Below are 112,199 nucleotides of genomic sequence, written 5' to 3'. Positions count from 1 at the left end.
CATCGTGGACCATTTTGGCATCCAGATGGCAGCCCTTGCCGGTGTTAATCTGCACGGCCGGTACACCTGTGGCACGAATGCGATCCGCATCGGCGCTGGTCTGTTGATCCCCCTCGATCACCGCGCAGGGGCGTTTGTCGGCCAGTTGGCGCAGGGTTTCGCACAGCAGGGTGGTCTTGCCTGAACCCGGGCTGGATACCAGATTGAGCACCAGCTGGGCCGCTTCGTCGAAGTGTTCGCGGTTGTGGACGGCCAGCGCATTGTTCTTGGCCAGCACGTCCATCTCGATGGCGATCAGCTGGCGCTGCCCCATGCCGGGTACCGACAATCCTGCTTCCCCTTTTCCATAGTGCAGGTCACCCTGCTGATGGTCATGGTCATGGTCATGGTCATGGTCATGGTCATGTTGATGTTCGTGGTCATGAGCATGGTGGTGCGGGTGGGCATGATCATGCTGATGGTCGTGGGGGTGATCATGATGGTGCTTGTGAGGGTGATCATGACCCTCTGCACCCATGGGTGCCCGTACGCCGTGGTAGTGATGATGGACATCACCCTGATGGTGGTAGTGGTGGTGAATGATCAGGGTGCGGGTTGCGCCTTGATCATGGGAATGTTCGTGATGGTGGCCGTGTTCATGGTCATGGTGATGTTCATGATCATGTTCATGTTCATGTTCATGTTCATGTTCGTGATGATGCTCATGATCGTGCTCATGATCGTGCTCATGGCCGGCGATCCGCGCCTGACCGCATCCGCATACGCTACACATATCAACTTACCTCGATGTCGGTGATGCGCAGGCTATCGCCCTGCGCGACTCGTAATTTGTATCCGCCACACCCGGGGCAGGCCTGCCCGCGCTCGGTGAGGGTGACCGTCTGGTTGCAGTCGTAACACCAGGCCTCTGCCGCCTGGTGCTGAAAGTGAAGCTGGGCCCCTTCGACGGCGGTGCCCTTGGCGGCCGCCTCGAAACAGAAGGCAATGGTGTCCGGGTCGACGCAGGAGAAGCTGCCGACCTCGAGCCAGAGGGCGGTCACCTTGGTAAAGCCCCGCTGGGTGGCCTGTTCGGCCGCCAGATCGATGGCAGCCATGGCCAGAGACATTTCGTGCATGGTGGCTCCTTAACCGATATGGGGAGGAGCAGTGACTCCTCCCTGTAATTGACGGAACGGCATGGCCGCTCAACAGATCCGCGGCAGCAGTTCTCCTTGCGGCAGCTCCAGATAACGGCGGCTGCCCCAGGGGTTGTTGAGGATCACTTTGTGGCGATCGCTCGCCTGCACCACGCCGATCTGGCTGGCTGCTGGGTTGAACTGCCGCAAGATGCCCAGCGCGTCCTGCGCCTGTTCGGCAGGCAGGGCCAGCACCATGGTTCCTTCATTGGCGAGATCATGGGGCTCGAAACCGTAGAGCTCGCACAGGCCGCGCACCGGATCGCACACCGGAATGGCGGACTCCTCCAGCTCGATGGCAACACCGGAGGCGCTGCTCCACTCGTTGAGCACGGCGGCAAGGCCACCGCGGGTGGCGTCGCGCAGGGCGTGAGGGGTAATACCAGCTTTAAGCAGCGCTTCGACCTGCGGCCAGAGGGTGGTGCAGTCGCTCTTGAGATCAGAGCCCAGTTGCAGGGCGTCGCGGGCCATCAGGATGCAGGCGCCGTGGCTGCCGATATCCCGCGACACCAGAATGGCGTCACCGGCTTTGAGGTTGCGTACCGAGATGCCCCGGCTCTGCTCAGGCAACGGGAAGGTGCCGACCCCGCTGGTGTTGATAAAGATCTTGTCGGCCGCCCCCTTGGGCACCACCTTGGTGTCGCCGCAGACGATACGGGCGCCGCTGTTGGCAAGCTCTGCTGCCATCGACTCGACGATGCGGGCGAGATCGGCGTAGGGGCAGCCCTCCTCGATGATAAAGCTGCAGCTCAGATACTCGGGCTTGGCCCCCATCATGGCGAGATCGTTGACCGTGCCGGCGATTGCCAGCTTGCCGATATCACCCCCCTCGAAGAAGAGCGGCGAGACGGTAAAGCTGTCGGTGGTGAAGGCGACGGGGCCGCTTACCGGCAGCAGGGCGGCATCCTCACCGCGCAGCAGGATCTCGTTGCCAAAGTGGCGAAAGAAGAGCTGGTTGATCAGCTGGTTCATTTCCACACCGCCGCCACCGTGGCTTAACTGAATTTCTCTCATTGGATCCCCATATATCGGTAGTAGGCATTGCAGGCCCCTTCGGAGCTGACCATGCAGCTGCCCATGGGCTGGGTCGGGGTGCAGCCCCGGCCAAAGACTTTGCACTGGTTCGGTTTGGCCAGCCCGCGCAGAATATCGGCGCACTGGCACGCCTTGTGGTCATCGATGGGGGCCTGATTGAGTGCAAAGTGACGCTCCGCATCGCGCTTGGCAAACGCATCGCGCAGGCGCAGGGCCGAGGCGTTGATATCCCCCAGACCACGCCAGCGAAAGTGCTCGCGGGTCTCGAAAAAGCGCTCGACCAGCCGCTGGGCGGCTTTATTGCCGCCGGCGGTGACGGCGCGGCTGTACTGCACCTCCAGGGCGTAGCGACCCTCCACCTTCTGGCGCACCATCATCAAGAGTGCCTCCATCACATCCACCGGCTCGAAGCCGCTCACCACCACCGGCACCTGATAGCGTTGGACTATGGGCAGGTAGATATCGGCGCCTGTGATGACGCTGACGTGGGAGGGGCCGATAAAGGCGTTCACCTTGGCAACCCCGTCGGCCATCACAGCGTGAATGGCGGGGGGCACCAGCACATGGTTGATATGAAACAGCAGGTTATCGATCCCTTGATCTTCAGCGGCAGCCAGCAGCGCCGCTGTCATCGGGGTAGAGGTCTCGAAACCGATGGCGAAGAAGACCACGGTTTTGTCCGGATTCTCTTTGGCGATACGCAGGGCATCGAGAGGGTCATAGACCGGGCGGATATCGCTCCCTTTTGCCCGCTGCTGGGCCAGCGTGCCTTGGGAGCCCGGCACCCGGATCATGTCCCCCAGGGTGACCAGAATAACGCTGGGCTGGCTAGCCAGCTCGATGGCCTGATCGATGCGTTCTTTGGGCATGATGCAGACCGGGCAGCCGGGGCCGTGGACGAACTCGATGCTGGCTGGCAGCAGCTGATGCAGGCCGTACTTCATGATGGTGTGGGTATGGCCGCCACACACCTCCATCACCCGCAGCGGATCGGGCAGATCTTTAGCGAGTTCAGTGATCTGGGCGGCGAGGGCGCGGATCACCTCGGGCTGACGAAAGCCCTGAAAGAGATCATTCAAGGTCAGCATGGCAAGATATCCTGGTTGGGCATCAGGGCCACCATCTGGCGGAAGCTCTCTAGGCTGGCCTGCGCCTCCTCTTCGTCAATCTTGCTCATCACAAAGCCGATATGGAGCAGCACATAGTCGCCAATGTTGAGAGGCTCTTCGAGCAGCATGCAGCTGACGCGCCGCTGCACCCCCAGGGTGTCGACGGTGACGCAGTTATCTTCGGGGTGCAGCTGCACCACCTGAGAGGGGATGGATAGACACATGGATTTCAGGACTCCGACAAGGTGGCACAACCGGTGGTGACAGGCTGGTGCGTGGCAAGATGGTGGATGGCAAACCAGAGCTGACCGGCGGCGATGCCACCGTCATTGAGCGGCAGGGTTTCGCTGGTCAATGCCTGCCGGCCGGCCGCTTCGAGAGCGGGTACCAGCTGGTCCATCAGCACCCGGTTTTGAAAGACGCCGCCCCCCAGCGCCACCGGATAGCCGGGGAAGCGCTCGGTCAGGGCGATGACCAGATTGCTGATGGCGCGGATAAAACCGGCGGCCAGGCTGGCAGTTGAGGTGCATTTGCGCCGCTCGCTGACAAGGGTATGGATCAGCTCTGCCCACTCGATCTGCAGCGGCCCTTCCGCTGATTGGCTGAGATCAAAGGCCAGGGGGAAGGGCGCTTCATCGGGGGCCAGCTGCAAGGCGGCCGCCTCCAGCAAGAGTCCCGCTTCACCCTCGTAATCCGGGGTATCGATCACCCCCAAGAGTGCCGCCACCGCATCGAACAGCCGGCCGATGGAGCTGGTGTAGGGGGCGTTGCGACCCAGCTGCCAGAGCTGGTGAAGATTGCTGATCCGCCCAGCGGGCAGTTGCTTGATCGCCGGAATATCGAGGGCGCTGATCTCCTCCACGCTATAGGATTCGAACAGCAGCCCCAGCAGCTGGCGTATCGGTTCGCGGATGGCTGCCTCGCCGCCGATCAGCTTGAAGGGCTGGAGGTGGGCAACGCGCTCGAAGCCCTTCACATCGGCCAGCAGCAGCTCGCCACCCCAGAGAGTGCCGTCATCGCCAAGGCCGGTGCCGTCAAAGGCAAAACCCAGCACCGGACCCCTGATGTCATGCTCCGCCATCACTGCCAGCAGGTGTGCGTGATGGTGCTGTATCTCGAGATGGGTTGCACCCTGATCGCGGCAATAGCCCTTGGCCCACTGGTGGCTGAGGTAGCCGGGGTGGCGATCCGAGACCAGCAGTTCGGGTGTGAGATCGTAGAGATCGCGAAAGGTCGCCAGGGTCTGCTCGAAGTGCTCCTGCATCGGCAGGCTGTGCAGATCGCCGATATAGGGGCTGTAGATGCGCTGGCGGCCGAAGGCGAGCGCCAGCTGGTTCTTCTGCTGCGCGCCGACTGCCAGCAGCGGCACCTTGACCGCCTCTTTCAGACTGGGGGTGCAGGGGGCATAACCCCGGGCCAGCCGCAATGTCTGGCGCCGCCCGCCCGCCCACTGCACCAGACTATCGTCGCACGGGTGCAGGATGGGGCGGTTGTGATCCAGGATGCCGTCAATCTCGCTGCCGAGTTCCCTGACCACCGCCTCGCAATCGACAAGGATCGGGCTGCCGCGACCATTGGCGCTGGTGGCCACCAGCGGCATGGCGCAGGCATCCAGCAGCAGCTGATGGAGCGGGGTATAGGGGAGCATGACGCCGAGGTAGGGGATGCCGGGGGCGATCCCCTCGGCCAGCGGCGCGGCAGATTGTTGCGATTCTGACGGCCGATCATCGTTTTTGCGTTTGCGCAGCAAGGTGATGGGTCTGGCCTGAGAGGCGAGCAGCTGCCACTCTTCTTCGCTGCCGGTGACATGCAATTTGGCCTCGGCAAGGGAGCCCATCATCACCGCCAGCGGCTTGCGCGCGCGCCGCTTGAGCATTCGCAATCTGGCAACACTCTGTTCATTGCGGGCATCACAGATCAGGTGATACCCCCCCATCCCCTTGACCGCGATAAGCTTGCCCGCTTGCAGGGCGATGGCGGCGGCCTGCAGGGCATCCTCGCGCTCGGCCAGCGCATCGCCGAGGCCGCTGCGCCAGCTGAGATGGGGCCCACACTCGGGGCAGCTCACCGGCTGGGCGTGGTAGCGTCTGTCCAGCGGGTTTTCATAGGCTGCCGCGCAGCGCGGGCACATGGCAAAGTCCGCCATGGCGGTATGGGGGCGGTCGTAGGGAAGGCGGCGGATGATGGTGTAGCGCGGGCCGCAGTGGGTACAGTTGGTAAAGGGGTAGTGGTGGTGGCGATCGTCGGGGTTGGCCACATCCTGGGCGCACGCCTCGCACATTCCCTGATCTGGCGAGATGGCGACCGTGGCGGCGCTCTGCTGCTGGCTGGCTTTAATTCGAAACTGGCCATGAAATTGGCCATCGAAGTCGGGATCATGAGCGAGGGGCAGTTCCCGCTCGCTGAAGTGATCGATGCGGCTCAGCGGCGGCGCCAATTCCCGCAGTTCGCGGGCAAAGCGGGCGAGCTGCTCAGGCGATCCTTCGGCGCCAATAGTGACACCGTTGGCGTCGTTCAAGACATAGCCGGTAAGGCCATGGCGCAGCGCCAACCCATAGACGAAGGGGCGAAAGCCGACCCCCTGTACGATGCCGTCGATATGAAATTCGCGGCGCAATCGGGTGCTCGTCGGGGTCTGGGTCGTCATGGCGCCACCCTGAAGGGGGTCAGACTGGGCCAGATGGCGATCATCTTGAGGGGTGTCATGTGATATCGAACTCCCATCTGCAGGCCTGCTACCACGGCGCCGGCCATTGGGTACAACGGGCAGGGGCAGGGGCAGGACAGGAATGCAATGCGCAGGGTTACAACGGGCTGCGTCTCGATAGCGGGGGCGTAGCCTGGGCAGGGGAGGGGGCCTCTCATCCTGCCGCGGGGGCCAAGTTTACCGGGGCTCTTGTCGCCATTACCTTGATCTCGCACCGGTTTGAGTGCCAGACGCGACGCTTCTTTGCGATCCTGTGAGGGTGGCCACGCCCATTGACGGGAGAAGTCACCCGTTAGGGGAAATGAAGAAGGGAGGCGAAGCCTCCCTTTTGTGTGTCATGGCCGCGAGCATGATGCCCCTATGCCATCAGATATCCACCTGAGAGCCCAGCTCTATCACCCGGTTGGGCGGGATCTCGAACTGATCCGGCGCCCGCAGGGCGTTGCGTTGCAGCAGCATAAAGAGCTTGCCGCGCAGATAGAGGTACCAGGGGCGCTCCTTCATGATCAGCGACTCGTGGGCCATGAAGAAGGATGTCTCCATCATACGGCAGCTCAGCCCCTCGGCGTTGCAGCGGTGGAAGATCTCCTCCACGTTCGGGGTCTCGCGCCAGCCGTAGCTCGCCACCACCCGCCAGAAGGTGGGGGAGAGCTGCTCAATGCAGACCCGGCGCACGTTGTGGACATAGGGTACATCCTCCACCTTCAGGGTGAGCAGGATGACGCGCTCGTGCAGCACCTTGTTGTGCTTGAGGTTGTGCAAGAGCGCATGGGGAATGACGTTGACCACCCGCGACAGATAGACGGCGGTGCCCGCCACCCGGGTCGGCGGGGATTTTTCCAGGGAAGCGATCATGGGCTTCAGCGAGTTGCCGTGCTCGTTCAGGCGGCGGATAAGCTGGAAGCGCTCGCTCTTCCAGCTGGTCATCAGGGTGAACATGACGGCCCCCAGGGTGAGCGGCAGCCAGCCGCCGGAGAAGATCTTGGCGAGGTTGGCGGCAAAGAGCGGCACGTCGATGGCGAGCAGCAGGGCGAAGAGGGTGGCTACCAGCGGCTTGCGCCAGTGCCAGCTGTGGCGGGCCACCGAGCAGGAGAGGATGGAGGTGAGCACCATGGTGCCGGTGACGGCGATGCCATAGGCCGCCGCCAGGTTGCTGGAGTGCTCGAAGCTCATGATGACGATCACCACAGAGAGATAGAGCAGCCAGTTGATGACCGGAATATAGATCTGGCCGGACTCCTGCTCCGAGGTGTGCACGATGCGGATGGGGTTGAGATAGCCGAGTCGCACCGCCTGCCGGGTGAGGGAAAAGACCCCGGAGATCACCGCCTGGGAGGCGATGACGGTGGCCAGGGTCGCGAGCAGCAAGAGCGGTAGCAACGCCCACTTGGGCGCGAGCAGGAAAAAGGGGTTGGCGATGGCTTCGGGATTGCCGAGCAGCAGAGCCCCCTGGCCGAAGTAGTTGAGTACCAGGGACGGCAGCACCACCATAAACCAGGCACGGCGAATGGGGCTCTTGCCAAAATGCCCCATGTCCGCATAGAGCGCCTCCACCCCCGTGATGGCCAGCACCACGGCGCCGAGGGCAAAGAAGGAGGCGCTCTGGTAGGTCATGAAGAAGCGCAGCGCCCAGACCGGGTTGAGCGCCCCCAGCACCTCGGGGTGCTGGAGGATGCTGTTCAGGCCCAGCACCGCCAGGGTCAGGAACCAGATCAGCATGATGGGGGCAAACAGCTTGCCCACGGTGGCGGTGCCATGTTTCTGGATGGCGAACAGCAGGGTCAGCACCAGCACCGAGAGCGGCACTATATAGGGATCCAGGGAGGGGGCCGCTATCTTCAAGCCCTCAATGGCCGACATCACCGACATGGCCGGGGTGATCACCACCTCGCCATAGAAGAAGCTGCCGCCGACTAGCCCCAGGATGATCAGCACCGGCGTCCACTTGGCCGGGGTGTTGCGGGTGGCCAACGACATCAGGGTGAGTATGCCCCCTTCGCCCGCGTTGTCCGCCCGCATCACGAAGGAGAGGTACTTGACCGAGACCACCAGGATCAGCAGCCAGAAGATCAGGGAGAGAAAGCCCAGGATGGAGGCGGGCTCCACCCGGAAACCGAACTGGCCGGAGAGGCACTCGCGCAGGGTATAGAGCGGGCTGGTGCCGATATCGCCATAGACCACGCCGATCGCCGCCAGCATGACGCCGGACAGGGCGGGTTTGTTGTTACCGTTCATAAAGTTGTCTGTCAGTGTGAGGATGACAAGGCTGTCACCACAGGGACCCGAACACGCGAGGATCTCGGCGCACCGTTCAGGAGAATTCCGGGGTAGTGGTGGGGTAGGGGGTCAACTGGATATAAATAGGGGGCTCATCATGGACGCAGTCTGTTTATCTGCCATTCGGTGAATAATGACACAGAGTGAGCGGGTTTATGCTCAGGTATAAATAATCAAAAAGAGATGTCGGATGGGTTTATTAATTACTCGGTGACTGAATTGTCATATCGAAAGATAGGCAAGTGATTGTTTTATCTTAGGTTCTTTCCCCCAGTGCTCCCTGTCAATTCGTTCGAAAAAAAGCGATAAAGTACTGGCTAGGACGTTATCGGCACTTACGATAAAGAGCGAATGCCTAGGAGGCAATATAGTTTTTATTTTCCTTTGGTTTAGCTTGATTAAGCTAGGGAAGGTGCGAATAAGTCATATGGCACGAGAGCATTTACTGGTAACCCATTGATATTAAATGACTAAAATTTTCATTTTTTGTTCTTGGGATACTTGTTCGCACTTTCCCTAGGGATCTGTGTCGAATCTCCCGATATTCTGGGGCAAATTGTTTTCGGCCATCTCAAACGCCTGATCATTGGCGCTCGGGGTTGGCTCGGGTATAGTCCTGCGCCAACAAGATAGGTTCGGATGGAGGAGTCGGCGTCGCGTCAGGCAAGCGGACCGACTCCTCCCTTCGGCGCGGCTTTAAAGGATATCCCCATGAAATTCAGTCCCCTGCTCGATGAGATGATGAAGGCGCTGCAGGTCTTGCCGGGCGTGGGCCCCAAGTCGGCCCAGCGCATGGCGTTCACCCTGCTGGAGCGCGAGCGCAGCGGCGGCCTGCGTCTGGCCTCCCTGCTCAATCGGGCGCTGACCGAGATCGGTCATTGCAGCCACTGCCGCACCTTTACCGAGAACGATCGCTGCGAGATCTGCGCCAATCCCAAGCGCGAGGAGAACGGTCTGCTCTGCGTGGTGGAGAGCCCGGCAGATGTGGCGGCCATCGAGCAGACCGGCCAGTTCTCCGGCCGCTACTTCGTGCTGATGGGCCATCTGTCGCCGCTGGACGGCATAGGCCCGGAGGAGCTGGGGCTGGAGATCCTGGAGCGGCGCCTCAAGGATGAGCACATCAAGGAGCTGATCCTCGCCACCAATCCCACCATAGAGGGGGATGCCACCGCCTGGTACATCGCCGACATGGCCCGCGCCGCCGGGGTGGAGGTGAGCCGCATCGCCCACGGGGTGCCGGTGGGTGGCGAGCTGGAGCTGGTGGATGGCACCACGCTCTCCCACTCCCTGATGGGGCGTCAGCGCATCTAAACCTGCTTATGTGCCTGCTGCGAAACCGTGATCAAGGCTCGTGTGCTGCTCGGAATCCTGATTTATGCCTATAAACTCCGGTTCCTGCGCTGCTCTTCACCTTGCTGACGGCTTCTCGCGACGGCCCATCAACAGGTTTGGCCGGGTAGTACAAAATGTGGCCACCCGAGCCCGCAGCAAGGGGTCTGTGTGCAAGTTTGCACACTGGCCCCTTGATATTTGAAAGGCCAGCCCCATCTAGGTTGGGAATCTGTTCAACCCGACGTTTTGAGGACTGGTCGATGACCCAAAGTGTTCACGCCGAAACCCACGGCTTTCAGACTGAAGTCAAACAACTGCTGAGCCTGATGGCTCACAGCCTCTACTCCAACAAAGAAGTATTCCTGCGCGAGCTTATCTCCAACGCATCCGATGCGGCGGACAAGCTGCGCTTCAAGGCGCTTTCCGATGCCTCTTTGTTCGAAAACGACGGCCAGCTGCGCGTGCGCCTGGTGGTGGACAAAGAGAACAAGACTCTGACCATCTCGGACAACGGCATCGGCATGACCCGGGACCAGGTGATCGAGCACCTGGGCACCATCGCGAAATCCGGTACCGCCGAGTTCTTCAAGCACCTCTCCGGTGATCAAGGCAAGGACTCCCAGCTGATCGGTCAATTCGGGGTGGGCTTCTACTCCGCCTTCATCGTCGCCGACAAGGTGACCGTCATCTCCCGCGCCGCCGGCACCGAGCTAGGCCAGGGCGTGCAGTGGGAATCACAAGGGGAAGGCTCCTTCACCGTGGCTGACGTGACCAAAGAGGGTCGCGGCACCGATGTCATCCTGCACTTGCGCAGCGATGAAGAGGAGTTCCTGGACGACTGGCGCCTGCGCTCCGTGGTCGCCAAGTATTCCGACCACATCAGCGTGCCGGTGGAGATGTACAAGGAGGGCACCCCGGATCGCGAAGAAGACGGTGAGACCATCGTCGGCACCCCCGGCGAGTGGGAGCAGGTCAACCGCGCCACCGCGCTCTGGACCCGCAACCCCAAAGACATCAAGGACGAGGAGTATCAGGAGTTCTACAAGCACGTCGCTCACGACTTCGAAGACCCCCTGCTGTGGGGGCACAACCGGGTGGAAGGGGCGCAGGAGTACACCAGCCTGCTCTATATCCCGGCCCGCGCACCGTTCGATCTCTACAACCGCGAGCAGAAGCACGGCCTCAAGCTCTACGTGCAGCGCGTTTTCATCATGGACGACGCCGAGCAATTCATGCCGACCTACCTGCGCTTCGTCAAAGGGGTGCTGGACTCCAACGATCTGCCGCTGAACGTCAGCCGTGAGATCCTGCAGGACAACAAGGTGACCGCCTCCCTGCGCAAGGCCTGCTCCAAGCGGGTGCTGACTATGCTGAACAAGCTGGCCAAGGACGACAGCGAGAAGTACGCCAAGTTCTGGAGCGAGTTCGGCAATGTGCTCAAAGAGGGCCCCGCCGAGGATTACGCGAACCGCGAAGAGATCGCCAAGCTGCTGCGCTTTGCCAGCACCGCCGGCGAGGGCGAAGCCCAGACAGTGTCGCTTGAGGATTACGTTGGCCGCATGAAGGAAGGCCAGCAGAAGATTTACTACATCACCGCCGATTCCTATGCTGCCGCCAAGAACAGCCCGCATCTGGAGATCTTCCGCAAGAAGGGCGTCGAAGTGCTGCTGATGTGGGAGCGGGTGGACGAGTGGCTGATGAGCCACCTCACCGAGTTCGACGGCAAGCAGCTGGTCTCCGTCACCCGTGGCGAGCTGGATCTCGGCGAGCTGGAGGACGAGGCGTCCAAGCAGGCCCAGGAGGAGGCTGAAAAGGCCAACGCCGGTCTGGTGGCGCGGGTCAAGCAGAGCCTGGCCGATGCGGTGAAAGAGGTGCGTGTCACCCACCGTTTGACCGACTCGCCCTCTTGCATCGTTACCGATGACCACGGCATGAGCACCCAGATGATCAAGTTGATGCGCGCCGCCGGTCAGCCGGTGCCGGAGCAGAAGTACATCCTGGAGCTCAACCCTGACCACGCCCTGGTGAAGAAGCTCGACACCATAGAGGACGAGGCGCTGTTCGGTGAGTGGGTCGCCCTCTTGCACGAGCAGGCCCAGCTGGCGGAGCAGGGCGGCCTCAATGATCCGGCGAGCTTCGTCTCCCGTATCAACCGCCTGCTACTCCAGGCGTGATGTGATTGGCCCACTGCAAGGCAGTGGGCTTTTTTTTGGACAACGCCGCCCTCGGGGCGGCGTTGTTCGCCCTGCTGGTTGCTGCATTTTCAATCATTTTTGATGGCAGGGGCCTGCGTCTTTGGTCGCAGAGACGGCGCCAGGGGGTGGTGATAATCTGGCCACTCACACGGGGTGAGCTTGTTAATATGGGCGAAAACGTGTAGTTTTTTGCCTTCTCAAGAATTGAATAACCAATCAATTAGGAGCGTGTATGCGCATTGTTCTGTTGGGAGCACCGGGTGCCGGCAAGGGTACCCAGGCTCAGTTCATCATGGAAAAACACGGTATTCCGCAGATCTCCACCGGCGACATGCTGCGTGCGGCGATCAAGGCGGGCACCGAGCTGGGCCTCAAGGCCAAGGCCGTGATGGACGCAGGTCAGCTCGTCTCCGACGACATCATCATCGGCCTGGTCAAAGAACGTATCGCGCAACCGGATTGCGCCAACGGCTTCCTGCTGGACGGCTTCCCCCGCACCATTCCCCAGGCGCAAGCCATGAAGGATGCCGGTGTGGTAGTGGACTTCGTGCTGGAGTTCGACGTGCCGGACGAAGAGATCGTCAAGCGCATGAGCGGCCGCCGCGTGCACTCCGGCTCCGGCCGTACCTACCACGTGGTGTTCAACCCGCCGAAAGTGGAAGGCAAGGATGACGTGACCGGTGAGGATCTGGTGATCCGTGCCGATGACGAAGAGACCACGGTGCGCAAGCGTCTGGATGTCTACCATCAGCAGACCGCGCCGCTCATCGGTTTCTACGGCAAGGAAGCGGAAGCGGGCAACACCCGTTACGTCAAGATCGACGGCACCCAGCCGGTGGATCAGGTCAGCCAGCAGCTGGCGACCATCCTGGGCTGAGCCCGCCATTGCCAACGCTCCTGAGGGGCCAGCGGCAATGTGCCATTGAGACAAGGGCCCGGCATGGGCCCTTTCTTGCATTCAGACATGACAACAGAAAGACAGGAAGCAAATGTGACCACGAAAACCGGGATCTTGCTGGTCAATCTGGGGACCCCAGCCGCGCCAACCACGGCCGCCGTCAAGGCGTTTCTCAGCCAGTTTCTGCACGATCAGCGGGTCGTTGACCTGCCGCGTTATCTCTGGTGTCCACTGCTCCACTTCATCATCCTGCCGACGCGCTCCCCCAGGGTAGCCAAGCTCTACCAGCAGGTGTGGACCGAACAGGGCTCACCCCTGATGGTGATAAGCCTGCAGCAGCGCGCGGCGCTGGAGCAGGAGCTCAAGCGTGAAGGGGTCGAGGTGCCGGTGGAGCTGGCCATGACTTATGGCTCACCCTCCATGGAGGATGGATGGCAGGCGCTCAAGGCCAAGGGGGTCAACCGGGTGATCCTGCTGCCGCTCTATCCGCAATATTCGGTCAGCACCACGGCCTCGGTGTTCGATGCCTGGGCCAAGGCGATGAAGAAAGAGCGCAACCTGCCGGTGGTGCGGCTCATTCGTGATTACCATGCCCACCCCGAATACATCCAGGCGCTGGCCATGAGCGTGCGTCGCCATTGGGAGCAGCAGGGCCAGGGCGAGCACTTGCTGATGTCGTTCCACGGTATTCCGGAGCGTTACGAGAACGAAGGCGACCCTTATGGTCATCAGTGTCGGCGCACCGCGGCCCTACTGGCAGAAGCCCTGGGCCTCGCCCCCGAACAGTGGACCGCGAGCTTCCAGTCCCGCTTTGGCAAGGAGGAGTGGCTCAAACCCTACACGGACGTGACCGTGGAAGGATTGCCGACCCGTGGTGTCAAGCGACTCGATGTGATCTGTCCGGCCTTCTCGGCGGATTGCCTCGAAACCCTGGAGGAGATCCAGGTACAGAACCGCGAGATCTTCATGGACGCCGGGGGTGAGCAGTTCGAATACATACCGGCCCTCAACAGCGATCAGGCCCATATCCGCATGATGGTGTCGCTGATCTGTCGCGAGCTGGCGTGAGGGGTCTTTACGGCCGCGACTGTGCGAGCCGGATATTCGGGTTCAACGATAAAGGAGTGTCTCGATGATGCATATCACGCTGATCTACGGCGGCTTGCTGGGGCTCTTGTTCCTGCTGCTCTCGTTCTGGGTGGTCAAGCGCCGCGCCCAGTTCAAGGTGATGATAGGGGAAGGGGAGGCGCCCGAAATGCTCTCCGCCATCCGTGCCCACGGCAACTTCGCCGAGTACGTGCCGCTCACTCTCTTGCTGATGGCCCTGTGCGAACTGGCCGGGGTGGGGGCGCTCTGGCTGCACCTGGGTGGGTTGCTGCTGCTGGCGGGTCGCATCCTGCACGCCATCGGCATCCAGATCCCCAGGGCGCCGAACAAGCCACGGCTGTTCGGCACCCTGTTTTTCTGGCTGTCCCTGGGGCTCTTCGCGGTGCTGGCGCTGGTGCAGGGGCTGTCATTCGGCTGAGACCAGACGTCACTTGAGTGCGAAAAACCACCTCACCGCGAGGTGGTTTTTGGGGGGAGAAAGATCAAACGTTTTCCTCGCAACCCCTTGCCTATACTGACCTCAAAATTTAATCGTGCGACTTTTCGGCGAGGTGGATTGTGTTAAAATCCCGCCCCTCTTTCCCCCAGAGCACAGAAGATTGCCATGAAATTTCCCGGTCAGCGCAAGTCCAAACACTACTTCCCGGTCGACAGGCGTGATCCCCTGATCCCGCAAAATCCGTTGCTCACCGAACTGGGCAAGGCCTATGTGGTGGGCATAGATCAGACTCTGGTGGACATCGAAGCCCATGTGGACGAGGACTTCCTGAACCGGTACGGCCTGAGCAAGGGTCACTCCATGCTCATCTCCGACGATGTGGCCGAGCGGGTCTATGAAGAGCTCAAGGCCAACAACATGGTGGTGAGCGAGTTTGCCGGCGGCACTATAGGCAACACCATGCACAACTACTCTGTGCTGGCAGATTCCCACTCCATCCTGCTCGGGGTGATGAGCCAGGACATCCGCATCGGCAGCTACGCCTACCGCTATCTGTGCAACACCTCGTCCCGCGTCAACCTCGACTACCTGCAGCCGGTGGATGGCCCTGTCGGTCGCTGCTTCACCTTCATCACCGAAGGGGGCGAGCGCAGCTTTGGCATCAACGCCGGCAAGATGGACCACCTGGACGTGGCGCACATCCCCGAGGCCATCATCAAGGAGTCCTCCGCCCTGGTGATCACCGCCTACCTGGTGCGCGGCGCCGACGGCACCCCCATGAAGGAGGCGGCCATGGCCGCCGTCCGTTATGCCCGCGAGGCCGGTGTGCCCGTGGTACTGACCCTAGGCACCCGTTTCGTCATCGACGAGAACCCCCAGTGGTGGCGTGACTTCATCAGCGAGAACGTGACCGTGCTCGCCATGAACGAGGACGAAGCCGAGGCCCTGACCGGGATCAAAGACCCGCTCGGTGCCGCCGACAAGGCGCTGGACTGGGCCGACATGGTGCTCTGCACCGCCGGTCCCGTCGGCCTCTACATGGCGAGCTACACCGAGGAAGACTACAAGCGCGAAACCACCCATACCCTGCTGCCCGGCGTCATCCCCGAATTCAACATGTATGAGTTCAGCCGCCCCATGGCCCGCGACAAGTGCCGCAATCCGGCACGGATCTACTCCCATATCTCCCCCTACATGGGCGGCCCGGAGAAGATCAAGAACACCAATGGTGCCGGGGATGGCGCCCTGTCCGCAGTGCTGCACGACATGGTGGCCAACGCCTATCACCGCATGAATGTGCCGAACTCCGCCAAGCACCTCTCCGAGTTCCTCACCTACTCCTCCCTGGCCCAGGTGTGCAAATACGCCAACCGGGTAAGCTACGAGGTGCTGGCCCAGAGCAGCCCGCGTCTCTCCCGCGGCCTGCCGGAGAAGGAAGACAGCCTGGAAGAGGTGTACTGGGAGCGGTGATACCGTCATCCGGTCGACAACAAGAAAGGGTGCCACTGGGCACCCTTTCTTGTTTTTGGGGCTGGATCATGTTTTTGGCACTGCTTTTGCTGTCATCGTGGACAGGCCGCGCCATGGCGACATACCTTGTTAACAACATGTAGCTGGTACGGGACTAGGGTATGTTGAGACAATGGAGTATCGGCCGGCGCCTGTCGCTGGTGACCCTGATGGTGCTGGCGCTGCTGGGACTGTTGCTGTTCTTCTGCCTGCAGATCTATCAGCAGGGGCTGATGGGGGAGAAGAGTCGCCAGACCCGGGCCCAGGTCGAGACCGCTTACAGCCTGGTGGCGGGGCTGGAGGCCAGGGTGCGCAAGGGAGAGCTCGACGAGGCGAGTGCCAAGGCCGAGGCCCTCGCACTGATCAAGGGGCTGCGCTATGGCGCCGACGACTACTTCTGGATCAACGACAGCCACCCCACCATGGTGATGCACCCCATGAAACCCGAGCTGGACGGCAAGGATCTCTCCGGGGTGGAGGATAAACAAGGGCTCAGGCTGTTCGTGGCCTTCGCCGATCTGGCGAGGGCGCAGAGCGCGGGGGAGGTAGCCTATTACTGGCCAAAGCCCGGCGTGGAGGAGCCGGTACGCAAGATCTCCTACATCAAGCGCTTCGCCCCCTGGGACTGGATCATCGGCACCGGCGTCTATGTGGACGACGTCGAAGCCCAGTATCAGGAGGTGCTGCGCACCCTGCTCGGGGTAGGCCTGGTGCTGGCCCTCCTGCTGTTTGCCGTAGTCGGGCTCATCGTGCGCAGCATAGTGGTGCCCCTCTCCCAGTCGGTATCGGCCCTCGGCAACATCGCCAGAGGGGAGGGGGATCTGCGTTTTCGGCTGCCGGAGTCGGGCCGGGACGAGTTGAGCCAGCTCTCGGTCAACTTCAACCTCTTCGCCGGTCAGATGGCACAGCTGGTGGGACGCAGCCAGCAGATCACGGCCCAGAACCGGGAGCAGGCGCACCAACTGGCCCAGGTCGTCGATCGGACAGGCGCCATCGTCACCGGCCAGGAGCAGGACACCCTGCGGGTGGCCAGCGCCATGGAGCAGATGACGGTGAGCAGCCGGGAGGTGGGCCAGCACGCGGCCCAGGCTGCCGAGGCGGCGGACTCCGCGCTCAACCTCGCCCAGCACGGGCGCCAGGTGGTGGCCCAGACCCGGGAGACCATCAGCCAGCTGGCGGACGAGATGGTGGAGACGGTGCAGGCGGTGAGCCGGCTCGAGCAGGAGACCCAGCAGATAGGCTCAGTGCTTGACGTGATCCGGGGGGTGGCGGAGCAGACCAATCTGCTGGCGCTCAACGCCGCCATCGAGGCGGCCCGGGCCGGGGAGCAGGGGCGCGGCTTTGCGGTGGTGGCCGACGAGGTGCGCACCCTGGCCACCCGCACCCACAGCTCCACCGACGAGATCCGGCAGATGATCCAGCGGCTGCAGGAGGGGGCGGGCCGGGTGGTCAGCAGCATCACCCAGTTGCAGCAACTCTCCCGTTCCACCGCCGAGCGGGCCGGTGATGCCGACGGCGCCATCCATGCCATCGATGGGTCTGTGCACACCATTACCGCCATGAATAGCCAGATAGCGACGGCGGCGGCCGAGCAGAGCCGGGCGGCCGAGGAGATCAACCAGCGACTGGTAGCCATCACCGGGTTGGCGGCGGATGCCCTGGCCCAGAACCGGTTGACCGAGCAGGCAGCAAGCCAGCTGGCGCTCTCCTGCGATGAGTTGGGGGCCCTGGTCGCCCAATATCGTACCTGATGGTGCTTATCCCTGCCTTTTTGGGGATAAGGCTTGAGTCTGGGGGGCTTTTGGGACACCATCAGCCCCATTATTGGCCAGCGTTGGCCAACCGCCTGCAAGAGAGAGACCCCATGAGCAAACTAACTGACAATCTTGACGCCAATTTCCAGCTGTTCATCGAAGAAGTCCGCGAGTCGGGTCAGGTGTGGGGTCTGCGCTACGGTGAAGACTGGGTAGTCTGCCGCTCCGCCGAGTTCGAGGATGCCGACGTCATGCCGCTCTGGTCTGCCGAGGGCGATGCCCGTCTGCACTGCGTGGACGAGTGGGCGGACTACGAGCCGGAAGTGATCGAGCTGGAAGAGTTCCTCGACATCTGGATCAACGATCTGGACGAAGACGATGTGCTGGTCGGCCCGAACTGGAACGCCGATCTGGAAGGCCAGGAGCTCGAACCCATCGAGCTGGCCAAGGCGCTGGTGGAACTGGACGCCTGAACTGTGCTGCATTGAGTGCCCCTCATCGGGCCCTCGTCGAGACCAGAACCGACGGCTGCGAGGCCGTCGGTTTTTTTATGCCCGCGGAAGCACCAACATCCGCGGGTGATTTGGCTTTGCACCCATCACCGAGATGGGTCATCATCAACCCTTTGCCGATCGGGAGGAGCCATGTTTGTCTTTGACGTGACCACGCGCACGGGCGCACGGGCCCGGATCCGGGTGCAGGCACTGGATTGGGGCCAGAGCGGTCCCGTGACCTTCCAGTGTGACAGCGATGCCCTGGCCCTGGTGCTACTGACCGACTGTCGCTGCGATGCGGTGGGATATTTCGATCTGCTGGCCGGCTGCAAGCCGCTCTATGTGGAACAGTGGCTCGCCTATCTGCAGGAGAGCGGCCACCTCGACAAGCAGAGTTGCCAGTTGGAGAGCCCGTCCCAGGAGGACTATCTAACCCGGGCCGGGCTGGATGACGAAGAGCTCAATGCTCTGCTGGGACAGGTCTACAAGGTGGCCGGGTTCAATCGTCTTCAGATCAACCGTTACCTCAAGAATCGCCACAACCCGACCATGCTGGCGACCCGTTACGATCAGAAGGAGCTGGAGCGCTATCGCCAGCTCAATGACATCATTCTGACCCTGCTGAAGTTGAAACGCTCTCCGTAAAAAACGCCATCTGGCTCATCTCCGGTCCCAGCTCCTGGGGCCGTGCGATCAGGTACCCCTGCAACCCGTCTACGTACATGCCTTGCAGCATCTGCTTCTGCCCTATCTGCTCGACCCCTTCCGCTATCACCAGACTGCCCATGCGATGGGAGACGTCGACTATCATCCGCACGAATTGCTGGTTGGTCAGATCCTGCTCCAGCTCGGTGATGAGGCCGGGGTCCAGCTTGATGTAGTCGGGTTTGAGCTCACGAAACAGGCTGAAGGAGCCTATCCCCTTGCCAAAGTTGCAGATGGCCGAGCGGCTGCCGTGGCGCCTGAGCAACTCGAACAGCCGCCTCGCCCCCGTCAGGTTGCGCTCCAGATGTTCCTCATCTATCTCGAACACCAGGTTGGCACTGATGTCAGGGTCTTTTTGCAACTGGTGATCGAGCCAGATGAGGAAGGCGCTGTTTTGCAGCAAGGTGCCCGGCAGGTTGAGGCCCCAGCGGCTGTTGTGACCACCGAAGGCGCGGTATTGACGGATGACGTGGCGGATCACCATTTGCGCCAGGCGCAGCACCATGTCCAGACGTTGGGCCATGGCGTGCAGGGTGTCGCTCGGCAGCGTGGTGCCGTCGCTGCTGCAAAAGCGGGGGTAGATCTCGTGATAAGCCTGCATGCCGCGATGCAGGGGCTGGATGGGCTGGCAGGTAAAGCTGACGCTCTCCTGCTCCAGCAGATCGGTCAGTACCTGGGTCCAGTGACGCTGCCCCTGCAACTCGACCACCTCGTCACTCTGCTGGATGGCCCAGCCGTTGACCGCTTCCGTCTGGGCACGGGCCAGCGCCAGATCGGCTCGGGCCAGGATGGCCTCTATCTTCTGTTCGCTGCTGAGCCGGGTCATGCCCGAGTAGGCGGCACTGTCCAGCTCGTGTTCGTGCTGATAGCGATCGAAGGCGAGTTTCAGATCCCGCCCCAGCAGGTGGGGGGGGATCTGGGCCAGCGGTGGCATCAGAACCGCGAAGTCGGCCCCCGAGATACGATAGACCTGATGGCCAGGGAAGCGGATCACCGTGTGGGTGATGAGGCTGGCGATGTCCTTGATATAGGCATCCCCCGACTGGAAGCCACGCTGGGCGTTGAGCTTGCCAAGCTCGGTGGCACGGATCAGCACCAGGATGGCGGTCTGGGTATTCTCCTGTTGCAGCAGTTCGGTGAGATCGCGCCTGAACGCATGGCGGTTGCGCAGGCCCGTCATCTCGTCCCGGGTCGCCTGATTGTGCAGTTCGCTTATCTGGCGGTGTGCATCGAGTTCGGCTTCACTGAAGGAGGTGAGTAACTGGCGTAGCGCCGTTTGTGCCTGCGGGCTGTCCAGCATGGCGGGATCCCGCTGCTGCAGCGCCAGCAGCCAGCGCTGCTCCTGCCTCGCCCGTTCCCCCTTGCGCACGCTGTGGGTGAGAAAGAGCAGCATGGCAAAGCCAATGATGGTGGTCATCAGAACCAGCAGCAGGGTGAGGGGGGAGACCGGGGGCGCAAGCCAGAGCCCCTGCAGCAACAGCATGGGAATGCAGACCAGGGCGCTGACCAGCAGCAGATTTCCCTCGTGTTTATTCAACATCGTTTCATCCTTGATGATGTTCATGATGTAGAAATTCTAACCAAGCCGCCGGCACAAAGCATGAGTACTCACGCAACTCCGTGAAAAGGACCGGCGGAAAGCAACTAAATGTGAGTGAAAACACTTTCATAGTTTGTGAAAAAAGCGAAGATGGGTTGAAAACAGCCCCAACAGAGCAGAGGTAAATATGTTGCTAGAACCCGTAGACACAGCCAAAGCACGGCAACTATTGAATCAGAGTATGGCCTTGGTGCTCGCAGGGGGACGTGGTAGTCGCCTGAAGCAGTTGACCGACAATCGCGCCAAGCCCGCCGTCCATTTCGGCGGCAAGTTCCGCATCATCGATTTCGTGCTCTCCAACTGCATCAACTCCGGCATTCGCCGGGTGGGTGTGGTCACCCAGTACAAGTCCCACAGCCTGCTGCGCCACCTGCAATCGGGCTGGTCCTTCCTGCGCTATCAGATGAACGAGTTCATCGATCTGCTGCCTGCCCAGCAACGGGTGGACGAGGTGCACTGGTATCGCGGCACCGCCGATGCCATCTACCAGAACGTCGACATCATTCGCGACTACGGCCCCAAATACATAGTGGTGCTGGCGGGGGATCACATCTACAAGATGGACTATGCCGCCATGCTGCTCGATCACGTGCGCCTCGGCGCCAAGGTGACGGTGGCCTGCATCGAGGTGCCGCGTGCGGAGGCGTCCGCCTTCGGGGTGATGGACATCGACGAGCAGCGCAAGATCCGCGCCTTCGTCGAGAAACCGGCCAACCCGCCCGCCATGCCGGGCAATGACCAGGTCTCCCTGGCTTCCATGGGGATCTACATCTTTGATGCGGAATATCTCTATCAGCTGCTGGAGGAGGACATCCACAACCTGGAGTCCAAACACGACTTCGGCATGGACGTGATCCCGCGCATCGTGGGGGAGGGCAAGGCCTTTGCGCACCCCTTCACCATCTCCTGCGTCGGGGCCAAGGAGGGGCAGAAACCCTACTGGCGCGACGTGGGCACCCTGGACTCCTTCTGGGAGGCCAACATGGATCTCGCCTCCGTGGTGCCCGAGCTCGACATCTATGACGAGAACTGGCCCATCTGGACCAGCCAGAACATGTCGCCTCCCGCCAAATTCGTGCAGGACAGAAACGGCCAGCATGGCATGACCATCAACTCCATGTTCGCGGGGGGATCGATTGTCAGCGGCTCCTTCGTGCTGAACTCGGTGCTCTTCACCAATGTGCGGGTGCACTCCTTCTGCACCCTGGATCAGGCAGTGATCTTCCCCGGTGTCGAAGTGGGGGCGGGCTGCCGCCTGCGCCGGGTGGTGGTGGACAAGGGCTGCAAGCTGCCCGATGGTCTGGTGGTGGGGGAGAACGCGGACGAGGATAGCCGCCGCTTCTACCGCTCCGAGCAGGGCATAGTGCTGGTGACCAAGGAGATGCTGGCCAAGCTGGGGTGACACCATTGCCAACGTCAGACGTCACAAGTAAAAAGGGAGCCGATATGGCTCCCTTTGTCTGTTCAGCCGGGCGGCTGATTATTTTTCGGTGATCAGGGCCTTGGCGGCCATCACCATGGCGGTGCCGTGCTTGCCGCCGGCGGCGGTCACTTGCGGCACGCCATCTTCGTCGGTGTCACCACCGGCGCCGTCGATGACGTTCTCGCCGGAGTCGCCGACCCACTCGGCCATCTGCATGCCGCCGTTGACGGTGCCACGGAACCAGCTGACGTACTGACCGGTCAGCTTGGCCAGCTCCAGCTCGGGTGCCTTCTCGGCCCCTTCGTTGCGCAGGTTCAGCATGGCGGAGCGCAGTGCGCCGGAGATGGCGGCCTGGGTCCAGGGGGTGTATTCACCCTGCTTGGCCGCGAGCCAGGTACCCGCCTTGGCATTGAAGTAAGCCTTGTCGGTGGCGATGAAGAGCTCGCGCGCCGCAGTGCGGTACTTGGCATCCGAGGTGGCCAGGAAGGCGGCGGTCAGGCCGCGGATGGCGGCAAACTGCGCGTCGATGGACTGGCCGGCGTCAAGCTTGCCACCCAGGGTCAGACCGTCATGGACCAGGCCGTTCGTGCCCACCAGCTTGCCGAGGATGAAGTCAGCCTGCTTGCGCACCAGCTCCAGCGCCTGTTGACCTTGCTGAGTCTTGAGGTTCAGCTCGCCATTGTCACCGGCGGCGTAGCCCACCGGCAGCGCATCCTGGGCGCGCTGGAAGATCTGCAGGGCGACCAGGGCGTAGGCGGCGTCGAAGGTGGTGACGTGCTTGCCCTGCTTGCCTGCTTGCCAGCTGTCGACCAGGGTGCCGGCCTTGGGCTCGAAGTGCAGGGCCGCCAGGTTCTTGAAGGTCAAGTTGGAGAGATTCAGCGCCAGGGAGAAGGCATCGCTGCCCGCCACCGCCTTGCCTAGATCGTTGGTCTGGTTGGCGGCCGGGGCGGCGGCGAACGGGGCGCCGTCAAACACGGCGTGGAAGGCCGGGTTCTGGTTGGTGTTGGCGCCGCGCTGATCGGTGAAGGCGTAGAACTCGGAGAGCGGCCACAGCAGCATCCAGGCGTCACGCAACTGGGCGGAGCCGTCCACCACCTCCAGCTTGCCGATGGCACCTGCGTCATTCTTGCCGGTCTCGGTCACCTTCACCTGATGGGGGAAATAGACCACACCCTTGGCCGGATCGTACTGGGGGGGGATCTTGGCGCCCAGCTGCTTGCCATCGAAGCCGATCTGGCCCTGCAGGATGGCCAGCTTGTCGATGGACTGCTCGGTCAGCATCATGCCGTTGAAGCCGTCGGCGGCAGAGACGCCCAGCTTGTGCTTGCCGTCCTGATCCATGGTGGCGGACGCGGCTTCCACCTCTTCATCGCTCTCGGCCACGTGCATGCCGCCCAGGAAGTCCTGGGACCACATCACCTCCTTGAGCAGGATGCCGCCCACGGCTGCGGGGACCAGCAGGTTGTCACTGCCGCTCCAGCGCAGGGTGGCATAGTCGCGGAAGTAGGCGGGGACCTGGGTCTTGACGCTCTTCTCGTTGCCCTTGGCGGTCTTGATGGTGATCTGGTCGCCGTTGACCGGGGTGGCGTTCACGGCTTGCGCGAACTCCGGGTTGGCGGAGGCGTAGGGCAGGGAGAGGGGATACATGCCCTGAGGAATTTCATCGGCCGGGAAGCCGACGGCCTCGGCCATGGCCAGCACCCGCTTGCCCAAGTCGGCCAGGGTGCCACCGCGCGCCTGGTTTTGTGGTCCGTTCACCAGATGGGGGCCCATGCCGGACTGGTAGTTCAGCGCGTACATGGCCTCTTCGGAGTATTCATAGGATTCGATGCCGGCGGCGAAGTCGAAGGGGGTCGGCTCATCGGCGCGGTTGGCGTCCAGCACATCCAGATCCAGCCCTAGGGCTTCGGCCAGCGGCTCGCCGGAGAGTTCGAATTCGGTATAGGCCAGCATGTTGGCGGCGGTGTTGAAGGTCTTGTCTTCCACCTTGACGGCAGCGTGCGCGGCGCTGCTGAGCAATGCACAGGCGATCGCCTGCACCAGTACGGTCTTTCTCATGTCCTTTTTACCCATATGTTTGATTTTATTATGACGCTTCTCATGAATCTAAATGAGAATGGTGTGCATTATGGGGCAAAGGGGGTGTCTTGAGAAGAAAAAACCGCGCCCTTAAGGAGGGCGCGGCGGCAGGCGTCACATCAGCTTGAAGGGGATCACCAGGCGACCCGGCTCTACCTTGAGGGCCTCGACCTTCTCCTTGATCCTGGCCTCGTTCTTGCGACTGCCGTCGAGCCGATAGACGGGGGTCTGGGAGAGGAAGAGGGAGAGGGACTGGTTGAAGGTGGGCAGCAGCGGTGTGAGGGCGGCTCCCACGTCGGCCGGCTCGGTCTTGACCGAGATGAGCTTGAGGTCTCGCAGGTAGATGGCGCCCTGCTCCGCCACATAGTCCGGACGAGCGCTCAGGGAGAGGCGCACCTTCATCTGCTGGCTGCCAAGGGGGCTGGCCACTTCCAGATCGCCGGCGGCATCCAGCTCGACCCGGTCGGTCTGGCTGCGGCCGATGCGGCTTTGCATGTCATCGAGGCGGATCTTGCTCGACATGATGCCGGGGATCCCCAGCTGTTTCTCGAAGGCGACTCGCTCCTTGAGGTACTGGTTTATCTCCCCCTCGCTGACGCTGTACTGGGTGAGAGAGCAGGCCGCCAGCAGCAGGGCGAAGGGGAGCAGAAGCAGGTGCTTTAACATGGGAAGGTTCCATCAAATGGGTGGCAACAACGCATGGCGCCATCTTAGGGGCAAAGCGGGTCGGCCGCCAGTGGGGGCGGGCTGACCCCGTTTCTGTCGCATCCCCCATATGGGGATGGCAATCCGTGTTCATTCGAGTAGCGTTGTCATCCCCTGCGCCAACAGGCCCGCCGTGCCGCTGTCCCCGCAATACCCACAGACAAGCTCCTGTTTTATCGATTCAAAATCCCATTGACCCCGTGATTTCAAAGCGAGTATTTTACCGCCGCACAAAGTCAAACTGATAATCATTATCATTTTGAATCTTCTTTGAGGGTGTAACGTGAAGACTCGAGTAATGGAAAATGGCGCACCTGCCGAGGCGAAGATGTCGCCTGATTTCTTGTTTACCTCGGGTCAGGGCACGATCAGTGCGACTGACCTGGGGCAACCCATCACCACCCCCGCCTGCGAGTGGCCCCTGCTGGCGCAGCAGATAACCCTGGCCCTCGATGCCGCCAGGGTTGCCGGCCAGACCAACCCCCTGCTTATCGGTGCCTTCGCCTTCGACCCGGCGGAAGCCTCCTGTCTCTATGTGCCCGGCCGCTATAAGCGGGGCGATCGTCCCGTCCCGTTGGCGCCGGCGGCAGAGCCGGCTGTCGAGGCCAACCGGGTCATCTCGGTGCAGAGCACCCCGCCGGCCAGCGAATTCCAGGCCTCGGTGAGTGCTGCGCTGGATGCGTTTGCCCAAGGCAAGCTCGCCAAGGTGGTGCTGTCGCGCAAGCTCACCCTTACCCTGCACCAGCCCGCCGACCCTAAGCGGGTGATGGCCCGTTTGATGGCTCAGAATCCCCACGCCTTCCACTTCTCCCTGCCGCTCGGTCAGGGCCGCCGCCTGCTTGGTGCCAGCCCCGAGCTGCTGCTGCGGGTCAGCGGGGGAGAGGTGTTCACCCATCCGCTGGCGGGATCCGCCAGACGGGCGAGCGAGCCGGCGCAAGATGAAATGGTAGCCCAGGATCTGTTGGCCTCTCGCAAGGATCAGCATGAGCACCGTCTGGTGATCGACGAGATCCGCCGGGTGCTGACGCCCCACTGCCGCGAGCTGGCGATCCCCGCTCATCCCTCGCTGATGAGCACGGATACCCTCTGGCATCTGGGCACCCCCATCGCCGGGCGGCTCAATGGCGGCGAGGCATCTGTACTCTCCTTGGCCTGCCAGCTTCATCCCACCCCGGCCCTGTGCGGCTATCCCACCGATCTGGCGCGCCAGTTCATTCGCGAGCAGGAGCCCTTCCGGCGCGCCCTGTTCAGCGGCATCGTCGGCTGGTGCGACAGCCAGGGCAACGGCGAGTGGGCCGTGGTGATCCGCTGCGGGGTGCTCGATGGCCATCAGGTCGAGCTGTTCGCCGGCGCCGGCATCGTCGCGGGCTCGGATCCCGCCATGGAGTGGGCCGAGACCGGCACCAAGCTGGGCACCATGCTCAAAGCCCTGGGCCTGAGTCCGGAGGTGGCGCAATGACGCAGTCCAACCGCTTCCTGCCCTATACCCGCTGGCCTGATGCCTTGGCCCAGCGCTACCGCGCCAAGGGCTATTGGCGCGGCGAGCCGCTGACTGCCATGCTGGCGCGCCAGTGCGAGCTGGCCCCCGACGTCGAGGCGATCCTCTGCGGCGAGCGCCGCTTCAGCTATGGCGAACTGGACGCCGCCTCGAGCCGGCTGGCCGCGAATCTGGCCCGCCACGGCCTGGGGGTGGGGGATACCGCGCTGGTGCAGCTCCCCAACGTGGCCGAGTTTTATCTGGTGTTCTTCGCCCTGCTCAAGGCTGGCATCGCGCCGGTCAACGCGCTCTTTAGCCACAACCGGCTGGAGCTCCTCTCTTATGCCGAGCAGATCACACCGCGCCTCTTTATCTGCTCGCTGGCCCATCCGCTGTTTGCGAGCAAGGGTCGCGAGAGCGAGCTGCTGACAACCATCGGCGCCGAGCTGGTGCTGCTGGAGGGCGATGGGGGGGAGCTGGGGCTGACCCACTGGCTGGCGAAGGTGGCTGAGAGTGAGCCGGTGAAATGTGGCCCGACCCCGGCGAACGAGGTGGCCTTCTTCCAGCTCTCCGGCGGCAGCACCGGCACCCCCAAGCTCATCCCCCGCACCCATGACGATTACCTGTACAGCGTGCGCCGCAGCAATGAAATCTGTGAATTGGGGACTCACACCCGCTATCTGTGCGCCCTGCCGGCGCCCCACAACTTCCCCCTGAGCTCCCCTGGCGCCCTGGGGGTGTTCGAAGCGGGCGGCACCGTGGTGCTCGCCCCCGATCCCAGCCCCATTAGCTGTTTTCCGCTGATTGCCCGCCACCGGATCAATCTCACCTCGCTGGTGCCGCCGGCGGTCTCGCTCTGGCTGCAGGCCGCGGAAGCGGATCCCACTGCGCGCACTCAGCTCGAGAGCCTCGACTTGCTGCAAGTGGGCGGCGCCAAGCTGGGGGAGGCGGTGGCCAGCAAGATTGGGCCGCTGCTCGGCTGCCGGCTGCAGCAGGTGTTCGGCATGGCGGAGGGGTTGGTCAACTACACCCGGCTGGACGACCCCGACGAGAAGGTCATTCACACCCAGGGCCGCCCCATGAGCCCGGATGACGAGGTGCGCATCCTCGATGAGGCGGGCAATCCGGTCGCTCCCGGCCAGCCTGGCGCCCTGCACACCCGCGGCCCCTATACCTTCCGCGGTTACTACCAGAGCCCGGCCCACAACGCCCGGGTGTTCGATGCCGAGGGTTTCTACTGCTCCGGCGACCTGGTGGTACAGGATGCCGATGGTTACCTCACCGTGGTGGGGCGGCAGAAGGATCAGATCAACCGGGGCGGCGAGAAGATCGCGGCGGAAGAGGTGGAAAACCAGCTGCTGCACCACCCGGCCATCACCCATGCGGCCCTGGTCTCCATGCCCGACAGCGCCATGGGGGAGAAGAGCTGCGCCTTCATTGTCAGCACGGATCCCGCCTTGAAGCCGCTGGCCTTGCGCAAGTTTCTGCGTGAGCGCGGGGTGGCGGACTTCAAGCTGCCCGACCGTTTCGAAACCCTGGACGCCCTGCCCATGACGGCGGTGGGCAAGATTGACAAGCAGGGGCTGCGGGCGCGCATTGCGCACGCCATCGCCGCCAACCAGCCTCTACAGCATAAAAACTAGTAAGGAATCATGACGTTATGGCTATCCCAACCCTGAACAATTACGCCATGCCCAGCCAGTGGAAGGCCAACAAGGTCAACTGGTCTCTGGAACCCAAACGCGCCGCCCTGCTGATCCACGACATGCAGGAGTACTTCACCGCCTTCTATGGCGAAAACAGCCCGCTGATCGCGGCCCTCACCGAGCGCCTGGCCGCCGTGCGCAAGCAGTGCAAGGCCCTCGGCATTCCGGTCTTCTACACCGCCCAGCCCAAGGATCAATCCCCTGAAGATCGCGCCCTGCTCAACGACATGTGGGGCCCGGGGCTCAACAAGCGGCCCGAGCAGCAGCAGGTGGTGGCAGCGCTGCGCCCGGAGCGTGACGACACCGTGCTGGTCAAGTGGCGCTACAGTGCCTTCCAGCGCTCCGAGCTGGAACAGATGCTCAAAGAGCTGGGGCGGGATCAGCTGATCATCGGTGGCATCTACGGCCATATCGGCTGCATGATGACCGCCTGCGACGCCTTCATGCGAGACATCCAGCCCTTCTTCCTGGCGGACGGGGTGGCGGACTTCTCCCAGGCCGACCACCAGATGGCGCTCGACTACGTGGCGACCCGCTGCGGCAAGGTGATCCCCTGCGAGGAGGTGCTGGCCCTCGCCCCGGCTTCTGCTTCTGCCGCCCAGCCCAATCCGCTCCTGACCAATCCGTTGCTGACGTATGAGGGGCTCAAGGCACGGCTGCTGAGCCATATCGACGAGGACGAAGGGGCGTTTGATCCCGACGAGAACCTCATCGACTACGGTCTGGATTCGGTGCGGATCATGGCCCTGCTCACCGAGTGGCGCTCCGCCGGGGTGGAGCTCGGCTTCGTGGATCTCGCCAAGCTGCCGACCCTCAATGGCTGGTGGCGCCTCATCGAGGCCAGGCTGGCAGCCCAGGCGCTGGAGGTGACCCCATGAACCGCTTCCCCTTGACCATCCCCCAGCAGGGGCTCTGGTCCGGTCATCTGCTCAATGACGACAAGGCGATGTTCAACACCGCCGAGTGCATCGCCTTCGACGGCAAGATCGAGGCGGCCGTGCTGGCCGCGGCCCTTGCCAAGGCGGTGGGGGAGTGCGAGGCGCTCAAGGGCCACTTCGAGCAGGATGGGGAGGCAGTTTGCTTCGTCTCGGACGAGGCACAGCTCGCCTATGGCGAGGTGAACCTTGCGAGTGATGACGAGGCCGCCGCCCGTGCCTGGGCCTGGGCCGATCTGCGCCGCCCGTTCGAGCTGACCCAAGAGGCGCCCTGCCGTTTCGCCCTGCTGCGCGGCCCCGGCCGCGATTATCTCTACAGCTGCGTGCACCACATCGCCCTCGACGGCTTTGGCACCACCTTGCTGTTCCAACGCATCGCCGAGCTGTATGCAGAGGGACTGGCCGGTGAGATGGGCTCCCCATCCCCCTTCGGCTCGTTGGCGGAGGTGCTGGCGGAAGAGGCGAGCCGCGAGCAGAGCGGCAAGAACGCCACCGCCCGCGCCTTCTGGCAGGAGCAGCTGCAAGGCTGGCCCGAGGTGAAATCCTTTGGCGAGACCCGTGCCCCCATCGCGGCCGAATTTATCCGCGAGAGCCGCCCGCTGCCGGCGGCGCTCTGGCAATCCCTGACCGGCTTTGCCGACGAGCACAAGCTGGGCTGGCCCGATCTGCTGCTGGCCGGCCTCTCTGCTCAGCTCTCCTTGGCAAGCGGCCAGGGCCAGACCCTGCTCGGCCTGATGATGATGAACCGCATCGGCTCGGCGTCGCTGACCGTGCCCTGCATGCAGATGAACATCACCCCCCTTGCTCTGGAGCTCGAAGAGGGGCTGGATCTGGCGGGGGCTGCCGGCGCCGTGGCCAAGGCCAAGCGCGGGGTGCGCAAACACCAGCACTACCGCTACGAGCTGCTGCGCCGCGACCTTGGCCTGGTGGGAGGAGACAAGCGCCTGTTCGGCCCGCTGGTCAACATCATGCCCTTCGATCACGCCCGCCGGTTTGGCCCCCTCAGTGCCCATATTCTCAACATCAGCGCCGGCCCGGTGGAGGATCTCACTATCGAGGTGCAGGTTGGCGTCGATGGCCAGCCCAGACTGGATCTGGACGCCAACCCGGGCTGCTACCAGCAGGGGGAGCTGGCGGCCATCGCCGATACCCTGTTTGCCCTGCTGGAACGCTGGCTGGCCGAGCCCGCCCAGACCCTGGGGGCGCTCAAGGCCGACTGGCTGGCCGAGCAGCGAGCCATAGCCCTGATCGCCGGCCCCGCCCAGGAAGTGATCAAGGCGCGGCCGGTGCTGGAGGCGCTCTGCCACTTCGCCGCCCAGACCCCGGACAAGATAGCGCTGGAGCAGGGAGAGGTCCGCTTCAGCTACGAGGCGCTGCTGGCCAGATCCGAACAGATGGCGGCCGCCCTGCAGGCCGCAGGCGTCGCCCCCGGCGACAAGGTGGGGGTCATGCTGGCCCGCACCCCCCAGGCCATCTTCGCCCAGCTGGCGGTGCTGCTGGCCGGCGCCGTCTACGTGCCGCTCGATCCAGAGCAGCCGCTGGAGCGCCAAGGCCATATTCTGCGGCTGGGGGAGATCAAGACCCTGATCACTCAGGCCGAGTACCGCCACAAGCTGGCCAGCCTGTTTGAGGGGCGCACGCTCCTGGCGGGAGATCTGGTGAGCATTGATCGGCTCAACCAGCCGGCTGCCGGCCGCGCCGTCGCCTACCTGATGTTTACCTCGGGCTCGACCGGTTTGCCCAAAGGGGTGGCGGTGAGCCACGGCGCGCTGGATCACTTCGCCGCCGCCGCCCGCTGCCGCTACCACCTGGGCGAGGGCGCGCGGATGCTGCAATTCGCCCCCTTCAACTTCGACGCCAGCATCGAGGAGGTGTTCGCCACCCTGAGCGCCGGTGCCACCCTGGTGCTGCGCACCGACGCCCTGCTCGAATCCATGCCCGCCTTTGCGGCCGGGGTGGAGCAGATGGGGATCACCCACCTCGATCTGCCCACCGCGTTCTGGAACGAGTGGGTGGTGGCGCTGACGGCGGGCCAGGCCTACATTCCTGCCAATCTGGCCACCGTCATCATCGGCGGCGAGGCGGTCTACCCCGAGCAGCTGGCCCAGTGGCAGCACCAGGGCCGCTCCGATGTGCGCCTGTTCAACACCTACGGCCCCACCGAGACCACAGTGGTGGTGACCACCCAGGAGCTGCAGCAGGAGGACCCCAGCCAGACCCAGCTGCCCATCGGCCTGCCGCTGCCCGGCATGCAGGCGCTCATTCTGGGGGCGGGGGAGCAACCCGCCAGCGAGGGGGAGCTGGTGCTGCTCGGCCCGCAGCTGGCCAATGGCTATGTGGGGGGCGTGCAAGGGAGCTTTGGCACCCTGCGGATAGGTGGGGAGGAGCTGCCCGTCTATCGCACCGGCGATCGCGTGCGCCTGGTGGCTGGCCGGCTGATCTACCTCGGCCGGCGCGACAACGAATTCAAGATAAGCGGCTATCGCATCCAGCCCGGCGAGGTGGAAGCCCAGCTGCTGGCCCTGCCGGGGGTGGATGAGGCCTGCGTGCAGGGGGTGAGCATCGGCAGCGTGCGCCGACTGGTGGCCTTCGTGGCGGGATCGGAGCGCGACAGCCGGGTCATCAAGGCGCAGCTGGCCAAGGTGCTGCCTGCCGCCATGATCCCCACCGACTATCGCCACTATGACCAGTTGCCCCGCACCGGTTCCAACAAGCTGGATCGCAAGGCCCTGCTGGCCGCCTACCAGGCGGGCGGCGAAGCCCTGACCCTGGGCAGCGAGACCGAGAACCGGGTCGGCGCCATCTGGCAGCAGATCCTGGGGCTCGCCACCATGGCGCCCGCCGACAACTTCTTCGAACTGGGGGGCCAGTCCCTGCAGACCATCCAGATCGTCAACCGGCTCGGCGCCGAGTTCGGGGTGCAGGTCAAGGTCTCCGACGTGTTCGATCACCCTCGCCTCGACGACTTCTGCCGTTTCCTCGACGGTCTGCTTGCCGAGGACGAAGAGAGCGTGGAGATGGTGTGGTGATGAGCAAGGAACAACAAGCAATGGCCTTTGATTTCACTGGCAAGCGGGTCTGGGTGACCGGAGCCGGGCGCGGCATCGGCCGCGAGGTGGCAACGCAGTTCGTGGCAGCCGGCGCCTGTGTGGTGGGGCTGGATCTGGCGTTTCCCGAAGCAGACTACCCCTATGCCACCCGGCTGCTCGATATCGGCGACTCGAAGGCGGTCAACGCCTGCTGCGCAGCGCTGCTGGTGGACGGCGGGCTCGATGTGCTGGTGAACGGGGCCGGAGTGCTGCGCCTCGGTCCTACCGACGCCCTGAGCGATGACGACTGGCACGACTGCATGACGGTCAACGCCAGCGGTGTCTTCTATCTGCTGCGGGCCCTGGTGCCCCACTTCAAGGGGCAGCGGCGCGGTGCCATCGTCACCATCGGCTCCAACGCCGCCCATGTGCCGCGCATGCAGATGGCGGCCTACTGCGCCTCCAAGGCGGCGGTGACCAGCCTGACCCAGACGGTGGGACTGGAGCTGGCCCCCTTCGGTGTGCGTGCCAACCTGGTGTCGCCGGGCTCGACGGATACCCCCATGTTGCGCGGCATGCTGCCAAGCGAGGAGGCCATGGCCCGCACCATTGCCGGGTTGCCGGAGCAGTTCAAGCTCGGCATCCCCCTGCGCAAGGTCGCCACCCCGGCGGAGATCGCCCATACCGTCCTCTTCCTGGCCTCGGATCTGGCCAGCCACATCACGCTGCAGGATCTGGTCGTCGACGGCGGCGCCACCCTGAGTGCCTGAGGCTTGAGAAACAGATGAACAATATGATTTTGCTGTTGAAACAGCTGGAACGGCAGGGCGTCAAGCTGGCGCTGAACGACAAGGGCCAGCTTATCTCCCAGTCGAGCAAGGAGGCGGTGACGCCGGCCATCGGCGCCACCATCAAGGCCCACAAGGATGAGCTGGTGCGCTGCCTGGCGGCCCGTGCCGCCTTCGAGGCCCCTATCGTCGCCGAGGGCGCCTTGCTGGGGCCGCTCTCGTCCTCCCAGAGCGGGCTCTGGTTTATCGAGCAGTACGAGGAGGCCTCCCACCTCTACAACATGCCGGTCTACTTCAGGGTGAGCGGCGAGCTGGACACGGCGGCGCTGGAGTTTGCCTTCGACCACCTGTTTGCCCGCCACCCCAGCATGCGCACCCGCTTCATCAAGGACGAGGCGGGCAGGGGAGCACAGGAGATCCTGCCCCACGCGCCCTTCACGTTGCAGATTGAGGACGTGAGCGCAGAGCCCGCTGCCGAGCGCGAGGCCTATGTAGCCCGCCGGGTGCGCGAGGAGATTGGCCGCCCCTTCTCCCTGACCCAGGGGGGTCTCAGCCGGGTGCATCTGATCCGGCTGGGCAACCGCGAGCACGTGCTGCTGATCACCCAGCACCACATCATCTCCGACGGCTGGTCGGTCAAGAACATGTTCGCGGATCTCAAGCGCGCCTTTCTTGCGCACCAGAACCGCGAGCCCCTGCAGGTGAGCGAACTGCCCCTCACCTACATCGACTATGCCCGCTGGTTCAACTCACCGCGTTTTTTCGATTATCACGCCGAGTTCAAGCCGTTCTGGGTCGACCGGCTCGGTGGCAGCCCCGAGATACACGGTCTGCCGCTCGACAAGCCGCGCCCGGCCCATCAGGACAGCGGCGGCGAGCTGGTCTTCTCCACCATCGACAACGCGCTGTGGGAGAGCTTCAAGCGCCTGTGTCAGCGCCACAGCACCTCCAACTTCATCGGTCTGCACGCCCTGTTTGCCCTGCTGATGGTGCGCCAGAGCGGCGAGAAGGAGGTGGTGATCGGCACCCCGCTCGCCTATCGCGAGCGCCACGAGATCGAGTCGCTGGTGGGCTTTTTTGTCAATACGCTGGTGCTGCGCACTCAACTCAGCGGCAAGCCCAGCTTCGTCGACTATCTGCAGCAGTGCCGGGAGGAGGATCTGGCGGCCTTCGATCACCAGCTCTACCGTTTCGAGGCGCTGGCCGAGGCCATCGGCGCCGATCGCACCACCGCCATCAACCCCATCTTCCAGATCATGCTGGTCTATCAGGCCAAGGTGGACTTCAACGATCTAATCCCCGGCTGCCAGCTGGTGGAGGAGACCTCGCCTGTGTTGCCGGCCAAGACCGACATCTCGGTCAAGGTGACCGAGCTGATGGACTCCGTCAGGGTGGACTGGCTGTTTGCCACCGCATTGTTCGAGCGAGAGACCATTCAGGCTCTTGCCGATCGCCTGCTGCACCTGATGCGCGCCGTGGTGGCTGCCCCCGAGACCGACATCTGGCAGTTGCCGCTGGAGGCGGGCACCGACCAGGCGGCGATGGCCGCACAGCTTGCCGATCTGCCGCCGGACTACCCGAGCCGTGACACCCTGCTCTGTCATATCGAGCGGCGCTCTATTCAGTTGCCGGACGCGCTGGCGGTGAGCGACGGCGCGCAATCGTTGACCTATGGCGAGCTGGAGGTGCGTGCCAACCGGCTGGCCCACTGGTTGCTGGCTTGCGGCGTCACCCCGGGCGCCGCCATCGGCATCCAGGCGAGACGCGATGTCGCCTTCGTGGTTGCCCTGCTCGCCTGCTGGAAGGCGGGGGCGGCTTATGTGCCCCTCGACCCTGCCTATCCCGCCGAGCGGCTGGCCCATATCCTCGGCGATGCATCCATCAGCCTGGTGCTGGGCGGCGTGCCGGACCCGCGGCTTGGCGAGGCGCTGGCGGGCACGACTGCCCAGTATCACAACCTGCACCAGCTGGCGCTGGACAAGATGCCAATCAGCACGCCCGTACTGCCTCGGGACGCCGCCATGCTGGCCCAGATCATCTACACCTCCGGCAGCACCGGCCTGCCCAAGGGGGTCATGGTGGAGCAGGGCAGCCTGGTCAACCTGATGGCGGATCACGGCGATCGCATCGCCCTTGATCAGAATGGCGTCATGTTCAACTGCATGTCCCTCTCGTTTGATGCGGGCAACATGACCAGCTTGCTGCCCCTGTACTGCGGCGCGGCCCTGCACTTCGGCGAGCCGGGCGAGGGGGTGATCAGTGCCGCGATCGCTTGCGGTGCCAGCCATATGATTTTGCCGACCGCCTTGCTCGCCAACCTGCTACCACCGGCGGAACTCGGTTCCCTCAAGGCCATCGGCTTTGGTGGCGAGGCGTGCCCGAGCAGCCTGGTGGATCGCTGGGGGGAGCGGGTGGCGCTGTTCAACATGTACGGCCCGACCGAGTGCACCGTCACCGCGCTCTGCGCGCGGCTCACCCCGGGGGCGCCCATCACCATAGGTCGACCGGTCAACCACCTGAAGGCGTTGATCCTGGACGAGGCGGGCAATCTCTGCCCGGTGGGGGTGCCCGGCGAGCTCTGCCTGGCAGGGCTGGGGCTGGCCCGCGGTTACCTCAATCTGCCGGAGCGCACCCAGGAGGCCTTTATCGAGCTGGCGCTGGCGGAACGTACCCATCGTCTCTATCGCACCGGTGATCGGGCCCTGCTGCGCCGCGATGGCAGCATCCAGTATCTGGGCCGGATAGACGAGCAGATCAAGCTGCGCGGCTATCGTATCGAGCCGGGGGAGATAGAGACCCGGCTCGCCGAATTGTGCCCGGTCATCCGCCAGATCAAGGTAGTAGTGCAGGAGGGTCGTCTGCTCGCTTACGCCTGTTTGCAGGCCGGGGCAAGGGAGCCCGACGGCGACGCCCTGCTGCAGCGGGCCGGCGAGTGCCTGCCCGAATACATGGTGCCGGCGCGCCTCTGCTGGCTGCCCGAGATGCCGCTCACCCCCAACGGCAAGCTGGACTTGCGCCGCCTGCCCGCCATCGTCTGGCAGCAGAGCAAGGGCGAGCCGCAAAACGAACTGGAGCAGACCGTGCTTGCCATCTGGCAAGGGGTGCTCAAGCAACCGCTCGGGGTGGAGGATGACTTCTTCCGCTTAGGAGGTGACTCCATCCTCAGCATCCAGCTCACCACCCGGCTGCGGGATGCGGGGCTGCACTGCAGCGTGAAGGACGTGTTCGAAGCCAAGACGGTGCGCCGCCTCTGCCGCCAGCTCGGCCAGCAGCAGGCCGTCAGCCACAGGAGCGAGCAGGGCAGCCTGACCGGCGAGTTTCCGCTCCACCCCATTCAGCACTGGTTCTTCGAGCAGGGCTTTGCCAAGTCCGGCCACTGGAACCAGGGGGTGATCCTGCGCCTGCCGGCCGGGGTGGACGATGAGGCCCTGCGCGGCTGGCTGGATACCCTGCGCCAGCACCACGATGCCCTGCGCCTGGCGGTGACCCCGACCGGCCAGCGCTATCTGGCCGAACTGCCATTGCCGCCGCTGCCGACCCTGGATGCCGGCAGCCTCGATGAGGCCGAGCTGCAGGCCCGCCTGACCGAGCTGCAGGGAGATCTGGATCCTGCCAGCGGCCATACCCTGGCCTGGGCCCGCCTGCGCAATCTCTCTCTCGAGGGTGTGCGGGAGGGCGAGGGCGAGACGGTGGAGGGGCTCTTCCTCGCCTTCCATCACCTGGTGATCGATGCGGTCTCCTGGCGCATTCTGGCCGAAGATCTGGCACGGGTGAGCAGGGGCGAGCCGCTGCCCGCCAAGGGCAGCAGCTATCGCCAGTGGGGCGAGGGGCTCGCGGCCTACGCCAAACGGGAAGAGGATCAGCTTGGCTTCTGGCTTGCTCAGGGGGAGGCCAGCAAGCCAGGCTTGCTGGAGGAGCGACGCGCCGCCGATGGCCGCGCCGCCGCCAGCCTGCTGCAACTGAGTCAGGAGACCACGGCCCGTCTCATCGACATCGCCAACCAGGCCTACTTCACCCGGGTGCCCGACCTGCTGCTGGCGGCGCTGACCCATACCCTGAGCGAGCAGGGTTACGGCAGCCGTCACTGCGTGATGCTGGAAGGACACGGCCGTGAGGCCATCGATGCGGAACTCGACGTGAGCCGTACCCTCGGCTGGTTCACCAGCACATACCCGCTGGCGCTGGCGGATGCCAAGGAGTGGGATGCGCTGGTCTGCGCCACCAAGGAGCAGCTGCGCGCCGTGCCGGACAAGGGGGTGGGCTTCAACGCCCTGAGGTTGCACCATCCCCGCGGGCAAGAACTGCCCCAGGCCCTTGTCGTCTTCAACTACCTGGGGGTCAGCCATCAGGGCGTTGCAAGTCAAGCCTGGCAGCCCCTGCCGCTGGCGCCGGGGGCACCCACGTCCCCTGACAACCTGCCGCGGGAGCTGGTCAGCCTGCACGGGGGCGTGTTTGATGGCCGCCTCACCCTGCGTCAGGTGGGCGCCCTCAACCAGCAAGGGAGCGACGCCCTGATGGCACGGCTGGCGGACAACCTGACGGCGCTGGTGGAGCACTGCTGCACGGTGAAGGCTCCGCGCCATACCCCGAGCGACTTCCCGGGGCTTGGCCTCTCGCAAGCCGCGCTCGATCGGGTGCTGAACGGGCGCGAGGTGGAGACCCTGCTGCCCATGACATCGCTTCAGCAGAGCATGTTCCATCACAGGGCGCTGGCGCCCCGGGATCACGCCTATCACCTGCAGACCGAGATCGACTATCACCAGCCGCTGGACGTGGCGGTCTACCGTCAGGCCTGGCAGGGGCAGATCGCCCTTTGGCCGGCCCTTCGCAGCGAACTGGTGCTGGCGGATGGGGTGGCGCTGCAGCGCATCCTCAAGCACGCCGAGTTGCCATTCCACTATGAGGACTTGTCTGAAGTGGAAAATGCAGAGACACGGGTCCAGGCCTATCGCCAGCAGGATCTGGCCCGCCCGATCCCGCTCGAGCAGGCGCCCCTGCTGCGCCTTGCCTGCTTCAAATTGGCCCCCGATCACCACAAGGTGATCTTCAGCGCCCATCACAGCGTGCTGGATGGCTGGAGCGGTCCCGTGTTGCTGGGTTCCCTGCATCGCGGCTATCAGGCGCTGATGAACGGCCTGTTGCCGCAGGGCGAACCGGATACCGCCTGGCTCGAATTTGGCCGCCATATCGTGAGCCAAGCCCGCAGCGCCGAGACCTACTGGCAGGGGCGGGGCGAGCTCTTGGCAACGCCTAACGATCTCGCCTGCCTGTTCGGGGTGACGCTGGACGCTAGCTCAAGCGGGCGCCATACCCAGCTGCGACCGGCGGTGTGCGCCACGGCGCTGCCGGCCGAGGTGGCAACCTTGCTCGCGAGCCGTGCCCGCGACCTTGGCGTGACTGCGGGCCTGTTGGCCCAATATGCCTGGCACCGTCTGCTGGCACGCCGCTCTGGCGATGCCGTCACCCTGGTGGGCAACGTGACCCCGGGCCGGGATTACCCCATCGAGGGGATCACCGCGAGCGTCGGGCTCTACATCAACAGCCTGCCGTTGGCGCTGGCCTGGCGCACCGAGCTGACCCTGGCCGAGCATATCGCCCAGTTGCAGACCGACCTGATGGCGCTCAATGAGCACGACACCCAGTCGCTGGCGGCACTGACCAAAGGCCGGGCGCGTCTGTTCCAGAGTCTGTTCGTGTTCGAGAACTACCCTATGCCGGCGGCCCCTGTCGCCCCCGAACCCCATCAGCTGGTGCCGCGCTTTGGCACCGTGGTGGAGAAGGTGGAGCTGCCGCTCTCCTTGGTGGTCAGCAGCCGGGGCGAGACGCTCCAGCTGCGCCTCGAATTCGACGGCGAGCAGATCCCCGAGGCCCGGGCCGAGGCGGTGCTGGCTGACTGGCTGGCCGAGCTCGACTGGCTGGCGCAGGCGGATCTGAGCCAGCCGGCCAGAGTGGCGGCGGCCGCGCCGTTCCCAGTGAGGGCGCAAGTGGCCGCCACCAAGGCTGATGAACCTGGCCTGGCTCAGCCGCCGGCCGAGGCCCGCAGGCTGGTGGCCCTGTGGGAGCGCCTGTGCGGCGTGCCCGGCATCTGGCAGCAGACCCTGTGTGAACTCGGGGTGGATTCGGTGCAGCAGCTCGCCCTGCTGGCGGCCCTCAACGAGGCGTTTGGCCAGGATCGGGCGTCGCTCACCCTGCAGACGCTCAAGGCCCACCCATCACCCAGCCGGCTCTATCGGCATTGGCTGGTGCGCCAAACGGAGGCCGCACTATGACGGTGACCATCAAGCATGAGGCTTCGCTCGTGCAAACCCGGCTTGCCCCCCGTGAGGGGGCGGCCAACCTGGGCGCGCGGCTGGCGGCATGTCTGGCCGCCACCCCGCTGGCCCCCGCCATCCGTATGGGCGTGGGCATGAGTGTGGAAATGGCAGAGATCCGTGACGGTGCAACCGCAGGGCAGTGGCTCAGCTACGGCGCCCTCAATGCAAGGGTCGGCCAGATTGCCGCCCGCCTGCAGGGGCTGGCGGTGGGAGAGCGGGTCGGCCTCTATCTCTCCCGCAGCCCGGATCTGGTGGCCAGCCTGCTGGCCTGCCTGCGGCTCGGCCTCTGCTTCGTGCCGCTGGAGCCGGACTTTCCCCTGGAGCGGCTGCAGGGGATAGCCCGCCAGGCCAGGCTCTCGGCGGTGATCTGCGATGAGGAGGCGGGGACCCCGGACTTCGGTTGCCCCCTGCGTCCCCTCAAGGGGCCGGCCCCCGGCGGGGCTCTCTCCTGGCCCAGGGTGGACGACGCCCTGGCTGCCTACATGATGTTCACCTCGGGCTCCACCGGCGAGCCCAAGGGGGTGGTCATCAGCCGGCGGGCCCTGCTCTGCTTCCTCGACGGGATCCGCGATCGGCTCGGGCTTTCACCTGGCTGCCACTGGCTCTTCATCACCACCCCGGCCTTCGACATCTCCCTGCTGGAGATGCTGGGGCCGCTCTGGGGCGGGGGCCGGTTGACGGTGGCCGGCGGCGAGCACAACAAGGATCCGCTGGGGATGCTGGCGCTGCTCGAGGGCGACCCCTCCATCAACTGGCTGCAGGCCACCCCGGCCTGCTGGCGCATGCTGCTCAAGGCCGGCTGGCAGGGACGCAATACCCTCACCGCCCTGTGCGGCGGCGAGGCGCTGGACCCAGGTCTGGCCGAGCAGCTCTGTGCCCGCACCCGGCGGCTGTGGAACTGCTACGGGCCCACCGAGGCCACCGTCTGGTCCCTGGTGAGCGAGGTGCGCTGGCCACCGGCTGGGGGCCAGATCACCATCAGCCACAGCCTGCCCGGCTATCGGCACTGGGTGCTGGACGAGGCGGGGCTGCCGGTGGCGGAGGGGGAGTGCGGCGAGCTCTGCATCGAGAGCCCGGCCCTGTGCGAGGGGTACTGGCGCAAGCCGGCCTTGACCAGCGCCGCCTTCCTGCGCCTTGCCACCCATCGCCTCTATCGCACCGGCGATCGGGTGCGCCGGCTGGGGGCGGACCGCTTCCTCTATCTGGGGCGGCGCGATGATCAGGTCAAGCTGCGGGGCTTTCGCATCGAGCTCGGCGAGGTGGAGGCGGGACTGCGCCGCCAGGCAGGGGTGCAGGAGGCAGCGGTGCGTCTGGTGGGTGAGGGGGACGAGGCCATGCTGGTGGGCTACGTGGAGGTGAAAAGCGGGGTGACCCTCAATCGCCTCGCCCTGCGCAAGGGGCTGCAGGCGACGCTGCCGCACTACATGGTGCCGGCGCGGCTCATCCTGCTGGATGCCCTGCCCAAGACCGGCAGCGGCAAACTGGACAGAAAGGCGCTGCCCCTGCCGGAGTAGCATTGCCCGTTGCTCGCAAGCGTTGATAAACAAAGAAGCCCGCATGATGCGGGCTTCTTGTTGGCAGTCAACCGAGATGGGGATCAGTGCGCGATGGGGGCCGCGTCCGGCTTGGTGAGCAGCTGCTCGACGTCGTCGATCACCTTGAGGGCCGCCTGGGGGCCGCCGGTGGAGGTCCACAGCGATCCGTCCACGGCGCCGAAGCGCTTGCCCTTGATGGCGCCAAGCTGCTGGAAGGCCGGGGTCTGCTCGGCCTGCTTCATGGCATCCACCGCATCGCCGCTGGTGCTGAGGGTGCCGACCACCAGCCAGCCACCGTCCAGCAGGTTGAGGGATTCGAGACTCAGGGCCGGGGAGTGGGGGCTCTTGTCGCCGATCTGGTGGGCCGGGCGAGCCAGCCCCATCTCGGTGACCACGCTGCTGGCGAAGGTGCCGCCATGCATGTAGCTAGGCCCCTTGGGGTTCCAGCGCACTATGCTCACCTGCTCCCCCTGGTGCTTGGCGAGCTTGCTGCGGGCCTCTGCCAGGCGGGCGTCATACCGGGCGAGGAAGGCCTTGGCCTCGGCCTCCTTGTTCATCACATTGGCGCTGCGGTTGAACACGGTTTTCCAGGGCTCGCCCCAGTTGCCGGTGACGACGGTGGGGGCTATCTCCTTGAGCAGGGCCAGGAGTTCGGGCTTGGTCTGGCCGGTGAGAATGAGATCCGGTTCGAGGTCTATCAGCTTCTCCAGATTGGGGTTGTCCAGATCCCCGACCACCTGGATCTCCTTGCCCGCCTTGTCCAGCAAATAGCGGGGCAGGGTGGACTGGCCGCGACCGTTGACTGTGCCGACCGGTTGCACCCCCAGGGTCAGGGCGCTGTCGAGATCGAGCTCGCTCAGCACCACGACCCGCCGGGGCGCATCGGGGACGGTCTGGGACTGGCCGTTGGCATCGAGCACCTGGCGGCTGCCTGCCTGGGCCTGAAAGCCGACCAGGCTGGCCAGCATGAGCGCGGCGGCCAGGGGGGAGAAGATCTTCATGGTTACATCCTTAATGGGTGAAATCGGCGGTACTCTTGGCCCATGCAGGGCGGCCCCTGTGGGGTGTGCCTGCCAGTCAGCCTAAAACCGGGGTCCAAATGGGCGGGGACATGCTACCACAGAAGCGCAAGTGAGAAACATTGTCATTTGTATTTGTGGTGTCTGCCCTGGGGATTTTGTTACCATGAGGCGCCATTGCGAGGAGCTCAGATGCCCCCCTTATCCCCTCTCACCTCCTTCCTTTTGCAACGGGATCGCCTGCTGCTGCCGGGTACGCCCCCCTTGACCCTGCATCGCATCTGTTTCGATGCCGCTGCCTTTACCCCCGCCTGCTTCGCGGCCCACGGCATGGCGCTGCCCGCCAGCCTGCAGCATGCGGCCCCCAAGCGGCTGGGGGAGTTTCTGGCGGGGCGCCTCGCGGCCCGCGAGGCCCTGCGCCCCTTTGGCCTTGCGGGGAATGGGGTGGCCATCGGGAGCGCCCGCGAGCCCCTCTGGCCTTTGGGAATGGAGGGGAGCATCAGCCACAGCCAGCTGGCGGGGCAGGGGGTGGCGCTGTGCGGGGTACGCCCCGCACAGGGGGGAATGGGGCTGGATCTGGAGGCCTGGCTGGGGCCGGAGCAGGGGAGTCAGCTCTGGCCCGGCATCGTCGATGAGGATGAGTGGGGACGACTGGAGGCCGGAGCCCGCGCGCTCGGGCTGGACAGGGCCAGAGGGCTGACCCTGGTGTTTTCCGCCAAGGAGAGCCTGTTCAAGGCGCTCCATCCCAGGGTGGGGCGCTACTTCGACTTTCTCGATGCCCGCTGGCTGGGGATGACGGCCCAGAGCCTCACCCTGGAGCTGAAGGTCCCGCTGACGCCGACCCTGCCGGCCGGCTGGCGCTGTACCCTGCACTGGCAGCCGCTGGCGGGGGGCGTGCTCACCAGCCTGCTGCTGTGAGCGGCGCCCGGGCTCTCGCGGCACGGCACTGCCCAGACAAAGAAACCGCCATCAGGCGGTTTCTTGCTATCCGGCTCAGGCCGACTGCGCATGGTCGACGCGCCTGCGGGGCACTATGACGGGGGCACCGTCGCCGGGGGCGTGCAGTATGTCCACGTCTGTCTGGTAGAGCCGATCGATGAGGGACTTGGTCACCACCTCCCGGGCCGGGCCCATGGCCTGGATGCCGCCATCCCCCAGGGCAATCAGCTCGTCGCAGTAGCGGGCGGCGGTGGCGAGATCGTGGATGACGATGAGCACCGTCTTGCCCTCGGCGGCGACCCTGTGGATGGCCTCCATCACCTCGGTCTGGTGGCCTATGTCCAGGGCGCTGGTGGGCTCGTCCAGCAAGATGAGATCCGCATCCTGGGCCAGCACCATGGCGAGCCAGACCCGCTGGGCCTGGCCGCCGGAGAGGGAGCTGGCGCTCTGCTGCCAGATGGCATCGAGCTGCATCCGCTCCCTGGCCCAGCCCACCATGCGGGCGTCCTCCTCGCTCCACTGGGTGAACCAGCCCTGATGGGGATGGCGGCCATATTGCACCAGCTGCTCGACCCGGATGCCGGGCGGCACCAGGGGGCGCTGGGGCAGGTAGGCCAGCTCCCGGGCCAGGGCCTTCATGCCATAGCTCCCCAGGGGCTTGCCCTTGAGCAGTATCTCCCCGGACTGGGGCTGCTCCTGGCCCGCCAGCAGTTTGAGCAGGGTGGACTTGCCGCCCCCGTTGGGGCCGACGATGCCCACCAGCTTGCCCTGGGGGATGGAGAGGGAGATCTCCTTGAAGATGGCCTTGTGCTGATAGCCGAAATGGAGTCGATTCACGGTGAGCGTCATCAGGCGGCCCTCGGTCTGTCTTGGAAATGGATGAATGGCATGGTCAGTCCGCCCGTTGTCTGTCTTTGATCAGGATGAACAGCAGCAGCAGGCCGCCGAGAATGCGGGTCATGATGCCGGTGGCCACCTCATGGGGGCTGGCCAGCACCCGCACCAGGGTGTCGCTGGCGAGCAGCATCAGGGCGCCGCACAGGGCCGCAATCCAGAGCGGTACTATGCGATCCCGGGAGAGCCAGGAGGCGAGTATGGGGGCCGCCATGGCGATGAAGACCACGGGGCCGCCGATGGCGGTGCCAAGGGCCGCGACTATGATCGCCTGGGCCAGCACCCCGAGCTGCACCCGGTTCACGTTCACCCCCAGGGTTTTGGCGGTGACGGGGCCGAGACGCAGCACGCCGAGGGCGCGGGAGAGATAGATGACCCAGGGGCAGACCAGCAGGATGAGTATCCCCACCGGCAGCACAGTGCCGTAGCCCTGGCCGACGAAGTTGCCCATGTTCCAGAGATAAAGGCTGGTGAGGTGCACCAGGGACTGGGTGGACATGGCGAACTGGCCGATGGCGTTCATCAGCTCGGAGACGCCGATGCCGATCACCACGAACAGATAGCCCTGCTCCCCCGGCTTGTTGCACAGGGCATAGAGCACGGCGGCGGCAAACAGGGCGCCGAAGGGGGCGGCCCACCAGGGCCAGCTGCCGAGGGTCAGGTAGAGGGAGAAGATGATGATGGCAAGGGACGCCCCCTCGTTGACCCCTATCATGTCCGGGGTGGCGAGGCGGTTGCGGACCAGGGTCTGCACCAGGCAGCCGGAGAGGCCCATGGCGGCACCGGCCACCAGCACGGCGACGATGCGCGGCAGCCGGATCTTGAACACTGTCACCTGGTCGAGCCGGCTCCCCTCTCCAAGCAGTGTCTGGATCACCCCCGGCATGGTGATCTTGCCTGAGCCCAGGGTCAGGGCCAGCAGGGAGAGCAGGATGAGGGCGAGCACCAGCGCCAGGGTGACGAGCCAGGCGCGGCGCTCCAGCAGCAGGGTGCGGCGGCCGAGGCGCAAGAGCAGGGTGCCGGTGGGGAGTGAGGTCCCGGACAGGGAGCCCGTCAGGGTGTCATTCATGGGGTTGTTCATGGGAGGGCACCTTATTTGACGGCCAGCAGGGAGCGGAAGCCGCCGCTGCGCACCACCAGGATGAGCACGGGGGCGCCGATCAGCGCCAGAATGACGCCGTTGGGCAGCTCGAACGGCTGCAGCAGCCAGCGCGCCAGTATGTCGGCACCGAGCAGGAACAGCACCCCGAACAGAGCGGAGAAGCGCACCTGGATGGCGAGGCGCACCGGCTCCACCAGGCGGGCGCAGTAGGCGGCCAGGAAGCCGACGAAGCCGATGGGCCCGGCGATGGCGATGGCGCAGGCGGTGAACAGGGTGGCGGCCAGCAGCACGCCGATGCGCACCCGGGTCGGCCGGATGCCGAGGGCCTGGGCCTGGTTGTCTCCCATCTGCATCAGGGTGAGCTGGCGGCAGAGCGCCAGGGTCAGCAGCAGGGCGGCCAGCGCGAAGGGGGTGACCGTCAGCACGGACTCCAGGCTGGAGGCGGCAAGGGACCCTAAGTTCCAGAAGCGGAACTGCTCCAGCACCACCCGGTTGGAGAGCAGCAGGAAGTTGGAGAGGCCGCCGAAGGTGGCGGAGAGGGCGACCCCCACCAGGATGAGCTTGAGGGGGTTGGAGCGCCCCACCATGAGGCCGAGGCCGAGCACGATGAGGTTGCCAAGCAGGGCCCCCATGCCGGACCAGAGCAGGTAACCGTAGGCGGATTCGACGCCAAACCAGGTCAGGCCTATCACCAGGGCGAACACGGCGCCGGCGTTGACCCCAAGCAGGCCGGGCTCGGCCAGGGGGTTGCGGGTGGCGCTCTGCAGCATGGAGGCGGCGAGCGCGAGACAGACCCCCACCACCAGGGCCGCCAGAGTGCGGGGCAGGCGCAGGGTATTGACTATCATGGCGAGTTTTTCATCGGCCAGGAAGGCGGGATCGCCCATCAGGAAACCGGCGACCTCGCGGCCACCATAGACACCGGCGCCTGTGGCCAGTGACAGAGAAATCAGCAGCAAGAGGAGCAGCACTCCGAGCCAGAACAGCTGTGCTTGGTATCTGAGCACGCAACAACTCCTTTGATACGGGGCAGTAGAAACGCAAAAAGGGAGCCCCGATCTCGGGGCTCCCGCAGGGAGAGCTTACAGCTTGTAATCGACACCGGCGTAGACGGTGCGTCCTTCCAGGATGAAGTCGGCGTCGGTGGCCACCTCGTCACGCTTGGTGTTGGTGAGGTTGGTGATGCCGAGCTTGAAGTCCAGCGCCGGGGTGACGGTCCAGTTGGTGTTCACGTCCAGGGTCTGGTAGTGCTTGGAGGTGAACGCCTGGGAGTTGCGGGCCGGCACCTTGATCACCTGGCTGCCGACATATTGCCAGGCCAGGTTGGCGCTGACGAGCTCGCTTGCCTGCCAGTCCAGGCCGAGGTTGCCGGTGTGATCCGGGGTCTTGGCCAGATCATCCCCTGTGCTCCTGTCCTCGGAGTCCAGCAGGGTGAAGTTGCCGGTCAGCTTGACGTTGTCCAGCACGTCGACCCAGCCGGTCAGCTCCAGACCCTTGATACGGGCCTCCTTGACGTTGAGGTAGGTCATGACGGTCGGACGGTAGCCCGGGCCCCACTGATCGCTCTGGATCAGATCCTCGATCTCGTTGTGGAAGCCGGTCACCCCGGCGCCGAAGCGCGCGGCCTCGTAGGCGGTGCCCAGCTCGTAGCTGACGGCGGTTTCCGGCTTCAGGTTCGGGTTGCCGATGACCTGGCAGGCGCCGCGGCAGGCGGTGGTGGAGAAGCCTTCGCTGGACTGGGCCAGGGTCGGGGCCTTGAACGCCTTGCCGGCGCCCCCCTTGATCACCCACTCGTCGGTCAGGGTGTAGAGGGCGTAGGCGCGCGGGCTGAACTCGGTGCCATAGGTCTCGTGGTGATCCAGACGACCGGAGAGGGTCAGGGCCAGATCGCCGAAGCCGAACTCGTCTTGCAGGTAGACGGCGCTCTGGGTCGCATCCACGCTGCCATTGGCGATGTTGCGGCTGTGCTCCAGCTCGGTCTTGCGCAGCTCGGCGCCTGAGGTGAGCAGGTGATCACCCAGGTAACCGCTGATCTGACCGTCCACCGTGTTGTTGGTCTGGGTGATGTCGGCGGCGCCGCCATTGAGCTGGGAGTCATCCATCAGATCAATCTGCTCGAAGTAGTAACGAGCGCGGCTGTCGAAGTGCTCCCAACGGCCGTTGTGGGTCAGCCCCAGGCTCAGGCGATCCAGGTTCTGCACGTTGTGGGGGGTGGCCGGTGCGGTCGGGGCGCGGGGCACGTTGTTGAAGTAGCTGTCCATGTCGTTCTGGTTGTAACCCAGATCGAAGTCGATGTCCTGGTTGTCCGCCACCAGCCACTTCAGGCTGGTCAGCACGTTGACCACTTCACGCTTCTCCAGGGCATCGGCGTCCGGGTTGTTGGACTGATCGCTCTTCCAGTTGTCGCGCTGATAACCTTCCACCACCACGCTGCCCAGCAGCTTGTTGTCGATGAGGGCGCCGGAAACATAGGCGCTGGCCTGGTTGGCATCGCCGCCATCACCCTCGGTGGGCATGCTGTGGGTGTAGCCGACGGCGGCTTCCGTTTTCTCCTTGGCCTGGCGCAGGATCACGTTGACCACGCCCCCCAGGGCATCGGCCCCGTACAGGGAGGAGACGGGACCACGGATCACCTCGATGCGTTCGATGGCGGCCATGGGGATGGAGCTTAAGTCGAAGTCGTTGCCGTAGGCGCTGCCCAGGGTCTCGCGGGCGTTGACCCGCTTGCCGTTGATCAGCAGCAGGGTGTAGTCACCCCCCATGCCGCGGATCTTGATCTCGTTGCGACCGGTGGGGTTGGTGGAGACGATGTTGACGCCCGGCACGTGCTTGAGGGCATCGCCGATGTTGTTGACGTTCATCTTGTCCAGATCGGCACGGGTCACTACCGAGACGCTGGCCGGGGCGGACAGCTCGGTGTGCTTGGTCTGGGTGGCGGTGACCACCATGGTCTCGTTGGCCTTGACCGACTCTGCCTGGGCCAGGCCCGGTACGGCCAGCAGACCGAGGGAGAGCAAAATCGGGTTCAAACGAAATACGCCATGCTGCAACTGCATTGTCAAAACTCCATGAATAAACAGAGGTTATGGGGTAGGGCGCGGTGGGCCCAAATGCTCACTGACTTCCTTGTCTGGCAGTACCAGAGGCAGGATTATTGTTATCTCTTGTGCTCTTCAGTCCCCGGATGAGGAACCAGACGCCGATGCAGGCCAGAAGGCCGCAGCCGATGTTGATCCAGGCCAGGGCGGCGAAACCGTGCAATGCGCCTCCCTCGTCGGAGACCAGATATCTGGCGGAGAGCAGGCTGCCGAGCCCGGCCGCCACATTGGTGACCGTGCCCTGGAAGGACATGAAGGCGGCGCGCTGATGGGGGGCTGGAATGGCGGCGGTGACCGCAAGGGTGGTGCTGGCGCGGGCCGAGCTCAGGGCCATGAAGAGGGTGAACAGCAGGTAGACGGGTAGGCCGACCGGCAGGGCGAAGCCGAGCAGGGTGACCAGGGCCAGCAGCAGGCTGGTGAGCAAGATGGCGCCCTGGGCGCGGCCCTGGTCTATCCAGCCGCCGCACAGGCGCATGGTGGCCATGCTGGCGAGGCCGCCGCACAGATAGAGGGCGGCGATCTGCTGGCGCGGGAAACCGAGGTTGAACTGGAAGTAGTTCGCAAAGTGCGGGATCAGCAGGAAGTGGCCGAACATCTGTAGACAGAGGATGCACAGGGCCCCCTGACAGAGCGGCGAGCCCAGCAACTGGCGCAGCCCCTGGCCCTGCGGGGCGCGGCTGACCGGCAACGAGGGCAGCAGGCGGGTGCAGAGCAGGGCCAGCAGCAGACCGCTGGCGCCAAACAGCAGGAAGGGGCTCTGCCAGCCGAGCCACTGGGCCAGCACCAGGGCGACGGGCACCACCAGAATGGCGGCAAGTGAAAACGCCATACCCACGTAGGCGAGGCGGCGTCCACGCTCGGCCGGTGGCACCAGATCCAGCACGGCGGCCATCAGGATGGCGGCCAGGGGCCCGGCCACGCAGCCGGACAGGATGAAGAGCAGCAGCAGTTGCTGGCTCTCTTGCACCAGGGCACAGGCCATCAGCAGCAGAAAACGCAAGGTGAGCAGCACCAGCAGGGCGGGTTTGCGATTGACCCGATCGAGCCAGGGGGCGGCAAGGAGCCCCATCAGGGCGGCTCCCAGGGTGGCGCCGCCGCTGAAGTAACCTGTCTGTTCCGGGGCCATGCCGAGGCTGGTCACCAGATCGGGTCCGAGCGGCATCACCATCATCATGCTGCCCATGGAGAGCATGTTGATCAGCAGGGCCAGATGGATAGCAGCAGGGGAGGAGACGACAGGTTCTGGCTTCATCAGAGGCTGACTCGAAAAAATGAGTCCGAATTGTATCCGAGGGATATTGTTGTGACAACAAATGATAACCATTTTTATTTGTATTGGGTGGTCTCTCAATGAGTCTTTTATTTGGGCTCGAAAGCGAGCCGGATAAGGACCTTCATGATACCGTCCTGAGCCAGGCAGCTTGCCCCTTGCCATTGCAATCGGGGCGCCATGGCCCATGATGGCAAGGTGATGCAAGAGAGGCGGTGGGAAAAAAACTGATGTGGAGGCGACGATGAGAAGTTGGCGATGGTATTGGGTGCTCGGGTGCTGTGGACTCTGGGCCTTGCCCCTGCGGGCCGAGGTGAAAGTCATCCCGGTGTTTGAGGCAGAGGGGATGGTGCGAACCCTGAAGGAGATATACCCGGCGCTAGGGGTGAGTGCCATGGGTAACCAGCTGGTACTGAGCGGGACTCCTGCCCAGTTGCAGGAGGCTCAGGCCACCCTGGATCAGCTCAACCAGCCGCCCCAGAGCCTGCTCATCGAGTGGCGGGTAGCGGGGGCGTCCAACAGCCGGCAGGCGGGAATCGGCATCGGCAATGACAACGCCAAACGGCGCTGGCTGGTGGAGGGGGGGGCCGAGGATTACCAGCGCACCCAGCAGGACAACTGGCAGGTGCGCGGCCTCTCGGGGCGGCCCGTTCTGCTGCAGATGGGCTCCTATCAGCCGGTCACCTTCTATCGCTGGCAGGGAGGCCGGGTGGTGGGCATGATGCCGCTGATGAACGGTCTCTACGCTACAGCCACCCTGATAGGGGACAGGGTACAGATAGCGCTCAGCAGTGAGCAGGCCAGGCTGGAGCGGGGCGACATCAAGACCGGGCAGAGCGCCACCGAGGTGAGCGGCGCCCCGGGTCAGTGGCTGACGGTGGGGGAGCTCTCCACCAGCCAGGAGGGTCAGGGGGCCGCGCTATCCAATCCGTCACAGCTCGGGGTGGCGAGCGGCAGCGAACGTCAGACCCTGCAGATCCGGGTCATGCGTCAATGAGGCGGCCGACGGTGCCTGTTAATGGGGTTGATCCCGGGTGTAGTCCCGTAACTGACGGCTCTTGAGCAGATACCAGAGCGCCCAGAGGCTGGCGACCAGCACCAGGGCGGTGGGCCAGCTGAACGACCACGCTTGCAGATTGAGGCTGTGCAACTGCATCACCAGACCGCTCGCGGTAGAGCAGAGCAGCAGGCCCCGACTGTGACGCCTGAGTCTGGCGCGAATGCTTTGGGTCTGCTGATAGGTGCCGCCGCAGGCCAGCAGCGCCAGCATGGCGGGCACATCCGTCAGCAGGCCGAGATAGAGGCTCATCTTGTCCGGGTAGAAGAGGGTCAGGATGGCGCTGCCGCTCTCCCGGGTGACGCCGGCCATCAGAAACAGCCAGACCGAGCGGGTCAGCAAGAGGGCGATGGGCCAGAACCAGAGCGGCGGGCGCAGCTGGCCATGATCGTCATAGCGATGTTCGGGGTAGAGGGTCATAAGGCCCGTTCCGGGGTTGAACTATTGATGCAGGGGATATGGGGCGGGGGGCGGCCCTTTGCAAGGCGGGGGAATTAATCGGGGGGCCATGCCCCCCAATCTCTGTGCAGCTTGTCTGACGCCGGAAGAGGTTACAGCCAGCCCTTGCGCTTGAAGAAGAGGCCGGTGCCGAGCGACGACATCACCATCAGCACCAGCGACATCTGATAGCCGTATTCCCAGGCGAGCTCCGGCATGCGGCCGAAGTTCATGCCGTAGATGCTGGCGATAAGCGTCGGCGGCAGGAAGATCACCGCGGCCACCGAGAAGATCTTGATCACCTTGTTCTGCTCCAGATTGGTTACCCCCATGGAGGCCTCCAGCTGGAAGTTGATTTTGTCGAACAGGAACTGGGTGTGGGGCAAGAGGGACTCCACGTCGTGCAGCATCTCGTCGATCCACTTGTTCTGCTCCCCCGTCATGCGCTGGCGCAGGCTGCGCTTGAGGAAGCGCAGGGCACGGCGGGTATCGTGCAGGGAGAGACGGATCTGGCCGTTTGCTTCTTCCTGGGCCATCAGCTCCTTGAGCATGGAGTTGATCTGATCCGGCTCGAAGATCTGATCGGCGGTGTTCTCCAGGGTCTTGTAGCCGTCTTCGATAAGATCCGAGAGGTACTCCACCTTGAGGTTCTGCACCTCCAGCAGGATGTCGAGGGCATTCTCCACCTCCAGCCTGTCCTGGCGCATATAGTGGCGCAGCAGGCGCACCAGGCCGATATCATCCTCGCGAATGCTGATCAGCAGGTTGTTGCGCAGGGTAAAGGAGACGTGGACACCCTTGGTGTCGCGGCCGATACGCTGGGGGAACAGGGAGTGGATGTGCAGACCATCGGTGTCCCAGTAGAAACGGGCGGACGCCTCGATGTCGTCCAGCTCTTCCTTGTCCGGCACCTCCTCCAGGAACAGGCCCGTCAACCATTCTCGCTCCGCCGTGTCCGGCTTGTAGGCATCCAGCCAGACGGTGTTGTCGGGGACGATGTCGTCCGGCCCGAGCGTGACTATGTCCAGCACCTTGTTGTTGAGAATGTAGGCGGTGATCATCTGTCCCCCCTTAAGAAGTCATGGGTAATCAGGGATGGTTGCACAGGTTCATGCGGCCTTAGATCGCACAGAAAGCGATTCCATGAAATAGCATAACGAGGCCGATGGACAACCTGAATGCGGCGAACTATACAGGGGCGGGCCGCGCTTGTCAGGGGCTATTCATCGGGGGTTCAGCCTGTTCGCTCAAAAAAACGGCGAGGTCGGAGCAGCTGTTCACATCCCCATGACCCGGGTGGGATAGCCAGGGCATGGGGGCTTGTTCGGGTGAACCTCTTGAGGTCAAGCCCCAGCCTGAATCGCAGCGGTCACATATTGGGATAGTTCGGCCCCGAGCCTCCCTGTGGCGGTGCCCAGGCGATGTTCTGGGGCTGCGCATCTTTGATGTCATGCCCCAGCCCGAACCGCACCGATCACATATTGGGATAGTTCGGGCCGGATCCTCCCTGTGGCGGTGCCCAGGCGATGTTCTGGGGCTGAGTATCCTTGATGTCAGGCCCCAGCCCGAACCGCGCCGGTCACATATTGGGATAGTTGGGGCCGGACCCTCCTTGAGGCGGTGCCCAGGCGATGTTCTGGGGCTGCGCATCCTTGATGTCAGGCCCCAGCCCGAACCGCGCCGGTCACATATTGGGATAGTTGGGGCCGGACCCTCCCTGAGGCGGCGTCTAGGCGATGTTCTGGGGCTGAGCATCCTTGATGTCAGGCCCCAGCCCGAACCTCGCCGGTCACATATTGGGATAGTTGGGGCCGGACCCTCCCTGAGGCGGCGTCCAGACGATGTTCTGGCTGGGATCCTTGATGTCGCAGGTCTTGCAGTGGATGCAGTTGGCCGCGTTGATCTGCAAGCGAGGCTGACTCTCCGCCTCCGGGGTTTCGGCCTCAATGATCTCAAAGACGCCGGCCGGACAGTAGCGCTGGGCGGGCTCCGCCCAGGTGGGCAGGTTGACCGTCACCGGGATGCGCTCGTCCTGCAACTTGAGGTGGCAGGGCTGATCCTCGTCGTGGCTGGTGTTGGCCAGGTACACCGAAGAGAGCTTGTCAAAGCTGAGCCGTCCGTCCGGCTTGGGGTAGTCGATGGGCTGGCAACGGCTGGCCAGGCGCAGTTGGCGATAGTCTGGCTCCTTGTCCAGCAGGGTAAAAGGAGAGGCGCGGGGGAACAGCCGCTGTTCCAGCCAGTTGAAGGCGCCGCCGAGCCAGGGGCCGAAGCGGTGCAACGCCGCGCCGAAGTTGCGGGCGGTTTGCAGCTCCTGCGCCAGCCAGCTCTGTTGCAGCGCGTCCTGATACTCGGCCAGATCTCGGCCCCCCTCATCGCCGCCGCGCAGGCTCATGGCGACCGTGCTGGCCGCCAGCATGCCGGACTTCATGGCGGTGTGAATGCCCTTGATGCGGGAGAAATCCAGGGTGCCCGCATCGCAGCCGATAAGCAGGCCGCCGGGGAAATGCATGCGGGGCAGGGAGTGCCAGCCCCCCTTGGTGATGGCCCTGGCGCCGTAACTGATGCGCTCGCCCCCCTGCAGGGTCTGGGCGATGAGCGGATGGTGCTTGAGGCGCTGGAACTCGTCGAACGGACTGAGCCAGGGATTCTGGTAGTTGAGATCGACGATGAGGCCGACCGCCACCTGATCCTCTGCCAGATGATAGAGATAAAACCCCCCCTGACTCTTGCTGCCCCGCTGCTCACCGAGCGGCCAGCCGCTGCCGTGCAGCACCCGGCCGGGATGAGACTGGCCAGCCGGCACCTGCCACAGCTCCTTGAAGCCGATGGCATAGTGCTGAGGTTGGTGTTGCGGTTGGGCGGCGTTTTCCAGCGTGAACAGGGCGATCAACTGTTTGCCGAGGTGGCCGCGGGCCCCCTCGGCAAACAGGGTGTAGCGGCCATACAGTGCCATACCGGGCACGTGATCCGCCTTGGGATTGCCCGCTTTGTCGAGACCCAGATCGCCGGTCACCACCCCTCTTATCCTGTTCGCTTCCACGATGAGTTCGCTCGCCGCGAAGCCGGGGTAGATCTCGACCCCGAGCGCCTCGGCCTCCCGGGCGAGCCAGCGGCAGAGGTTGCCGAGGCTGATGATGTGGCAGCCGTCGTTGTGCATGCGCGGTGGCACCGCCCAGTTGGGCAGTTGCAGGGCGCGGTTGTCGCTTTGCAGCAGATGGACCTGATCATCCGTGACCGGGACGCCGAGCGGCGCCTCTTGCCAGCGATCCGGCAACAGCTCCTTGAGGGCGACGGGATCGAGCAGGGCGCCGGAGAGCAGATGGGCGCCCACTTCCGCCCCCTTTTCCAGCAGGCAGACCGAGAGATCCGGGGCCTGCTGCTTCAATGCGATGGCGGCACTGAGGCCAGCCGGGCCGCCACCGACGATGACGACATCAAATTCCATTGCTTCGCGTTCCATCTTGCCTCTGCGCTCGACTTGGCCTAGGGTAGTGCTGGTAGTTTACGTAAACGTAAACCATTTTGTCAGCATAAAAGTGTGAGAGTGCAAAATGGATTCACTCAACCGATACGAGGGATGACCGCCATGAAGCTGCTGGTCGCAGTCAAACGGGTCGTTGATTACAACGTCAGGATCCGGGTCAAGAGCGATGGCTCCGATGTGGAGCTCGCCAATGTGAAGATGGGCATGAACCCGTTTTGTGAAATCGCGGTGGAGGAGGGGGTCAGGCTGCGCGAAGCCGGGGTGGCGAGCGAGCTGGTGGTGGTGACCTTCGGCCCGGAGGCCGCGGCCGAACAGCTGCGTCACGCCCTGGCGCTGGGGGCGGATCGGGCGCTGCACTATGTTACCGATGAGACTTTGACCCCACTCACCGTGGCCCGCGCCCTGCAACAGGTGTGCGAGCAGGAGCAGCCCAGCCTGGTGCTGCTCGGCAAGCAGTCCATCGACTCTGACAACAACCAGGTGGGTCAGATGCTCTCGGCCCTGTGCGACTGGCCGCTCGCCACCTTCGCCTCCGCCGTCAGGCTGGTGGAGGGAGAGTTGCAGGTGACCCGCGAGATTGACGGCGGCCTCGAGACCCTTGGCATGCCGCTGCCGGCGGTGGTGACCGTGGATCTGCGCCTCAACGAACCGCGTTTTGCCTCGCTGCCCAACATCATGAAGGCCAAGCGCAAGCCGCTCGAGAGCGCGTCCTTTGCCGACCTCGGCGTCGAGCCGGCCGGTCAGACTCGGTTGCTCGGGGTGATGGCACCTGCCCCCCGGCGCGCCGGCGTCAGGGTGGGCTCGGTGGACGAGCTGCTGGACAGGCTCAAGCACGAAGCCAAGGTGATCCCATGAGCGTATTGAGGGGCACGGCCTATCCCGCGGGCCAACTGGTTGCCGCCAGCGAGCGCGTTGGCGAACGGACAGGAACATCAACGGACGACATCAAGGTGCTGCCATGAGCGTACTCATCATTGCCGAACATCATCAGGGCCAGCTGGCGGACAGCGCCGCCCGTCTGGTCACGGCGGCGACTCAGCTGGGCGCCGAGGTTCACCTGCTGCTGCTGGGTCAGGGTCTGGCGGAGGCGGGCGAGCAGGCGGCCTCCTTGCAGGGGGTCAACCGGGTGCTGCTGGCCGAGCACCCCATGTTGGCGGAAGGGCTCAATGACGGGCTCGATCGACTGCTGGCCCCCGTGGTGCGGGACTATCAGCACTGCCTGATGGCGGCGAGCAGTCACGGCAAGGATCTGCTGCCGCGGGTGGCGGCCAGGCTGGGGGTGGAGATGATCTCCGAGGTGACGGGCATAGAGGGGCCCGATACCTTCCTGCGCCCCCTCTATGCGGGCAACGCCATTGCCAGGGTGGCGAGCACGGCGCCCGTCAAGGTGCTCAGCATACGGGCATCGGCTTTCCCTTGCGCCGAGAGCAATGGGCCTGAGGCCAGGGTCGAACACCTTCCCGTCCCCGAGCTGGCCTGCCGGACCCGGCTCATCGAGCGGCGCGCGGTGCGATCCGCCCGGCCCGAGCTCGGCGCGGCGCGAGTGGTGGTCTCGGGCGGACGGGCGCTCGGCTCCAAGGCGCAGTTTGCCCTCATCGAGGCGCTGGCCGACAAGCTCGGCGGGGCTGTGGGTGCCTCGCGGGCCGCGGTGGACGCAGGCTTTGTGGCCAACGATCTGCAGGTGGGCCAGACCGGCAAGGTAGTGGCCCCGGAGCTCTACATCGCCATCGGCATCTCGGGGGCCATCCAACATCTGGCGGGGATGAAGGAGTCCAAGGTGATCGTCGCCATCAACAAGGACTCGGAAGCCCCCATCTTCCAGGTGGCGGATTACGGCCTGGTGGGGGATCTCTTCACCCTGCTGCCGGAGCTCACCGCCAAGCTGTAAATGTGCCATAAAGGGGCGCAGAAAGCCGTCTGTGCTGCCTCGCCCCCGTTTCCATGCATGTTCGCTGCAAGCCCTGGCCCGTTCAGGGCTTTTTCCATGGCGGCGGCGTCGGCCATGGGGGCAAAAGGTTGCGCTGGATCCCAAAAAGCCTTTGCCCCCACGGGGGCCTGTCGTGTAAAAACGTTCGAGTCATCGATCACTCTCATCCACTCACGGAAAGCGTCATGAGCAAACAGATTTACAACTTCTGCGCCGGCCCCGCCATGTTGCCGGTTGAAGTCATGGAGCGCGCCCAGCGCGAATTTTGTAATTTCCAGGGGCTGGGAGCCTCGGTCATGGAGCTGTCCCATCGCGGCAAGCCCTATATGGCGGTCGCCGAGAAGGCCGAAGCGGATCTGCGCGAGCTGCTGGCGGTACCGGACAACTACAAGGTGTTGTTCATGCACGGCGGCGGTCGCGGCCAGTTCTCTGCCGTGCCCATGAACCTGCTGGGGGGCGCCAACAAGAAGGCGGATTACCTGGTGACCGGCGTCTGGGCCCAGAGCGCCGTGGATGAGGCCCAGAAATACGGGGACATCCAGACCTTCCAGGGGGTCGCCAAGAACGAGCAGGGGATAAGCCACCTGTTGCCGACCCCGGCGTTTCGTGCCGACGCGGCCTATGTCCACTACTGCCCGAACGAGACCATAGATGGCATCGAGATGTTCGACATCCCGGCCACCGGCGATGTCCCCCTGGTGGCAGATCTCTCCTCCACCATCCTCTCCCGTCCCATCGACGTGAGCCGCTTCGGCATCCTCTACGCCGGTGCCCAGAAGAACATAGGCCCCTCTGGGCTGGCCATCGCCATCGTGCGGGACGACCTGCTGAACCAGGCGAGAGCCGACGTGCCCTCGATCTTCGACTACCAGCTCACCGCCAAGAACGACTCCATGTTCAACACCCCGCCCACCTACGCCTGGTATCTGGCTGGCCTGGTGTTCAAGTGGCTGAAAGAGCAGGGCGGGCTCGAGGCGATGGAGGCGCGCAACAAGGCGAAGGCCGACTTCCTCTACGGCTACCTCGACGACTCCAGCTTCTACGGCAACAAGGTGGACGCGGCCTGCCGCTCCCGCATGAACGTGCCGTTCCAGCTGAAAGACGAGGCCCTGGACAAGCAGTTCCTGGCCGAGTCGGAAGCCGCCGGTCTGCTGGCGCTCAAGGGGCACCGCATCGTCGGCGGCATGCGCGCCAGCCTCTACAACGCCATGCCGCTGGAAGGGGTCAAGGCGCTGGTCAGCTTCATGGATGGTTTTGCCAAGCGTCACGGCTGAGGCGTGTTCCCCCAATAGCAATGACGCCGGGGGCTCCCCGGCGTCTGTTTTTCCAGAAGATCCTGACCGCCAGCCCAGTTGCCCCGGTTTTGTGCCACAGACGGTCTTGCCGCGCGGGGCGCGGGCTGTTAACGTCCGGTCAGGTGATTTACTTGAGATCGTACGGGAAGTCTATGAATTCGTTGCGTTTGGAACCCATTTCTAGCGTGGCCGGGGTGGTCAATCTGCCTGGCTCCAAAAGTGTCTCTAACCGGGCTCTGCTGCTGGCAGCCCTGGCACGGGGCACCACCCGGCTCACCAACCTGCTCGACAGCGATGACATCCGCCACATGCTGGCGGCGCTGACCCAGCTCGGGGTCAAGTACAAGCTCTCCGCCGACAAGACGGAGTGCACCGTGCATGGCCTGGGCCGCAGCTTTGCGCTATCGGCGCCGGTCAATCTGTTCCTCGGCAATGCCGGCACCGCCATGCGCCCGCTCTGTGCGGCGCTCTGTCTGGGCTCCGGTGAATACATGCTGGGGGGCGAGCCACGCATGGAAGAGCGCCCCATCGGCCACCTGGTGGATGCCCTGCGCGAAGCGGGTGCCCATATCCAGTATCTGAAAAAGGATGGCTATCCGCCCCTGGTGGTGGATGCCAAGGGTCTGTGGGGCGGCGACGTGCACGTCGACGGCTCCGTCTCCAGCCAGTTCCTGACGGCGTTTTTGATGGCCGCCCCCATGGCGGCCGGCGACACCCGCATCCACATCAAGGGGGAGCTGGTCTCCAAGCCCTACATCGACATCACCCTGCACATCATGAAGCAGTTCGGGGTGGTCATCGAGCACGACGACTACAAGGTGTTCTACATCAAGGGCAACCAGACCTATGTCAGCCCCGGTGACTTCCTGGTGGAAGGGGACGCCTCCAGTGCCTCCTACTTCCTCGCGGCGGGCGCCATCAAGGGCAAGGTGCGGGTCACCGGTATCGGCAAGCACAGCATTCAGGGCGACATCCACTTCGCCGACGTGCTGGAGAAGATGGGCGCCCGCATCACCTGGGGTGACGACTTCATCGAGGCCGAGCAGGCCCCCCTGCACGGCGTCGACATGGACATGAACCACATCCCGGATGCGGCCATGACCATCGCCGTGGCGGCGCTGTTTGCGAAGGGGCCGACCGCCATTCGCAACATCTACAACTGGCGCGTGAAGGAGACCGATCGCCTGCACGCCATGGCGACCGAGCTGCGCAAGCTGGGCGTCGAGGTGGAGGAGGGGCGTGACTTCATCACCGTCACCCCGCCAGCGCAGCTCAAGCATGCGGCCATCGATACCTACAACGACCACCGTATCGCCATGTGCTTCTCGCTGGTGGCGCTGTCCGATACCGCCGTCACCATCAATGATCCGGGTTGTACCTCCAAGACCTTCCCGGACTACTTCGACAAGCTGGCCAGCATCAGCCAGGCCTGAGTCCGTCGGGCCCGCCTTGTGCGGGCCCGTTCGTTTTTGCCTCCCGTCTTCTTCCCGGTTTACCAACGCCCTTTAGCAGCATTATCCAAACTTGCAAGGTGTGCTGATAAAATTCCTTGCCAAAGAATGTAATTTTCTATTTACACCGTCCCGGTCGCGGGCTAGATTGAAGTTTCTTCATCGCAGTCATTTAGCAGGAAACTTGGTCATGCAGCATCAAACCGACGACGTTCGTATCAGTGAAATCAAAGAGTTATTGCCCCCGGTTGCGGTGCTAGAGAAGTTTCCGGCGACCGAGACCGCCTCTTCCACAGTGTTTGAATCCCGTCAGGCCATCCACAACATCCTGGCCGGTGACGATCAGCGCCTGCTGGTGGTGATCGGCCCCTGCTCCATCCACGATCCGGTCGCCGCCCTGGAATACGGCAAGCGCCTCAAGACTTTGCGCGACGAGCTCAAGGGTCAGCTGGAGATCGTGATGCGGGTCTACTTCGAGAAGCCGCGCACCACGGTCGGCTGGAAGGGGCTGATCAACGATCCCTACCTCGACAACAGCTGCCAGATCAACGACGGCCTGCGCATTGGTCGCAAGCTGCTGCTGGATCTCAACGACATGGGGCTGCCGACCGCTTCCGAGTTCCTCGACATGATCACCCCGCAATACGTGGCGGATCTGATGAGCTGGGGTGCCATCGGTGCCCGTACCACTGAATCCCAGGTGCACCGCGAGCTGGCCTCCGGCCTCTCCTGCCCGGTGGGCTTCAAGAACGGTACCGACGGCACCATCAAGGTGGCCATCGATGCCATCGGCGCCGCCAGCGCCCCGCACCACTTCCTGTCGGTGACCAAGTACGGCCACTCCGCCATCGTCTCGACCGCCGGCAACCCGGATTGTCACATCATATTGCGCGGCGGCCGCGAGCCGAACTACAGCGCCGCCCACGTGGATGAGGTGGTGAAGGGGCTGGACAAGGCCGGTCTGCCCCAGAAGGTGATGATCGATTTCAGCCATGCCAACAGCAGCAAGCAGTTCAAGAACCAGATGTTGGTGGCCGAGGACGTGGCCGGTCAGCTGCGTGCCGGCAGCAAGGCGGTGTTCGGTGTCATGGTGGAGAGCCACCTGGTGGAAGGTCGTCAGGATCTGGTGGAAGGGTGTGAGCTCACCTTCGGCCAGAGCATCACGGATGCCTGCATCGGCTGGGCCGATACCGAGGTGCTGCTGCGCAATCTGGCGGACGCCGTGGCCACCCGAAACGCCCTCTGAGGCAAGGGCGGGGATGCCCGCTCACGGCAATAAAAAAGCGCGACCCCAGGGTCGCGCTTTTTGTTGGCTCAGAAAGAGAGGGCCTACTTGGCCCGCTCCTGATGACCGCGCAGGCGGATGTTGATCATCTCCACCACCAGCGAGAAGGCCATGGCGAAGTAGATGTAACCCTTCGGAATGTGCAAGTCCAACCCCTCGGCCATCAGGGCGACCCCGACCAGGATCAGGAAGGAGAGGGCCAGCATCTTGATGGTGGGGTGGGTGTCGACGAAGTCACCGATGGCCTTGGCGGCAAACATCATGACGCCGACGGCGATGACGATGGCCAGTACCATGACGGGCACGTGATCCGCCATGCCGACCGCTGTGATGACGGAGTCCAAGCTGAAGATGATGTCGAGGATGGCGATCTGCACCAGTGTCGACATGAAGCCGACGGTCTTGCTCACTGTCCCTGGCTCCTCGGCGGCGCCCTCCAGGCTCTGGTGGATCTCGTGGGTGCTCTTGGCGATGAGGAACAGGCCCCCCACCAGCAGGATCAGATCCCGGCCGGAGATGGCTTCATTCAGCACGCTGAACAGCGGTTCGGTGAGACGCATCACCCAGGCCAAGGAGAGCAGCAGCAGGATGCGGGTGCCCATGGCAAGCCCCAGCCCCAGGATCCGCGCCTTCTGGCGCTGAGCCTCCGGCAGACGCCCCACCAGGATGGAGATAAAGATGATGTTGTCGATGCCCAGCACGATCTCGAGCAGGGTCAGGGTGGCGAGCGCTACCCAGGCTGAGGGGTCAGCAATCCATTCCAGCATGATTGAACCTTGGTTGAAAAATTTGAAGCAGCGCATTCTAGCAGGGGGTTATGGCTTGTCCCAGTGGCGGGAAAAGATAAAAATGGCAGCCATCCAACGGGAGGAAAACATGTTTCGATTAGGGCTCATCATCAACCCCATCGCCGGCATCGGCGGTGCCGTCGGTCTCAAGGGCAGCGACGGCATGGTGGCCGAGGCGCTGGCACGCGGTGCCACCCCCAAGGCCCGGGAGCGGGCCCGCCAGGCCCTCTTGCCCCTGTGCGAGCTGTCCACGCCGTTCGAGCTGCTGACGGTGGCCGGGGAGATGGGGGAGACACTGGCCACCGAGCTGGGGCTGCCTCATAGCATCGTCTACCAGCCAGCCGGGGCCCAGACGAGCGCCGAGGACACCCGGGCCGCCGCCCTGGCCCTGCGGGAAGCGGGGGTGGATCTGCTGCTGTTCGCCGGTGGCGACGGCACAGCCCGGGACATCTGCGCGGCGGTGGGGGAGTCCTGCCATGTGCTCGGCATCCCGGCGGGGTGCAAGATCCACTCCGGGGTCTACGGCGTGACCCCGGTGGCGAGCGGCCGGGTGGCGGCGCGGATGATAGCAGGCGAGCTCCTGAGTCTGGTGGATGCGGAGGTGATGGACATCGACGAGGAGGCGTTTCGGGCGGGCAAGGTGCGCGCCCGCCACTACGGCCAGCTGCTGGTGCCCGGGGATCTGCGCTACGTCCAGGCGGTCAAGCAGGGCGGAAAGGAGTCCGAGGAGCTGGTGCTCGCCGATCTCGCCGCCGGTGTGGTGGAGCAGATGGAGCCCGATACCCTCTACCTGATGGGGTCGGGGAGCACGGTGGCCGCCTGCATGGCCGAGCTGGGTCTCGAAAATACCTTGCTCGGTGTGGATCTGGTGGAAAATGGCCGGCTTATCGGGCAGGATCTCTCCGCCGCCGAGATCCTGACCCGGATCCGCGGCCGTCGCTGCCGCCTGATCATCACCCTGATCGGTGGCCAGGGACATCTGTTCGGGCGCGGAAATCAGCAATTGAGTCCAGAGGTGATCCGGGCCGTCGGGCGAGACCATATCCAGGTGCTCGCCACCAAGTCCAAGCTGGCGGCTCTCGAGGGCCGTCCGCTGCTGGTGGATACCGACGATCCGGCACTGAACCGGTCGTTACGTGGTTATTTGCGCATCACCACGGGATACAAGGATCAGGTCATCTACCCGGTGGCCAACCCGGAATAGGACATCAAGGATGCGGCTGGCCTGGCGCCAGAGAGCTGCGATCAACCGGATCGCGGTTCCACTCCCCCGAATTTTTTGCCGGCAATCCCGGAAATGAGGCTGCGTTAAATGACGATTCACGATTTTGAACACAAGTTGTTGGGACTGATCGACGCCATGGTCGCCACGGCCAGCGAGGACGAGCTGTTTGCGGGCGGCTACCTGCGGGGTCATATCTCCCTCGCGGTGGCGCGCGCCGAGCTGGAGGGCAAGACCCTGGTGCGGGACGTAAAGAGCTATGTGCTGCGCAGCCTGAACGAGGCCATCTTGCAGGGGGAGCTCTCCGAGCAGGACGAGGTGCTGGTGCAGGAGATGTGGAAGCGTCTGCAGCAGCAGGCGGAAGCTTGATCCCTTTCGCAATTCAAACAGAAGTTTAAGTAATCTGCTTCCCTGAGTGTTATCAAAAGGTTAATAATGAGGCTCGCCTTTTGTTTCAGGGATTAAACTATGGCCTCCTCCTCACGCATTGCCACCAAACTGCCGCTCGAGATGCTCTATCACTGGGAGCGGCAGTGTCCCGACCGGATCTATCTTCGCCAGACCATCCACCGCGAATACGTCGACTTCACCTGGGGTGAGGTCGCCGACGAGGCGCGGCGCATGGTGACGGCACTGCGTGCCTTGGGACTGGTTGCCGGTGACAAGGTGGCGCTGCTTTCCAAGAATTGCGCAGAGTGGTTCATCGCCGATCTGGCCATGCAGATGGGGCAATACGTGAGTGTGCCCATCTACCCGACCGCCAACGTCGACACCATCGAATACGTGCTGCGCCACAGCGAGGCCAAGGCGATCTTCGTCGGCAAGCTCGACGACTGGAAGAGCCAGGAGGCGGGGGTGCCCGCCGATCTGTTGCGCATCGCCCTGCCGTACGACACCATGCCGGCCGCCCACCAGTGGGACGCGTTGCTCGATGCCCATGAGCCCATCCCGGACAGCCCGGTGCAGGCGCCTGACGCCCTGCTGAGTCTGGTCTACACCTCAGGCAGTACCGGCAAGCCCAAGGGCGCCATGCTGAGCGTGGAGCGCTACGCCTGGTCCTGCGAGAAGCTGGTGGAGGCGGTCTCCCTGACGGCGGCGGACCGCGGCTTCTCCTACCTGCCGCTCGCCCACATCACGGAGCGAGTCTACATCTACGGCGGCAGCCTGTTCAGCGGCGCCACCATCGCCTTCCCCGAGTCCCTCGATACCTTCATCGAGGACGTCAAGCGCTGCCGGCCTACCGTCTTCATCTCGGTGCCGCGGCTGTGGGCCATGTTCCGTATCAAGATCCACGAGAAGCTGCCCCAGAAGAAGCTGGCGCTGCTGCTCAAGATCCCGCTCATCTCCGGCCTGGTCAAAAGCAAGTTGCAGAAGGGGTTGGGGCTGGATCAGGCTAGGGTGCTGGGCTGCGGTTCGGCCCCGGTGGCCCCGGCACTGCTCGAGTGGTATCACAGCATCGGCATCGAGATCACCGAGGCCTGGGGCATGACCGAGAACCACGCCTACTCCACCCTCAACTACCCCTTCCGGGCGGACAAGATCGGGACCGTCGGCAAGGCCGGGCCCGGGGTGACCATCAAGATCTCCGAGGAGGGAGAGATCCTCTGCCGCTGTGACGGCATGATGCTGGGCTACTACAAGGATCCCGAGCACAGCGCGGAGGCCATCGACGCCGACGGCTGGCTGCACACCGGTGACATGGGCAAGCTGGACCGGGAGGGCTACCTCACCATCACAGGGCGCATGAAGGACGTGTTCAAGACCGCCAAGGGCAAGTACGTGGCGCCGGTGCCCATCGAGGGGCTCTTGGGGCAGGAACCCATCATAGAGCAGTTGTGCGTCATCGGTTATGGCATGCCGCAGCCGGTCGCCTTGGTGCAATTGGCCGAGAGTGCCATGAAGGGGGACAAGGCCGGGGTCGACGCCCAGCTGGAGGCCGCACTGACCCGGGTCAACGGCCAACTCGAGTCCCATGCCCGCCTGCGTGGCATCCTGGTGGTCAAGAGCCCCTGGAACATAGAGAACGGGGTGCTGACCCCCACCATGAAGATCCGCCGCCATCTGCTGGAGCAGAAATACGCAGACATCGGGGAGCGCTGGTCCGGTGTCCAGCGTATCATCTGGGAGTCCTGACAAGGGCGAGCCGTGTCTTGAACACAAATGCAAAGAGGGGAGCCAGTGGCTCCCCTTCGTCATTGCAGGCAACTGTGGTTCAGACCGCCTGGTACTCCAGCTCCACCCGCCCCAGCGCCTTGAGGGTCGACTGGGCGGAATCCCGCTGGCTGATCTGGCCGGACTTGCTCTCTAGCAGCACGGCGCGGCGCACCGAGGCGAGCTCCTCGCCACCCAGCACCGCATGGGCGCAAGCCATCTGCATGGGGGGGAGGCTTGGGTTGAAGGCGGCGTTCTCGGCGTAGCGACCGCAGAAGATGCGGCCGTCCTCGAACTGCAGCGCCACAGCGGCATAGCCCTGACTGTAGGGGGCATAGCTCTGGCGGGCGGCGGCCAGCGCGGCCTGCCACAGGGGGTCGTCGCTCTCAAGCTTGAGCTCGTCGTGGGCCTGGGGGCTCATCAGGGCATCGGTGATGTCGAGATCGGCGGGGCCGAAGGAGTGAGGCAGGAAGGACTGCAGCTCGCTCAAGTCATCCGGCAGGGAGACCTTCAGGGTCTTGGCGGTGCTCAGCTCGTTCATGAACTGGCGGCAGTGACCGCAGGGGGTGTAGTTGACGGTGATTTCACTGATCCCGGTCTCGCCGCCCAGCCAGGCGTTGGAGATGGCGGACTGCTCGGCGTGGACCGAGTGGAACAGCCCCTGGCCCGCAAACTCCATGTTGGCGCCAAAATACCAGCTGCCGCTCAGGCCGCAGGCGATGGCGCCGACGAAGAACCTGGAGATGGGGGCGACCGAGCAGGCGGCCGCCAGCGGCAGCAGGGCCAGGCGCAGGGTCCGATCGTCGAGCCCGGTGGCGGCTTTCAGGGTCGCCACTTGCTCAGGGGTAAAACGGGCCTGGAAATCGTCCCCCAGCATGGGCAGCAGGGCAGCCTGGAGCGGGGCGGAAAGGGTCTCGAATGGCTTGGCAAAGCGGGGATGCATACTGTGTCCTCAAAGGCCAATTGGGGGGCCATTGTAGGGAGCAAGCGCGGCGAAATGTGTGAGCGCGCTCACGCCTTGATGGGCAAAGGGGCGGGAATGGTAAAGGAAACGTTTGTCTTTCGCAATCTGTGCGCTTGCTCGCAGCACGGGGGGCGCAGAAGTGCCGTCTGAATAGGGTTGGGCACCAGGAGAGAGTGTGAGCCATAGCCGCCTGGAGCGGCTATGGCTGGGCGCAGTGGGGATCAGGTCAGCCAGTGATAGAGGGCAAACAGCAGGGGGGCGACGGCGGCGGTCAGCACGCCGCACACCACCATGGCCAGCGACGAGAAGGCCCCCTGGGTGATCCCCTGCTCGGCGGAGGCGGCGGTGCCGATGGCGTGGGCACAGGCCCCCATGGCGAGTCCCTGGGCCTCGGGGTCGGTCACTCGCATCAGCCTGAGCAGGGGATAGCCTATCAGGGCCCCCAGTATCCCCACCACCACCACCACGGCGGCGGCGATGGCGGGAATGCCGCCGAGGGACTGGCTGACGCTCATGGCGAGCGGGGTGGTGATGGACTTGGTGGCGATGGAGGCGAGCAGCGCCGGATCCGCTCCCATCAGGTGGCCAACGCCCAGGGTGGTGCAGACCGAGATGAGCACCGAGGTGAGGGTGCAGATGACGATGGGCCTGAGCTTGTCCCGGATCTGGCGCGCCTGTTGGTAGAGGGGCAGTGCCAGCGCTACCACGGCGGGCTCCAGCAGGGCCGTGATGGGGACGGTGCCGCGCTGGTACTGATCCAGCGGCAGATCCAGCCAGAGCAGCAGACCTATGATGACGGCGGTGGGGATCAGCACTGGGTTGATGACGGGCCAGGGCAGGCGGCGGTAGAGGGCCCGGGTCATGAAATAGAGTGCCAGGGTCAGGGGCAGGGCCAACCAGAACATCATTGTCTGTTCATCCTCTGGTAGAGATGGCCGACGGCGCCCAGGATCAGCACTATGCCGAGCACGACGCAGAGCATGATGAGGCCAAACGACTGGCGCAGGGGCTCGAGCCAGGCCACGAGGCCGACGGCGACCGGCACGAACAGCACCCCCATGTGGCGTAGCAGCAGGCCGCCCCCCTGCTCGACCCAGGAGAAGCGGATGAGCTGCAGGGAGAGCAGCACGAACAGCAGCAGCATGCCGATGATGCTGCCGGGGAAGGTGAAGGGCAGCAGGGCAGCCAGGGCCTTGCCTGCCAGCAGGCAGGCGATGATGACCAGAAAATCACGAAGGTAGCGCAAGGCGCGTTGCAACAACACGGGGGCCTCATCTTGGCAACTGTGAGCGAGGTCGCAGTTTAACAGGCACGGGGGGGATGGAACAGGGTCAACTGACCCGCAGGGGATACAATGGCCCCTCGCGTTTTTCCCATCACACGCAGGAGATCCCATGTCTTCCCCCTCTTTTCTGGCCAGGTTGCGCCAGCTGCCCGCCGATCCCGCCCTGCCTCCCCAGCTGCTGCAAACCCGCCAGTGGGACGGCCCCCTGTGCCGGGTGAGACTGGACAACATTGGGTCCAGCCCCGAGGCCGTGCGTCACTGGCGGCTGTTTGAGGGGGATCTCGGTCTTGCTCCCGACGCGGCCATCTACGGAGAGGGGTTCCAGATGCTGGCCCAGACCATGGGCAGCTGGCAGGCCCCCGAGCCGGTGGGCCGCTGCCCCGACGCCAGCGTCTATCGCATCACAGCCGACGATGGCTATCACACCGTGCACAACCTGCTGCTGGTGGCCTGCGAGGGGGGCTGGCTGTTGCTGGCGTTCGCGAGCTGTCAGCGCTTTGGCGGGGAGTTTCGCCTCTATCCGGACGGGCGCCTGGAGATAGTGATGAACGCCGAAGGGCGCACCCTGGCACCCGGCCAGCACTGGCAGAGCGAGGCGCTGATCTGCCTGGAGGGGCCGGACAGGGAGGCCCTGCTGGGGTCACTGGCGGACTATATCGAGGCCGAACCCCCGTCGCTGGTGAACGAGGTGCCCGCACGCCCGAGTGGCTGGTGCTCCTGGTATCACTACTATGCGGATGTGAGCGCCGCCGACATTCGCGAGAACCTAGCGGTGCGGGCGATGCGTTTCCCGGCCCTGCGTTACGTGCAGATAGACGACGGCTATCAGGCGAAAATGGGGGACTGGCTCACCCCTTCACCCAAGTTCGAGCAGGGGGTGGCAGCCCTGGCAGGGGAGATCCGCGCCGCTGGCTGCGAGCCCGCGCTCTGGGTCGCCCCCTTTATCGCCGAGCCCGGCTCCCAGGTATTCCAGCAGCACCCGGACTGGTTCGTGAAGGGGGAGGATGGCCTGCCGCTGCCCTCGGAGCGGGTCACCTACGGCGGCTGGCGCTGCACCCCCTGGTATGTGCTGGACGGCACCCATCCCGAGGTGCAGGCCCACCTCGAGCAGGTGTTTCGCACCCTGCGCGAGCAGTGGGGCATCCACTACTTCAAGCTCGATGCGAACTTCTGGGGCGCCATCCACGGCGGCCGCTTCCACGACCCAGCCGCCACCCGGGTGGAGGCTTATCGGCGCGGCATGGCCGCCATCCTGCGCGGTGCCGGGGAGGGGGCCTTCCTGCTCGGCTGCAACGCCCCTATCTGGCCGAGCCTCGGCCTGGTGCACGGCATGCGGGTGAGCGATGACGTGGAGCGCCAGGGCCGGCGTTTTCGCCAGATAGCGCGGGAAGCCTTCAGTCGCGCCTGGCAAAACGACCGGCTCTGGGCGCTGGATCCCGACTGCGTCTGCCTGCGGGATATCCCGGGCCAGCACGCCAGCCGCGCCGAGTACGACTTCCACCTGGCCGCCCTGGTGGCGAGCGGTGGCATGGTGCTGGCGGGGGACAGGCTGCAGGATCTGGATGAGGTACAGGGGGCGTACCTTGGCAAGCTGCTGGCCCTGTGCGCCGCGCGCACCCCGGCGGCCCGGTTCGATGACATGGGGTTTGGCCGCGCTCGGGTGGCCCTGCCCGGGGGCGGCGAGCTGCTCTGCCTGTTCAACTGGGGCGAGCAAGCCACAGAGATGGCGCTGCCGGCGGGGGGGAGGGATTTCTGGAGTGAGGTTCCCCTGGGAGAGACGCTGCTGCTGGAGGGGGGCCAGGGGGCGGTGATCCGCTACTACTGAATGTTGCACTCAGCAAAAAGGCTCCCTCGGGAGCCTTTTTATCGGGTGGGGTTGACCCCTAGAAGTGCCACTCCATCCCGATGGCGTAGTTGGCGGAGCCATAACCCGGGATCTCGTTGCTGGAGGCGAGCGCCTTGAGGGTCAGGCGGGCGCTGAGGGGAATGCCGAGCCCCATGCCGATGGCGACCTCGTCGCTCTGATCCCCCATCATGTCGACCCGCAGGGTGCGATAGAGGGAGAGATCCTGGCTCATCTGGGCATAGATCTGGGACGATTTGTTGTAGAGCTGGCCGAAGATCTCCATCTGGAAGCCGTTCTGGGGCGTGATGGCGAGCGGGATGCCGGCGAAGCGGTAGAGATCCGAGTGGTTGAAATAGCTGTTGGTGATCTGGGGGGTGAAGTCGGTCTGCTGATAGAGGGTGCTGAAGTTGCGCTCGATGAGCTGATAGGTCTGCTCCGGCAGACGCAGCAGATAGTCCGGCACTTCAAAACGCACCCCGGCCAGGGTGGTCTGGGGCAGCAAGGCACAGGCGACAAGGGTGAGAGCAGACAGTGCTGAACGCATAAAACGAGAGATCCCCAACAGTCGAGGCGCGGCATCCATGCCGGCAGCGCATGTAATTATCAAACTATCAGGAGCTTGGCTCCCCTGCTCATTATGTCGCGGACGCGGGGAGCTTACCGGGTTTTAAGTGTGAAACGCCTCACATCTCATAGATCTTCCAGGTAGCGATAGAGACTCTTCAGGATCGCAAAGTTCCGTTCGTTACTCTGATTCTGCTCCGCCAGCGCCTCGAGACGGGGCACATAGTCCGGCAGACGGCGGCTGAAGTAGTCGCTGCAGTGCAGGCGCCAGCGCTTCTGCTCCGCTTCGCTCAAGGTGTGGGGCCAGTTGCGGGCGCGGTAGCGGAACAGCATTTCCGGCAGGCGCGGATCACTGAAGGCAAACTCCCGCTCCCCCAGCAGATCCGCCGGGGTGGCGCGCACCAGATCCATGGTGGACTTGTCGCCGTGACCGAAGAAACCGGCGTAGAGCTGGGTATCGGGATCGCTGTCATTGCTGCCGGCAAACTCCTGATTGAACACCTCCACCAGCTTTTCCCGCACCTCGGGATGGGCTCGCAGCAGATCCAGGCTCTTGCGACACTGCTCCCGGTCTATGCCAAGCTGGTCGGCCCGCTCCGGGGTCAGGGTGGCGGCCGGCGCCAGCACCGGGCACTTGTTGATGTGCACCAGTTTCACCGGAATGGCCGCGAGATCTCCCAGATCCTCTTTTTTGGTATAGAGGCGCTCGCGGATCTCCTCGCTCGTGAGCTCGATGAACGGGGTGGGGTCGCGGGTCAAGTCCACCATGATCACCGCATTCTGGTTGCTGGGGTGCCAGGCGAGTGGCGAGACCCAGCTTGCGCATCCCTGCCAGGGGGAGAACATGCCGGAGACGTGCACCAGGGGCTTCATGCTCACCACGTCGATCAGCGCCTTCACCTTGTTCTTGTTGCGCAGGGCAAACAGGTAGTCAAACAGCTTGGGCTGGGCTTTTTTCACCAGCTTGGCCATCTCTATGGTGGCCAAGACGTCCGAGAGCGCATCGTGGGCGTTGGCGTGGGCCACGCCGTTGGCCACCGTCAGCTTCTCAAGCCGGAAGCTCGGCTTGCCCTCGTCGTCCTGGGCCCACTCTATCCCCTCCGGACGCAGGGCATAGCAGGCCCGCAGCATGTCGAGGATGTCCCAGCGGGAGTTGCCGTTTTGCCAGCTGTAGGCATAAGGGTCATAGAAGTTGCGATAGAGGGTGTAGCGGGTCACCTCGTCATCGAAGCGGATGCTGTTGTAGCCCAGCACGCAGGTGTTCGGGGTGGCGAACTGCTCGTGGATCTGGCGAATGAAGTCCGCCTCGCACAGGCCGTCCTTCATCGCCTTCTGCGGCGTGATGCCGGTGATGAGGCAGGCTTCCGGCTCCGGCAGGTAATCCGCGGGCGGTTTGCAGTAAATCACCAGTGGCTCGCCGATGATGTTGAAGTCGGCGTCGGTGCGAATACCCGCAAACTGCGACGGCCTGTCCTTGGCGGGGCTGATGCCGAAGGTCTCGTAATCGTGGAAGTAGAATGTGGGCTGTGTTGTTTGGTTCTTGGGTGTGCTCATCTGTTCTTGTTTTATCGCCTAAGCTTCTGATTATATGGTTCTTAATGATGTGTTCAGCTTTGTCTGAGCACCCAATAAATTCTTTGCTGTTTGTGTCTGTCTGCCTATGTTCACCATCCAATTAGTACAACTCAAAGTACAAAACATGGTATTTTGTTAGTACAAAATTTTATTGGGTGAGCTATGGCAATTACAGACAGCTGGCTGCGAGGCGTCAATGGTAAACCATACTCCGGCCAGAGCGAAGTCACTGACGGTGATGGGCTTGGCATAAGGGTGTCACCTAAAGGTCTGATCACCTTCCAAGTGCGTCATATGCGTGATGGGAAACAAGTCAGAACCACGATTGGCCGTTACCCTACGGTGACTCTTCGGGATGCCAGGATCAAGGCCGCGGAAATCAAGGCAGGCCCTGAGCAAATTGTTAAAACCAGTGAAGAGCCTACACCTGCAGCTCTGTTTGAAGAGTGGTTCGAGAAGTATGTGATGCGGGAGTGTCGTGAAGGCACGCAGAAGAACTACCGCTACACCTTCTCTTCGGTTAAGAACCGGTTACCAGACAAGCCACTCAATCAGATTTCTATGGACATGTGGCTGAGCTATTTCGATGCCATAAGCGAAAGAGCACCTGGTGTTACCCGTTCGGTCATTACCGGGTTGAAAGCATGCTTCAACTGGCATATCCGCCGCGGCACGATCAACGTGCCCAACATGATGAGCTTACGGGCTCGGGATGTCGGGGCGCCTGCTAAGACCGGGCACCGGGTGTTGACGGTAGCCGAGGTTGCCAAGATCTGGCGAGCTATTGAGGCGAGCAGGGCAGGCACCGGTAACAAGGTGATCCATTTACTTTGTCTGGTCTATGGGTGCCGCCTGTCCGAGGCCAGAATGCTCAAGCGCCAAGACCTGGATTTCGAGTCTATGGTCTGGACGGTGCCGGCGGAGATCAGCAAGACCGGTAAGCCTATTCGCCGCCCCATCACATCAGTAGGTAAGCAACTGTTCGAACGGGCTGGGATGGCGTCGGTGGACTCTGTCTATCTGTTCCCTGGGCAAGGGGAGGGGAATAGTCCTCTGGAGATCCACTCGTGTAATCGGCTGGTGAGCCGCTTACGCAGCAACTTGGGGATCCCCCATTGGCGCATTCATGATGCAAGGCGCACCCTGTCGACCAGGTTGTCAGAGCTTGGCGTATCACCGCACGTTACTGAAACCATGCTGGGGCACGCATTGCTTGGGGTGATGTCTGTGTACAACAAACATGACTGGCTGGAGGACCAACGGGCTGCATATGAGCTTTGGTGGTCAGTCCTCCAGCGCGAGTTAGGAGTGGCTGTGAGTCCGGTTATGGCTATCAATCCACGCCATGACGTGTGACTTGATCCAGCGCAGCGGCTGGTGGTCGATTGGCTTGGGAAACGTGGCGTCTTTATTGCGCAGGTGATAAAGCGCGGTCCGTCCCTTGCCAAGCATCACCAGCAGTTCTTTCTGCTCAATTTTCTCGATTGGTTCAATCATAATGCCTCCATCGCTTGATAGCGTTGCTGGTACTCGGAGTTCACCTGCTTCCATTGCGGGTCATTAGCCATCTTGAGGCAATGAATACGGCGAGCCATGGCGAACCGGGCTTTGCCCAACATGCTGGCGCTTGCGGCGTGATGCTGGGCCTTCTTGTAGGAGAGGGCGGCATCGATGTAGCTAGCGCTCTGCTCCTGTTGGATGGCTTGCTTGAGGTCATCCCGGTAATTGCGTTGGTAGAGTCTGATATCCATCGTGTCCTCCCGGACAGTCGTTGTTACATCACAGCCAGAGTGGCCAGAAACAATGTGGTGCTAACCAAGATGGCCAGCAGCTCAATCAACTCCCCCTTCACGTTCCTGATATTCCAGTTCGTTGAAGTTGAGATATTGTGCTGGCGCTTGCTCTATGGCCGCCAACCTGATCTGTTGTGGGGTCATAGGGTGGTGTGCCTCGATGGTGCCGGTCAGGCGATCCGGCGCAGACCCCAGTTCGGTCGTGGCGCTCAGGATGTAGTTGTAGCGGTGCATTTGCCTGCTCCTTTGGTGGTGTCTATCTGCCAGCGGTACCCTCCATGTTTCTCCTGTTGGCCGGCAAGGCAGCGAGTGATGCCAACCCTAACAAAGCCGCCCTTGTTCTCGGCGTCGGTGACGCTATCGAACCGGACCACCTGATCCCCGCAAGTGCCAATGACTGGGGTCTTGCGCCACTGCGGCGGCTTCACTGCATCCACATAGAGGCGGCGGGTATGTCGGCCACGGCCGTTATCTCCAACTAGACAGAAGTGCTCAACCCGGGTTGTGAAGCGGGACTCTCTGTGGATCTGTCCCATCACAATACTGGCCTCGCTGACAGTAAGGGAGAACTCGATCGCCACTTCAGGGCTGATAGCGCCCCCAGATCTAGCATGTACCCATTCTGCAACCTGCTGGATTAAGCTCATGCGGCCTCCCCGTCGTTCAGTGCCAGCATGAGCTGTTCTTCATTCGGATTCAGTAGATGCTTTGCCATCCGTGTGGCGTGGCTGAGCGTGTGATCTTCATCGGAACCATCATCCAGTAGATCTCGAATGTATCCGGCGAGCAGTCGGGTGTGGGCTGGAGTGAGTAGCTCGGCCTCATCAATCTGATAGATGACTGCCTTGATTGCCGGGAATTGCTGCCAGTCCTGGAGTGGCTCAATACCTGTAATGAGTGTGGCGAGTTGCCCCGATGCTGTTGGTTCAGCAATGACTTTTGCTTCTGGCACTGGAATTACTGGGCTGGTGGACGCGATCGCCCGGCTTGCCTCTTCGTTGAGTGCTACTGCCTGTCGGTGGATCATGTCGAGGATGAGTTGACCGGTGGTAACCAGGTCGTCACGGCGCAGGCGGGCCTCTGGGCGGCGTTCCCCCTGCCAGCTGGTATCGAATATCACCACGGCGGAGGCGAAACCGCTGGAGCTTGGCTTATCTTTCTTCGGATCCCGCGGGACGTACCAGCTCGGCACCTCAAAGCCGATGCGACCGCTGATGAACTGGATAAAGTCGGCATCCTCCGGCCACCATGTTTCGCTGGTAGCGGCCTTGATAAGCAGCATGATCTTGGCACCAAGAGCCCGCTGCTCGCGGCAGTAGTTGAGGATGGACTCCATCCCAGTGATAGCATTGCCGTCGCTATCCACGCAGGGGCGCGAGTAGGGGGGGTTGGCGAAGGCAGCCCCCCCAAGGCGGCGCAGGTCTGCAGCTAAGTCCTGGATGAGTGCGTTGTCCTCGGCATCGTAGTAGTTAGGCAACAAGGAGTTGCAATCGTCGGCGAACATGTCGAGCACCACCGGTCCCAGAGTAGGGGCGAATTGGTGGAACAGGCCCCATGCCAGCGCCTTGGGGGTTTGCCACTGGTCACCAATCTGCTTGAGTTCGTGGTCTGGCTGGGCTTGCAAGAGAGCCAGAGCCTCGGCGTAATGATTCATGTGTACCTCATCAAACAGCTGTAATCCGTCCCCCGGATCATGGTTTGGTCTTCTTGGCCGATACCGCCTTCTTTGCAACCCTTGCGACTTCACGGGCTGCTTTGAGGCACTCATCAAATACCTTCCCCTTGGCAAAGCTGGGTGTCCGATCGAATTGGCGTTTTGCTTCAGTAACACCAAGCGAGATTGCATGGGGAGGGAATTGTTCTTTCTCCAGCGTTTCCTTGATGTGCTTGGCAATAAAGTCGTTTGGGTGCATTGATGCCTCCGCCATTTCTTAAATTGGTCTCATCACACAAGCGACAGGCAATGGGAGTCCGTGACCCTCTGATGGGCCGCTATCGCTTGTGGGATAAGGGCCCCGTTGCCGGGGCCAGGAGAGAGCTGTAACCACATGTATTGCACTTGTGGTGATGGCTGAGCACTTCACAGTGAGTCAGCCGTTCTGGTTATTGGCACGTCTATGCCCTCACGGGCAGATCTACCAGTCGAAAATGTCGCCTCTCGGCGAGGGCCTTGGTGACGATTCACTGCATGACCAAGGCATCCGCTTAACCCTGCGGTGGGGGATTGTGATGGCACTTCCCATCGGCTACTTGCTGCGGGTCACCACACCTCAGTTGGCCTTGGTCACCGGTTCACTCGCCAACCACGTTGTCCGCGGCCGTCCCCTGCAAAACCAACTGAACTGTGTCCTGGCCTTTTACATCGCCAGGGCGGATGGGTTTTCGTACCCCATGGGGCCTACCGCGGTCGGTTGCCTCACCGCTGCTACTGCCATGGCTGGGGAGCTTGCGTCGTAGTTACGCTCCCATTGACGGCCTGGTTATCCAGTTACGACGCCAAAGTCGATTTGCCCACATTCTGTATCATGCCAAAGATAATCACGCAGCGTGGTCATAGTGTCAACACGAAATGTGATTATTTTGGTTAAAATTAAACCCGCATAATACGGGTTTGTGTTTTTATGTTGAATGGAATGTTCGTTATTCTGGGGTATACGAACCAATGACGACACCAAACACTTTGACCGGCTGCATGTGGTCATTGATGGTATAGCGAGGGTTTAATGCCTTTAGATAAGTCTTACCAATTTCGTTCTCGGCTAGCTCCTTGAACGTACAACTCCCGTCCTCCAAGTAAGCTATGACTCTTAGGCCTGGCTTAGGCGCATGGTCTGGATCGACGAAGATGACAGTCCCTTCGGGGTAACTTCGTTGGCCATGAGGGTTTGTCATTGAGTCACCACGAACTTTCAATGCAAAGGTTCTTGGGCCAGCTTTGGGATTGGGGCAGGCATAATACTCAAGGTCTTCCGTAGGAAACTCAAAAGACTCTGAGAGGCAAAACTCTCCAGCCTGTACCCATGAAATCAAGGGCACCATTTTGATCTCGCTACTTGAGAGGGGGGCGAGCTCAATCAGTTGTTTTGAATGGAGTGATGGAGAACCAAACAAAATGACATCAGGACCAACGCCTAACGCTTGGCCGAGAATGATTGCATCATCGGCACTGATTTTGCGAGTTCCCACCTCATAGTTCCCAATACGTGATTGCGACGCCCAGCCGCATTTCTCGGCAAGAGCCGCTTGGCTAAGTCCCTGCTTTTCACGAAGAGCTTTAAGACGCTCTCCACGGATTAAGTGTTCATTTGTCATATTCATCATTTTTATCACGTATTGTGATAACCATCACTCACGTTTCGTGTTTACTATAAATCACAAAACGTGTTTAATGAGTTCATGGACGGGAGGGGACTAGTGAACCGAATAGCTGAAATCAGGAAAACTTTGGGTAAAACCCAAGCCGAGCTGGCTAAGGCTGCGGGTTGGCGAGTGTCAAGGATCGGCAACTATGAGCTTGGGTTAAGAACCCCTGGGCTTCTTGAGAGCCGTTGCATTGTCGATGCACTCAATGCCATTGGAGCCAAGTGCTCACTCGAAGAAGTTTTCCCCCCGGTAACTAACGAAATCCTGAGGTCATGATGACAAGCATCACAGATAAAACCACGTTAAACCCCGGTTCTGTTTTGCGTACCGATGTACTGGCTGCTGCCTATCTGTTGGGACAAGCCTCGAACATCAGTGATCTTGCTCGCAAGTTAGGTAAAAGCCCGGTGGTGTTGGCGAACAAGATGAATCCGGATTGCGACAGTCACCACCTCAACTTGGGGGAAGCGGTAGCCGTCACCGAGTTGGCTGATGACAACCGCATCTTAGAGGCATGGGCCGCGGGTCGTGGACTGATGCTTGTCGCGAGGCCTAATGGCGCTGTCAGTGATGATGAACTGGTGGAGCAGGTGCTGTTGGCTCAGTCGGTGTTCGGCAAGCTGATGCAGGCCATTCACGATGCCCGGGTTGACGGAGTTATCGATTGGATGGAGCAGGGCCAGATTGAACGGGTAGGAACTCTGGTTGCCGAGCAAGTAATGGGCCTGATTAGCAGCACCGGCGCTAATGTGCGCCCGCTGCCGACAATCGCCAGTAAGTAGACAAAAGGCGGCCCCGCGCTGCGTCAACAGCCGGGGCCATGGTTCAAACATCGAAAGGGATGTGAACATGAAAGATCTTATCCAACCGAGCTCAGTCAGGCAAGTAATGCCGCAACTGCAGTTTGTTAACGGGTACCGGCTGGTGGTGATGGGACTGTCGTTACCCATCAGTGTTGAACAGGCCAGGATGGTGTTTGCCCAGTTGCAGCACATGGGAGGTCGTCATGGGTGAAGTGGTCAGACTGGCGACCTCATCGGAACCAGCACCAGTTCAACGAGGTTGTAACGTGACGGACAATCGCCGTAGCGGGTTCGTGTTGCTGTACAAGAGCATCAAGGATACGCCGTTCTATCGTGATCCATCGCGCAAGGCGCTGTGGTTGCACCTGTTGATTGAGGCTGCCCATGAGCGCACCGAGGCAGCCTTTAATGGTAACCGGTTGGTGCTGAGTCGAGGACAGGTGGTGGGTTCTGCCCGTTCATTGGGTGAAGCGTGCGGTGTCTCAGAAGATAGTGCTCGCCGCTCGCTGGATGTATTCGAACAGGAGGGGATGATCACTCGCACCAGTAAACAGGGTACTCGCGGCTACACCCTCATAACTGTCCTCAATTATGACCCGTACCAGCGCGGAGTTTCAGAACACATTAGCGCGGAGTTAGGCGCGGAGTTTGAACCCGCATCGGATAAGGGGTTAGAGGGGGATCGCTTACTCCGCGGCGCGGAGTTAGCCGCGGAGTTTCACGCCGAAGATCTAAACAATATAAACAAGAAAACAAACCAAGATCTTAATGATCTTTCGTCGCAACTCGCTATCGCGACTTTCGACCAGAAGGGGGAACAGCTTCCCATCGTGGACGCTGTATCTGCCGAGCCCAAGGCTCGGGTCATACCAGGTGCCGCCATTCAAACCCCTAATGGCAAGTCATGGGGAACAGCTGAAGACCTGAAGACCGCGCAGTGGATGTTCAAGCGGGTGCAGGTTATTGCCCCCACGGCTTTGGAGCCGAATTGGACGCAGTGGGCCAACGTGATCCGGCTGATGCGCGAGCTTGACCAGCGTAGCCACCGGGATATCTGCGAGCTGTATGACTGGGTGAGCCGAGATGCCTTTTGGTGTACCAACGTGCTCTCACCGCAGAAACTGCGTCAACAGTGGACCCAGTTGACAGTGAGGCGCAATGCTCCTGCTCATCGGCCCACTGGTGGCCAGCATACCGACCTGACCAAGTCCATGACTGCCGGTGAGCTGAACCGCTTGATGCAGGAGGGGTTCTGATGAGCATGAAACCATTGATCGCCGTTCTAAATGCGATGACTGTTGGCGACTCTGTTAACCCGATTACGGCCCCCCCGCAGCGTGCTTTGACTGACCACGACTCGCAGATGGTATCGCTGCTGTTCGAGCAGTTGAAAATCGTGTTCCCTGCCTGGAGGCATGCTTTCCCGAGCGATGACTCCCAGCGGAGAGCTTTGGCTGAGTGGACGCGTGCGTTGGTTGATGCTGACTGCACCAGTCGTGAGCAACTGCAGCTTGGCATGCGGATCGCTCGTGAACAGGAGATCCCGTTCTTCCCCAGCACGGGCATGTTTGTCAAGTGGTGCCAAATCACACCCGAGGCCCTTGGTTTGCCGACGCTTGATCAGGCATTGGCCGATGTTGCTCGTCATCGTAAGAGTCATCCTGCCGTGGTGATCGCTGCCCGAGCGACCCGTTTCGAGCGCCAGACCCTGACTGCAGATGAATACCGGAAGGTGTTCGCTCAAGCCTATGACCAGGTCGTGCGGCGGGTGATGGCTGGTGAAGATATCGAGGCCGAGGTACTTAAGGGGCTACCAACCCGTGAGCAGATCCGGCACAACCCTGAGTTCTACCAGCAGGCAGGGCTGCGAGGTGTTGCGAGTCTGAAGGCACTGTTCAAGCGTGGGGGAGGTGTGTGATGGCCAGCCAATTCAACGCAAATGCCGAGCGTGATGTGCGTGAGGCGAAGTTCTGTCGGGTGGCCATCTATCCGCCGGTGCGTGGCTGGGTGGGGGAGCAGGTTCATCTGGAGGTGTCGAACTCGCAGGAAACGCTTGGCAAGACTGATGCGGCGACCGGTGCCGGGTATTACCTGGTGATAGATGGGGCTGAGGAAGCGCGGGAGGAAGCTGCGCGGATCCGGGGCAAGGCGGTAGAGCTGGTGAGGGTAGGGTCATGATGCACTACTACGCCCAGCATACAGCGACCAGAAACTGGTTTGCGCCGGTCTTGACTATCGATGAGGTGGAGAAGGCGAGAGAGGCGGGGATCCCGATGTTTATCGCGCTCTACCTGATCGGTGAATCTGGCTTTGGTTCGGTCGCTGAGCATGCGGCTCAAATCGTAGGGGATGCGCTTGAACGCGCCGCCCATCGCACCACCACCGGGAGGGGGAGGATCTGATGAGTATTGGATGGATGTTTCTGGGGTTGGCATTGGCCTGGTTGGCGTTTCTGGTGATGTTGGTGATCACATTGCTCCAGTGGTTGGCAGAGGATGTGGGGCCGGAGCTGGATTGGGACGAGTTCGAGGATGAGCCGCGCCTGGTGTCTACCTGCCGTGAGCTCAGCGAGCTGGCAGCAAAGACCAAGGAGGCCAGTCATGGTTAAGGCCTTCTTCCTGTTGATGTATGTGTTTGTGGCGCTGTTTGTTCTGGCCCATCTGCCCTATGAGGGCGGTCTGGGTTGGCAGATGCTGCAAGCGCCGGTGGTATGGGTGATCTCGGCTGGTTGGGTGCTGGTGATGTTCCCCCGTCAGATCGTCCGTCTGCTGCTGGCGCCACTGCGGACCGTTCTGCTGGTGTTGGTGTAGTGCGGCACCCTGTTCTTGGCGTTGACCAAGGCAGTCTTGGTGATGCTTAACCGTATGAATCGCGATCTGGCCGGGGAGGCCCATCATGACCGTTAAATCGAAAGAGCTGACTGAGCAGGGCCTGATCGACCTGGCTGGAGTGAAGGTGTATATCGCTGGGCCGATGAGCGGTTTGGCCATGCTAAACCGGCCAGCGTTTTTTGCTGCTGAAACCTATTTGCAGGGGCAGGGGGCGCGGGTGATGAACCCCGCTGTGTTGCCGGATGGCTGGGATCATGATGCCTATATGCGGATCACCACACCGATGATGATGGAGTGCGATGCAGTTGCCTTCTTACCCGGCTGGCAGCAGAGCAAGGGATCGCGGCAAGCTTTCACCCGGGCACATGCCTTCGGGCTGGATCTGCTGCACCTTGATATGGAGGTTGTGGCTGACGAGCAATGGGTGAGGCGGCATCTGCCCTTGGTTGTGTAGGTAATCTGCCATCTTGTTTCCATCACGTAGGGTGATTGTTGACTGTATAAATAAACAGTATTATTTGGTAGCTAAACCTTACCCATGACAATCGGGAGAGTGACATGCAGGTGTTGAGTTTTGACAGTGAGGAGTTTGGCAAGGTACGGCTGATCCAGGAGAACGGTCGAGTGCTGTTCTGCGCGGTGGATGTGTGCAAGGCCCTGGGCTACAGCAATGCGCGGGATGCGGTGCGTCGCCATGTGGATGAGGGGGATGTCGTGAAACGCGACACCCCTACAACCAGCGGTGTTCAGGAGGTTTCTTTCCTCGATGAGGGCGGCGTGTATGCCTTGATCTTCGGCAGCAAGTTACCTGCCGCTCGGGCATTCAAGCAATGGGTAACCGGCGAGGTGCTGCCTTCCCTGCGAAAGAGCGGTCAATACCAGATGGCGATCCATCCGCCAGTCAATGTGGACGCAGTGCAGGTTGAGCTGCTATTTGCCGAGACGGCGGCCCGCATGCTGAATGTCAGCAACGCCGGCAAGCTGGGGATGTTGCAGAATATCCAGCGCCAACATGGGCTGCTGAACCTGCTACCCAGCTATGCCATCGACGCACCAAGCGATGCCACGGACGGCAGTTCACGGCCGACTTTCTCTGCCACCGAAGGGCTGAGACTGCACCGGGTTGCGATGGGAGTGCGCTGCTTTAATACCTTGCTCGAATCTAATGGCCTGCTTGCCAAGATGAGCCGGCCATCCAGCAAGGCCCCGGACAAGCAGAAAGAGTTCTGGGCGATCACGCCGAAGGGACTGCTGTTTGGCAAGAACATTGTGGATCCGCGCTGTCAGCGTGAGACCCAGCCGCACTGGTTCCAGAGCCGCTTTGCCGATCTGTTGGCCAAGGTTGGGCTGGGACAAGTGGCGGCCTGAAACTGACCATTTAATTGAGGTTCTGGACGTATGAGTAATCCAAGTTTGGTCGCAGTGGTGGATATCGAGACCCTCGCACAGGGTCATGATGCGGTGATCGGCACCATCGGGGTGGTGATTGTGGATGTGGTGCAGCTGCGTGCCGTGGATGAGTTCTACTGCCGGGTGGATCTGGCGCAGGGGCGCCAGCGTGATGATGACACCATGGCATTTTGGGAGCGGCAGAAGATAGAGAGTCCGGTGGCATGGGAGGAGATGTTCGGCAATGCTGGTCGGCTGTTCCTAGTGGATGCGCTCAAGGCACTCTCTAACTTCTTGGGCCGCCATTTTGACAAGGTGGCCGCGGTGGAGCTGATGGGCAATGGCAGCGAATTCGACAACGTGCTGCTGGCTGATGCCTACCAGCAGTGGGGTGTTGACCAACCTTGGTGGTTTCGTGGCAACCAGAGCCTGCGCACCGTGGTGTGGATGGGGCGGCAATTACTGGGCATCGATCCCAAGTATCAATTGCCCTTCGAGGGAAGTCGCCACCACGCCCTGCACGATGCCCGCCATGAGGCGGCATACCTGATCCACATTCTGGCCGGCTTCAAGCAGGGGCTGGCCGGGGGCGAATTAGCAGACTATGGCATTGAATCTGGCGCGACTTCCTGAGCAGGAACGCCAGAAAGTAGAATTGGATAAGCAGGCGGCTTGGCTGGTTTGGCAGTGCCGCCGACATTTGGCAACCCGAGATGATGTTGCCAAGGCCATCACCCGTCAGCCAGAGGAATACCGGACGTATTTCCTCGAACGGCTGAACTATTACCGTGAGGTAAAGGGGTCACATGAGCAAGTTTACTAGCCGCAGTGCGGCCAGAGCACACCATTTACAGCAGCAAGCCAGCAACCCGGCTGGTGCAGCACTTAACGAGAGTGCTGCGCTGTTCCGTTCCATTGACACGTCTTGTCCGGGCCTGACTGCAGCAGAAGCGGCCCGCCGGGTCATTGCCTCTGAATCACTCGCCGTACGCCGTAGCGCAAGTTACCAGTTGCTGGCTCGCCTGGGCCCGCTGCTCGATAAGCTGGTGGTAGTGGAGAAGCTGGGATGATGCCAACCCATCCGGTGTTTGTGCCAGCCATGGGGCTGGTGCTGCTGGAGGTGGGAGAGGGGCTGGTTGCGTTGCGCTCCTCTCTTGGTAATCGTCCGGCGGTGTTGGTCCCTGCCTGCGAAAAGGGCGATCTGCTGGTGCAGTTTCCTGAGCTGGCCGGCGCTCTGCTGGATCCTTCCATCGTTAATGCTGCCGGTGGCGAACTGGCCTTGCGTGGTGTGGGTCAGTGCTTGATCGGCGAGTGCTGCATTGGTGAGTCGGTCACCGCCCAGATAGGTGGCCTGCCACTGCCCCTGTGCTGGCACCACGATAACGAGTTCCGTGACGGCCAGCTGCCGATTCACCTTGCCGAGCACACCACCACTATTGCGTGTGCGGTGTTAACCCGGGTAGCGGGCTGGTGCGGGGTGTCGCTCCCCCAGTTGCAGGCGCGGGATCTCTGTTGGTGGGCCAGCGTGTTCAAGGTGCAAGGGTTACTGCCGACCGAGGTGGTTCGCCATGCCTGTCGCTTGTCACCACGGGAGCCAGAGCGGGTGCTGCGCCCCGGGCGTGGCTATCGAGAGACCGATGCTCGCTATCGGGTGAGCCGACCCGAGCTGATGGAGCAAGACCCGCTCGCCGAGCTGCGCAGCCGGATCCGCGTCAAGCCAGCAGTGAAGGCCATCGACCCAGAGCCGCCGATGTTGCATATCCCCAGACCGAAGATGAAGCGCTGGGAGTCTGCTGCCTATCTGGCGTTCGTGCGTCAGCTGCCATGTGTGGTGACCGGTCAGACCGAGGGCATTGAGGCGCACCACATAGTGGGTCACGGGCTGAGCGTGATGGGGAGCAAGGCCCATGATCACCTGACCTTTCCACTCTGCCATGACGCACACATGGAATTGCACAACAAGGGTTGGCAGCAGTGGGAACAAGCCCATGGCAGTCAGTTGGTTCACGTCGTGATGACGTTAAACAAGGCCGCCGGCCTGGGAGTGTTTGGATGACGCCATACAGTGGAAAGCGTGATGCGGGGCGACGGGTGAAGGCGCGAGCTCGCCCACAGCCGATACCGGGCACTATGAACAAGACTGAGCAGGCCTATGCCGATCACCTTCGGCTGCTGATGCTTGCGGGTGAGGTGATCTCCTATGAGTTCGAGCCGCTCAAACTACGGCTGGCGGACAAAACCTTCTACACCCCTGACTTTATGGTGGTGCGCAAGGACGGTTTGATCGAACTGCACGAGGTGAAGGGGTTCTGGGAGGATGATGCCCGGGTCAAGATCAAGGTGGCGGCCAAGCAGCACTGGATGTTCACCTTCGTCGGTGTGATGCGCCAAGGCGCCAACTGGTCACAGGAGGCATTCTGATGCGGCTTGAATATGCACTTTCAATTGGGGAACCCCGTTCGGTGATGCTGCAGGCCATTCAGTCTCGCTCTACCGGTCCTTCCCATCTCACCCAGGCTGATGTGCTCGGGGCGCTTGGGCTGGTGCAGAAATACGAGGGCGTGGGGCTGGCGCTGATGATGACCCGCTACACAAAAGATAAGGCCTGCTATCGAAAGGCTGTGCTCGGGGTGATGGCACACTGCAGCAAGCTGGCTCCCAAGTATGTGGGCGCCATCAAGTCTCGAGGTCATGCCATGGCCCTGAAAACCATTGCGGCTCTGGCAGTGCAGCACTACTGCCGCACCGCAGACACCCCGGATGCGGCTTGTCAGTGCAGGGGGAGGGGGAATGTGCGTGATATGGATGCATCGCGGTTACACGGCAAGCCCGTCGACAAGATCTGCGCGCGCTGTGGTGGCACAGGCTTGCGCCCTATTCCAGGTACGCAGATCCGGCGAGTTATCGAGCCAAGACTGGGTACTCTGAGCCGTGGTGAGTGGGAGCGGCAGTGGTATCCGCTCTATCAAGCGGTGCTGGCCTGGTGCCATACGCAGGAAAGCGAGGTAGTGGCGCTCTATAAGCGAGTTACGGCGGCGTGATATCTTCCGTTGGCCTCATTCCATCGTCGACTATTTTAATTGTTGCACAGTGGTAATGTCCGAGCAAAAGAGGGGGGCTAAGTGAATACGTCTAGGGAGGGTGCGAATAAGCACCCTCCACAACGAAACTGAAAAATTTAGTTTATTAAATTCAAATGCTTACAAGGGCGCATTTTTATGTTTGGTGACTTATTCGCACCTTCCCTAGAGCGAATGCAAGCCGGGACTTTTGACCCTGTAGCCGATGATCTGCTATTCAAACAGTCATGGAAGATGGATGACGTAGCCAGACAGCTTGGACTGTCTCTGGGGCAGCTCCGGCAGTGGATGCTGACAGGCATAGTAAACGGAAAGGAAATCCGGCCACCCAAGCGGGACGTTAGAGGTGTAGACCGGATAACCGGTTATGAACTGATGATGGCACAAGAGCGCTTGCTACTTGAATAAAAGGAATGGTCATGGCTGAACGTATTGGATACGCAGTTTATAGCGAGATAGAAGGTGGCTATCTGTCCACCGCATCCCCAAGCAATTACCTCTGGGATCCTTCTGCAGCAATCATGTATGAGACTGCGGCTAAGGCGTGGGCGTCAGCGAACCGCCGCGGTTCCAAGTATGCGGTCGCAGTTGCCATCGTGCGTGATGAAAGCGGAAAGTTGCAACATGAAGAATTGCCTTTTCCAATGAAGGCAGCTCCTGGTAGTTGGATCGTGCGCATCGAGGATACCGGATTACCAATGGGTCCCCTCTATGTCACAAGCCTGAGTCGAGATGGAAAAACTCGTGCTTCCACAGAAATTCGTGATGCTAGAGGCTTTAGCCATGAGCAAGCTCTTGAGTTAGCAACCCAACTCCAAAGTAAGCCGAATCGCACCGCCAAAGTTGAGCAAGTATTGGCTTAAGGGGGAGTGTTGGCCCATTGCCGATTGTATCGACTATCTTGATTCTCATATGAGCCAAGTAGGTGAGGTCGCATGGATAGCAAATGGAAATGGCCGGCGTTGAAGGTCGCAAGGTGGGCTTTCAAGCATGGTGAGTTCTTTGACCTTTACGATGTGTCATATCTGCTTGGGATACCGGTCAGCGATGCGGGTAAAGTGGTGCTCTATCTGAGGTCATTGCGCTGTGTGGAAAAACTGGCTGAGACTCGGCGTTGTAAGCCGGAACCTGGGCGAATGGCTCGTCGCCGGGTCTTTATCAAGGTTCTGGCCATTTATCCGGAGCCAGTAAAAACAGAGGCTCTGGTGCAGGATGAAAGTGGTATTACTCAATACCAAGCATGATCAATGCCTATGTGCAGATGGCGGGTATTTCTGTGATGCTGGTGGCATAGCGAGGGATGAACTTATCCTTCTTCATCATCTATTCACTGACATCACCCTCTTGATCCAGTAGACCTTCCCCAGTCTTCCCTGATTGATTTTGTCGATCATCAGCATCAGTGCCTCGCTGCTCCCGATTAAGTATTACGACTAATATGGACCTGAAATTTGTCATTTCGATTGTCTATCTGTCTCGTGCATACACCTGCTTTGCTGTTTGTTGCAGCGGATGTGTAGAGGCTGCCTGTCCTTTTGCACCACTATGGTGTATGGTGGTGCAAAATGATTAACTGAGTAAGCAGCTATGCCAAGCACCGCCACAGCCCACGACGACAAGTCCGCACACCGCCTTTCCGTCAGCCTCTCGGCGGAGCAGCACCGCGAGCTTTCTGAAATCGCCCGAAAGAATAGGGTATCCGTGGCATGGGTTGTCCGTGAAGCGATTGACCGTCTCCTCAAGGAAAACATGCCACTGCTTCACATGGGGAAAGAATGACCACCGTACGCACCACCAAATCCAGTGTTCCTAAGCCCAAAGGGGCCGCAGCAACTGCCCCGCGTGGGCGTTTTGCTGATCTCGACGATGACAAGCTTCGGGGCGGTTACTACACGTCTCAGAAGGTCGCCGAGTGGCTTTGCGGATGGGCCATCCAATCCGCTGACGATACAGTGCTTGAACCGAGTTGTGGTGATGGTTCATTTCTTGCGGCTGCAGCTCGTAGGCTCCTAACCCTTGGCGCGGAGCCTGCACAGATTGCACATAATCTGACTGGTATCGAAATCGTTGCTGCAGAGGCTCACGCGGCGACAGAACGTCTTCGTCTTGACCTTGGGCAGTCAGCTGAGGACATCGTTTGCAATTCTGATTTTTTTGGCTGGTGGCAAGACTCTGAGCAGCCCTCTTTCGATGTCATTGTGGGTAACCCACCTTTTATTCGATACCAATCATTCCCTGAGCCACACCGTACACGAGCAATGACTATCATGGGCGATCAGGGATTAAAACCAAATCGTCTAACCAACATCTGGGTTCCATTTGTGGTCGCAGCGACGGCGAGCCTTAAGCCTGGTGGTCGCTTGGCTCTCGTTCTTCCTGCCGAAATACTGCAGGTCACCTATGCTGCACAGTTACGGTCTTATTTGACCGATCATTTCGAGCGTATCGATGTGATCGCTTGTAATGAGCTCTTCTTCGATAATGCCGAACAGGAAGTTGTGCTGCTGTTAGCTGATGGAGCTATAGTTTCTGCTTCGGAAGATAATACTTGCAGAGTTGCGCTAACCGCTGCTGACAAGGTGGTTGATATTACTGATATCAAACCCGCGTTGCTGCTTGCCCGTGCAGAACCTAAGACAATTCGCCATGATAGTGAAAAGTGGCTCAAGTACTTTTTAGATAATCGGCAAATTTCGTTTATGCGTGCGTTACGTGATGCCGAAATTACTACATCAATGTCGAAACATGCGAGCATTGATGTAGGAGTCGTAACGGGAAAAAATGAGTTCTTTGTGGTCTCTACAGAGCAAGTCGAAGCTTTTGGTCTACAAGGTTATACAACGCCACTAGTCTCACGTTCCGTGCAACTCAAAGGAAGCAGGTTCAGTCATGACGACTGGAGTACTCTTGCCGCAGGTAATGATCGTGTGCATTTGCTCAACATTAGCGAGGAACAAGCCCGTATGTTGAGTGAACCGCTGCGTCGATATATTGAAGATGGGGAGCAGAAGGAGTTTCACAAGGGATATAAATGTTCGATCAGGGAACCGTGGTATAAAGTGCCCTCAGTATGGATTCCTGATGGATTCTCTTTCCGTCAGATTTATGATTTTCCACGAATGGTGCTTAATGAATCAGGTGCTACGTCAACGGATACTATTCACCGAATGCGTAGTCATGGGGCTGATCCCGAGCGTATCATTGCCAATACTTATACTTGGCTCACAGCGGCTTCAGCTGAGATTGAGGGAAGAAGCTACGGCGGCGGAGTACTAGAGCTTGAGCCAACGGAAGCAGAGAAGCTTCTGATGCCCGTTCAACTTAATGGGGCGATACCCCTTAAGGAGATCGATAAATTAGTCCGCCTCGGTCGTTTAGATACTGTACTTGAGGAAAATGCCAGAATTATTCTGCGTGAGCATATGGGGCTTACCTCTGACGAATGTGAACTTCTGAAAAGTATTTGGATCAAAATGCGAGACCGTCGTAATTCTCGACGTCGTGGTGCACGGAAACATACTTCATGAATGGTGTAGTCCCCAGAGACATTGCCCTAGCTAGGGTTGTAGAGCTTGTCCAGAGATTTCGGCGTAATGAAGCTGATTATTTACGGGCAGCTTATAATGAAACCCAAGCTCGAACAGACTTCATTACGCCATTGCTGGTCGCATTTGGTTGGGATGTACACAATACTTCAGGTCAACCGCTTGGTCTAAGGGAAGTTATTGAAGAGGCAACTGTTGAGGTTGGAGAGGAACGGCTTTCCAAGAGGCCGGATTACGAGTTGCGTCTTGCTCGTCAGCGTAAGCTATTTATCGAGGCTAAGAAGCCGAGTGTGCATATTGAGCGCAATCGGGATGCAGCGTTCCAAGCTCGGCGTTACGGATTTTCTGCAAGCCTTCCTATCGCCATTCTGACCAATTTTCATCAGCTGGCTGTCTATGATTGCCACACGTCTCCAAACCAGACGGATGAAGCACATGTTGCGCGCATCCTTCTTGTCGGATACGAAGATTTTGAAGCGCGTTTCGATGAGCTATGGCCACTTCTGTCGCGCGAAGCTGTCTATTCTGGTCACTTTGATCAGCGTTTTGCTGTGGATGTTACCCGTCATGGCGCCGAGCAGTTTGACGACTATTTCCTCCGACAGGTGCGATCGTGGCGGTCGCGGCTTGCTAGGGATATTTATCAACAAGTGCCGGGTCTTTCTCCTGTTGAACTGACCTATGCGGTGCAGCTATTCCTGTCACGAATTGTGTTCCTACGTATCTGCGAAGATCGCGATATCGAACGATATGAGACATTGCGTGGCTTGACAGTCGGTAATAGTTTCGAAGCCTTTATGGTTGAGCTGCGGCGTGCCGATGCCTTCTACGATTCCGGATTATTCAGGCTGTTGGATGACGCGCGACTTGGTATTCGTATCAGTGATGATGTGCTAAGTGGCATTATCAATGAACTGTACTATCCGCAGAGTCCGTATACTTTCGCAGTTGTGGAAACCGAAGTTCTAGGGGAAATCTACGAACAGTTTCTGGGTGAGATCATCACGATAGATGAACATGGAAACGTCGAGATCGTTAGTAAACCCGAAGTTCGGCATAGTGGTGGTGTCGTGCCGACGCCTCGCTACATTGTTGATGCAATCGTTCAGCGTACGCTTGGACCTAAGCTGGTGGGGAATTCTCCAGCCGACCTTGCGTTGTTCACGGTTGCCGATATTTGTTGTGGATCGGGTATTTTCCTCCTGTCTGTTTTCGAGTTCTTAACTGACTACTACCTGTCTTGGTACCAGGCTAACAATCGTGAAGATCATATTGGCCGAACGATCTATGAGGCTGGGGCAGGGTTGTGGCGTCTGACTTTTGAAGAAAAGCGACGCATACTGCTGACGCATGTTCGCGGTGTCGATATTGATGCAAACGCGGTTGAAGTTGCACGGTTCAGTCTTCTATTGAAGTTGATCGAAGATGAGAGCGAAGTAGGCCTACGTGAGTATGTGGAACGGACGGGAAATCCTGCGCTGCCTGATCTGAGTGGATCCCTTAGGGCGGGCAATAGCCTTGTGAGTCAGGCGGAGTGGATCGCAGCGCTAAGAACCTTACCTGCACGGATTCTGGAGCAGATTAATCCGTTCTCTTGGGCTGACGAGTTTCCGGCGGAGCATGCGCGCGGTGGTTTCGACGTGATTGTTGGAAATCCCCCTTATATTCGCATTCAGCATATGCAGATGTACTCTCCCGAGGAAGTGGCTTTCTATAAATCGGCAAGATCTCCGTATACGACAGCGCGACAGGACAATTTCGACAAATATGCGCTCTTTATCGAACGTTCACTGTCGTTGGTACAGGATAACGGTCGTTTGGGATTCATCGTTCCGCATAAGTTTATGACTATCCAAGCGGGTAGAACTGTCCGTCAGCTGGTGACGGTGGGCCAACCTCTCGAAGAAGTCGTACACTTTGGGGTGCAGCAAGTCTTTGGTCGTATGGCTACCAACTACACTTGTTTGCTTATCCTTGACCGACAGGGTAGCCCTGAAGTGACTGTGGAACGGGTCGATGCCTTGGATTCGTGGAGGTATGGCACACCAGGTCCTAGAAGGATAATGCCGGCGGCCGAGCTAACCGATGAACCGTGGCTTTTTGCGGATGCCGAAACGCGAGCACTGTTTGACCGTGTCCGCGCAGCCTGTGGTCGAGAGCTGGGTAACGCTGCGGAGATTTTCGTCGGTGTCCAGACAAGCGCCGATGATGTCTACATCTTCCAGGCTGTAAATGAGACTCCGCAGACGGTGACACTACGTTGGGACGACCGTGACTGGCCGATCGAACGCGGTGTTCTGCGCCCTTGCCTACACGATGTAAAGTTGCATCCATACTGGCGTGTGGAAGCTAACCGTTGGATGATATTTCCCTATGATATTATCGCCAATGGTGCGCGCACAAGGGCACAGCTGATTCAGCCTGCTGAGATGGAACAACGTTTTCCTCTTTGTCTAGCCTACCTGAGGGCGCGTCAAGTTACTCTGCAACAACGTAGTATTACCGGAGGCACAAATGGTACGCGTCAGTTCTATCAGTTTGGCCGTTCACAAAGTCTGACCAAATTCGACAGTCCTAAAATCATCCTGCCGATCCTTTCGCGCGAGGCCCGCTACGCCTATGACGACTCCAATATCATGATGACAGGGGGAGGAAATGGCCCCTATTACCTGATAAGACCGTGCGATAACGTGCCAGAAACGAATTTCTTCCTGCTGGCCGTCCTGCATCACCCTTTGAGTGAAGCGATTGTAAGGACGCATACCAGTGTGTTCCGAGGTGGATATTACTCTCATGGCAAACAGTTTATTGAGCATTTGCCAATTCCGTCCGCCACACCGGCAGAGCGGGCCGATATTGAAGAGCTCGTTGAGCAGTTGATTGCAGCAAATGACGCGGTACAAGCTGCTCGGGTGCCACATCTCCAGGATTTGCATGAACGCAATGCGACAGTGCTACGTGACCAGGTGGAAGAGCTCGTGAGCCGGTTGTTTGGGCTTTCGGCGATGGATATGGCGTTGGTTAGAGCTGTTTCGATGCCGTCATGAGCATGAATCAGAAAAGGAGGGAGAGTAGAAAATATCAAATCTAGATGATGGCAGAGTACTTCCATATACCAGCAAATAAGTGGAACTACGAAATCATAAGGGATTAACGCTATTGATATCGACCTGCAATTTTTGATAACGTAGAACTCAATGATAGAGGACTGCACCCTAACGGGTTCAGTCCTTTTTTCATTGCACGAAAAACAAAGCCCGCACAGCAATGTGGCGGGCTTTTTTGTTGCCTGAGAGATAGTGGCGACCTGATGGTGCGGTAACACCACCAGGCCACCTAGCCACATGCACGAGGTCACGGGCTAAGCCAAGGCCACCATTGCTCTGCAGAGCGGGGTGAGCTTATCACGCTTAAGGACCCCTGATCATATGTACGAATTACGATGCGGCCATTGTGGCAAGAAATTGGCAAATTTTGTGGGGCAGATCGACATTAAGTGTCCCCGTTGTAAGGTCATCAACAATGCGAGTGCCTCTGAGCCCCTGCTTGGAGGTAGTAATGGAAAAACAATTACAGGACGGGTGGGTGCGGTTGGTGAACGCGGACTCGCTGGAGTTTATCAAGACGCTGCCGGCGGCAAGCGTTGATCTGATTGCGACGGACCCGCCCTATTTCGGGGTGAAGCAGGAAGCGTGGGACAACCAGTGGGAGAGTGAGGTCGAGTTTTTGGCCTGGCTCGATGCCTTCCTGGTGGAGTTCCGGCGGGTGCTTAAGCCCAATGGCTCTGTGTACCTGTTCTGCTCACCGCGGATGAATGCTGACGTGGAGATGCTGATCCGGGATCGCTTCCGGGTGTTGAACCATATCGTGTGGGCTAAGCCATCAGGGGTATGGAACCGGATGCGCAAGGCCGATATGCGAGCGTACTGGCCGGCGAGTGAGCGGATCATCTTTGCTGAGCAGGTGGGGGCGGAGGGGGGGGCCAAGGCGGGATCGGGTTATGCGAAGGCATGCCATGATCTGCGCCGTCAGGTGTTTGCCCCGCTGATTGAGTATTTCCGCCATGCCCGGGAGGTGGCTAGTGTCAGTGCTGCCGATATCAACCGGGTAACCGGCACCAAGATGGCTGGCCATTGGTTTGGTGCCAGTCAGTGGCAGTTGCCGAGCCGAGAGCAGTATGCCCAGTTGCAGGCGCTGTTTGCGGAGCGGGGCAGGGCACTTGGGAAGGATTATGCCGGGTTGAGTGAGACCTATCAGGGGTTGCACCAGACCTACAGCCATCTGGTGGCATCCTATGACGAGTTACGGGCGGAGTATGAGCAGTTGCGCCGGCCGTTCTCTGTCACCCAGGATGTGCCGTTTACCGATGTGTGGATGTATCCATCGGTGCAGGCCTACCCGGGTAAGCACCCATGCGAGAAGCCATTGGCCATGATGGAGCACATCATCCGGACCAGCAGTCGTCCTGGTGATGTGGTGGCGGACTTCTTTATGGGGTCAGGCACTACCGGCAAAGCGGCGATCAGGTTGGGGAGGCGGTTTATCGGGGTGGAGCTTGAGAGGCCGCGGTACCTGCAGACCTGTGCGGAGGTGGAGGCGTTGATAGGCGCGGGTAAATAGCGCTAAGAGGCTGCCTGCCGACGGGGACGTGTCGGCAGGCAGCGCAATTATTGAATTTCATGTACCGCTAACCACTTGATGAGCTTGTTGTTGAAGGCATCTGAATCAAGAGCATGGTGCGCTCTACGATGGCAATTTGGGCACAATGCGATCACATTTGCTGGATGGTCAGGTCCACCATCTGAAAGCCGAAATACATGATGAACCTCCAGAAACGGGCCCTTCTTACTGAGAAATGGTGCTGGTTGTGTGCAACCTTCGCAATTGCCGTTAGATCTTGCAAGGGCATAGCGCTTAATGGCTTCAGAACGTAACGCTACATTGGTTACCTTTTGTTGTTGAGTGGCATTACTCGGTGCATCCGTCAGCGCAAGAGCTCTGAGCTGTGCCAAAGAGAGTTTGGATGGTAGCTTCTGGAGTGCTGTGTAGCTGGCCTGTGGCGTTTGAATTTGGTTCCCATTTTGTATGGGAGCGAGAAACCCAAGGTGGAAGATGATTGCCACTCTTGGAACCCCATTACGGTCTGGTCGTAGTTCAGTATGATGTCCTAAACATTCGACTTCACCGAGAAAACGGACATTGTTGTCTGGCTGATATTCGAACAGAAGAATGATCTTGCCATGTGCTGCATGACTGGCAATGGCTTCGTTCCCACGAACCATTTGCATATCGCCCGTTTGCCCTTCACCCGTGTACCAGAACGTTCCGTCTGGTCCTGGCTTGTCGTGATATCCATATGCAGCTCCAGAATCGCTGGTAAAGGCAAAAATATAGGGCACTGAGGCCGGTGTGGATATCCCGCCTTGTTGCTGTCCCTTGAAGGGCCCATGGATATTAAGTCGTCTGTTGTAAATGCCACCGATGATGAATGGATGAGTTGGGACTATCACGTGGATTGCTCTCAGGCTGCTTAGTGAAGGATCTGATTTATCAGATATTTTTACTGAGGTTACGTGAGTCTGAATGTCGATCGCAAGCCGGAAAGTAGTCAATTGTGACTTGCCGCTGGTATAGCGGCGATCACGTTGCGGCAGCTGTTTATTGGGGTAGAACTGAAGAAACCGCGATGCCTGCAGACGTGTACGGAGGTTGAAGTTCCGATAGTAAATTGCGCTAAGGCTGCTTGCTGACAAGGGCGTATCGGCAGGCAGCGTAATTATTGAATTCAGGCGGGAAAAGCCGCAGTTATTCTCGAAGCCACTGGAATGATTGTTACTAAACAGGGCTGTAAACCCAAGAACGTAACCTGATATTTTGGTCGTGATTATCTCTCTGGCAAGGTACAATAGCCGCCAACCAAAGAGGAAAAAATCATGGCCAGTGCTGACCAACTGAAAGCGCTGCTCCAGTCACATCTGGAGGGCGACGATACTCGTTTTTACTCTGTCGCTATGCAGGTGGCTGCTCATGAAGCCAAGCGTGGCCATGGCAAACTGGCTGAGGATCTGCGTACACTAGTCGATCAAGCTAAGACCCGACGGGCCGTAAGGCCTGATAGCAGCGCCGTACCGATCAGTAAGCCAAGAGGAGAGCTCGCCAACCTTCTATCCGTCAGTTACCCCAAATCCCGCATGGGCGACATGGTACTGAATAGCGAGCTTACCCTGCAACTGGAGCGGGTCATTCGCGAGCAACGCCACTCTGCAGAGATCCTGTCCCACGGTCTATCTCCTCGGCGTAAACTCCTGTTAGTCGGCCCTCCCGGTACCGGTAAGACCATGACTGCGTCGGTACTGGCCGGTGAACTAGGGCTCCCATTGTTCCAGGTTCGCCTTGATGGATTGATCACTAAGTTTATGGGCGAGACGGCCGCCAAGCTCAGGCAGATTTTTGAATCTACCCACCAGGTCAGAGGGGTGTATTTCTTTGACGAATTTGATGCCATTGGCTCTCAGCGTGGGCTAGCCAACGACGTTGGCGAAGTTCGGCGCATTCTCAACAGCTTCTTGCAAATGATCGAGCAAGACGACTCTCATAGCCTGATCATCGGTGCGACTAATCATCCGGACATTCTGGATAATGCGCTGTTTCGCCGCTTTGATGACCTGCTACATTACGAGCTGCCGGATGAGGCAAACATTGCCAGTGTCCTTAAGTCTCGCTTGTCTCGTATAGCTGTGAAAAACACCTCCTGGAAACGTTTGGCGGCTAAAGCGTTTGGCCTGAGCTATGCGGAGTTGACTCGCGCATCTGACGAAGTGCTGAAAACAGCTCTTATTGAGCGCACCGAAAGTGTTTCCGAAAAGGATATTTCTCACGCACTGGAAGAACGCCGAAAGCTATCGAATAGGTTGAATAAGATAAGTTAACGATAAGGACATCGCATGCCGGTTAGGGCGCCGAATAACCACCCGCATTTTATTTTTCAAAATAATGCTCGAACAGAAAGCTTCACGTCCCCTTCCACTGGAGGCAGTGGAAAAAGGATACCTGACAGGGACAGGAATGCGCACGGTGGCGCACTGCTTGCGAAGCTCCAGCAACTAACACCAATCTTAGCAGAAGCAGTCGAGCAGCAACGACAAGCCGGTATTGATGAAGGTGTCGGCCTACAAATTGAATTTGAAAGCTTTCCTGATGTTGAGTTAGCTTTTGAATCTCTTGCTCGAGAACGTTCAGGCATAGAACTTCGCAACGTTCGGCAAGACGGCGACCGAACCTTTGCTACAGTCTTTGTGCCAGATGGAAAACTCGAATTTTTTGAAAATCTGATAACTGCCTATCTGGATCAATCGAAAGACTCCGCCAACGGTCCTAAAAACAGAGCTTTGCTCAACGCCATTTCAGAAATTAGAGCTGCAACCTTACAAGCTCTATGGACCGACTCAATTGATTCAATGCCTACGGGAGACGATGAACACCTTTGGTGGGAGGTTTGGCTTCCGACACGAGGCGATCGCCAAAGGGTCGTGCATCAATTCAGGGACATGGCGACCGGGCTGAACTTCCGCATAGCTCCCGGTGAGTTATGTTTCCCTGAGCGTTCTGTATTGCTGGTCTATGGTTCCGTTGACCAGATGAAGCGTTCGATAACGACCTTAAACAGTATTGCTGAGCTTCGCCGCGCTAAGGAAACTGCAGAATTTTTTGATTCCCTGCCACCTAACGAACAAGCAGAGTGGATTGATGAACTGAACGGTCGCTTAACAATTCCCGCAGAAGGTGTCGATGCACCTTATGTCTGTTTGTTGGATACGGGCGTCAATAATGGACACCCCTTGCTGCAACGCGCAATGTCGAATGCAGATAGACACAGCGTTCAACCTGCCTGGGGTGTTGATGATGCTGAAGGACATGGTACGGAAATGGCGGGCCTGGCTCTGCTGGGGAATATGACGGATGCACTTTCTACGGGGGCCCCTATATCAATTTCGCATCGTCTGGAATCCGTTAAGTTACTTCCTGAAGATGGTGCTAACGGTGCTAATGCCATCCTGCACGGCTATTTGACATCCGAGGCGGTAAATCGTCCTATGGTCACTTCGCCACATCGTAAACGGATTTTCGGTATGGCGATAACTGCCAGAGATAATCGTGACCGTGGGCGCCCCTCTGCTTGGTCTGCAACAATTGACCGGCTTGCCTATGATGCTGACGAGCAAGGTGAAACACCAAAATTGTTTGTCATCTCTGCCGGAAACATTAAAGACCCTAACGCCTGGATGGAATACCCTGACAGCAATGCTACCGATGGCATTCATGATCCGGCACAGGCATGGAATGCCTTGACTGTAGGAGCCATGACCAACTTGGTGAGAATCACGGAGGCGGATACACAAAACTATGCTCCAATTGCGGAAGTCGGTGGTTTAAGTCCTTTCAGTACCACATCACAAACGTGGCAACCGCAATGGCCACTAAAGCCAGATGTGGTGTTCGAAGGTGGCAATGTGGCTAAAGACAACATTGGTGCCGCCTGGATGACCAGCTTAAGCTTGCTCACCACTCACGCAAATCCAACGGAACGTTTGCTCACCACAAGCAATGCGACCAGTGCTGCATCAGCGCTTTGCGCTAGAATGGCAGCTCAGTTAATGGCTAGATACCCCAACCTCTGGCCAGAAAGTATACGTGGTTTGATTGTGCATTCTGCGCAATGGACTGACGCCATGAAGCGTATGGTTCTGCCTGCAAGAGGGGAGCCAACCAAGGCACAAATAACTGCATTGGTAAGACATTGCGGGTTTGGTGAGCCAAGCCTCGAAAAAGCCATGTGGAGTGCGGATAACTCATTGACCATGATTTGTGAGGAGTTTTTACATCCGTTTAAACGTGACAGGGCTAAAGAACCTCAGCTACGGGATATGAATCTACACCGTCTGCCATGGCCACTGGACGAGCTTGAAGCGCTTGGCGAAACCCTAGTAGAAATGCGGGTCACCCTATCTTATTTCATTGAGCCCAACCCATCTGCTCGTGGGGTTACCTCGCGTTATCGATATGAATCTCATGGTCTTCGCTTTGATGTAAAACGCCCTCTAGAAAGTGAGGCTGATTTCCGGGCAAGAATCAATGCCGCAGCTAGAGACGATGAAGAGCGTGTTAACAGGAACGACAATGACCCAAACTGGGTGATAGGCAAAAAGAGTCGCCATAAAGGTTCGCTACATTCAGACATCTGGAAGGGTAGTGCAGCAGAATTGGCTAGTCGTGGTGCCATTGCTGTATACCCTTCGCTGGGTTGGTGGAAAACAAGGCCAAAACTCGAACGTTACAATCAGCGCATCAGGTATTCGCTGGTGGTTTCTATCAACGTGCCTGACGTCGATGTGGATTTGTATACCCCAATCGCCAACCAAATTGGTGTTCCGGTTGTGATCGAATAATTGAGTCGAGTGCTTTGATATCACAATTAGGGAGGGTACGAACAAGTGGGGCGCGCCTTCCCTCAATCATCAGCCATCGAGTCATATTCATTTACCAAAAGCACTGGTTTACCATTTGAGAAATTATTACACCGAGAGTGTTAAAAATTCGCATTTCTTAAACTGCAGTTCAGCTGTTTTCATGAAAACATTGCAGACATCTCAATATCGGTCAAAAAAATCCCCTGTAGGGCTCATTTTTAATAATCTCGCATCAATGATGCGTGCTTAAAAATTAAGCAACCTGACTATTCACATCGTCTGCAGTTTTTGCTAATGTAATTGCTAATGATCGAGGACTGCACCTAAACGGGTGCGGTCCTTTTTGCATTCTACGTCTAGGGAAGGTGCGAATAAGTCACCAAACATAAAAATGCGCCCTTGTAAGCATTTGAATTTAATAAACTAAATTTTTCAGTTTCGTTGTGGAGGGTGCTTATTCGCACCCTCCCTAGACCTCTGCTTTGCAGGGGTTTTTTCGTTTCTGGGGGTTCGGATGAGCAAAGAGGAAAGCATGGCTACTGCAGCAGCCCTTGGTGGCACCGCAGTGAAGTCTGGACCTCCGGTTTTAGTATCTAGCATGACGCTTGCCGGCTACTCGCTCAATGACTGGGTGCTGGTGGCTACGCTCTTGTGGATTGTGGTCCAGATGGGCTGGTTCTTGTGGCAAAACATCATTAGTCCCCGTTCTGGGCAGGGTGGTGAGTGATGAGCAAGGTTCGCATTGCCATTGCTGCATTGACGCTCAGTGCAGCCGGGTTTGTGGGGATCTTGAATCGAGAGGGCTATGAGCCGGTGGCATATCCTGACTCGGTTCACGGGACTGCGCTACCGACGCTGGGGTTTGGTAGCACCGAGGGGGTGAAGATGGGCGATACCATCACTCCGCTGCAAGCTATCAACCGCAGCCTGCGGGAGGTGCGGTCGTTCGAGCTTGCCTTGAAGGATTGCATCTCGGTACCGCTCTATCAGTTCGAATATGACGCCTATGTCGAGCTTGCCCACAACATCGGCCCCGGGGCCTTTTGCCGATCCACCATCGTGAGACGCCTGAACGTTGGCGATTACCCTGGAGCCTGTGAAGCCATTTTACTGTTTAAGCGTGCCGGCAAGCAGGACTGCTCGGTGCCAGGGAATCGAGTGTGCCCTGGGCTTTGGAAAGACCGGTTGCGCCTCAACGCCAAGTGTAAGGGGATGTGATGACACTGTTCCCGCAGAGTAACGCTCTCCCTTTCCTGGTCGGCGCACTGGTGATTGCTGCATTGGCCGGTGGTGGCGTAGCCCTTTACCAGTCAGGTCATTCAGCTGGTGAAGAGGGTGAGCGCAAGACCTGGCAAGCAAAATGGGATAAGCAATCTGCCGAGCTGGCAGAGGCCAGAGCTCAGAACGTTCAACTGGCGCGTGAGGAAGAGCAGCGTCGCCAGCGTGCTATCGACAAGGTGAGGCAAGATGCGGAACAACAAATCGCTCGGGTTGAGACTGATGCCGCTGCTGCCAGTGCTGTTGCTGCTGGGGTGCTCGAGCAAGCCCGCCGCTTGGCAACCAGAACCAGCCGGTGCGCCAGCCATTCCAGCGTTACCCAGTCAGGCGATGCAGCCAGACAGCCCGCCGTGGTGCTCGCCGACTTGCTCGGCCGGGCTGATGCGCGAGCGGGAGAGCTGGCAAGAGCGTATGACCGAGCTAGAACAGCAGGTCTTGCCTGCGAAAGAGCCTACCACTCCCTGATTTCCCAACAGTAACCGAATCGCCGCACCGGGCCACTTTCCCATCTGGCGGGTCGTCCCGCGTTAATCTGTGCCGGTGCGGCACCTTTCAGGATCAGCTATGCCTCCACGTGTGCCCAAGGTCTGTCGTGAGCGGACCTGCCATCAATTGACGACCGAGCGTCATGGCTACTGTTCTGTCCATGTTCATCTACTCGATGGATGGAAGAAGGTAGCCAGGGTCAGTGCTGATGATCGCGGCTATAACTGGGCATGGCGCAAACTGCGCAAGCGGATCTTGGTGAGGGATAACTACCTCTGCCAGGTGTGCCTTGCCCTTGGCATTGTGACACCAGCAACCCAAGTGGATCACATCGTCAATAAGGCTGCTGGCGGTACCGATGCTGAGTCCAATCTGCAGGGCATATGCAACCATTGCCACGATGCCAAGACACGGGCAGAGGCACTGGCAGCCCGCCAGGCTGGGCGCCAGAGGGGGTAGGGGGGATCAAATCCTTCCAGCTTTTTGCTTCCCCCACTGCTCCGCCTCGTCAAATTTTTATACCCGCGAAATTAAAAATTTAAATGGAGGGCGCGATGGCCGGTGCAGCTGCCGTGCCCGGGCGCGGTAGAAAGCCCAAGCCGACAGCTCTGAAGCGCCTGGGTGGTAATGCCGGCAAGCGGGCACTGAATAAAGATGAACCCACCTTCACCCCATTGATCGGAGTTGCCTGCCCTGAGTGGTTGGCAGAAGACCAATGGGCCCCAACGCTGTGGGATATGGTGATCCGTGAGCTCTGCGGTGCCGAGGTGCTCTGCGTAACCGACCTGCACAACCTTGAGGCCTTCTGCGCCGCCTACTCGCGCTGGCGCAGAGCCGAGATCGAGATCACCAAACACGGCCTGGTTGTCGAAGGGGCAACCGGCGGGCCGGTCAAAAACCCCGCCTGTACCGTGGCCAACGAATCACTTAAGCAGATGACTAGCTACGGCTCGCTGCTTGGGCTGGACCCGTCCAGCCGCTCACGCCTGATCGGAGGCAACAAGAAACAGGGAGGGGGGAACCCGTTCGCAGCTTTGTAGGGATGACCGATGGCAACACGCAAAAGTTATCCCTATGTCAACGTAGCGAACGGCTACGCCCGCGACGTTGTACGCGGCAAGATCCCCGCCTGCCGCTATGTCATCCAGGCCTGTCAGCGCCACCTCGATGATCTGGCCAAAGAAAAATCAACTAAGTTCCGATACCGCTTCGATAAGGACAAAGCCGAGCGGGTAGCCAAGTTTATTCAGCTCATGCCCCACACCAAGGGGGAGTGGGCATTCAAGCGCCAGACCCTGAATCTTGAGCCGTGGCAGTTGTTCATCGTCTGCTGTGTATTCGGCTGGGTGCGCAAGGGCAGTGGCCTGCGCCGTTTCCGTGAGGTCTACAACGAGATCCCCCGCAAAAATGGCAAGTCAGCATTGTCGGCCCCAGTGGGGCTTTACTGTTTTGCTGCAGACAACGAATTCGGTGCCGAGGTTTACTCCGGCGCCACCACAGAAAAGCAGGCGTGGGAGGTGTTCCGCCCAGCTCGCCTCATGGCTAAGCGTACTCAGGACTTCCTCGACAATTACGGGGTAGAGGTCAACGCCAGCAACCTGAACATCCCTGCTGATGGTGCTCGCTTCGAGCCGCTGATTGGCAACCCGGGTGATGGTCAGTCGCCATCCTGCGCCATCGTGGATGAATACCACGAGCACGATAGCGACGACCTCTACACCACCATGATCACTGGCATGGGGGCTCGTCGTCAGCCACTGTTGTGGGGCATCACCACGGCCGGCTACAACGTCGATGGCCCCTGCTATGACAAACGGCGGGAGGTGATAGAGATGCTGGCCGGCACGGTGCCGGATGATGAGTTGTTCGGGATCATCTACACCATTGACGAGGGTGACGACTGGACGGATCCGGCAGTGCTGGCGAAGGCCAATCCCAACATGGGTGTCTCTGTCTATGCCGAATACCTGCTGGCGCAGCAGGCCAAGGCGATCAAGTCGGCCCGCTTTGCCAACATTTTCAAGACCAAGCACCTCAACGTCTGGGTCTCGGCCAAGACGGCATTCTACAACATGCAGAGCTGGGCAGCCTGTGAGGACAAGAGCCTCACCCTGGAGCAGTTCGCCGGTGACGAGTGCATCCTCGGTTTCGACTTGGCTCGCAAACTCGATATGAACTCCATGGCGCGACTGTTCTGGCGAGATATTGACGGTAAGCGCCACTACTACTCGGTGGCGCCCCGCTTCTGGGTGCCGGAGGATACCGTTTTTGATAACGACAACCGGCGACTGGCAGAGCGCTACCAGAAGTGGGTCAACCTTGGGGAGCTCAGCACCACAGACGGGGCCGAAATTGACTATCGCGAGATCTTCGAAGAGGCGAAAGAGGCCAACCTGAGCAACAAGGTCTTGGAAACCCCGCTCGATCCTGCTGGTGCCATCGCCCTGTCTCACTCATTGGCGGACGAGGGTATGTTCCCCATCACCATCACCCAGAACTATCAGAACATGTCCGGTGCCATGAAGGAGCTAGAGGCAGCCATCACGGCTGGTCGTTTTCACCATGACGGCAACAGCCTGATGACATGGTGCATCGGCAACGTGATTGGCAAGTTCCTCCCTGGTAACGATGACATGGTGCGCCCCGTAAAGGAGAGCGCGGATCAAAAGATCGACGGCGCGGTCGCGCTGATGATGGCTATCGGTCGAGCCATGGTGCCTGACCGGGAAGAAGAGAGCTCCATCTACGAAACCTCGGACGTCTTATGTTGACACAACTTTCAATTTTCATTGTGGGCCTGATCGGCGCTGCGGCGCTGGCCTATGGTGCCAGCCTCTACTCACCGCCTTTGGGGTGGGTTGTCGGCGGCATGCTCTGCTTGGCTTGGTCATTTTTGATGAGCAAAGCCGTTGCCGCAGCGGACTATGCCAAGCGTAACAAGGGGGATAGCTGATGTTCCTGCCAATCATGTTCGGCAGCGGGCGCAAGGGTGGGAACTTCAGTCAGTGGATCAGCAGCATGGGCGGCAGGACAGCAAAGTCCGGCGTACTGGTTACGCCCGAGACGGCTCTGACCCAAGGCGTTGTGAGAGCCTGTGTCACGTTGCTGGCTGAGTCAGTCGCTCAGCTACCCTGCGAACTGTATCGCCGTGAAGATGACTCACGTAAACGCGCAACCGAGCACCCGCTCTACGATATTGTCCACGCCAGTCCAAACCAGAAAGATACCTCGTTCGAGTTCAACGAACTGCGTATGGGGCATCTGGGCCTGCGCGGTAACAGCTATAGCCTGATTGACAGGAACGGCAGTGGTTACATTACCGAGCTGATCCCGGTCAATCCGGACAAGATTGCTGTGCTCAAGGGGCCGGATGCGCTGCCCTATTATCAGCTGCTTGATGGCAGCAACCAGATCCTTCCGATGCGAATGGTGCACCACGTCAAGGCATTCAGTCTTGATGGTTATCTGGGGCTGTCACCGATCCAAACCAACCCTGACAGCATCGGGCTGGCCATGGCAGTGGATGAGCATGCCGGGCGGGTGTTTGCCAATGGCACCACCTTGTCAGGTGTTATCGAACGGCCTGCAGGAGCAAAGGCGATAGGCGATCAGAAAGTCATCAACGCCATTTTGGACAGCTTTACGTCCCGTCACTCCGGGCTGCGTAACTCCTTTTCTGTCGCAATGCTTCAGGAAGGAATGCAGTACAAACAGTTGGCGATGAATAACGAGCAGGCCCAGCTGCTTGAGTCACGGAAATATGGCGCCATCGAAATCTGCCGCCTCTACAAAGTGCCGCCGCACATGATCGGCGAGCTGGATCGGGCAACCAACAACAACATCGAGCATCAGGGGCTGCAGTTCGTCATCTACACCCTGCTGCCGTGGGTCAAGCGCATCGAGGCCGCCATGATGCGCGATCTGCTGCTGCCGAGTGAGCGCAAAGACCTCTATATCGAGTTCAACCTCTCCGGCCTGCTGCGGGCAGACCAGAAGTCCCGTTACGAGTCATACGCCCTCGGTCGCCAGTGGGGCTGGCTCAGCGTCAACGATATCCGCCGGTTGGAAAACCTGCCCCCGATCCAGGGTGGTGATATCTACCTGACCCCGCTCAACATGGTCTCTACCGGCAAGCTGCCGCAAGGCATCAGCCAGGCGACCCAGGAACAAATCACGGAAATTGAGGCCATCCTATGCCGAAGCTGATGATCAACTACCCGCACCTGGCCAGCCAGGTGTTCGGGTGTCCGCTCTACGTCACCCAGGAGGTGCTGGCAGGGGTCAAGAGCCTGCTGATGCCCCGCATGCTGGGCAACCAGATCGAGGTGATGGCCGCCGATGACCTGCCGGATGGGCTGGAACCAAAACCGCTCGAGGCCCGCAGCGAATCGCAATACCGCGTGGAAGGGCTGGCGGTGATCCCGCTGCACGGCATTCTGGTGGCGCGGCGCGGTCAAATCGATAACGCCTGCACCGAGCTGACCAGCTACGAGTGGGCGCGGGCGCAGATCGCCACGGCGCTCGCCGACGAGCGGGTCAAAGAGATAGTGCTCGACATCAACTCCGGCGGCGGCCATGCGGTCGGCTGCAAGGAGCTGGCCGACTACATCTATGCCAAGCGCAGTGTCAAGACGATCACCGCGCTGGTCAACTTCTCTGCCTACTCGGCGGCCTACTTCATCGCCTCCGCCTGCAGCAAGGTGGTGGTCAGTGAAACCGGCGGCTGCGGCTCTGTTGGTGTCATCATGGAGCACATGGAAGTGAGCAAGTGGGAGGAGGAGGTGGGGCTCAAGTTCACCACCTTCTATCGCGGTGACCGCAAAAAGGACGGCACCCCCCATGAGCCCCTCAGCGATGGCGCCATGGCAGCCATCAACCACCGCATGGATCAGGCCTACGACCTGTTTATCAGCTCGGTGGCCCGCTATCGCGGCCTGTCAGTCGAGCAGGTGAAAGCCACCGAGGCCACCCTCTACAGCGGGGATGAGGCGGTCAAGAACGGGCTGGCCGATGAGCTGGCCAATCCGCAGGACTATCTCAACGGTCTGGCTGCTAGCGTGGCCAAGTCAGCAAAACCGGTACAAAGCATCAGCCTGCGGGCCCGCGCCATAGAATTACAAAGCCATGGGTGAAGCTTGTTTCTACACATTGGAGGCAGTGCCTCAACGACCGAATAAACACTACAGTATCACTGCATCATAACTACAACAAGACTAACTCGCCTCTAGTTGATTGCTCAGGTTTATTGTGTATGATGAGTACATGTGCACATAGGTAATCGGCTTGAACCATTAGGTATCAAAAGGGAGTTAATCAGGATGAACACCACAGACTTTGGGAAGATAGAGTGCGTAGCTGTTTACACTTGTCGCGGGAAAGATAGGATTCTGAGTGAGGGCGGTAGCCAAGCCTGGCGAATTGACATGTCAAAGGCTTCAAAGCACAAGTTTCTAGTTTGTATACAAAACAGAAATCAAACGTGGGGACAGCCAACGGCCGAACATAAAACAGCGTTCCTGATCGGAAAGATCAGCTCAATAGAGAAATCTACAGAGGAGGATGCTGAGGGGCGGGCCATCATTAAGATCTCAGAATTCGCGGAACTGAATGTTCCTGATTCATGGGATGGGAATAGAAACCCTGTTGCTTATACAACGCTCTCTGAATACGGAATTCATTCAGAAGATGACTTTATCAATTTGAATTGGAGCCGATTAGGAACGAATTTCCATTTGAACTTTGATGGCTTAGAGCTCCCAAAGACCAAAATGCCGGGTGATGACTACGAAGCAGTAATGGAAGATGAACAGTGGTCATCTGTAAACATGCCTCTATCAATTGAAGAAGCAAAACAAGGTTTGGCATTGAAGTTTGGTGTTCGGGTCGATCAAATCGACATCACCATCAGAGGTTAAAAGGAATCCGACACAACCTAAGGCACTCAGGTACTGAGTCATGAGGTTACAGTCTGAGGTTAAAATCAGCTCTAGCCCTGCGGCGGAGCATATCCCAATAAGCCCCATTAGGGGCTTTTTTTATGTCCAAAGGAAACCAATAGATGAAGACTATCGAAGCCCTCCGCCGCGAGCGTGGCGAAATCGCCGCCCAGGTCAAAGCCTTGGCAGAACTCGAAGCCAGCGGTACTGCCCTCACCGACGAGCAACTGCAGCAGTTTGCTGACCTGGAGAGCGAAGCAAACAAGATCAGCGCAGCCATCGCCCGCCAGGAGAGCGCCGAGCGCCTGATGGCGCAGCAGGCCGTGCCGGTCAATGCTCACGGCTCCCAGGCGCCTCCGGCCGTCCATGTGAAGCAGGAAGCCAAACAGTACCCTGGCGCCGGTTTTGCCCGTATGGCGATGGCTGTCGCTGCCGGCAAGGGCGACCTGAAGATGGCTGAGCAGTTCGCCGCTAAGGAGATCGGCGATAAGCAGGTGGCCATGGCCATCAGCACCGCTGCCGGGTCAGGCGGCGCCCTGATCCCCGAGAACTTGCACTCCGAAGTGATCGAGCTGCTGCGCCCGCAAACGGTAGTTCGCAAGCTGGGCGCCCGAGTATTGCCGCTGCCAAACGGCAATCTTTCAATGGCACGTATGACTGGCGGCGCCCAGTCTAGCTACGTTGGTGAAGGTAAGGATGCTCGTGCTACTGGCAGCCAGTTCGGTGATGTGAAACTGTCCGCCAAAACCATGATCACAATGGTACCAATCAGCAACCAGCTGATCGGGTGTGCTGGATTCAACGTTGAGCAGCTGGTGTTGGACGATTGCATCTCTGCTATGTCCGTACGCGAGGATAAGGCCTTCTTGCGCGATGATGGCACCAACGATACTCCAACTGGCTTCAAGCCTTTTGCAACTGCTGCAGGCCGGGTTAAGGAGTGGTCAGGAGCTGTCGGTTTGACCACTATCGATGAATACCTTGATGGCCTGATCCTGATGTTGATGGCTTCTGACAGCAAAATGGTCATGCCGGGTTGGGCGCTTAGTCCGCGCACCTGGATGAAGCTATTCGGCCTGCGGGATGGCAATGGCAACAAGGTCTATCCGGAGATGTCGCAAGGCCTGCTCAAGGGTTATCCCATTGCGCATACCAACACCATTCCGTCCAACCTCGGGGCTGGCACCAACGAGTCAGAGATTTATTTCGCCGATTGGCGCGATGTGGTGATCGGTGAGCAGGACAACATGACCATGGATTTCTCCACTGAAGCGACTTACGTGGATACAAACGGAGATCTGGTCAGCGCCTTTGCACGCAACCAGTCGCTGATCCGCCTGGTCGGCAACCACGACGTGGGCTTCCGTCATCCGGAAGGTCTGGCGCTGGGTACCAAGGTTACTTGGTAAGGCCGCAGCAGGGCGCCGCACTGGCGCCCTCTCTCATCACCTTGTAACAAGGAGCCGACATGGCCAAGCCATCAAAAGGCGATCGCGCAGCGCAAACACCTGTTACTGACGCCGATCACGATCAGCAGAGCGGCGAACTGCCGCAGGAGCCGACCAGCAATGCAACTGACACCCCCCAACCCGATGCCGACGCAGGCTCTGGGCCAGCAGACGGCTCAGGTACAGGTGAAGGCAGTGATTCAGACCCTGCCCAACCCGCAGCAGCTCAAGCGCAAGGCGATGCAACCGGCGATGCAGCCGGAGTTGGCACCGCGACGCTGACCGGTGATCAGTCCGCTGGCGCCCCTGAAGTCGATCACGAGCAGCAGAGCGGAGATGAGCCAGCGCCTGACCATGATGAGCGGGTGCTGGTGCGCTTCACCGGCCCGTGGAAGAACTACAGCCGCGGCGATATCACCCGCCTGTCACCTGCAGAAGCAGAACTGGTGTTCAAGAAAGCGCTGGCGGAAGCTGTGGCAGAACCAGACCTGGAGTAAACATGTTGCTGATAACCGTGGCGGAGGCCAAGGCACAATGTCGTATTGAGCCAGATGAAGTTGACGAAGATGCGTTGTTGACTGGCCTGATTGAAGCGGCGATCAGCCACATCCAGTCTGATATCAACAAGCCGCTGGTGGCTGAGGGGGAAGAGGGACAGACCCTCACCCCGGCGCTGAAGTTGGCGGCATTGCTGCTGATTGGGCACTGGTATACCAATCGCGAGGCGGTGGTGACAGGGACCATCGCCACCACCCTGCCGTTGGCGTACGAGTCATTGATCCATCCCTATCGTGAAATCGTGGTTGGCTAGGGGGAAGCATGGTTAAAAGTGGCGAACTGAACACCCGGCTAATGCGCTTTGGTGCAGCGACCGGATCGCCCCCCGTATGGCCACCACTGGGGAAAATATGGGCAAAGGTTATCGACCCCAAGGCCGCAGGTCGTGAGGCGCAAGCCAGCATTTACGCGACTGGATCGACCATGATCACGGTACGTTACCGCCATGACCTGCTGCCAGGTCAGCTGCTTAAGGGGAGAGCCTGTTGGTATCTGATTGAAGATATCGCCCGCGAACCCGGGGCACAGCAGATCTCGGCTCGCAAACTCTCAGGAGAACCGGCCACCTATACCCCGAAACATGGGGAGGCCTATCCGGTAACCGTCTGTATGGCGGCAGAAAACCTGATGGTGGGGGCGCGTAGCGAACCGCGCCGCCAGATAGACCTGATATTGCCTGAGCTGGTCTGGCCGTTTGCACGCCAAGGTGACCAGATCACCCTGCGCGGACGCAGCTACCGCATCGATGGGGTGGTCGAGGGCAGCGACAACGGCACCACGCTGCGAGTGATGGTGGTCTGATGCCCGGTGGACTGAGCCGTAAGCGCAGGGCCAAGGCGATCAACGTCACTGGCCTGAGCGAGAGTAAAGAGGCCTTTGAGGCGCTCCCTGCCAAGATCCGCAAGCAGTTGGTGGCGGTGGTCAATGAAGTCGCCCGCGATACTCGCAATGACATGGTGAGCCGGATCGCGGCCGACGGTTTCAATACTGCCTCGGTCAGGGCCCGGATCAAGTTCGACAAGGCCACGGTGACCCATGACGTGGCCACCCTCAGCCTGGACTTAAAAAAGGTGCCGTTCAGTCGCGTCAAATTCTCCTCAATTCGAACAGATGGAACCGGAACCCGAGCCAGCGTCTGGGTGCTGCGTGGCGGCAAGCGGGTGCAGGTCTACGGTTTCATAAACCCCTACGGCAAGAAGCGCCGACCAATGATCCGATTCAGCAAAGCTGGCAAACAACGGTTGGTCATGGCTGGTGGGGTAGGGCTGCGCGGCTGGTGGAATGACATTATCACCGAGCAGTATCTGGCTGAAGTGCAAGCCAAGCTCACCAACACCTTTAACAGGAAGATGACATGACCGAAGCCACCGTCATCATCGATCAGCTACTGGCCAAACTGGGGGCTGTGAGCTCCTTGGCTGGTGATGGGCAAGTGTGTGACAGCGATCCGCAAATTGACCAGTACACCATATTACCACTGGCGCACTTTCGGGAGTTGAGCGAAGGCAAACCTGAACGGAGGGGGCGTGAATGGAAACGTACCCGTAATATTCAGGTGGACCTCTACCAACCCGTAAACGCAGGCCGTGCCGGGCGTGACCAACTGTTATCGGAGGTACTGGCGGTATTGGTGCCATCGACCGCAGGGGTTCCGCTTGTTGGCACGTCACTGATCTCCATATCGGTTGGCAACATCATTCTCGAGCCAGAGGAGATTGGCAGCGACACCCTATTGACCTCGATCCAACTCACTTTCACCTATACCGCCAGCCTCTAGGTTGGCAACAATCCTGGATACCATAGGAGCATCCAAGCATGTCATTTACCGACAAAGGCCTGCTGTTGGCTGGTGATGTCTACATCGCCGAAATCAACAACGGCGTGAAAGGGCCCCTGATTGGCCCCATCAACGTCAACGAGATCACCGTCACCCCGCCGACCACCGAGGAAAAGTCGCGCATCTCCAAGAAGCGCAGCACCTTCGGCCAGGCGCTGGACTCGGTTCAACTTCCGAAGGACCCGGCTAAGCTCTCCCTGAAATGGGATTCCATGACCAAACAACTGCTGGCCGATGCCATCGCAGGCAAACAGGTGGCCTTCACCCAGTCAGAGGCTCCTGTGTCGGATGAGCTGGTCACGCTCAGCAAAGAGGGGTGGGTTGAGCTGGCGAACGCCTACATCAAACCTGGCTCGATCACCGTCAAGTTGAGTGCTGGGGGCACGGCGCTGGTACTGGATACCGATTACAAGGTCAACGGCAACATGGTGATGGCTATCAGCGACCAGGCTGCCGCAGCCTGCAAGGTCGGTTACACCAAAGCAGCGGTGACCGGCACCACCTACACCGGCACCACAGAAACACTGAAGCCTCGTTACTTCATCATCGACGGTGAGAACTTGGCCAACCCTGGGCAGCGCGTGCGCGTCACCATCGACCAGGCCATGCTGGCTGCCCAAGGCGCTCTGGCGCTGATGAGTGGCGAGTTTATGGAAGGGGAACTGGAAGGATCTCTCGTGACGCAGCCCGGTAAAACCGAGCCTTATCGCATGGAAATCCTCAACTGATCGAATGGCATCGATGGATGCCATTCTGTTGTTCAACCCGAGATGTGGTTACTTCGTTTTGCCACACTTTGGCTGTTGAGCTTTTTGTAGGATTTTTGAGGTATGCCATTGCCCCATTTTGGCGAGAGACTTGACCTTCTTCTTGTATTTAGTCGCGGTCAGAGGGTCTTTGTCTTTGTGCCTTGCCTGGTTGCAATATTTACAAGCCGCCACAATGTTGCTCGCGGAATTAGGTCCACCATCACATTTGGCTAACAGGTGTTCCCCAGTGCATTGGAAGTGGTCCACCTGCTGTTTGTTGATCTGATATTGGTCAGAAAACTGTGCAGGGTTTGCCTCCCACATAGGCATGCCACAGTAGTAGCAACGATGTGCTTGGTTGACCGCTGCGCGGTGACGCTGTTTATGAATTGAACTTGCCATATAGGGCTCCAAAAAGTTTTTTGAAGCCCGGGCGGTGTTACAGACAGATCTGTGTCGGGCTTCAATGTTGAAGTTGAAGTCCCGTCACACCTTATCGGGTAGATCGGGCACTGGCAGGAGATTTCCTGACAGCACTACACCAGCGGCACAACCGACTGGCACCCCACTCGCTGGAATGTGGTAGGCCAAATATCGTACAAAAATATTTGTGATGCAATTGAATACAGAGTGCTGTCGTCACAAAAAGTAACTGTTAACCCGCTTCGGCGGGTTTTTTCATTTCTGAGGGGGCCCCATGGCCAGCAATGATACCGATATCCAGTTGCGGATCCGCGCCGCTGTTGAAGGGCTGGCCGAGATCAGCAAACTCATTGCAGAGGTCGATACCCTTGGCGGTGAGACCGAATCCAGCAGCGAGCAGGTAAGTGGCCTTGGCGATGAGCTGCAGCGACTTGGTGAACAGGGGGCCACCCTTACCCAGTTTGCCAACCTCAAGCGCAGTACCGCTGATTTGGGTGATGGGCTGGAACAAGCCCGTACCCGCGCCACTGGCATGGGTAAGGCGTTGGCTGATGCCAAGCAAGAGCTGACCTCATCCAATACGGCTTATAGCGCCAGCCGGCAGGAGACCGAGCGGCTGGCCACAGCCCATGCAGAGGCCAAGGCAAAAGTTGATCTGCTGCGCCAAGCCAACAGCGAAGCCACCACCGTCACCAAGGAGCAGCGCCAGTCGCTCAAGGATGCGCGGGAGCAGGTGCGTCTGCTTGGCGAGCAGTACAAAGAGAGTTCAGGCCAAACCAATGAGCTCAAGCGTGGGCTGGAATCCAGCGAGAAAGCCCTTCGCCAGCAGACTCGGGAGTTCAATTCGGCCCGCCGGGAAGTTCAATCCCTGGATATTCAGTATCAGCGCCAGAACGTCACTCTCAACGGGCTGCGCCGTTCGCTGACCGATGCGGGCGTCGATACTCGCAAGCTGGCCAGTGAGCAGAAACGGGTGGAGACCGCCAGCCAGCAGGCAGCCAATCAGATCACCTATCTGAAAAACCAGCTGACCGGACAGGCCGGCGCCCTGCGAACCAATGCCAGCGGCTTGACCGAATACAGCCAGAAGGCCAAGCAGGCAGAGCAGAATACCGAAAGTCTGCATAGCGCTGTCGAAGATGGTGAGCAGGGGTGGGCGGCATTGGCCACCAAGATCGGTGGTGTTGCCGCTGCATATTTGACCTTTGACCAGTTGGTGGCAAGAACCACAGGCATGGTCAGAACAGCGGACGAGATTGAACGCCTTGGTGTATCACTCAAGAGTGTAGAGGGCAGTGCCGCAGGCGGTGAGAAAGCGCTGGCCTGGCTGCGTGAGTTCAACGAAAAGACGCCCTTTCAACTCAACGAGATCACTACCGCCTTTATCAAGGCGAAAAACTATGGCCTAGACCCTTACAACGGGGTACTGCAGGCCGCCGCCGACTATACCGCCAAAACGGCGGGAACCTACCAGGATCTTGAAGGTGTCATCGTCGCGCTTGGGCAAGCCTATGTGAAGGGGAAGCTGCAAGCCGAAGAGATGAATCAGCTCAACGAGCGATCTGTTGCAGCGGCCCAGTTGTTGGCAAATGCGATGGGCAAGACAACGGACGAGATCATCGCGATGGCCTCGGCTGGGAAGCTTGGCAGGAATGAAATCTACCTGCTGATCAAAGCAATGGGAGACGATGCTGCCGGGGCATCAGAGGAAATGGCACAGACCTTCAGCGGGATCTGGTCAAATTTTCAGGAGCAGCTGAATAAAATCGAGCTCGCAATTGCTGATGCGGGCATCTTCGCTTTCATCAAGTCAGAACTTGCTGATGTCACCGCACAGATCCGAGCTGCTGCTGATGATGGAAGTTTGGCTGACTGGGCCAGAAGTGTTTCTGACGGGATGAAAACGGGAGCAGTGGCCATTCGCGGCCTCACTGAAACCATCATTGACCTCAGTGCCGGGGTGGGGATCCTCGTTAAAGCTTGGGGCACCATGAAGGTGATCCAGTGGAGTGCTCAGCTACTCGGTATGGGGCAGGCCATGAAGACCGGCGTGGTCATGCCGACAGTAGAAGCTGGCAAAGAGATGGATGTTACCAGCAAGAAAGCAGTCAAGCTCAATGGTGTACTCAGCGCCTTGACCATGGGCAACGGAGCCTTGATGGCGGGGCTGTCAGTGCTGGTTTATGAAGGTGGTCGGGGTCTAGTCAAGCTGGCAGAGGATGCCGGTGTTTGGGCTGCAAAGATGGGGGAGGCGGGAGAGATTGAGCAGCGGGTTGCTGAACAGTCCAGAGCCTTCTTTAACCAACTGCAGCGCCAAGGGATGACCACCATGGCGCAGTTTGACGAGTTCAAAAACGTTCAGGTCCTCACTGCCCAGGAGGTTGCCAACCTCTCGGCAACAGAACGAGCCGCCTATGAGCAACGGCTGCAGGGACACCGTGAATACCTGACTGGTCAACTGCAGGTGCAGAAGGCTCTCGAGGCATCAGGCCTCAAGGCCGAGGCGATGCAGTATCAGGCCGATGCCGCACTGGCGAGCATGCGCCAAGGGTTTATTGACCTTGCTGCCGGGGCTGATATGGCTGGGCAAGCTATTGATGCCAGAACCCGCCCTGCAGTGGTGAAACTGGTTGCTGATTTCGACATGCTCAAGGCAAAAGGCAAGGAGACTGCATCCGGCATCAACGAGATGTTCAAAGGTCTGCAAATGGGGGACACAACCTCTTTGCAGAATATCACCTTGGCTCTCGACTCTTTGCGTGAGCAGGGCAAGGTCACACAGACCGAGATCGACGCAGGACTTCGCAAGAGCCTGCAGGATATGAGTCTGCAGGATCTCGAGGTGCTGAAAGTTCAGTCTATGGCTGCTTTCGAAACCATGAAAGGTAGTGTGATCAGCACAGCTCAGGTAACCGAGTCAGTCCTTGCTGAAAAGCTGCGTCGTCTCGGGCTGGACTATCAAGAGCTGCAAACCGGGATTGATGCGGTAGGACGGGCCACTATTGACACCTTCCGCGCTATCGCCACCGATGCATCCGCCACCTCGGTAGAAATCGCCGCGTCGATGAAAGCCGCGGTCAACAAGGCAGATACCGCGCAAGAGTTGGAAGAGTTGCGGAAAATCTGGGCGCAGTTGGGTCAAGCCGGGAAGCTGTCATCTCAGGAGCAAGCTCGCGGACTTGGTTTCCTCGATGAGAAGATCAGGGATACCCGCCGTAAAGCGGCCGAGATT

109 protein-coding genes and 2 pseudogenes (2 of these 111 running past the window's edge) are annotated in these 112,199 nt (G+C 60.6%); 74 read left to right on the top strand and 37 right to left on the bottom strand.

Annotated features, from left to right (window positions below):
• Positions 1 to 517, bottom strand: the 5' portion of a protein-coding gene (gene hypB, locus PG898_RS06320) for a hydrogenase nickel incorporation protein HypB (protein ID WP_270823973.1). The gene continues 338 nt to the left of window position 1, outside the view; the window shows 517 of its 855 coding nt (coding positions 1-517); it begins with the start codon at positions 515 to 517; its stop codon lies beyond the left edge, outside the window.
• On the opposite strand from hypB, the gene PG898_RS06315 reads away from it, so the two are divergent.
• Positions 398 to 796: a hypothetical protein gene (locus tag PG898_RS06315; protein ID WP_270823974.1), complete on the top strand. Its 399-nt coding sequence runs from the start codon at positions 398 to 400 to the stop codon at positions 794 to 796. The two genes, hypB and PG898_RS06315, sit on opposite strands and share 120 nt — an antisense overlap.
• Here the strand turns inward: PG898_RS06315 and hypA are convergent.
• The 6 genes from hypA to kup all read right to left on the bottom strand — a co-directional run bounded on the left by hypA (position 774) and on the right by kup (position 8,261).
• The gene (gene hypA / locus PG898_RS06310) at positions 774 to 1,115 is read right to left on the bottom strand and encodes a hydrogenase maturation nickel metallochaperone HypA (RefSeq protein ID WP_010633719.1); all 342 of its coding nucleotides are present in this window, start codon (positions 1,113 to 1,115) and stop codon (positions 774 to 776) included. The genes PG898_RS06315 and hypA overlap by 23 nt on opposite strands.
• Positions 1,116 to 1,184: 69 nt before the next feature.
• Positions 1,185 to 2,189 carry a hydrogenase expression/formation protein HypE gene (gene hypE, locus PG898_RS06305; RefSeq protein WP_043133613.1) on the bottom strand — a complete coding sequence of 335 codons (1,005 nt, stop codon included), beginning with the start codon at positions 2,187 to 2,189 and terminating at the stop codon, positions 1,185 to 1,187.
• On the bottom strand, positions 2,186 to 3,298 hold the full coding sequence (gene hypD / locus PG898_RS06300; protein ID WP_043133614.1) for a hydrogenase formation protein HypD: 1,113 nt from the start codon (positions 3,296 to 3,298) through the stop codon (positions 2,186 to 2,188). Before hypD ends, hypE begins: the two co-directional genes overlap by 4 nt.
• On the bottom strand, positions 3,292 to 3,543 hold the full coding sequence (locus tag PG898_RS06295) for a HypC/HybG/HupF family hydrogenase formation chaperone (RefSeq protein WP_043133618.1): 252 nt from the start codon (positions 3,541 to 3,543) through the stop codon (positions 3,292 to 3,294). The genes hypD and PG898_RS06295 overlap by 7 nt, the downstream gene beginning before the upstream one ends.
• 5 nt (positions 3,544 to 3,548) lie before the next feature.
• Positions 3,549 to 5,966 (bottom strand): carbamoyltransferase HypF, encoded by a 2,418-nt coding sequence (gene hypF / locus PG898_RS06290; protein WP_043133619.1) that lies wholly within the window; start codon positions 5,964 to 5,966, stop codon positions 3,549 to 3,551.
• Positions 5,967 to 6,392: 426 nt separating this feature from the next.
• The gene (kup, locus tag PG898_RS06285) at positions 6,393 to 8,261 is read right to left on the bottom strand and encodes a low affinity potassium transporter Kup (RefSeq protein ID WP_043133621.1); all 1,869 of its coding nucleotides are present in this window, start codon (positions 8,259 to 8,261) and stop codon (positions 6,393 to 6,395) included.
• A 753-nt stretch (positions 8,262 to 9,014) separates the two neighbouring features.
• On the opposite strand from kup, the gene recR reads away from it, so the two are divergent.
• From recR to PG898_RS06240, 9 genes are all read left to right on the top strand, one after another.
• The gene (gene recR, locus PG898_RS06280) at positions 9,015 to 9,614 is read left to right on the top strand and encodes a recombination mediator RecR (protein ID WP_025326665.1); all 600 of its coding nucleotides are present in this window, start codon (positions 9,015 to 9,017) and stop codon (positions 9,612 to 9,614) included.
• Between the two features lie 281 nt (positions 9,615 to 9,895).
• A complete protein-coding gene (gene htpG / locus PG898_RS06275) occupies positions 9,896 to 11,809 on the top strand; it encodes a molecular chaperone HtpG (RefSeq protein WP_043132335.1) in 1,914 nt (637 codons plus the stop codon).
• 253 nt (positions 11,810 to 12,062) lie between these two features.
• Positions 12,063 to 12,707, top strand: coding sequence for an adenylate kinase (gene adk / locus PG898_RS06270; protein ID WP_042648493.1), 645 nt, complete (start codon positions 12,063 to 12,065; stop codon positions 12,705 to 12,707).
• Between the two features lie 114 nt (positions 12,708 to 12,821).
• On the top strand, positions 12,822 to 13,796 hold the full coding sequence (gene hemH, locus PG898_RS06265; protein WP_043132333.1) for a ferrochelatase: 975 nt from the start codon (positions 12,822 to 12,824) through the stop codon (positions 13,794 to 13,796).
• A 64-nt stretch (positions 13,797 to 13,860) separates the two neighbouring features.
• Positions 13,861 to 14,253, top strand: a complete 393-nt coding sequence (locus tag PG898_RS06260) for an MAPEG family protein (RefSeq protein ID WP_043132332.1) — start codon at positions 13,861 to 13,863, stop codon at positions 14,251 to 14,253.
• Positions 14,254 to 14,439: 186 nt separating this feature from the next.
• Positions 14,440 to 15,744 carry an inosine/guanosine kinase gene (locus tag PG898_RS06255; protein WP_043132330.1) on the top strand — a complete coding sequence of 435 codons (1,305 nt, stop codon included), beginning with the start codon at positions 14,440 to 14,442 and terminating at the stop codon, positions 15,742 to 15,744.
• Between the two features lie 161 nt (positions 15,745 to 15,905).
• On the top strand, positions 15,906 to 17,534 hold the full coding sequence (locus PG898_RS06250) for a methyl-accepting chemotaxis protein (RefSeq protein WP_043132328.1): 1,629 nt from the start codon (positions 15,906 to 15,908) through the stop codon (positions 17,532 to 17,534).
• A 113-nt stretch (positions 17,535 to 17,647) separates the two neighbouring features.
• Positions 17,648 to 18,010, top strand: coding sequence for a DUF2750 domain-containing protein (locus tag PG898_RS06245; protein WP_010674427.1), 363 nt, complete (start codon positions 17,648 to 17,650; stop codon positions 18,008 to 18,010).
• 171 nt (positions 18,011 to 18,181) lie between these two features.
• Positions 18,182 to 18,676: a hypothetical protein gene (locus PG898_RS06240; RefSeq protein WP_043132326.1), complete on the top strand. Its 495-nt coding sequence runs from the start codon at positions 18,182 to 18,184 to the stop codon at positions 18,674 to 18,676.
• On the opposite strand, the gene PG898_RS06235 is transcribed toward PG898_RS06240, so the two are convergent.
• The gene (locus PG898_RS06235; RefSeq protein ID WP_043132325.1) at positions 18,639 to 20,276 is read right to left on the bottom strand and encodes an EAL domain-containing protein; all 1,638 of its coding nucleotides are present in this window, start codon (positions 20,274 to 20,276) and stop codon (positions 18,639 to 18,641) included. The two genes, PG898_RS06240 and PG898_RS06235, sit on opposite strands and share 38 nt — an antisense overlap.
• 187 nt (positions 20,277 to 20,463) lie before the next feature.
• Here PG898_RS06235 and glgC point away from each other — a divergent pair, with 187 nt between their 5' ends.
• Positions 20,464 to 21,738 (top strand): glucose-1-phosphate adenylyltransferase, encoded by a 1,275-nt coding sequence (gene glgC, locus PG898_RS06230; protein WP_042648499.1) that lies wholly within the window; start codon positions 20,464 to 20,466, stop codon positions 21,736 to 21,738.
• Between the two features lie 78 nt (positions 21,739 to 21,816).
• Here the strand turns inward: glgC and PG898_RS06225 are convergent, their stop codons facing one another.
• Together PG898_RS06225 and PG898_RS06220 are read right to left on the bottom strand one after the other, a co-directional pair.
• On the bottom strand, positions 21,817 to 23,817 hold the full coding sequence (locus PG898_RS06225; protein ID WP_043132342.1) for a hypothetical protein: 2,001 nt from the start codon (positions 23,815 to 23,817) through the stop codon (positions 21,817 to 21,819).
• Between the two features lie 135 nt (positions 23,818 to 23,952).
• Positions 23,953 to 24,504 (bottom strand): lipoprotein, encoded by a 552-nt coding sequence (locus PG898_RS06220; protein ID WP_043132324.1) that lies wholly within the window; start codon positions 24,502 to 24,504, stop codon positions 23,953 to 23,955.
• A gap of 322 nt (positions 24,505 to 24,826) precedes the next feature.
• Here PG898_RS06220 and PG898_RS06215 point away from each other — a divergent pair, with 322 nt between their 5' ends.
• The 7 genes from PG898_RS06215 to amoH are packed head-to-tail and all read left to right on the top strand — an operon-like array spanning position 24,827 to position 40,306.
• Positions 24,827 to 26,002, top strand: coding sequence for an isochorismate synthase (locus PG898_RS06215; RefSeq protein ID WP_043132323.1), 1,176 nt, complete (start codon positions 24,827 to 24,829; stop codon positions 26,000 to 26,002).
• Positions 25,999 to 27,663: an amonabactin biosynthesis (2,3-dihydroxybenzoyl)adenylate synthase AmoE gene (amoE, locus tag PG898_RS06210; RefSeq protein ID WP_043132321.1), complete on the top strand. Its 1,665-nt coding sequence runs from the start codon at positions 25,999 to 26,001 to the stop codon at positions 27,661 to 27,663. The genes PG898_RS06215 and amoE overlap by 4 nt, the downstream gene beginning before the upstream one ends.
• A 17-nt stretch (positions 27,664 to 27,680) precedes the next feature.
• Positions 27,681 to 28,604: an amonabactin biosynthesis bifunctional protein AmoB gene (gene amoB / locus PG898_RS06205; RefSeq protein WP_043132319.1), complete on the top strand. Its 924-nt coding sequence runs from the start codon at positions 27,681 to 27,683 to the stop codon at positions 28,602 to 28,604.
• The gene (amoF, locus tag PG898_RS06200) at positions 28,601 to 31,690 is read left to right on the top strand and encodes an amonabactin biosynthesis non-ribosomal peptide synthetase AmoF (protein ID WP_043132316.1); all 3,090 of its coding nucleotides are present in this window, start codon (positions 28,601 to 28,603) and stop codon (positions 31,688 to 31,690) included. The genes amoB and amoF overlap by 4 nt, the downstream gene beginning before the upstream one ends.
• A 20-nt stretch (positions 31,691 to 31,710) precedes the next feature.
• Positions 31,711 to 32,460, top strand: coding sequence for an amonabactin biosynthesis protein AmoA (gene amoA, locus PG898_RS06195; protein ID WP_043132314.1), 750 nt, complete (start codon positions 31,711 to 31,713; stop codon positions 32,458 to 32,460).
• A 14-nt stretch (positions 32,461 to 32,474) separates the two neighbouring features.
• Entirely contained in the window at positions 32,475 to 38,747 is a 6,273-nt protein-coding gene (gene amoG / locus PG898_RS06190) for an amonabactin biosynthesis non-ribosomal peptide synthetase AmoG (RefSeq protein WP_043132312.1), read from the top strand.
• Positions 38,744 to 40,306, top strand: a complete 1,563-nt coding sequence (gene amoH / locus PG898_RS06185; protein ID WP_042648507.1) for an amonabactin biosynthesis glycine adenylation protein AmoH — start codon at positions 38,744 to 38,746, stop codon at positions 40,304 to 40,306. Before amoG ends, amoH begins: the two co-directional genes overlap by 4 nt.
• An 83-nt stretch (positions 40,307 to 40,389) precedes the next feature.
• On the opposite strand, the gene PG898_RS06180 is transcribed toward amoH, so the two are convergent.
• A complete protein-coding gene (locus tag PG898_RS06180; protein WP_043132310.1) occupies positions 40,390 to 41,328 on the bottom strand; it encodes an ABC transporter substrate-binding protein in 939 nt (312 codons plus the stop codon).
• A 210-nt stretch (positions 41,329 to 41,538) separates the two neighbouring features.
• Here PG898_RS06180 and PG898_RS06175 point away from each other — a divergent pair, with 210 nt between their 5' ends.
• Entirely contained in the window at positions 41,539 to 42,264 is a 726-nt protein-coding gene (locus tag PG898_RS06175; RefSeq protein WP_043132308.1) for a 4'-phosphopantetheinyl transferase family protein, read from the top strand.
• Between the two features lie 75 nt (positions 42,265 to 42,339).
• Here PG898_RS06175 and PG898_RS06170 read toward each other — a convergent pair whose 3' ends face one another.
• The 5 genes from PG898_RS06170 to PG898_RS06150 form a co-directional block, all read right to left on the bottom strand.
• Positions 42,340 to 43,134, bottom strand: coding sequence for an amonabactin ABC transporter ATP-binding protein (locus tag PG898_RS06170; RefSeq protein WP_041205522.1), 795 nt, complete (start codon positions 43,132 to 43,134; stop codon positions 42,340 to 42,342).
• Positions 43,135 to 43,177: 43 nt separating this feature from the next.
• Entirely contained in the window at positions 43,178 to 44,260 is a 1,083-nt protein-coding gene (locus PG898_RS06165) for an amonabactin ABC transporter permease subunit 1 (protein ID WP_043132298.1), read from the bottom strand.
• An 11-nt stretch (positions 44,261 to 44,271) separates the two neighbouring features.
• Positions 44,272 to 45,288, bottom strand: a complete 1,017-nt coding sequence (locus PG898_RS06160) for an amonabactin ABC transporter permease subunit 2 (RefSeq protein ID WP_043132296.1) — start codon at positions 45,286 to 45,288, stop codon at positions 44,272 to 44,274.
• A 75-nt stretch (positions 45,289 to 45,363) separates the two neighbouring features.
• Positions 45,364 to 47,337 carry a siderophore amonabactin TonB-dependent receptor gene (locus PG898_RS06155; protein ID WP_043132294.1) on the bottom strand — a complete coding sequence of 658 codons (1,974 nt, stop codon included), beginning with the start codon at positions 47,335 to 47,337 and terminating at the stop codon, positions 45,364 to 45,366.
• A gap of 58 nt (positions 47,338 to 47,395) precedes the next feature.
• Positions 47,396 to 48,631, bottom strand: a complete 1,236-nt coding sequence (locus PG898_RS06150) for an MFS transporter (protein WP_042648662.1) — start codon at positions 48,629 to 48,631, stop codon at positions 47,396 to 47,398.
• A gap of 262 nt (positions 48,632 to 48,893) precedes the next feature.
• Here PG898_RS06150 and PG898_RS06145 point away from each other — a divergent pair, with 262 nt between their 5' ends.
• Positions 48,894 to 49,646, top strand: coding sequence for a hypothetical protein (locus PG898_RS06145; protein WP_270823975.1), 753 nt, complete (start codon positions 48,894 to 48,896; stop codon positions 49,644 to 49,646).
• Positions 49,647 to 49,664: 18 nt separating this feature from the next.
• Here PG898_RS06145 and PG898_RS06140 read toward each other — a convergent pair whose 3' ends face one another.
• From PG898_RS06140 to PG898_RS06130, 6 genes and pseudogenes are all read right to left on the bottom strand, one after another.
• Entirely contained in the window at positions 49,665 to 50,126 is a 462-nt protein-coding gene (locus PG898_RS06140; RefSeq protein ID WP_042648660.1) for a DUF2919 domain-containing protein, read from the bottom strand.
• A gap of 131 nt (positions 50,127 to 50,257) precedes the next feature.
• Entirely contained in the window at positions 50,258 to 51,205 is a 948-nt protein-coding gene (gene corA / locus PG898_RS06135; RefSeq protein WP_005332981.1) for a magnesium/cobalt transporter CorA, read from the bottom strand.
• Positions 51,206 to 51,513: 308 nt separating this feature from the next.
• Positions 51,514 to 51,594 (bottom strand): annotated as a pseudogene (locus PG898_RS21340) (4Fe-4S dicluster domain-containing protein); the annotation flags it as partial.
• Positions 51,595 to 51,618: 24 nt separating this feature from the next.
• A pseudogene (locus tag PG898_RS21335) lies at positions 51,619 to 51,699 on the bottom strand (4Fe-4S dicluster domain-containing protein); the annotation flags it as partial.
• Positions 51,700 to 51,723: 24 nt separating this feature from the next.
• Positions 51,724 to 51,801 carry a hypothetical protein gene (locus tag PG898_RS21330; RefSeq protein ID WP_408750256.1) on the bottom strand — a complete coding sequence of 26 codons (78 nt, stop codon included), beginning with the start codon at positions 51,799 to 51,801 and terminating at the stop codon, positions 51,724 to 51,726.
• Between the two features lie 132 nt (positions 51,802 to 51,933).
• Positions 51,934 to 53,604, bottom strand: coding sequence for an electron transfer flavoprotein-ubiquinone oxidoreductase (locus PG898_RS06130; RefSeq protein WP_270823976.1), 1,671 nt, complete (start codon positions 53,602 to 53,604; stop codon positions 51,934 to 51,936).
• A 126-nt stretch (positions 53,605 to 53,730) separates the two neighbouring features.
• Between PG898_RS06130 and PG898_RS06125 the strand changes: the two genes are divergently transcribed.
• From PG898_RS06125 to aroG, 5 genes are all read left to right on the top strand, one after another.
• A complete protein-coding gene (locus PG898_RS06125) occupies positions 53,731 to 54,483 on the top strand; it encodes an electron transfer flavoprotein subunit beta/FixA family protein (protein ID WP_226169450.1) in 753 nt (250 codons plus the stop codon).
• A gap of 103 nt (positions 54,484 to 54,586) precedes the next feature.
• Complete coding sequence (locus PG898_RS06120; RefSeq protein WP_270823977.1) at positions 54,587 to 55,516, top strand: electron transfer flavoprotein subunit alpha/FixB family protein; 930 nt, start codon at positions 54,587 to 54,589, stop codon at positions 55,514 to 55,516.
• Positions 55,517 to 55,740: 224 nt separating this feature from the next.
• On the top strand, positions 55,741 to 56,829 hold the full coding sequence (gene serC, locus PG898_RS06115; RefSeq protein WP_270823978.1) for a 3-phosphoserine/phosphohydroxythreonine transaminase: 1,089 nt from the start codon (positions 55,741 to 55,743) through the stop codon (positions 56,827 to 56,829).
• Between the two features lie 173 nt (positions 56,830 to 57,002).
• The gene (gene aroA, locus PG898_RS06110; RefSeq protein WP_043132287.1) at positions 57,003 to 58,283 is read left to right on the top strand and encodes a 3-phosphoshikimate 1-carboxyvinyltransferase; all 1,281 of its coding nucleotides are present in this window, start codon (positions 57,003 to 57,005) and stop codon (positions 58,281 to 58,283) included.
• A gap of 208 nt (positions 58,284 to 58,491) precedes the next feature.
• Positions 58,492 to 59,547, top strand: a complete 1,056-nt coding sequence (gene aroG, locus PG898_RS06105) for a 3-deoxy-7-phosphoheptulonate synthase AroG (protein WP_043132286.1) — start codon at positions 58,492 to 58,494, stop codon at positions 59,545 to 59,547.
• A gap of 83 nt (positions 59,548 to 59,630) precedes the next feature.
• Here the strand turns inward: aroG and PG898_RS06100 are convergent, their stop codons facing one another.
• Positions 59,631 to 60,353: a TerC family protein gene (locus PG898_RS06100; protein ID WP_226169445.1), complete on the bottom strand. Its 723-nt coding sequence runs from the start codon at positions 60,351 to 60,353 to the stop codon at positions 59,631 to 59,633.
• A 109-nt stretch (positions 60,354 to 60,462) separates the two neighbouring features.
• On the opposite strand from PG898_RS06100, the gene PG898_RS06095 reads away from it, so the two are divergent.
• The 3 genes from PG898_RS06095 (at position 60,463) to PG898_RS06085 (ending at position 63,729) form a co-directional block, all read left to right on the top strand.
• The gene (locus tag PG898_RS06095) at positions 60,463 to 61,578 is read left to right on the top strand and encodes an ATP-NAD kinase family protein (protein WP_270823979.1); all 1,116 of its coding nucleotides are present in this window, start codon (positions 60,463 to 60,465) and stop codon (positions 61,576 to 61,578) included.
• 108 nt (positions 61,579 to 61,686) lie between these two features.
• A complete protein-coding gene (locus tag PG898_RS06090) occupies positions 61,687 to 61,965 on the top strand; it encodes a YfcL family protein (protein WP_005332956.1) in 279 nt (92 codons plus the stop codon).
• A 99-nt stretch (positions 61,966 to 62,064) separates the two neighbouring features.
• Complete coding sequence (locus PG898_RS06085; protein ID WP_270823980.1) at positions 62,065 to 63,729, top strand: AMP-binding protein; 1,665 nt, start codon at positions 62,065 to 62,067, stop codon at positions 63,727 to 63,729.
• Positions 63,730 to 63,808: 79 nt separating this feature from the next.
• Here the strand turns inward: PG898_RS06085 and cdd are convergent, their stop codons facing one another.
• From cdd to PG898_RS06070, 3 genes are all read right to left on the bottom strand, one after another.
• Positions 63,809 to 64,690 (bottom strand): cytidine deaminase, encoded by an 882-nt coding sequence (gene cdd, locus PG898_RS06080; RefSeq protein WP_005332954.1) that lies wholly within the window; start codon positions 64,688 to 64,690, stop codon positions 63,809 to 63,811.
• A 242-nt stretch (positions 64,691 to 64,932) separates the two neighbouring features.
• Positions 64,933 to 65,619, bottom strand: coding sequence for an LrgB family protein (locus PG898_RS06075; protein WP_005332953.1), 687 nt, complete (start codon positions 65,617 to 65,619; stop codon positions 64,933 to 64,935).
• Positions 65,616 to 65,975, bottom strand: coding sequence for a CidA/LrgA family protein (locus tag PG898_RS06070; RefSeq protein WP_218408717.1), 360 nt, complete (start codon positions 65,973 to 65,975; stop codon positions 65,616 to 65,618). The genes PG898_RS06075 and PG898_RS06070 overlap by 4 nt, the downstream gene beginning before the upstream one ends.
• A 130-nt stretch (positions 65,976 to 66,105) precedes the next feature.
• On the opposite strand from PG898_RS06070, the gene PG898_RS06065 reads away from it, so the two are divergent.
• Positions 66,106 to 67,821 (top strand): glycoside hydrolase family 36 protein, encoded by a 1,716-nt coding sequence (locus PG898_RS06065; protein WP_270823981.1) that lies wholly within the window; start codon positions 66,106 to 66,108, stop codon positions 67,819 to 67,821.
• Positions 67,822 to 67,879: 58 nt separating this feature from the next.
• Here the strand turns inward: PG898_RS06065 and PG898_RS06060 are convergent, their stop codons facing one another.
• Complete coding sequence (locus PG898_RS06060) at positions 67,880 to 68,386, bottom strand: hypothetical protein (RefSeq protein WP_041205536.1); 507 nt, start codon at positions 68,384 to 68,386, stop codon at positions 67,880 to 67,882.
• Between the two features lie 146 nt (positions 68,387 to 68,532).
• Complete coding sequence (gene sbcB, locus PG898_RS06055) at positions 68,533 to 69,960, bottom strand: exodeoxyribonuclease I (RefSeq protein ID WP_270823982.1); 1,428 nt, start codon at positions 69,958 to 69,960, stop codon at positions 68,533 to 68,535.
• A 183-nt stretch (positions 69,961 to 70,143) separates the two neighbouring features.
• Here sbcB and PG898_RS06050 point away from each other — a divergent pair, with 183 nt between their 5' ends.
• Complete coding sequence (locus PG898_RS06050) at positions 70,144 to 71,337, top strand: tyrosine-type recombinase/integrase (protein WP_139462677.1); 1,194 nt, start codon at positions 70,144 to 70,146, stop codon at positions 71,335 to 71,337.
• Here PG898_RS06050 and PG898_RS06045 read toward each other — a convergent pair.
• The 7 genes from PG898_RS06045 to PG898_RS06015 form a co-directional block, all read right to left on the bottom strand.
• Positions 71,284 to 71,478, bottom strand: a complete 195-nt coding sequence (locus PG898_RS06045) for a helix-turn-helix transcriptional regulator (protein ID WP_139462675.1) — start codon at positions 71,476 to 71,478, stop codon at positions 71,284 to 71,286. The genes PG898_RS06050 and PG898_RS06045 overlap by 54 nt on opposite strands.
• Positions 71,475 to 71,732, bottom strand: coding sequence for a hypothetical protein (locus tag PG898_RS06040; RefSeq protein ID WP_139462673.1), 258 nt, complete (start codon positions 71,730 to 71,732; stop codon positions 71,475 to 71,477). Before PG898_RS06040 ends, PG898_RS06045 begins: the two co-directional genes overlap by 4 nt.
• An 81-nt stretch (positions 71,733 to 71,813) precedes the next feature.
• On the bottom strand, positions 71,814 to 72,008 hold the full coding sequence (locus PG898_RS06035) for a hypothetical protein (protein ID WP_075114497.1): 195 nt from the start codon (positions 72,006 to 72,008) through the stop codon (positions 71,814 to 71,816).
• The gene (locus PG898_RS06030; RefSeq protein WP_042080782.1) at positions 71,984 to 72,421 is read right to left on the bottom strand and encodes a hypothetical protein; all 438 of its coding nucleotides are present in this window, start codon (positions 72,419 to 72,421) and stop codon (positions 71,984 to 71,986) included. Before PG898_RS06030 ends, PG898_RS06035 begins: the two co-directional genes overlap by 25 nt.
• The gene (locus PG898_RS06025; protein ID WP_270823983.1) at positions 72,418 to 73,428 is read right to left on the bottom strand and encodes a phage N-6-adenine-methyltransferase; all 1,011 of its coding nucleotides are present in this window, start codon (positions 73,426 to 73,428) and stop codon (positions 72,418 to 72,420) included. Before PG898_RS06025 ends, PG898_RS06030 begins: the two co-directional genes overlap by 4 nt.
• Positions 73,429 to 73,465: 37 nt before the next feature.
• Positions 73,466 to 73,687, bottom strand: a complete 222-nt coding sequence (locus PG898_RS06020) for a hypothetical protein (protein ID WP_270823984.1) — start codon at positions 73,685 to 73,687, stop codon at positions 73,466 to 73,468.
• Positions 73,688 to 74,414: 727 nt separating this feature from the next.
• The gene (locus tag PG898_RS06015) at positions 74,415 to 75,086 is read right to left on the bottom strand and encodes a LexA family protein (protein WP_270823985.1); all 672 of its coding nucleotides are present in this window, start codon (positions 75,084 to 75,086) and stop codon (positions 74,415 to 74,417) included.
• A gap of 84 nt (positions 75,087 to 75,170) precedes the next feature.
• Here PG898_RS06015 and PG898_RS06010 point away from each other — a divergent pair, with 84 nt between their 5' ends.
• The 24 genes from PG898_RS06010 to PG898_RS05910 all read left to right on the top strand — a co-directional run bounded on the left by PG898_RS06010 (position 75,171) and on the right by PG898_RS05910 (position 91,405).
• On the top strand, positions 75,171 to 75,413 hold the full coding sequence (locus tag PG898_RS06010; protein WP_219925449.1) for a helix-turn-helix transcriptional regulator: 243 nt from the start codon (positions 75,171 to 75,173) through the stop codon (positions 75,411 to 75,413).
• Positions 75,410 to 75,919 carry a phage regulatory CII family protein gene (locus tag PG898_RS06005; protein WP_270823986.1) on the top strand — a complete coding sequence of 170 codons (510 nt, stop codon included), beginning with the start codon at positions 75,410 to 75,412 and terminating at the stop codon, positions 75,917 to 75,919. The genes PG898_RS06010 and PG898_RS06005 overlap by 4 nt, the downstream gene beginning before the upstream one ends.
• 67 nt (positions 75,920 to 75,986) lie before the next feature.
• Positions 75,987 to 76,151 carry a hypothetical protein gene (locus PG898_RS06000; protein ID WP_242764452.1) on the top strand — a complete coding sequence of 55 codons (165 nt, stop codon included), beginning with the start codon at positions 75,987 to 75,989 and terminating at the stop codon, positions 76,149 to 76,151.
• The gene (locus PG898_RS05995; RefSeq protein ID WP_270823987.1) at positions 76,144 to 77,196 is read left to right on the top strand and encodes a hypothetical protein; all 1,053 of its coding nucleotides are present in this window, start codon (positions 76,144 to 76,146) and stop codon (positions 77,194 to 77,196) included. The genes PG898_RS06000 and PG898_RS05995 overlap by 8 nt, the downstream gene beginning before the upstream one ends.
• Positions 77,196 to 77,858, top strand: a complete 663-nt coding sequence (locus PG898_RS05990) for a replication protein P (RefSeq protein WP_270823988.1) — start codon at positions 77,196 to 77,198, stop codon at positions 77,856 to 77,858. Before PG898_RS05995 ends, PG898_RS05990 begins: the two co-directional genes overlap by 1 nt.
• On the top strand, positions 77,858 to 78,118 hold the full coding sequence (locus PG898_RS05985; RefSeq protein WP_270824014.1) for a hypothetical protein: 261 nt from the start codon (positions 77,858 to 77,860) through the stop codon (positions 78,116 to 78,118). Before PG898_RS05990 ends, PG898_RS05985 begins: the two co-directional genes overlap by 1 nt.
• Positions 78,115 to 78,342, top strand: coding sequence for a hypothetical protein (locus tag PG898_RS05980; protein WP_270823989.1), 228 nt, complete (start codon positions 78,115 to 78,117; stop codon positions 78,340 to 78,342). The genes PG898_RS05985 and PG898_RS05980 overlap by 4 nt, the downstream gene beginning before the upstream one ends.
• Positions 78,342 to 78,548 carry a hypothetical protein gene (locus tag PG898_RS05975; protein ID WP_139462661.1) on the top strand — a complete coding sequence of 69 codons (207 nt, stop codon included), beginning with the start codon at positions 78,342 to 78,344 and terminating at the stop codon, positions 78,546 to 78,548. Before PG898_RS05980 ends, PG898_RS05975 begins: the two co-directional genes overlap by 1 nt.
• The gene (locus PG898_RS05970) at positions 78,541 to 78,750 is read left to right on the top strand and encodes a hypothetical protein (protein ID WP_270823990.1); all 210 of its coding nucleotides are present in this window, start codon (positions 78,541 to 78,543) and stop codon (positions 78,748 to 78,750) included. Before PG898_RS05975 ends, PG898_RS05970 begins: the two co-directional genes overlap by 8 nt.
• 85 nt (positions 78,751 to 78,835) lie before the next feature.
• Complete coding sequence (locus tag PG898_RS05965; protein WP_270823991.1) at positions 78,836 to 79,225, top strand: DUF4406 domain-containing protein; 390 nt, start codon at positions 78,836 to 78,838, stop codon at positions 79,223 to 79,225.
• A 104-nt stretch (positions 79,226 to 79,329) separates the two neighbouring features.
• On the top strand, positions 79,330 to 80,139 hold the full coding sequence (locus PG898_RS05960) for a BRO-N domain-containing protein (RefSeq protein ID WP_270823992.1): 810 nt from the start codon (positions 79,330 to 79,332) through the stop codon (positions 80,137 to 80,139).
• 30 nt (positions 80,140 to 80,169) lie between these two features.
• Complete coding sequence (locus PG898_RS05955; RefSeq protein ID WP_270823993.1) at positions 80,170 to 80,793, top strand: 3'-5' exonuclease; 624 nt, start codon at positions 80,170 to 80,172, stop codon at positions 80,791 to 80,793.
• A complete protein-coding gene (locus tag PG898_RS21325) occupies positions 80,765 to 80,983 on the top strand; it encodes a DUF3283 family protein (protein ID WP_420885088.1) in 219 nt (72 codons plus the stop codon). The genes PG898_RS05955 and PG898_RS21325 overlap by 29 nt, the downstream gene beginning before the upstream one ends.
• Entirely contained in the window at positions 80,967 to 81,230 is a 264-nt protein-coding gene (locus PG898_RS05950; RefSeq protein WP_270823994.1) for a hypothetical protein, read from the top strand. The genes PG898_RS21325 and PG898_RS05950 overlap by 17 nt, the downstream gene beginning before the upstream one ends.
• The gene (locus PG898_RS05945) at positions 81,227 to 82,216 is read left to right on the top strand and encodes a DUF968 domain-containing protein (RefSeq protein WP_270823995.1); all 990 of its coding nucleotides are present in this window, start codon (positions 81,227 to 81,229) and stop codon (positions 82,214 to 82,216) included. The genes PG898_RS05950 and PG898_RS05945 overlap by 4 nt, the downstream gene beginning before the upstream one ends.
• A gap of 74 nt (positions 82,217 to 82,290) precedes the next feature.
• Positions 82,291 to 82,581 carry a DUF1064 domain-containing protein gene (locus tag PG898_RS05940; protein ID WP_270823996.1) on the top strand — a complete coding sequence of 97 codons (291 nt, stop codon included), beginning with the start codon at positions 82,291 to 82,293 and terminating at the stop codon, positions 82,579 to 82,581.
• A complete protein-coding gene (locus PG898_RS05935) occupies positions 82,581 to 83,201 on the top strand; it encodes an antitermination protein Q (RefSeq protein ID WP_270823997.1) in 621 nt (206 codons plus the stop codon). Before PG898_RS05940 ends, PG898_RS05935 begins: the two co-directional genes overlap by 1 nt.
• 458 nt (positions 83,202 to 83,659) lie before the next feature.
• Positions 83,660 to 84,103: a hypothetical protein gene (locus PG898_RS05930; protein ID WP_270823998.1), complete on the top strand. Its 444-nt coding sequence runs from the start codon at positions 83,660 to 83,662 to the stop codon at positions 84,101 to 84,103.
• Between the two features lie 72 nt (positions 84,104 to 84,175).
• On the top strand, positions 84,176 to 84,484 hold the full coding sequence (locus PG898_RS05925; RefSeq protein WP_270823999.1) for a hypothetical protein: 309 nt from the start codon (positions 84,176 to 84,178) through the stop codon (positions 84,482 to 84,484).
• Between the two features lie 343 nt (positions 84,485 to 84,827).
• Positions 84,828 to 85,019 carry a ribbon-helix-helix domain-containing protein gene (locus PG898_RS21320; RefSeq protein WP_152108844.1) on the top strand — a complete coding sequence of 64 codons (192 nt, stop codon included), beginning with the start codon at positions 84,828 to 84,830 and terminating at the stop codon, positions 85,017 to 85,019.
• Positions 85,016 to 86,767 (top strand): class I SAM-dependent methyltransferase, encoded by a 1,752-nt coding sequence (locus tag PG898_RS05920; protein ID WP_270824000.1) that lies wholly within the window; start codon positions 85,016 to 85,018, stop codon positions 86,765 to 86,767. Before PG898_RS21320 ends, PG898_RS05920 begins: the two co-directional genes overlap by 4 nt.
• Positions 86,764 to 89,832, top strand: coding sequence for an Eco57I restriction-modification methylase domain-containing protein (locus PG898_RS05915; RefSeq protein WP_270824001.1), 3,069 nt, complete (start codon positions 86,764 to 86,766; stop codon positions 89,830 to 89,832). Before PG898_RS05920 ends, PG898_RS05915 begins: the two co-directional genes overlap by 4 nt.
• A 381-nt stretch (positions 89,833 to 90,213) precedes the next feature.
• Positions 90,214 to 90,432: a Com family DNA-binding transcriptional regulator gene (locus PG898_RS21315; RefSeq protein ID WP_420885087.1), complete on the top strand. Its 219-nt coding sequence runs from the start codon at positions 90,214 to 90,216 to the stop codon at positions 90,430 to 90,432.
• The gene (locus tag PG898_RS05910; RefSeq protein ID WP_270824002.1) at positions 90,344 to 91,405 is read left to right on the top strand and encodes a DNA-methyltransferase; all 1,062 of its coding nucleotides are present in this window, start codon (positions 90,344 to 90,346) and stop codon (positions 91,403 to 91,405) included. Before PG898_RS21315 ends, PG898_RS05910 begins: the two co-directional genes overlap by 89 nt.
• A 47-nt stretch (positions 91,406 to 91,452) precedes the next feature.
• Here the strand turns inward: PG898_RS05910 and PG898_RS05905 are convergent, their stop codons facing one another.
• Positions 91,453 to 92,736: an HNH endonuclease gene (locus PG898_RS05905; RefSeq protein ID WP_270824003.1), complete on the bottom strand. Its 1,284-nt coding sequence runs from the start codon at positions 92,734 to 92,736 to the stop codon at positions 91,453 to 91,455.
• On the opposite strand from PG898_RS05905, the gene PG898_RS05900 reads away from it, so the two are divergent.
• From PG898_RS05900 to PG898_RS05810, 19 genes are all read left to right on the top strand, one after another.
• Positions 92,719 to 93,714, top strand: coding sequence for an AAA family ATPase (locus PG898_RS05900; protein ID WP_270824004.1), 996 nt, complete (start codon positions 92,719 to 92,721; stop codon positions 93,712 to 93,714). The two genes, PG898_RS05905 and PG898_RS05900, sit on opposite strands and share 18 nt — an antisense overlap.
• 15 nt (positions 93,715 to 93,729) lie before the next feature.
• The gene (locus tag PG898_RS05895; protein ID WP_270824005.1) at positions 93,730 to 96,231 is read left to right on the top strand and encodes a S8 family peptidase; all 2,502 of its coding nucleotides are present in this window, start codon (positions 93,730 to 93,732) and stop codon (positions 96,229 to 96,231) included.
• Positions 96,232 to 96,766: 535 nt separating this feature from the next.
• On the top strand, positions 96,767 to 96,979 hold the full coding sequence (locus tag PG898_RS05890; RefSeq protein ID WP_270824006.1) for a hypothetical protein: 213 nt from the start codon (positions 96,767 to 96,769) through the stop codon (positions 96,977 to 96,979).
• Positions 96,979 to 97,470, top strand: a complete 492-nt coding sequence (locus tag PG898_RS05885; protein ID WP_270824007.1) for a lysozyme — start codon at positions 96,979 to 96,981, stop codon at positions 97,468 to 97,470. The genes PG898_RS05890 and PG898_RS05885 overlap by 1 nt, the downstream gene beginning before the upstream one ends.
• Positions 97,470 to 98,009, top strand: coding sequence for a DUF2514 family protein (locus tag PG898_RS05880; protein WP_159143665.1), 540 nt, complete (start codon positions 97,470 to 97,472; stop codon positions 98,007 to 98,009). The genes PG898_RS05885 and PG898_RS05880 overlap by 1 nt, the downstream gene beginning before the upstream one ends.
• An 85-nt stretch (positions 98,010 to 98,094) precedes the next feature.
• A complete protein-coding gene (locus PG898_RS05875) occupies positions 98,095 to 98,475 on the top strand; it encodes an HNH endonuclease (protein ID WP_270824008.1) in 381 nt (126 codons plus the stop codon).
• 95 nt (positions 98,476 to 98,570) lie between these two features.
• Positions 98,571 to 99,056, top strand: coding sequence for a phage terminase small subunit P27 family (locus PG898_RS05870; RefSeq protein WP_042083210.1), 486 nt, complete (start codon positions 98,571 to 98,573; stop codon positions 99,054 to 99,056).
• Between the two features lie 9 nt (positions 99,057 to 99,065).
• Positions 99,066 to 100,787: a terminase large subunit gene (locus PG898_RS05865; RefSeq protein WP_181222459.1), complete on the top strand. Its 1,722-nt coding sequence runs from the start codon at positions 99,066 to 99,068 to the stop codon at positions 100,785 to 100,787.
• Positions 100,781 to 100,969: a hypothetical protein gene (locus tag PG898_RS05860; protein WP_139462619.1), complete on the top strand. Its 189-nt coding sequence runs from the start codon at positions 100,781 to 100,783 to the stop codon at positions 100,967 to 100,969. Before PG898_RS05865 ends, PG898_RS05860 begins: the two co-directional genes overlap by 7 nt.
• Entirely contained in the window at positions 100,969 to 102,222 is a 1,254-nt protein-coding gene (locus PG898_RS05855; protein ID WP_181222458.1) for a phage portal protein, read from the top strand. Before PG898_RS05860 ends, PG898_RS05855 begins: the two co-directional genes overlap by 1 nt.
• Positions 102,210 to 103,148: a S49 family peptidase gene (locus PG898_RS05850; RefSeq protein WP_181222457.1), complete on the top strand. Its 939-nt coding sequence runs from the start codon at positions 102,210 to 102,212 to the stop codon at positions 103,146 to 103,148. Before PG898_RS05855 ends, PG898_RS05850 begins: the two co-directional genes overlap by 13 nt.
• A gap of 186 nt (positions 103,149 to 103,334) precedes the next feature.
• A complete protein-coding gene (locus PG898_RS05845; protein ID WP_181222456.1) occupies positions 103,335 to 103,931 on the top strand; it encodes a hypothetical protein in 597 nt (198 codons plus the stop codon).
• 143 nt (positions 103,932 to 104,074) lie between these two features.
• Positions 104,075 to 105,361: a phage major capsid protein gene (locus tag PG898_RS05840; protein WP_181222455.1), complete on the top strand. Its 1,287-nt coding sequence runs from the start codon at positions 104,075 to 104,077 to the stop codon at positions 105,359 to 105,361.
• Between the two features lie 59 nt (positions 105,362 to 105,420).
• Complete coding sequence (locus tag PG898_RS05835) at positions 105,421 to 105,897, top strand: hypothetical protein (RefSeq protein WP_181222454.1); 477 nt, start codon at positions 105,421 to 105,423, stop codon at positions 105,895 to 105,897.
• Positions 105,898 to 105,899: 2 nt separating this feature from the next.
• Positions 105,900 to 106,211, top strand: coding sequence for a head-tail connector protein (locus PG898_RS05830; protein WP_139462611.1), 312 nt, complete (start codon positions 105,900 to 105,902; stop codon positions 106,209 to 106,211).
• Positions 106,212 to 106,381: 170 nt separating this feature from the next.
• The gene (locus PG898_RS05825) at positions 106,382 to 106,759 is read left to right on the top strand and encodes a hypothetical protein (protein ID WP_420481011.1); all 378 of its coding nucleotides are present in this window, start codon (positions 106,382 to 106,384) and stop codon (positions 106,757 to 106,759) included.
• Positions 106,759 to 107,316 (top strand): hypothetical protein, encoded by a 558-nt coding sequence (locus PG898_RS05820; protein ID WP_270824010.1) that lies wholly within the window; start codon positions 106,759 to 106,761, stop codon positions 107,314 to 107,316. The genes PG898_RS05825 and PG898_RS05820 overlap by 1 nt, the downstream gene beginning before the upstream one ends.
• Entirely contained in the window at positions 107,313 to 107,735 is a 423-nt protein-coding gene (locus PG898_RS05815; RefSeq protein ID WP_270824011.1) for a hypothetical protein, read from the top strand. Before PG898_RS05820 ends, PG898_RS05815 begins: the two co-directional genes overlap by 4 nt.
• A gap of 38 nt (positions 107,736 to 107,773) precedes the next feature.
• Complete coding sequence (locus PG898_RS05810; RefSeq protein ID WP_181222450.1) at positions 107,774 to 108,523, top strand: hypothetical protein; 750 nt, start codon at positions 107,774 to 107,776, stop codon at positions 108,521 to 108,523.
• Between the two features lie 48 nt (positions 108,524 to 108,571).
• Here PG898_RS05810 and PG898_RS05805 read toward each other — a convergent pair whose 3' ends face one another.
• Positions 108,572 to 108,946, bottom strand: coding sequence for an HNH endonuclease (locus PG898_RS05805; RefSeq protein ID WP_270824012.1), 375 nt, complete (start codon positions 108,944 to 108,946; stop codon positions 108,572 to 108,574).
• A 295-nt stretch (positions 108,947 to 109,241) separates the two neighbouring features.
• On the opposite strand from PG898_RS05805, the gene PG898_RS05800 reads away from it, so the two are divergent.
• A protein-coding gene (locus PG898_RS05800) for a tape measure protein (RefSeq protein ID WP_181222448.1) crosses the window boundary here: on the top strand, positions 109,242 to 112,199 show its 5' portion. Its footprint extends 615 nt past the window's final position; only the first 2,958 of its 3,573 coding nucleotides appear in the window; it begins with the start codon at positions 109,242 to 109,244; the stop codon falls past the right edge of the window.

Origin of the sequence: Aeromonas sp. QDB31 (genome assembly GCF_027707605.1) — a bacterium.
GTDB lineage: Bacteria > Pseudomonadota > Gammaproteobacteria > Enterobacterales > Aeromonadaceae > Aeromonas > Aeromonas media.
This window is presented reverse-complemented; position numbering and strand designations above follow the sequence as displayed.

What these genes read in the sequence shown, in the direction of transcription:
- PG898_RS06315 (WP_270823974.1), top strand. Translation starts at nt 398, where the DNA reads ATGGTCATGTTGATGTTCGTGGTCATGAGCATGGTGGTGCGGGTGGGC.
- hypA (WP_010633719.1), bottom strand. Translation starts at nt 1,115, where the DNA reads ATGCACGAAATGTCTCTGGCCATGGCTGCCATCGATCTGGCGGCCGAA.
- hypE (WP_043133613.1), bottom strand. Translation starts at nt 2,189, where the DNA reads ATGAGAGAAATTCAGTTAAGCCACGGTGGCGGCGGTGTGGAAATGAAC.
- hypD (WP_043133614.1), bottom strand. Translation starts at nt 3,298, where the DNA reads ATGCTGACCTTGAATGATCTCTTTCAGGGCTTTCGTCAGCCCGAGGTG.
- PG898_RS06295 (WP_043133618.1), bottom strand. Translation starts at nt 3,543, where the DNA reads ATGTGTCTATCCATCCCCTCTCAGGTGGTGCAGCTGCACCCCGAAGAT.
- hypF (WP_043133619.1), bottom strand. Translation starts at nt 5,966, where the DNA reads ATGACGACCCAGACCCCGACGAGCACCCGATTGCGCCGCGAATTTCAT.
- kup (WP_043133621.1), bottom strand. Translation starts at nt 8,261, where the DNA reads ATGAACGGTAACAACAAACCCGCCCTGTCCGGCGTCATGCTGGCGGCG.
- recR (WP_025326665.1), top strand. Translation starts at nt 9,015, where the DNA reads ATGAAATTCAGTCCCCTGCTCGATGAGATGATGAAGGCGCTGCAGGTC.
- htpG (WP_043132335.1), top strand. Translation starts at nt 9,896, where the DNA reads ATGACCCAAAGTGTTCACGCCGAAACCCACGGCTTTCAGACTGAAGTC.
- adk (WP_042648493.1), top strand. Translation starts at nt 12,063, where the DNA reads ATGCGCATTGTTCTGTTGGGAGCACCGGGTGCCGGCAAGGGTACCCAG.
- PG898_RS06260 (WP_043132332.1), top strand. Translation starts at nt 13,861, where the DNA reads ATGATGCATATCACGCTGATCTACGGCGGCTTGCTGGGGCTCTTGTTC.
- PG898_RS06255 (WP_043132330.1), top strand. Translation starts at nt 14,440, where the DNA reads ATGAAATTTCCCGGTCAGCGCAAGTCCAAACACTACTTCCCGGTCGAC.
- PG898_RS06250 (WP_043132328.1), top strand. Translation starts at nt 15,906, where the DNA reads ATGTTGAGACAATGGAGTATCGGCCGGCGCCTGTCGCTGGTGACCCTG.
- PG898_RS06245 (WP_010674427.1), top strand. Translation starts at nt 17,648, where the DNA reads ATGAGCAAACTAACTGACAATCTTGACGCCAATTTCCAGCTGTTCATC.
- PG898_RS06240 (WP_043132326.1), top strand. Translation starts at nt 18,182, where the DNA reads ATGTTTGTCTTTGACGTGACCACGCGCACGGGCGCACGGGCCCGGATC.
- PG898_RS06235 (WP_043132325.1), bottom strand. Translation starts at nt 20,276, where the DNA reads ATGTTGAATAAACACGAGGGAAATCTGCTGCTGGTCAGCGCCCTGGTC.
- glgC (WP_042648499.1), top strand. Translation starts at nt 20,464, where the DNA reads ATGTTGCTAGAACCCGTAGACACAGCCAAAGCACGGCAACTATTGAAT.
- PG898_RS06225 (WP_043132342.1), bottom strand. Translation starts at nt 23,817, where the DNA reads ATGAGAAAGACCGTACTGGTGCAGGCGATCGCCTGTGCATTGCTCAGC.
- PG898_RS06220 (WP_043132324.1), bottom strand. Translation starts at nt 24,504, where the DNA reads ATGTTAAAGCACCTGCTTCTGCTCCCCTTCGCCCTGCTGCTGGCGGCC.
- amoE (WP_043132321.1), top strand. Translation starts at nt 25,999, where the DNA reads ATGACGCAGTCCAACCGCTTCCTGCCCTATACCCGCTGGCCTGATGCC.
- amoB (WP_043132319.1), top strand. Translation starts at nt 27,681, where the DNA reads ATGGCTATCCCAACCCTGAACAATTACGCCATGCCCAGCCAGTGGAAG.
- amoF (WP_043132316.1), top strand. Translation starts at nt 28,601, where the DNA reads ATGAACCGCTTCCCCTTGACCATCCCCCAGCAGGGGCTCTGGTCCGGT.
- amoA (WP_043132314.1), top strand. Translation starts at nt 31,711, where the DNA reads ATGGCCTTTGATTTCACTGGCAAGCGGGTCTGGGTGACCGGAGCCGGG.
- amoG (WP_043132312.1), top strand. Translation starts at nt 32,475, where the DNA reads ATGAACAATATGATTTTGCTGTTGAAACAGCTGGAACGGCAGGGCGTC.
- amoH (WP_042648507.1), top strand. Translation starts at nt 38,744, where the DNA reads ATGACGGTGACCATCAAGCATGAGGCTTCGCTCGTGCAAACCCGGCTT.
- PG898_RS06180 (WP_043132310.1), bottom strand. Translation starts at nt 41,328, where the DNA reads ATGAAGATCTTCTCCCCCCTGGCCGCCGCGCTCATGCTGGCCAGCCTG.
- PG898_RS06175 (WP_043132308.1), top strand. Translation starts at nt 41,539, where the DNA reads ATGCCCCCCTTATCCCCTCTCACCTCCTTCCTTTTGCAACGGGATCGC.
- PG898_RS06170 (WP_041205522.1), bottom strand. Translation starts at nt 43,134, where the DNA reads ATGACGCTCACCGTGAATCGACTCCATTTCGGCTATCAGCACAAGGCC.
- PG898_RS06165 (WP_043132298.1), bottom strand. Translation starts at nt 44,260, where the DNA reads ATGAACAACCCCATGAATGACACCCTGACGGGCTCCCTGTCCGGGACC.
- PG898_RS06155 (WP_043132294.1), bottom strand. Translation starts at nt 47,337, where the DNA reads ATGCAGTTGCAGCATGGCGTATTTCGTTTGAACCCGATTTTGCTCTCC.
- PG898_RS06150 (WP_042648662.1), bottom strand. Translation starts at nt 48,631, where the DNA reads ATGAAGCCAGAACCTGTCGTCTCCTCCCCTGCTGCTATCCATCTGGCC.
- PG898_RS06145 (WP_270823975.1), top strand. Translation starts at nt 48,894, where the DNA reads ATGAGAAGTTGGCGATGGTATTGGGTGCTCGGGTGCTGTGGACTCTGG.
- PG898_RS06140 (WP_042648660.1), bottom strand. Translation starts at nt 50,126, where the DNA reads ATGACCCTCTACCCCGAACATCGCTATGACGATCATGGCCAGCTGCGC.
- corA (WP_005332981.1), bottom strand. Translation starts at nt 51,205, where the DNA reads ATGATCACCGCCTACATTCTCAACAACAAGGTGCTGGACATAGTCACG.
- PG898_RS06130 (WP_270823976.1), bottom strand. Translation starts at nt 53,604, where the DNA reads ATGGAACGCGAAGCAATGGAATTTGATGTCGTCATCGTCGGTGGCGGC.
- PG898_RS06125 (WP_226169450.1), top strand. Translation starts at nt 53,731, where the DNA reads ATGAAGCTGCTGGTCGCAGTCAAACGGGTCGTTGATTACAACGTCAGG.
- PG898_RS06120 (WP_270823977.1), top strand. Translation starts at nt 54,587, where the DNA reads ATGAGCGTACTCATCATTGCCGAACATCATCAGGGCCAGCTGGCGGAC.
- serC (WP_270823978.1), top strand. Translation starts at nt 55,741, where the DNA reads ATGAGCAAACAGATTTACAACTTCTGCGCCGGCCCCGCCATGTTGCCG.
- aroA (WP_043132287.1), top strand. Translation starts at nt 57,003, where the DNA reads ATGAATTCGTTGCGTTTGGAACCCATTTCTAGCGTGGCCGGGGTGGTC.
- aroG (WP_043132286.1), top strand. Translation starts at nt 58,492, where the DNA reads ATGCAGCATCAAACCGACGACGTTCGTATCAGTGAAATCAAAGAGTTA.
- PG898_RS06100 (WP_226169445.1), bottom strand. Translation starts at nt 60,353, where the DNA reads ATGCTGGAATGGATTGCTGACCCCTCAGCCTGGGTAGCGCTCGCCACC.
- PG898_RS06095 (WP_270823979.1), top strand. Translation starts at nt 60,463, where the DNA reads ATGTTTCGATTAGGGCTCATCATCAACCCCATCGCCGGCATCGGCGGT.
- PG898_RS06090 (WP_005332956.1), top strand. Translation starts at nt 61,687, where the DNA reads ATGACGATTCACGATTTTGAACACAAGTTGTTGGGACTGATCGACGCC.
- PG898_RS06085 (WP_270823980.1), top strand. Translation starts at nt 62,065, where the DNA reads ATGGCCTCCTCCTCACGCATTGCCACCAAACTGCCGCTCGAGATGCTC.
- cdd (WP_005332954.1), bottom strand. Translation starts at nt 64,690, where the DNA reads ATGCATCCCCGCTTTGCCAAGCCATTCGAGACCCTTTCCGCCCCGCTC.
- PG898_RS06075 (WP_005332953.1), bottom strand. Translation starts at nt 65,619, where the DNA reads ATGATGTTCTGGTTGGCCCTGCCCCTGACCCTGGCACTCTATTTCATG.
- PG898_RS06065 (WP_270823981.1), top strand. Translation starts at nt 66,106, where the DNA reads ATGTCTTCCCCCTCTTTTCTGGCCAGGTTGCGCCAGCTGCCCGCCGAT.
- PG898_RS06060 (WP_041205536.1), bottom strand. Translation starts at nt 68,386, where the DNA reads ATGCGTTCAGCACTGTCTGCTCTCACCCTTGTCGCCTGTGCCTTGCTG.
- sbcB (WP_270823982.1), bottom strand. Translation starts at nt 69,960, where the DNA reads ATGAGCACACCCAAGAACCAAACAACACAGCCCACATTCTACTTCCAC.
- PG898_RS06050 (WP_139462677.1), top strand. Translation starts at nt 70,144, where the DNA reads ATGGCAATTACAGACAGCTGGCTGCGAGGCGTCAATGGTAAACCATAC.
- PG898_RS06045 (WP_139462675.1), bottom strand. Translation starts at nt 71,478, where the DNA reads ATGATTGAACCAATCGAGAAAATTGAGCAGAAAGAACTGCTGGTGATG.
- PG898_RS06040 (WP_139462673.1), bottom strand. Translation starts at nt 71,732, where the DNA reads ATGGATATCAGACTCTACCAACGCAATTACCGGGATGACCTCAAGCAA.
- PG898_RS06035 (WP_075114497.1), bottom strand. Translation starts at nt 72,008, where the DNA reads ATGCACCGCTACAACTACATCCTGAGCGCCACGACCGAACTGGGGTCT.
- PG898_RS06030 (WP_042080782.1), bottom strand. Translation starts at nt 72,421, where the DNA reads ATGAGCTTAATCCAGCAGGTTGCAGAATGGGTACATGCTAGATCTGGG.
- PG898_RS06025 (WP_270823983.1), bottom strand. Translation starts at nt 73,428, where the DNA reads ATGAATCATTACGCCGAGGCTCTGGCTCTCTTGCAAGCCCAGCCAGAC.
- PG898_RS06020 (WP_270823984.1), bottom strand. Translation starts at nt 73,687, where the DNA reads ATGCACCCAAACGACTTTATTGCCAAGCACATCAAGGAAACGCTGGAG.
- PG898_RS06015 (WP_270823985.1), bottom strand. Translation starts at nt 75,086, where the DNA reads ATGACAAATGAACACTTAATCCGTGGAGAGCGTCTTAAAGCTCTTCGT.
- PG898_RS06010 (WP_219925449.1), top strand. Translation starts at nt 75,171, where the DNA reads ATGGACGGGAGGGGACTAGTGAACCGAATAGCTGAAATCAGGAAAACT.
- PG898_RS06005 (WP_270823986.1), top strand. Translation starts at nt 75,410, where the DNA reads ATGATGACAAGCATCACAGATAAAACCACGTTAAACCCCGGTTCTGTT.
- PG898_RS06000 (WP_242764452.1), top strand. Translation starts at nt 75,987, where the DNA reads ATGAAAGATCTTATCCAACCGAGCTCAGTCAGGCAAGTAATGCCGCAA.
- PG898_RS05995 (WP_270823987.1), top strand. Translation starts at nt 76,144, where the DNA reads ATGGGTGAAGTGGTCAGACTGGCGACCTCATCGGAACCAGCACCAGTT.
- PG898_RS05990 (WP_270823988.1), top strand. Translation starts at nt 77,196, where the DNA reads ATGAGCATGAAACCATTGATCGCCGTTCTAAATGCGATGACTGTTGGC.
- PG898_RS05985 (WP_270824014.1), top strand. Translation starts at nt 77,858, where the DNA reads ATGGCCAGCCAATTCAACGCAAATGCCGAGCGTGATGTGCGTGAGGCG.
- PG898_RS05980 (WP_270823989.1), top strand. Translation starts at nt 78,115, where the DNA reads ATGATGCACTACTACGCCCAGCATACAGCGACCAGAAACTGGTTTGCG.
- PG898_RS05975 (WP_139462661.1), top strand. Translation starts at nt 78,342, where the DNA reads ATGAGTATTGGATGGATGTTTCTGGGGTTGGCATTGGCCTGGTTGGCG.
- PG898_RS05970 (WP_270823990.1), top strand. Translation starts at nt 78,541, where the DNA reads ATGGTTAAGGCCTTCTTCCTGTTGATGTATGTGTTTGTGGCGCTGTTT.
- PG898_RS05965 (WP_270823991.1), top strand. Translation starts at nt 78,836, where the DNA reads ATGACCGTTAAATCGAAAGAGCTGACTGAGCAGGGCCTGATCGACCTG.
- PG898_RS05960 (WP_270823992.1), top strand. Translation starts at nt 79,330, where the DNA reads ATGCAGGTGTTGAGTTTTGACAGTGAGGAGTTTGGCAAGGTACGGCTG.
- PG898_RS05955 (WP_270823993.1), top strand. Translation starts at nt 80,170, where the DNA reads ATGAGTAATCCAAGTTTGGTCGCAGTGGTGGATATCGAGACCCTCGCA.
- PG898_RS21325 (WP_420885088.1), top strand. Translation starts at nt 80,765, where the DNA reads ATGGCATTGAATCTGGCGCGACTTCCTGAGCAGGAACGCCAGAAAGTA.
- PG898_RS05950 (WP_270823994.1), top strand. Translation starts at nt 80,967, where the DNA reads ATGAGCAAGTTTACTAGCCGCAGTGCGGCCAGAGCACACCATTTACAG.
- PG898_RS05945 (WP_270823995.1), top strand. Translation starts at nt 81,227, where the DNA reads ATGATGCCAACCCATCCGGTGTTTGTGCCAGCCATGGGGCTGGTGCTG.
- PG898_RS05940 (WP_270823996.1), top strand. Translation starts at nt 82,291, where the DNA reads ATGAACAAGACTGAGCAGGCCTATGCCGATCACCTTCGGCTGCTGATG.
- PG898_RS05935 (WP_270823997.1), top strand. Translation starts at nt 82,581, where the DNA reads ATGCGGCTTGAATATGCACTTTCAATTGGGGAACCCCGTTCGGTGATG.
- PG898_RS05930 (WP_270823998.1), top strand. Translation starts at nt 83,660, where the DNA reads ATGGCTGAACGTATTGGATACGCAGTTTATAGCGAGATAGAAGGTGGC.
- PG898_RS05925 (WP_270823999.1), top strand. Translation starts at nt 84,176, where the DNA reads ATGGATAGCAAATGGAAATGGCCGGCGTTGAAGGTCGCAAGGTGGGCT.
- PG898_RS21320 (WP_152108844.1), top strand. Translation starts at nt 84,828, where the DNA reads ATGCCAAGCACCGCCACAGCCCACGACGACAAGTCCGCACACCGCCTT.
- PG898_RS05920 (WP_270824000.1), top strand. Translation starts at nt 85,016, where the DNA reads ATGACCACCGTACGCACCACCAAATCCAGTGTTCCTAAGCCCAAAGGG.
- PG898_RS05915 (WP_270824001.1), top strand. Translation starts at nt 86,764, where the DNA reads ATGAATGGTGTAGTCCCCAGAGACATTGCCCTAGCTAGGGTTGTAGAG.
- PG898_RS21315 (WP_420885087.1), top strand. Translation starts at nt 90,214, where the DNA reads ATGTACGAATTACGATGCGGCCATTGTGGCAAGAAATTGGCAAATTTT.
- PG898_RS05910 (WP_270824002.1), top strand. Translation starts at nt 90,344, where the DNA reads ATGGAAAAACAATTACAGGACGGGTGGGTGCGGTTGGTGAACGCGGAC.
- PG898_RS05900 (WP_270824004.1), top strand. Translation starts at nt 92,719, where the DNA reads ATGGCCAGTGCTGACCAACTGAAAGCGCTGCTCCAGTCACATCTGGAG.
- PG898_RS05895 (WP_270824005.1), top strand. Translation starts at nt 93,730, where the DNA reads ATGCCGGTTAGGGCGCCGAATAACCACCCGCATTTTATTTTTCAAAAT.
- PG898_RS05890 (WP_270824006.1), top strand. Translation starts at nt 96,767, where the DNA reads ATGAGCAAAGAGGAAAGCATGGCTACTGCAGCAGCCCTTGGTGGCACC.
- PG898_RS05885 (WP_270824007.1), top strand. Translation starts at nt 96,979, where the DNA reads ATGAGCAAGGTTCGCATTGCCATTGCTGCATTGACGCTCAGTGCAGCC.
- PG898_RS05880 (WP_159143665.1), top strand. Translation starts at nt 97,470, where the DNA reads ATGACACTGTTCCCGCAGAGTAACGCTCTCCCTTTCCTGGTCGGCGCA.
- PG898_RS05875 (WP_270824008.1), top strand. Translation starts at nt 98,095, where the DNA reads ATGCCTCCACGTGTGCCCAAGGTCTGTCGTGAGCGGACCTGCCATCAA.
- PG898_RS05870 (WP_042083210.1), top strand. Translation starts at nt 98,571, where the DNA reads ATGGCCGGTGCAGCTGCCGTGCCCGGGCGCGGTAGAAAGCCCAAGCCG.
- PG898_RS05865 (WP_181222459.1), top strand. Translation starts at nt 99,066, where the DNA reads ATGGCAACACGCAAAAGTTATCCCTATGTCAACGTAGCGAACGGCTAC.
- PG898_RS05860 (WP_139462619.1), top strand. Translation starts at nt 100,781, where the DNA reads ATGTTGACACAACTTTCAATTTTCATTGTGGGCCTGATCGGCGCTGCG.
- PG898_RS05855 (WP_181222458.1), top strand. Translation starts at nt 100,969, where the DNA reads ATGTTCCTGCCAATCATGTTCGGCAGCGGGCGCAAGGGTGGGAACTTC.
- PG898_RS05850 (WP_181222457.1), top strand. Translation starts at nt 102,210, where the DNA reads ATGCCGAAGCTGATGATCAACTACCCGCACCTGGCCAGCCAGGTGTTC.
- PG898_RS05845 (WP_181222456.1), top strand. Translation starts at nt 103,335, where the DNA reads ATGAACACCACAGACTTTGGGAAGATAGAGTGCGTAGCTGTTTACACT.
- PG898_RS05840 (WP_181222455.1), top strand. Translation starts at nt 104,075, where the DNA reads ATGAAGACTATCGAAGCCCTCCGCCGCGAGCGTGGCGAAATCGCCGCC.
- PG898_RS05835 (WP_181222454.1), top strand. Translation starts at nt 105,421, where the DNA reads ATGGCCAAGCCATCAAAAGGCGATCGCGCAGCGCAAACACCTGTTACT.
- PG898_RS05830 (WP_139462611.1), top strand. Translation starts at nt 105,900, where the DNA reads ATGTTGCTGATAACCGTGGCGGAGGCCAAGGCACAATGTCGTATTGAG.
- PG898_RS05825 (WP_420481011.1), top strand. Translation starts at nt 106,382, where the DNA reads ATGATCACGGTACGTTACCGCCATGACCTGCTGCCAGGTCAGCTGCTT.
- PG898_RS05820 (WP_270824010.1), top strand. Translation starts at nt 106,759, where the DNA reads ATGCCCGGTGGACTGAGCCGTAAGCGCAGGGCCAAGGCGATCAACGTC.
- PG898_RS05815 (WP_270824011.1), top strand. Translation starts at nt 107,313, where the DNA reads ATGACCGAAGCCACCGTCATCATCGATCAGCTACTGGCCAAACTGGGG.
- PG898_RS05810 (WP_181222450.1), top strand. Translation starts at nt 107,774, where the DNA reads ATGTCATTTACCGACAAAGGCCTGCTGTTGGCTGGTGATGTCTACATC.
- PG898_RS05805 (WP_270824012.1), bottom strand. Translation starts at nt 108,946, where the DNA reads ATGGCAAGTTCAATTCATAAACAGCGTCACCGCGCAGCGGTCAACCAA.